Below are 115343 nucleotides of genomic sequence, written 5' to 3' on the forward strand. Positions count from 1 at the left end.
ATCAAGCAGCCTTCGTGGCAGACCAACTCCAGCGTGAACGCTCTCGCAGTCACCGGAAACATCGTGTACGCCGGTGGCCTGTTCACCCGGATCCGGCAGCCTGGCAAGCCGGCCGGCCAGGGTGAGACCGCCCGGACCTATATCGCCGCCTTCAACCGCACCACCGGCGCGCCGCTCGCGTTCGCGCCGAAACTCAACGGCGCGGTCTGGGCCATCGCGACCAGCCCGGACGGCAAGTGGGTCGTGATCGGTGGCGACTTCTCCACCGTGAACGGCATCCGGCGCAACCGCATCGCGATGTTCAGCGTCGCGACCGGCAAGCTGGTCCAGGCCTGGGACCCGTCGGTGGCCACCCGGGTCAAGGCGATCGCCATCTTCGGCAACAGCGTCTTCTTCGGTGGCTCGTTCGGCCGGGTCGACAACACGGTCCGCAACCGGCTCGCCGCGGTCCGGTTGATCCAGGGTGACCTGCTGCCGTGGAACCCGAACGCCGACGACGAGGTCTACGCGATCGACCTGTCCGACAACGGCACCCGGGTGTTCGTCGGTGGTCCGTTCAAGAAGATCAACGGCAAGGACCACTACTCGCTGGCGATGACCAACAACACCACCGGGGCGGCGTTCTCGATGCCCGCCGCGGCGGCGATCCCGAAGCCGACGATCAGCTGCACGACGCGGGTCAAGACCATCGACACGCTCGGCAACAAGGTCTTCGTCGGCAACGGCGGCGACGGCAGCGGCTGCTACGACGGCGTACTGGCCGCTGACGCCACCACCGGTCAGCTGCTCTGGCAGAACAAGTGCCTGGGCGCCACCGAGGCGGTCAAGGCGATCGGCAACTGGGTCTACAAGGGCTCGCACGCGCACAACTGCAGCTCGAGCGGCGCCTTCCCCGACGGCACCGGCACGCACTACCTGCTGGTGGAGAGCGGTATCGACGGCAAGATCGGGCCGTGGTTCCCGAACACCGACGCCAATCCGAACAGCAGCACGCAGGTCGGCCCGCTGGCGTTCGCGTCCGGAGGCAACGATCTGTGGGTGGGCGGCGACTTCCTGCACGTCAACGGCAAGGTCCAGCAGGGTCTGACCAGGTTCACCAATGCCGCGGGGGGCGCGGCGCCGGCGGCACCGAAGGCACCGACCCTGTCCAGCACGGTGGCCAACCAGGTGTCTGTCAGCTTCAAGGACAGCTACGACCTGGACAACCTGTCGCTGACCTACAACGTGTTCCGCGGCGCGACCAACATCAGCTCGCAGAAGCTCACCACGTACTACTGGCAGGCGCGCAAGACGGTGACGTTCGTTGACAAGGGCGTCAAGAGCGGCCAGACGGTCAGCTATCACATCGAGATCCACGACGGGCGCAACATCATGAAGGGCCCGGCGCTCTCGGTGAAGGTCCGGTGAGCCGGGCTATCTGACTTCGCGCCGCACCAGGCGGCGCTGGAGTACATCCTTGAGGGGGGATGTCGTGAAGAAGGTGGGGATATTCGCGCTGGGCGGTCTGCTGGTGGCAGCTTTGCTGTCACCAGCACCCGCACAGGGCATCGGTGCTTCGCTGTCGGCTCTGACGAGCCCGGTCTGGCAGACCAACGCCAGCGTGCAAGGACTCGCGGTGGCGAACGGGAAGGCGTACGTCGGGGGGCGTTTCACCAAGGTCCGGCCACCGGGGGCGGCTGCAGGCACGAGTGAGACCACGCGGACCTATCTGGCCGCGTTCGACCAGAGCACCGGGGCACTGGACGCCGGGTTCAACCACACCCTGAACGGAATGGTCTGGGCCGTAGCGGCCTCGGCCGACGGCTCCCGGGTCTTCGTCGGGGGCGACTTCACCAACGTCGACGGCCAGACCCGCAACCGGGTGGCCGCGTTCGACACCGCCACCGGCGCACTCGTCTCCAACTGGAAGCCGTCCGTGTCGTACCGGGTCAAGGCACTCGCCGTCTCCGGCGACGCGGTCTACCTGGGTGGCTCGTTCGGGCTGGTCAACAACGTTGCCCGGCCGCGGCTGGCTGCGGTCACGACAGGCACGGCCGCACTACTCCCCTGGGCTCCGCAGGCGGACAACGACGTCTACGCGATCGATGCGGCCGACGACGGCAGCAGGGTGTACGTCGGCGGCAACTTCTCGACGATGAACGGTACGGCGCGGTGGTCCGTGGCAAGCCTCGACCCGACCGACGGGTCGCTGCAGGCGTTCCCGGCGGCCAGTGCGGTCCCGAACCCGGCCCCGGGCTGCACGTCACGGGTCAAGGACATCGACACCAGCGGCGACCGCGTGTACTTCGCCAACGCCGGTGACGGCGGTGGCTGCTTCGACGGCACCTGGGCAGCAGACGTTGCCTCTGGCGACTTGCTGTGGAAGAACAACTGCCTCGGCGCGACCGAGTCGGTCACTGTCGTGAACGGCTGGCTCTACAAGGGTTCGCACGCTCACGACTGCAGCTACTTGGGCGGCAACGGCTTCCCGCAGGGACCGGGCCGGTTCCTGCTGACCCAGAACCTCGACACCGGTGAGCTCGGGCCGTGGTTCCCCAACACCAACACCGGCTCCCCCACTGCGGTAGGTCCCTTGGCATCCGCGACAGGCGGCACGGACCTCTGGGTGGGCGGCGACTTCACCACGGTGAACGGCGCCGGGCAACAGGGCCTCGCCCGCTTCACCAACACCGGACCGGGCGCGGCACCGGCCAAACCCGCCAAGGTGACTCCGGTCAGCTACAAGGCCGGCCAGGTCAAGGTGAACTTCCAGACCGTCGTGGACAACGACGACATCACGCTGACCTACCGGGTACTGCGCAGCTTCAGCAACACCGTCGTCGCGACGTACACGGCAGACTCGCGGTTCTGGAACCGGCCGTGGCTGTCCTTCACCGACACCGGGCTGACTCCCGGCTCGTCGCAGGTCTACCGGGTCGAGGTGACTGACGGGAACAGCACACTGCGCGGTGACTACTCCGTTGCGGTGACCGTGGCCAGTGTGGACGCGCCGTACGACCAGCAGGTGCTGGCAGACGGCCCCACGGCGTACTGGCGGTTGGGGGAGGCCACTGGGACGGGCACTGCTACCGACTCGTCCAGCCAGAACAACACCGGCCCGTACTCCGGTGTCACGCTGGGCGTGCCCGGCGTACTGACCACTGGGGGCAACACCGCCGGTGACTTCGACGGTGCGAGCAGGATGATCGGGCAGACCTCGACCAGCCAGCCGCAGAACTTCAGCGTCGAGGCCTGGTACAAGACCACCTCGGGCGGCGGCGGCAAGATCGTTGGCTTCGGCAACAGCTCGAACGGGACGAGCAGCCAGTACGACCGGCACATCTACCTGCAGAACGACGGCACCGTGACGTTCGGCCTGTGGGACGGATCGGCCCGGACCATCAGCTCGGCACCGGGGACCAACGACGGCCAGTGGCACCACGTGGTCGGCACGTTCTCGCCGGGGTCGCAGAAGTTCTATCTGGACGGCGTCCTGCTGGGCACCCAGAACGTGACGGCCGCCGAGCCGTACACGGGCTACTGGCGGATCGGCGCCGACAACCTGGGCGGCTGGCCGAACGGGCCGTCCAACGCCGGGATCGACGGCACCCTCGACGAGGTCGCCGTTTACCCGGTCGCACTGGATGCAGGCCAGGTGCAGACGCATTTCGGCGCCAGATAACGGAAACAGGGCTATAACTGAAAACAGCGTTCCTAGGGGGGAACAAATGAGAATACGAAGGATGACAGCTGCACTAGGGGTGGCCGGTCTCGCGCTTGCCGTCGTGCCCGCGCTCCCGGCGCCCGGCACGGGGGCCTCGCTGACGGCCGTGGCGAACTCGGCCTGGCAGACCGACGCGAGTGTGCTCGGTCTGGCGGTGACCAAGGGCAAAGCATTCGTCGGCGGCCGATTCACCAGGGTTCGCCCGCCGGGTGCCGCGCCCGGGACCAGCCTGACCGTCCGGACCTACCTGGCGGCCTTCAACCAGAGCACCGGCGCCCTCGACACCGGCTTCAACCACACGCTGAACAACGTGGTCTGGTCGATCGTCGCCTCGCCCGACGGCTCCAAGATCTACATCGGTGGCGACTTCACCCGCGTCGACGGCCAGGTTCGCAACCGGATCGCCGCCTTCGACGCGACCACCGGAGCACTGCTGCCGAACATCAAGCCGAGCGTCTCCTACCGGGTCAAGACGCTCGCAGTCGGCGGCAACAGCCTGTACTTCGGCGGCTCGTTCGGCCTGGTCAACAACGTCGCCCGCAACCGCGCGGCGGCGATCAGTACGGTCGACGGCAGCCTGCTGCCATGGAACCCGAACGCCGATGCGGATGTCTACGCGATCGACGCGGCCGACGACAACTCCAAGGTCTACCTGGGCGGCACCTTCGCCAAGATCGGCGGCACCAGCCGCTGGGCCGTGGCGAGCGTGAACAACTCCACCGGCGCGTTGCTGCCGTTCGCGGCCGCATCCGCGGTCCCACTGCCGAACAGCCGGTGCACCTCACGGGTCAAGGACATCGAGACCAGCGGCGGCGTCGTGTACTTCGCCAACGCCGGCGACGGTGGCGGCTGCTTCGACGGCACCTGGGCGGCGAACATTGCCACCGGCAACCTGGTCTGGAAGAACAACTGCCTGGGCGCCACCGAGACGGTCACCATGGTGAACGGCTGGCTCTTCAAGGGTTCACACGCCCACAGCTGCCCGGGCGCCTTCCCTGACGGCACCGGAGCCCACTTCCTGCTGCTGCAGAACCCGGCCAACGGCAACCTCGGTCCCTGGTTCCCGAACACCAACGCAGGTCCGCCGACCGAGGTGGGCCCGCTCGTCTCAGCAACCGGCGGTGCCGACCTGTGGGTTGGTGGCGACTTCACCAAGGTCAGCGGTGCCAACCAGCAGGGCCTGACCCGCTTCACGAACCTGGGTGCTGGCGCTAAGCCGCTGGGGCCGGCGCTGCCGACACTGTCCAGTACTACGACCGGCCAGGTGCGGGCGACCGTGCAGACCTCGCTGGACAACGACGACATCACCCTGACCTACCGGCTGCTCCGCGGCGGAACCAACACGGTAGTGGCCACCACTACGGCGAACTCGACCTTCTGGAGCCGCCCGACGGTGACACTGACCGACACCACTGCCCCGTCGGGGACATCGCAGCAGTACCGGATCGAGGTCTACGACGGGAACAACACAGTGCGAGGTGGATTCGCCACCGTCACTGTGCGCTGAGTCGGTGGGCTGCGATGGCGCGATGGGCTTCGTGCCACCACAGCAGCAGAGTGCAGAACGAAGCGATGGCCAGGCCCCAAGCAGCACCCTTGGGGCCGGCCAGGAAGGCTCCTCCGACACCCGTGACGATCAGGATGATCGAGGAGATCAAGCGGACCCGCAGTCCTCTGGTAGCGGCTGTGAGTGCGCGCAGGATGGCGAAGGCGCCCGCATTGGACGCTCCTAGCGCCTGCAGCAGGATGACGGGCACCAGCACGGTCCTGGCTTGAGCCCACACGCCAGGACCGAGCAGCTGCTCCCCCACGACCTCAGGGAGCAGTAGGAAGACAGCACCCCACGCGAGAGCGCCTGTGCCCACTCCTAGCGAGATCGCCAGGCCTACTAGCCACAAGCGCCGGTAGGAGTGCTTCAGGGCCCGCGCAGCCTCCGGTACTGCGATCATGCGAATCCCCTGGTTCAGCACGTTCACAGGACCCAGCAGGACCTGCGCACCGCGGATACCGGCCGTGGCGGCCAACCCGGCGGCCACAGTGATCCCCACCATGTAGACCTGGATGGTGCCGCTCACGGCCAGCATCTCCCCGACGTACTTCGGAGTGAGGTCCCGGTGGCTGATCAGCCACTCCCGGATCAGCTGGCGACGCGGCATGACGCCTGCCTGGAACCGCCCCGCTACAGCGGCTATCACCGCACCTAGACCCCAGCCCAGCGTCAGCGAGAAGGCTGTGGCCGAGCCGGTCAGGTAGAGCCCGGCGAAGATCGCCCCCATCGCGATCAGCCAGATCAGATCGTTGAGGAAGGCTTTCTGCCCCTCGCCCACGACGAAGAAGGCCCAGCGCCAGGCGTCCTGCAGCAACAACCCCGGCAGGGTGACCGCGAAGGCGATCAGTACGCCCTTGGACGGTACGCCGGGGAACAACGCGATCGCGAGACCGACCACCATCCCCATCAGGCCTGCGAACAGCGCGGTCGCAGTACTGGCCCGGACGGCTCGCTCCCAGGCTGGGCTGCGGTCGCCGGAATGCCTTACGGACAAGGGTTCTGTGGCGACGGCCCGGGAGACGTTCAGGGCGATCGTGTAACCGCCGAAGGCGAGTGCGTAGATGCCGAAGTCCGCCACGCTGCTGCTGCGCGCGACGAACACGCCGACCGCCAGATTGCTCAGGCTGGACAGCGCTTGGTCGGCAAGCCCCCAGCCCGCCCGGCCGGCCGGACCTGCCAGCCTCGACAATTTCAAGACAGGATCTTCAAGCGACCGGCCTCGGCGGCTGACGAAGAATTCCCACCGCGAACCGCGGGATCCCCAGCACATAGCGACGCCAGAGCCGACGCGGTTCCTTGTAGATCCGGTAGCTCCACTCGAGGCCGGACCGCTGCATCCACTTCGGCGCGCGGTCGACCCGGCCGGTGTGGAAGTCGAACGCCGCGCCGACGCCGATCAGGATCGCGGCATCGAGCCGGTCGCGGTGCCCGGCCATCCAGCGCTCCTGCTTCGGCGCGCCGAGGCCGACCCAGATGATGTCCGGGTTCGCCTCGTTCAGCCGGTCCACGATCTCGGCGTCCTCTGCCTCGGTCAGCGCCCGGTACGGCGGCGAGTAGACCCCCGCCACCTTCAGCCCCGGGTGCCTCGCGGTGAAGGTGTCGCGCAGCTTCTCGGCAACACCGTCGGCCCCGCCGTAGAAGTACTGCGTCCAGCCGCGCTCCTCGGCCTCCGCCATCACCCGCTCGACCAGGTCCGGGCCGCAGACGCGGTCCATCTGCTCGAAGCCGGCCCTCTTACCCGCCCAGACCAGCGGCATCCCGTCCGGCAGCGTCATGCCGGACGTGTTGTACACCTCGGTGAGCTGGTCGTCGGCGCGAGCGTGCAGCAGTGCGTTCATGTCCGAGACGCAGACCAGGTGCCGCTCGCCGTCCTCGATCCAGCGGGCGAACGTGTCGACGGTGTGATCCATGTGGGTGACGCTGACATGGATCCCCAGTACGTCGACGCGGTCCTCGGTCGTCTCAGCGGTCATCGGTCATTCCTCGCGGGTCAGGGCGGCGAGATCGGCGTCCACCATGATGCGGACGAGCTCCGGCACGTGCACCTGGGCCTTCCAGCCCAGCTCGGCGTGCGCCTTCGACGCGTCGCCGATCAGCGAGTCGACCTCGGTCGGGCGCTCGTACCGCGAGTCGTAGTCGACGAAGTCGTTCCAGTCCATCCCAGCATGCTCGAAGGCCATCGAGACGAAGTCGCGGACCGAGTACGACGTACCGGTGGCGACCACGTAGTCGCTCGGCTTGTCGTGCTGCAGCATCCGCCACATGCCCTCGACGTACTCCGGTGCGTAGCCCCAGTCGCGGCTGGCCTCCAGGTTGCCCAGGTAGAGCCGCTTCTCCTGGCCGAGCTTGATCCGCGCGACGGCCCGGGTGATCTTGCGGGTCACGAACGTCTCGCCACGGCGCGGGCTCTCGTGGTTGAACAGGATCCCGTTCACCGCGAACATGTCGTACGCCTCGCGGTAGTTGCGGGTCATCCAGTACCCGTACAGCTTGGCGGCGCCGTACGGCGAGCGCGGGTAGAACGGGGTCTCCTCGTTCTGCGGCGGCGGTGTCGCGCCGAACATCTCCGAACTGCTCGCCTGGTAGAAACGACAGTTCAGCCCGATCATCCGGATCGCCTCGAGCAGCCTGGTGGTGCCCATCCCGGTGGTGTCACCGGTGTACTCCGGCTCGTCGAAGCTGACCCGGACATGGCTCTGCGCGGCCAGGTGGTAGACCTCGTCGGGCTGGATCGAGGCGAGCAGGGTGACCAGGCGCGAGCCGTCGGTCAGGTCGCCGTAGTGCAGGAACAGGCGCTTGTCCTGCTCGTGCGGATCCGTGTAGAGGTGGTCGATCCGGTGCGTGTTGAAGGTGCTGGCCCGGCGGATCAGGCCGTGCACCTCATACCCCTTGCTGAGCAGCAACTCGGCCAGGTACGAACCGTCCTGGCCGGTGATTCCGGTGATCAGAGCCTTCTTCGCAGCGCCCGATTCCGGACCACCTACTGCGTGCTCCGGTGAATGGCCGCCGGCAGTCGCGGTCATCGGTCTCTCCTCACGTTGTCGAGGTACCAGGCGTACACGCTGGCGACGCCTTCCTCGAGGTCGATACCGGGCTTCCAGCCCAGGGCGCTCAGCTTGCTCATGTCGAGCAGCTTGCGCGGTGTCCCGTCCGGCTTCGACGGGTCGGTGCCGATGGCACCGGTGTAGCCGACCGCCTTCGCGATGATCCCGGCGAGCTCACGGATCGTCACATCGGCGCCGACGCCGACGTTGATCGGCCCCGGCTCGTCGTACTGCTCCAGCAGGTGCAGGCTCGCGTCGGCGAGGTCGTCGACGTGCAGGAACTCTCGCCGTGGGGTTCCAGTCCCCCACAGGACCACCTCGTCGGCGTTGCTCTCCTTCGCGTCGTGGAACCGGCGGATGAGGGCCGGCATCACATGCGAGCTGGTCAGGTCGAAGTTGTCGTTCGGCCCGTACAGATTGGTGGGCATCGCCGAGATCCAGCGCAGCCCGTGCTGGCGGCGGACCGCCTGGACCTGCATGATGCCGGCGATCTTGGCGATCGCGTACGCGTCGTTGGTCGGCTCCAGCTCACCCGTGAGCAGGCTCGACTCCTTGATCGGCTGCTCGGCGAACTTCGGGTAGATGCAGGACGACCCGAGGAACAGCAACCGCGGCACCCGTACGTCGAGCGCCGCGTCCATCAGGTTGACCTGGATCCGCAGGTTGTCGCTGAGGAACTCGGTCGGATGATCCCGGTTGGCCAGGATCCCGCCGACCCGCGCTGCCGCGTCGATCACCACCTGGGGGCGGTGCTCGGCGAAGAAGGCGAAGGTGCGGTCGCGATCGCGGAGATCGAGCTCCTTCGAGGTCGCGCCGATCAGGTCGGTGAAGCCCTCGGCCGCCAGCTTGCGCCAGATCGCCGATCCGACCAGGCCGCGGTGTCCCGCGACGTAGACGCGTGCGTTCCGGTCGAGCCGGCTGTCCACTCTCTCCCCCATCAGTAGGCACCCGATCCGCGGATCACGGCGCGGGCCGTCTTCCACAGGATCAGCAGGTCAAGCGTCATCGACCAGTTGTCGACGTAGCGCAGGTCGAGCACGACCGACTCTTCCCAGGACAGGTCGCTGCGGCCACTGACCTGCCACAGACCCGTGAGTCCGGGCTTGACCAGCATCCGGCGGGTGTCGTCGGCGGCGTACAGAGCGACTTCCTGTGGCAGCGGCGGGCGCGGGCCGACCAGCGACATCTCGCCCCGCAGTACGTTGATCAGCTGCGGCAGCTCGTCCATCGAGAACCGGCGCAGCACCCGGCCGAGGCTGGTGACGCGCGGATCGTCGCGCATCTTGAACAGCACGCTGTTGCCGTCGCTGAGTGCGTGCAGGTCGCCGAGGCGCTGCTCGGCGTCGACGTACATGCTGCGGAACTTCAGCATCGAGAACTCTTCGCCCGAGCGGCCGACCCGGCGCTGCTTGAACAGCACCGGTCCCTTGCTGCTCAACCGCACCGCGACCGCGAGGCCGAGCAGCAGCGGCGACAGCAGGGCGACCAGGACCAGCGCGAGGACCCGATCGAACACGCCCTTCAGCAGGTGCGGGCCGCCGCTGACCGACGGGCGCTCCAGGTGCAGCAGCGACAGGCCGGCCACCGGACGGACCGAGATCCGCGGACCCGCGACCTCGATGATGCCCGGCGACACGATCAGCTCGACGCCCCGCTGCTCCAGCGCCCAGGACAGCCGCCGCAGCGACTGACCGGCGAGGTCAGGGTCGGACGCGACCGCCACGACGTCCACGGCGTGCCGGTCGACGGCGGCCATGATGTCGGCCTCGTCCAGCTCGTCCGGGCCGAGCAGCAGCGCTTCGTGCTCGCGGTGCGGCCTGCCGTCGCCGCGTGGGCGGCAGGTGGCGACCACGCGGAAACCGTCCGAGGGACGCTTCTCCAGGTGCTCACTCAGCGTCGCAGCTTGGCCGTTGCGGCCGACAACGAGTACGCGGCGCATGCAGCGGCCGCGGTACCGGTGCCGGCTCAGGTCACGGCGCAGGCCGTACCTGAGCAGCAAGGCCAGCAGGACAGTGGCAGGGATCGCCAGTACGACGAACCCGCGCGCGATCTCACTCTTCGTCGCGTACGACACGATCGCGACGACCGCGGTCAGCCCGGCGCCCGAGCGCAGGATCGAGCGGAACTCGTCCGGCCCGGCGCCGAAGAAGCGTGGCTCGTAACCCTTCGACATCGCCACCGCGGCGACCCATGCCAACGGCAACAAACTGCCGAAGACCAGGTAGGCGCCGCCGACCTGGTACCCAAACCTGGTCAGCAGCGCGATCGAGACCCCGATGACGGCCGCGAGCAGATCACCACCCAGCGCGGCCCAGCGGTAGACCGCCACCCATTGCGGCTCGGTGAGTCGCGCCGACCGCGGCACGATCGCCGGCACCGAGTCCGGAACCACCCAGACCGGTCGCCGGCGATCGAAGTACTCGGCTGGCACGACACTCGTCTGCAAGGTCGCAGAAGTCAGGCCTGTCGACGACAGGCCTGCAGAAACGGTCGCGTCTGTTTCAGACGCGGCTTCCCCCATGACGGCATGATCCGTCACCCTTAGTCACCCCCCGGTGAACCGGCAGCGGCTTGAGTCACACTCTGTCACAATCTCCAGTGGACCCGGTCGCGTAACGCCGTGAAGTACACCGTCCCGTCGACGGCAGTTCACCGAGGGTACTACGCCCAAAGGCGGTCCGACAGTAGTAACTACGGAGTGTTGGGAAGCGTTACGCACGGGGTTCTTCCGGTACTCCGGCCGAGGGTTTTCCCTTACCCGGCAGAGGATTTCCCCGGCCGTCGGGACGCCCACCTCGCAGTACCGCGGGACCGTCTGAACGGCCCCGCGGATCACGAAGTGGGAGTGAATCAGCCTGCGATCAGGCCGTCTCCGCTGATCAGCTCGCGCATCTCGGCGAGCGTGCTGTCACCCGGCGGTAGGATCGCGTCCGAGTCGTGCAAGACCTCGTCCGGGACCTTGCCGCCACTGCGAACGAAGTCCAGCAGCGCGGCGAACGCAGTACGGAAGGCTTCCTCGTCACCGGCCGAGACAGCCTTCTCCAGCTCGGTGTCGACCGCGTTCAGCTGGTCGAGCTTCTCGTCGGCCAGCTGGTACTGACCTTCGCCCATGATCCGCACGATCATCACGCGTCTCCATCCTGCGGTCGGGCCGGCTGCTGCACGGGCTGCTGAGCCGGTTGCTGCGGCTGGGCCGCGCCGGGGGTGTCCTGGGCGATCTGCTTGGGCGCCTCGGCCGGAGCCAGCTGCGCCTTCATCGCCGCCAGCTCGGACTCCACGTCCGAACCGGTCGACATCCGCTCGAGCTCGAGCGTGATGCTGTCCTTCGCCGTACCAGAGGCGTCGTCGAGCGCGCCGGAGGCGAGCAGCTCGTCGATCGCGCCGGCCCGGGCCTGCATCTGCTGGGTCTTGTCCTCCGCGCGCTGGACCGCGAGACCGACGTCGCTCATCTCCTCGGAGATGCCGGAGAAGGCCTCGTTGATCCGGGTCTGCGCCTCGGCGGCCGTGTAGGTGGCCTTGATCGTCTCCTTCTTGGTGCGGAAGGACTCGACCTTGGCCTGCAGCCGCTGCGACGCGAGGGTGAGCTTCTCCTCCTCGCCCTGCAGCTGGGCGTGCTGGGTGGTCAGGTCGTCGATCTGGCCCTGCAGCCCGGACTTGCGGGTCAGGGCCTCGCGGGCGAGGTCCTCGCGGCCCATCGAGAGCGCCTTCTGGGCCTGATCCTGCAGCTTCTGCGACTGCGACTGCAGCTGCGAGGCCTGCAACTCGACCCGCTTCCGGCTGGTGGCCACATCAGCCACGCCACGGCGTACCTTCTGCAGCAGTTCGAGCTGCTTCTGATACGAGTAGTCAAGGGTTTCGCGAGGATCTTCGGCCTTGTCCAAAGCCGTATTGGCCTTGGCCTTGAAGATCGTCGACATCCGCCTGAAGATGCTCATCGATATCCGTACCCCTTCTGTGCCGGAGAGTGGACCCGGCGTGCGTGTCAACCACCCTATGTCCCTGCGGGTCACCACACCATCGGGACCGGCCCGGATAAAGTGGTGCAAAGGTCCGGGGACCACCCCGAGACCGGCGCCGCCGTTCCCGAATGAGGTTCAGTCCCCGTGTTCCGTCGTACCAAGTCTGAGACATCGCCCCAAACCGGCTCCACGGACCCCCAGCCGAAGGTCGGTGGCAAGGGACGCCCGACCCCGACCAGGCGGGAGGCCGAGGCGGCTCGCAAGGCCGCGCTGAAGAAGCCGCGCAACCGCAAGGAGGCGTCAGCGTACCGGCGGGAGAAGGTCCGGATCGAGCGCGCCAAGATGCAGGACGCGATGAAGACCGGCGACGACCGGTACCTCCCCGCGGCCGACAAGGGGCCGATCCGGCGCTTCGCCCGCGACTTCGTCGACGCCCGCTGGTCGGTGATGGAGTTCGCGCTGCCGGTGCTGCTGGTGATCTCACTGCTCGGCGTGGTCTTCTCCGCCGCCTTCACCTGGCTGCCCGGGCTGGTCAACATCCTCTTCCTGGTGATGATCGTGGCGATCGCGGGTGACTGGTTCCTGCTGACGAGCAGCCTGAAGCGCGCGGTAGCCACCAAGTTCCCGAACGAGCCGGCCAAGGGCATCGGCTTCTACGCCGTCCGCCGGACCATGCAGATGCGCCGCTGGCGCCTCCCGAAGCCCATGGTCGCGCGAGGTGAGAAGCCGGCCTAGGGAGCTTGGGCGCCGCTCCTCCGTCGCGGCTTAGCGAAAGCTGGTGGTGCGCGCCAGCACGCCCGGAACTGTGGTCTGCGGGGTCAGCCCGGGCCCGCGACGCCGTCTCCGCTGCGCTGCGCCGGCTGCATCGCCGGTGGCAGCTGGCGCTGACGCGCGAGACCCGGCGCCAGGGAAGGTGGGTACCTGGCTGGGGTCAACCCATCATCCGCGGGGTTAACCCCTCCAACGGCGGTTCGCCCATTGGTCTACCAGGGGGCGAACCCCGCCAAGCGGGGCTAACCCCATCGTCTGCAGCCAAAGCGGCGGGACATTCGCAGTACCGTCGGCGCTCCGGCAAAGCGAGTGGCGGCGTGCCACAACTTTCCGGTGCTCCGTGGTATCGAGGTAGGCAGAAGCACTACTTCGTACTGCGGAACCGAGAGGCTGGCCATGTCCGGTCGACTGAGTACAGCGGGGCGGGCGGCTTTTGCCGTGTTGCTGGTTTCTACGATTGCTCCCGGCGCCGCGGACGCCTCGGGTGCGGACGCCTCAGCGCAGACAAGCGCTACTGCTGCCTGCGTGATGGTCGCGGGGTCGGTGACCGCCGGTGGCGATCACACGGCCAGGGTGATTACCGCCGGCTCGCCATCGACGGTGCTGGAGAAGAGCCGCTACCCCAACATCTACCTCGACGGTCAGCCCCGGTTGAGCAGTTTGATCGCCAACGAACCCGTCACCCCCAGTCCAGGCCGCGGGTACTACGGCCACGCGGTGATCGGCTCGGGGCTCTACAGCAGCTTCTACATCGTCAAGGACGACGGCGAGGTCGACCCGTCGCAGCACCACAACCTCCGGATCGGTGGCGGCTGGAGTGACATCACTTTCCTCGAGACGAGCTACCCGAAGGATCCGGACCCTTGGGCCTTGATCAACCACTACTCGCTTCGCGGAGACGGCACGCTCACCCGGTGGGACGCCAAGGGCGGGTTCTGGACCAACCCACGGTCCGCAGGTGGGTTCGCCGCGGTCAAGACGATGGCGCTGATCAGCCAGACCGCGACGTACGACACCTTCCTGGCCACCACGCGTGGCGGAGCGCTCTACACCATCCGGCTGCCTCTGACCTCGCCGTTGAAGCCGATCGTGAAGAAGGTGCGCACCTCCACCTGGCAGGGCTTCGAGGCGCTGATCGCCGAGAAGTGCGGCCAGTACGGCACTTTGCTGCTCGGCATCGACAAGGACACCAAGTCCGGCTACCTGTACGCCGTCGGCCACGCGAACGGCACCGCCACCGTCATCCAGGGACTCGGCAAGGTGCCCGCCAGCTTCGCCGACCCGGTCTATTTCCGCCACGTCACCGAGCCCCGTACCGCCCCGCTGCTGTTTGGCGAGTGATCAGGCGTCGAAGGGAGTGACTTCGATGGGCCGCCCGCAGGCCTTGCTGGCTCGGGCGGCCCACGACTGGGCGGCCTCCACGTCCTGGGCCTCGATCACCCAGAAGCCGGCCATGTACTCCTTGCTCTCCACGAACGGGCCGTCGGTGACCAGTACGTCGTTGCCCTTGTGGGCGCGCACCACCGACGCGGTCGAACGCGGCTCCAGTCCGCCACCGAAGACCCAGACGCCCTGAGCCACCATGTCCTGGTTCACCGCCTCGACGGCACCGGGCGCGCTCTCGGCCGACTCGCCGTCCACCATCTGCACTCCGAGCAGGTACTGCGTCATGTCGCTCACTCCTTCGTCTTGTCGAACGGTTACCCCTTATACGAGGTTGACCCGCACGGATCGACACCGCGCCTCAGAGTTTCTCGCAGTAGGGTCGGGGTATGGACTTTCGGTATCTCGGAAACAGTGGATTGAAGGTCAGCGAGATCTCCTACGGGAACTGGCTCACGCACGGGTCGCAGGTGGAGAACGAGCAGGCCAGGGCCTGTGTGAAGGCGGCTCTGGAAGCCGGGATCACGACGTTCGACACGGCCGACACGTATGCCAACACCAAGGCGGAGGTCGTGCTCGGTGAGGCCTTGGAGGGCCAGCGGCGCGAGTCGCTGGAGATCTTCACCAAGGTCTACTGGCCGACCGGGCCGGGTGGCCCGAACGACACGGGACTGTCCCGCAAGCACATCCACGAGTCGATCAACGCGTCTCTGAAGCGGCTGAAGACGGACTACGTCGACGTCTACCAGGCACACCGGTACGACACGGAGACGCCGCTGGAAGAGACGATGGAGGCTTTCGCCGATGTCGTCCGGGCCGGCAAGGCGCTCTACATCGGGACGTCGGAGTGGACCGCGGAGCAGCTCCAGGAGGGCCACCGGCTGGCCCGCGAGCTGCACATCCCGCTGGTCTCCAACCAGCCGCAGTACAGCATGCTCTGGCGGGTGATCGAGGCCGAGGTGGTGCCGGCGTCGGAGGAGCTCGGCATCGGTCAGGTGGTGTTCTCGCCGATCGCGCAGGGCGTGCTGACGGGCAAGTACAAGCCGGGCGAGCAGCCGCCGGCCGGGTCGCGGGCGACGGACGAGAAGGGCGGCGCGAACTTCATCGGCCGGTACCTCAACGACGACGTCCTGACCCGGGTGCAGGAGCTCAAGCCGATCGCGGACGAGGCCGGGCTCTCGCTGTCCCAGCTCGCGATCGCCTGGGTGCTGCAGAACCCGAACGTCTCCTCGGCGATCACCGGCGCCTCCCGGCCCGAGCAGGTCACCGAGAACGTCAAGGCGGCCGGAGTGAAGCTCGAGGACGCGCTGATGAAGCAGATCGACGAGATTCTCGGCGGCATCGTCGAGCGCGATCCGGCCAAGACCGTGCAGAACTCGCCGCAGAGCAGGCCGGGCTCATGAGCTGGACGTGGCGGTTCGAGACCGCTGCCGGCGAGGCCGCCGATCCGGGTGACCTGACGGGTGCGGAGTTCTCCGCCCAGGGCGACGCGGAGAGCTGGCTGGGCGAGATCTGGCGGGAGCTGGCCGAGAAGGGTGTCGCGCAGGTCTACCTCCTTGAGGACGACCGCGAGGTCTACGGCCCGATGAGCCTGTCGGCTGCCGAGTAGCAACCAGAGCCCGTACTGCGCTGAGCCCGTACTGCGAAGGCGTCACCCGCCGCGTTTCGCAGTACGGGCTCCGCTGTGTCCGCATGCTGGGCGATAGGCTTCGGCGATATGACTGCTAAGCGGACCGCACGACTGGTCCTCACCCTGCTGGCCGGCCTCCTCCTGGCGGGAACAGCCGCCACCACCGCGCAGGCCGAGGACGGGTACCGCTTCTGGGGCTACTACCACTACTCCGGCGGCCAGTGGGCCTTCGCGCAGAAGGGCTCCGAGGCGGTAGTGCCCGCTGACGGCTCCGTGGAGGGCTGGCGGTACGCAGTGGGCGGCACCAAGCCCCGGGTACCTCGGGCCGCAGGCGACTTCAACACCATCTGTGGAGCCACTCCCGCCGAGGCCGGCAAGAAGCGCGTCGCACTGGTGATCGACCCCGGCACTCCGGCCGACTCGGCGACGGGCGAGGCTCCTCCCCCGGCGACCGGCACCTGTGTCGTCACGGACCTCAAGGCGACCGGCGCGAAGATCCTGGCGGCAGTGAAGCCCGTCCGGATCGAGAAGGGCCTCGCCTGTGGAATCGGCGGCTACCCGGCGACCGGCTGCGGTGACCCGGTCAAGGACATCAAGGTGCCGGCCACGGACGAGCAGGTGAAGCTGGAGATCGGCCCCGCGGTCGGCTCGGCCGCCACACCGACCCCTGCGCCCGTGCCGACGAACTCCAGCCAGGCCCCGACCTCACAGAACGACAGCGATACGCCGTGGGCCGGCATCATCATCGCCGCGATCGCAGTGGCCGTACTGGCTACTGGCGGGCTGGTACTCAGCTGGCGGCGCTCTGGTCAGCAGAGCAGTTAGGTGCGCGCTGTACATCACCTGACGCTCCCCCGGGCACTGCATCCCGGGGCCTGGTGGCTTTGGGCACTAGGCCTCGCAGTAGCTGCCAGCAGGACTCGCAACCCCGTTCTGCTGATCCTCATCCTCGTCATCGCCGGCTTCGTGGTCGCAGCGCGCCGCAGTGATGCTCCCTGGGCCAACAGCTACGTCGCCTTCCTCAAGCTCGGGCTGGTCGTCATCGCCGTCCGCGTGGTCCTGCAGGCGCTGTTGTCGACCCGCTCGCAAGGCAACGTCGTCCTGTTCACCCTGCCGCAGCTCCCGCTGCCCGACTGGGCGAACGGCGTGAAGCTCGGCGGCGAGGTCACCGCCGAAGCTGTCCTGACCGCCCTGTACGACGGGGGCCAGCTCGCGGTGATGCTGTGTTGCATCGGCGCGGCCAATGCCCTGGCCAGCCCGCGCAGGCTGCTCAAGTCGCTACCGGGTGCCCTGTACGAGATGGGCGTGGCCTGCGTGGTCGCACTGACCTTCGCGCCCCAACTGGTCACCGACGGTCGCCGCATCCGGGCCGCCCGGCGCCTACGCGGCCGCACCCGCGGTTCCTTCCGTACTACGGCGATGCCCGTGCTGGAAGGCGCCCTGGACAGGTCGGTCGAACTGGCTGCCGCAATGGACTCCCGCGGCTACGGCCGTACTGCGCACATCCCCCGACGGCAGCGGCGGATCACAGGTGGCTCAGTGCTCCTCGGGCTGCTCGGGATCGCCCTAGGCGTCTACTCCCTGCTCACTGACGCCATGGCTTTCCCTGTCGCCGCCGGAGCACTGGCGGTCGGCTTGCTGCTTGCGGTCGGCGCCATGGCCATCGGGCACCGACGGGTGACTCGCACTCGCTACCGGCCGGATCCGTGGGCCCTGCCCGAGTGGCTCGTGACTGCCTCCGGCGCATTGGCCGCTGCGGTGATGATCATCGCCGCGGCTCGTCACGTGGAGGGCCTTGTTCTAGCGGGACCTCTGGTCGTGCCGCCCGTGCCGGTGTTGCCAGTGATCGGCTTGCTGCTCGGGCTCGCGCCTGCTGTCGCCGCACCGCCACTGACCCGTCGACGTGAGCTGGTGCCGGCATGATCGAGTTCGACCGCGTGACGGTCACCTACGACGGCGCCACCGAACCGGCACTGCGCGACGTGAGCTTCAGCATCCCCGAAGGCGAACTGGCACTCGTGATCGGCCGGACCGGTTCCGGCAAGTCCACTCTGCTGCGGACCATCAACGGGCTCGTACCGCACTTCACCGGCGGCACGCTGGCCGGGCGGGTGCTCGTGAACGGCCGGGACACCCGCGAGTACCGGCCGCGCGACCTGGCAGACGTGGTCGGCATCGTCGGGCAGGACCCGATGTCCGGGTTCGTCACCGACACGGTCGAGGACGAGCTCGCCTACAGCATGGAGTCGCTCGGGGTCCCACCGGACATGATGCGCCGCCGGGTCGAGGAGACGCTCGACCTGCTGGGGCTGGCCGACGTACGGGATCGGGCGTTGACCTCTCTGTCCGGCGGGCAGCGGCAGCGGACGGCAATCGGGTCTGCGCTCACGTCCCACCCGGCAGTGCTCGTGCTGGACGAGCCGACGTCGGCGTTGGACCCGCAAGCAGCTGAAGAGGTCTTGGCCGCGCTGCAGCGACTAGTGCACGACCTCGGCGTCACTGTGGTGATGGCTGAGCACCGGCTTGAGCGTGTCATCCAATACGCCGACCGGGTGATCGAAGTACCGGGAGGCTCTGCTGCTGTGTCTACTGGGTTGCCGGTCGACCAGATGGTCACTGCTCCGGTTGCGCCGCCCGTCGTTGAGCTAGGCCGCCTTGCGGGCTGGTCGCCGCTGCCACTGTCGGTGCGGGATGCTCGCAGGGCTGCAGTGGCTCTGCGGACTCGTCTGACTGATTTGGCGCCGCCGAGGCCTGTCGCTGTCGAGGGGCGTGAGCTCGCGCAGTGCAAGGACCTCGTGGTGGCCTACGGCAACACCCCTGCGCTCCGTGGAGTCTCACTGAGCATCAGGTCCGGCGAGGTGGTCGCACTGATGGGCAGAAACGGCGCTGGCAAGTCCACGCTGCTCAACGCGCTCGTCGGACTCGTACAGCCTCGCTCTGGCAGCGCAACGGCAGCCGGCGCCGACCCACGGCGTACCAGGCCTTCTCAGTTGGTGAAGTCGGTCGGACTAGTCCCCCAGGAGCCGGCAGACCTCCTGTACGCCGCCACTGTGGCTGACGAGTGCGCCGGAGCCGACAGCGACTTCCGGGTGGCGCCTGGCAGTTGCCGGGCCTTGCTGGATCGCCTTGCACCTGGCCTTGATGACCAGATGCATCCGCGGGACCTGTCGGAGGGACAGCGGCTCTGCTTGGCTCTGTCGGTCGTACTGTGCGGTGCTCCTCCCCTGTTGTTGCTGGACGAACCCACACGCGGGCTGGACTACGGGGCGAAGCGTCGGCTGGTCGAGATCCTGCGGGAGCTGGCGCAGGCGGGCCATGCGGTCGTGCTGTCCACCCACGACGTGGAGATGGTGGCTGAGGTCGCCACGCGCGTACTGGTGCTGGCGGAGGGCGAACTGGTGAGTGACGGCGAGACAGCGACCGTCATCGCGGGCTCCCCGGCGTTCGCTCCTCAGGTGGCGAAGATCCTGGCGCCGCTGCCGTTCCTGACCGTCGGCGAAGTCGCCACCGCGCTGGAACGGGCCTCGTGAGACTGGTCCGGCTCAGGCCCCGCAGTACGGCGACCCTCGTCCTGGCTTCTGCTGTTGGCATCCTCGCCTTCAGCTGGCCCCTGCTCTGGTCTACGCCTCAGGTCGGCGAGTCAGCCATCGGGCACACCACTGACGCGCCCTGGCTCTTCGTACTGCTGCTGCCGCTCCTGGTGGCCGTAGTACTGGCTGAGCTGTCCGAGGACGGGATCGACGCCAAGGTGATCTCGCTGCTCGGCATGCTGGCCGCAGTGGGTGCTGCGTTGCGCGCACTCGGGCCTGGTACCGCAGGGCTTGAGCCTGGGTTCTTCCTGTTGATCCTGGCGGGTCGGGCCTTCGGAGCCGGGTTCGGGTTCGTGCTGGGGGCGGTGTCGTTGCTGGCCGGTGCGCTGGTCAGTGGAGGGGTCGGGCCGTGGATGCCGTTCCAGATGTTCGCCTGCGCGTGGGTGGGGTGCCTTGCTGGACTGCTGCCCCGGGTGGGCGGCCGGCTGGAGCTGCTGTTGCTGGCGGCGTACTCGATGGTGTCCGGGGTGCTCTACGGGCTGGTGATGAACCTCTGGTTCTGGCCGTACGCGACCTTCGGCAGCGACTTCTCGTTCATCCCGGGCGTCTCGCTGGCGGAGAACCTGCATCGCTACGGGCTGTTCGTGGTGGCCACTTCGCTGGGCTGGGACATCCCGCGCGGCGTGCTGTGCGCAGTACTGGTGCTGCTCCTCGGCCGCCCGATCCTCAACGCCTTCCGGCGGACCGCGAGGAAGGCCGCGTTCGACGTGCCGGTGGTCTTCGACCGCTGAAGTACGGTTGCCCAATGGCTGAACTGGTCACCGGGTCCGACGGTGCTGTGGTGGACGGCGTTCTGCGCCTCGGGGCCGACGGCAACGTCACGGTCGCCGGGTATGAGGTGAAGAGCTCCCGGACCGCCCGCGGGCTGCGGTACGACGTACGGACGCCCGACGGCGAGGAGTTGTCGTGGACCGCGCCGGGCTCCGCGCAGCGCACCTTGATCCTCGGTGGGGCGCGCTCGGGGAAGTCGACGGCCGCCGAGCGGCTGATGGGTGACAAGCCCGACACCGTCTACGTCGCGACTGGTGGTGACGGCTCTGCTGATCCGGAGTGGGCGGAGCGGATCGCGCTGCACCGGGCACGGCGGCCGACGAGCTGGGGATTGGTGGAGACGATCGACCTCGTCCCGCTGCTCGAGTCGCCGGGGCCGCCGCTGCTGATCGACTGCTTGACGCTCTGGTTGGCGCGGACGATGGACGACTGCGCGGTGTGGGACGACCTCAGCCGCGCCGCGGCCGTCGAGAAGCGGATCGGCGAACTGGCCGCGGCCTGGGCCGCCACGACACGGCTGGTGGTTGCCGTCAGCAACGAAGTGGGGTCGGGCGTGGTCCCGGCCGACGCGGGGACACGGCTCTTCCGCGATCTGATGGGACGCGTGAATGCGGCCGTCTCACAATCCTCGGACTCCGTCCTGTGGTGCGTCGCCGGCCGGACCATCGCCTTATGAGTCACCCAGCGGAAGACATCTCGGGCGAAGGCACCCCGGTGGGGCTCTTGGGCGAGGGACGCTTGGCGAGCCGGTTGCGCGGAGGGTTCCGTGGGTGACGGGTTGCGACTGGCTTTCGGTACCCTGTCGGTTCTTCCAGTGCAGGCTCCGCGAACGGTCGACCGTACTGTCGCCGGGCGGGCGATGGTACTGGCGCCGCTGGTCGGGCTGGTGCTGGGTGGGATCTCCGCTGCGGTGGTCGCCGGCGCCGACCGGCTGAAGCCCGAGGCGCCGTTGCTGTCAGCGGTACTGGGGATCGTGGTGATCGTGATCTTGTCCGGCGCGTTGCACCTGGACGGGCTCGCGGACACCGCCGACGGGTTCGGGAGCCGGCGGGACCGCGAGACAAAACTCCGGATCATGAAGCAGAGCGACATCGGCCCGTTCGGCGTGGTGTCGATCGCGGCCGTCCTGCTGATCGACGTCGCCGCCCTCCACGCCTGCATCCAGAACGGCTTCGGCTGGCAGGCGATGCTGATCGCCGGCATCGCCAGCCGCCTCACCCTCCCCTGGTCCTGCCGCACATCAATCCCCTCCGCCAGACCCGACGGCCTCGGCGCCATGGTCGCCGGCACAGTCCGCCCGTACGCCGCCGGCTTGCTCACCCTCGCAAGCGCCACCATCGCCGCAGTACTCGGCTGGCTAACGTCCCGCGCCGTCATCCACGGCTGGGTCGCGATCGAGGGCGGCCCCCCGACGTACAGCCACAGCTACCCCACCATTCGAGGGACAGAAACCTTCAGCAACGGACCGCTCGGCGCGGTCATCGAAGGCTCTAGCGGCCGGCTCACCCAGTCGCCAGGCATCCCCACGCTGGAGGTCACCGTGCTCGGCTCGGTCGCGGCAGTCTTGATCGCCGTCCTCCTCACCTTCGCCACCACCCGCCGGACCCGCAAATCCCTCGGGGGCATCACCGGCGACACCCTCGGCGCCACCGTCGAACTGGCCTTCCCCCTAACCCTCCTAGCCCTCGCCTTCACCACCTGACCACAGCTGGCTAGCCAGCTGTGCCACCGCTAGCCAGCCACACAGCAGTACCAGCCCGCCACCCGACCGCTAGCCCTCTATCGGACCACTAGCGCGCTACATGGCGCCAGCCGCCCGATAAGGCGCTAGTCGACCCTGCCGATCCGGCATCGCGGCCCGAAACGGGCCCTGCGTCATCCGGGGACAGCGCCGTCCGGACCGACGCACCTGTTGCACCGCGACGAGGCAAGGGCTGGCCGGTATCGGCTGGTTGGGGTTCTGGGTGGCGGGTGCCAGTTGGGCACGCTCTCATCGCGTGGTTGAGGTGGGGTCTGGGCCGGGGTGCATTAGTGTCCTTTCGGGCATGGGGATGGGCAGCACTACGCGTGACGGTGAGGACATATGAGGACCTGCGGCACGATCGGTACCGGCGGTTCGGGAGCGAAGGCCCCGCAATCCGTTATCTTTATGTAATGAACGCAACCCGTCCAGCGCCTGGCTCGCAGGCTTCGCTCCGCGAAGCCAACCGCGAGCGCGTCCTGGGGGTTGTCCGGCAGCACGGTCCGCTGACGCAGGTCGAGATCGCCGCGGCCTCCGGATTGTCCGCCGCGACGGTGTCGAACATGGTCAAGGAACTCGACCAGGCCGGCATGGTCGGCCTCTCCCGCAGCATCCGCAACGGCCGCCGCGCAGTACTGGTGTCGCTGGCTTCCGGCGGTGGCCTGCTGGCCGGGGTCGCGTTCGGCGAGCGGGACGTCCGGGTCGCGATCGCCTCCGAGAGTCGCGAGATCCTCGCCCAGCAGTTGATGCCACTGCAGGCCGACCACATCGCCGACGACGGGATGGAACGCGCCGCCCGGCTGCTCGCCGACCTGTGCGAGACGGTCGGCGCGGGCGTCGAGGACATCGCCGCGATCGGCTTCGGCCTACCCGCCCCGGTCGACTCCGTCAGCGGCGAAGCAGGTTCCGACGCGGTCCTGCCCGGCTGGCGCGGCGTCAACGTCGCCGAGGCGATGGCCGGCCACCTCCGCTCCCCCGTCGCCCTCGACAACACCGCCAACCTGGCCGCCCTGGGCGAGCTCCGCGAAGGCGCACTGCGCGGCGTCCAGCACGGCTGCTACATCAAGTTCTCGTACGGCGTGGGCGCCGGCATCGTGCTGGGCGGCGAGATCTTCCGCGGCTCAGCCGGTACCGCGGGCGAGATCGGCCACCTCACCATCGACGAGAACGGCCCCATCTGCCGGTGCGGCAACCGTGGCTGCCTCGACACCTTCGTCGGCTCGCGCGCGCTGCTCAGTTCACTGCAGGCCTCGCACGGAGCGCTCAGACTCCGAGACATCGTCACCCGGGCCCTGGCCGGTGATCTCGGCTGCAGAAGGGTGATCGAGGACGCCGGCCGCCGGGTCGGGGTCGCGGTGGCGGGTCTGGTGAACCTGTTCAACCCCGAGGTGATCGTGGTCGGCGGAAAGATGGCCGAGGCGGGCGACCTGATCATGCTCCCCTTGCGCGAGGCCCTGGACCGGTGCGCGATCCCGAGCGCCGCCGCGACCGTCGAGTTACGGCCGGCTGAACTCGGTGACGATGCGGATGTGCTCGGTGCCATTCAGTTGGCCTCCGTGCTGAGCCACGCGCGGACGGCCCGGTCGCTGGAGACAACCGTGTAACAACGATATGTCTATTTCTTGAATTCAAGCCTTGACGTCAAGCGCGTTCTGCTTTTGACTCTGCTCAGGCCTACTCGGGCCCTCACGTCAAGGAGTCGCTCTATGTCCGTCTCACCAACCCGTCTTGTCGGCCTCGGCGTCGCCGTCTCGGCCCTTGCCCTCTCACTGGTGGCCTGTGGGTCGGACGACAAGCCGTCCGACACCGCCGGGGGCAACGCCGGTGGCAAGGTCGCCCTGCTGCTCCCCGAGTCGAAGACGACCCGCTACGAGTCGCTCGACCGGCCGCTGTTCACCGAGGCCCTCAAGACCGCGTGTGCGAACTGCGAGCTGATCTACAGCAACGCCGACCAGGACGCCGCGAAGCAGCAGCAGCAGGCTGAGGCCGCGTTGACCCAGGGCGCCAAGGTGCTCGTGCTCGACCCGGTCGACGGCAAGGCCGCCGCCGCGGTCGTCGCCTCCGCCAAGGCCCAGAACGTGCCCGTGATCGCCTACGACCGGTTCATCGAGGGCGCGAACTACTACGTCTCGTTCGAGAACGAGGCCGTCGGCAAGCTGCAGGCCCAGACCCTGGTCGACAACCTGAAGGCGGCCGGCAAGACCTCCGGCAACATCGCGATGATCAACGGCTCGCCGACCGACCCGAACGCGGCCGACTTCAAGAAGGGCGCGCACAGCGTGCTCGACGGCTCCGGCTTCAAGATCGCGGCCGAGTTCGACACTCCCGACTGGAGCCCGGACAAGGCCCAGGCCTGGATGGAAGGCCAGCTGAGCGCGATCAAGGCCGGCCTGGTCGGCGTGTACGCCGCCAACGACGGCACCGCCGGTGGCGCCATCGCCGCCCTCAAGGGTGGTGGCGTGAAGCCGCTCCCGCCGGTCACCGGTCAGGACTCCGAGCTCGCCGCGATCCAGCGGATCGTCTCCGGCGACCAGGCGATGACGATCTACAAGGCCGTCAAGCCGCAGGCCGAGGCCGCCGCCAAGGGCGCGGTCGCGCTGGTGAACGGTGGCAAGCCCGAGTCGACCACCGACAAGTCCGGTGTTCCGTCGACGATTCTCGATCCGGTCGCCGTCACCAAGGCCAACATCAACGACACTGTGGTCAAGGACGGTATCTACAAGGTGTCGGACATCTGCACCGCGTCATTCGCGGCCGCCTGCGCAGCCGCCGGCCTCAAGTAACCCGGCCTCACGGAAATCGGTCCGCCCCCGGGCCGGACACCTTGTAGCGCCGAAGTCCGGGTGGGCACCGCGTGCCCACCCGGACCGAGGCCGGATAGCAAGCCCTCAGGAGGCTGATCGATGACTGTCACACCCACCCCCGTCACGGCCGCCGGCACCGTGCTGGCGATGCGGGGCGTCTCCAAGCGCTTCGGCGCCGTCCAGGCTCTGAAGAACATCGAGCTGGACGTCCGCGCCGGTGAAGTGCTCGCCCTGGTCGGCGACAACGGCGCGGGCAAGTCGACGCTGGTCAAGACCATCGCCGGTGTCTACACCGCCGACGACGGCTCGATGGTGTTCGACGGGCGGGAGGTACGGGTCGGCAGCCCGGCCGAGGCACAGCACCTCGGCATCGCCACCGTCTTCCAGGACCTGGCCCTGTGCGACAACCTCGACGTGGTCGCGAACCTGTACCTCGGCCGCGAACTGCGCAAGGGCGGGGTGATGGACGAGGTCGAGATGGAGCGGTCCTCCTGGGAGCTGCTCCGGCAGCTGTCCGCCAAGATCCCCAGCGTCCGGATCCCGGTCGCCAGCCTGTCCGGTGGTCAGCGCCAGACCGTCGCGATCGCGCGCAGCCTGCTCGGCCAGCCGAAGGTCGTCATGCTCGACGAGCCGACCGCCGCCCTGGGTGTGGCCCAGACCGCCGAAGTACTCAACCTGGTCGAGCGGCTCCGCGAGCGGGGCCTCGCGGTGATCCTGATCAGCCACAACATGGCCGACGTGATGGCCGTCGCCGACCGGGTCGCCGTACTGCGCCTGGGCCGGAACAACGGCGTCTTCACGGTCAACGAGACCAAGACCCAGGACATCATCGCCGCGATCACCGGCGCCACGGACAACGCAGTCTCCGAGCGCGCGGCGCGCCGGACCCAGCAGGAAGGTTCCGCATCATGAGCACCCCGGTCGACGGATCGCAGGCCAAGGTGCAGGACACCGTGCCGGAGGCGCTCGATCCCGCCGCGCTGCCCGCCGACCTGCAGGACGAGCGGCTGATCGCCAGCCACGGCGTCAGCGGCGCGATCTCCGCCTTCACCTCCCGGCTCCGCTCCGGTGACCTGGGCTCGGTCCCGGTGGTGATCGGCCTGATCATCATCTGGGCGGTCTTCCAGATCGCCAACAGCTCCTTCCTGTCCAGCCGCAACCTGGTCAACCTGACCCTGCAGACCACCTCGGTCGGGGTCATTGCCATCGGCATCGTTCTCGTCCTGCTGCTGGGCGAGATCGACCTGTCGGTCGGCTCCGTCAGCGGCCTGTCCGCGGCGGTGCTCGGCGTCACCTTCGTGAACGAGGGCTGGCCGCTGGTCGTCTCGCTGCTGGCCGGCATCGTGCTCGGGCTGGTGATCGGGTTGTTCTACGGCGCGCTCTATACCCGGTTCGGGGTACCGAGCTTCGTCATCACGCTGGCCGGTCTGCTCGGCTTCCTCGGTCTGCAACTCCTGGTGCTGGGCAAGGAGGGTTCGCTGAACCTTCCGTTCGACTCCGCGATCGTCAAGTTCGCGACCCAGAGCTTCCTGTCCCCCGCGATCGCCTACGGCCTGGTCGTCGTGATGGTCGCCCTCTACACCCTCAGCCGGCTCCGCGGCCGGGCCCAGCGTCTGTCGGCCGGTCTGTCGGCCGCACCGACCTCGATGATCGGCCTGAAGGCCGGCGCGCTCGCGGTGGTGCTGTTCGTCCCGGTCGCCGTGCTGAACGGTGACCGCGGGGTGTCGTCGATGTTCCTGCTGTTCGTCGCGCTGGTGGTCGCCACCGACTTCGCCATCCGGCGGACCCGCTGGGGCCGCTCGGTGGTCGCCGTCGGCGGCAACGTCGAGGCCGCCCGCCGGGCCGGTATCAACGTCCGGATGATCTACCTGTCCGTCTTCGCGGCCTGCTCCACCTTCGCCGCCGTTGGTGGTCTGCTGGCCGCCGGCCGGCTCGTCGCGGTGAACCAGAGCAGCGGTGGCGCCGACACCAACCTGAACGCGATCGCCGCCGCTGTGATCGGTGGCACCAGCCTCTTCGGCGGCCGCGGTTCGGCGTACTCCGCACTGCTTGGCGCGCTGGTGATCATGTCGATCTCCAACGGCCTGGCACTGCTCAGCCTCGACTCCAGCGTCCGCTACATGGTGACCGCCGGCGTCCTGCTGATCGCTGTCACGATCGACTCCCTCAGCCGTCGTAGCCGTCAGGCACACGGGCGGGCATAGTGCCCTGGACCCGGTGGGCTGCTGCCTGACCCCTGCATCGACGGCAGCCCGCCGTTCCAACGACGGATCGCCACTCCCCGCCCGGAGTGGCGATCCGTTCTGCGTGGTCGCCCTGCCGATGACGCAGAATGAGCGGCATGACGACACGCAGGACGCCGATCCGCAGCCAGGCCACCTCGGAGGACCAGCCGGTCACCACGCTGGAACTGTTCTTCGATCTGGTCTTCGTCTTCGCGCTGACCCAGATCACCGCGCTGATGGCACACGACCTGACCTGGTCCGGCGTGATCCGCGGTGTGCTGCTGATCGGTCTGCTCTGGTGGAGCTGGATCGGCTTCTCCTGGCTGTGCAACCTGGTCAAGGCCGACGAGGGTTCGGTCCGCGGCGTGGTGATGGCCGCGATGGGTGCGATGTTCGTGATCGCGCTGGCCATCCCGGAGGCGTTCCACGACCTTGACGGCGGCCTGCCCGGCCCGGTGGTGATCGCCATCGCGTACTTCACCTTCCGCGCCTTGCACCTGTGGCTGTTCTGGCTGATCGCGGACGGCGACAAGGTGCTGCGCCGGACTTTGGCCCGGTTCGCCCCGTCGATGCTGGCCGGTACTGCGCTGCTGCTGGTCGCGTCGCAGTTCCACGGCACCACGCAGACACTGCTCTGGGGCGCCGCACTGGCCGCGGACTACGGCGGCACCTACCTGATCGACGCGCGCGGCTGGCGACTGCGCTCGGCCGCCCACTTCGCCGAACGGCACGGCCTGATCATCATCATCGCGCTGGGCGAGTCGATCGTCGCGATCGGCGTCGGCGTCACCGACCTGCCGATCTCCTGGCCGATCCTGGTCGCCTCCTTGCTCGGCCTGATCGTCTCGTCAGCGATGTGGTGGATCTACTTCGACGCGACCGTCCACTACGGCGAGCAGGCGCTGGCCTCCGAGCCGGTGGAGACTAGGGCGACGCTTGGCCGCGACGCCTATACCTTCATGCACTTCCCGATGGTGGCCGGCATCGTGCTGCTCGCGCTCGGCCTGAAGAAGGTCCTCGAGTACGTCGGCGACACCGAGCACCACCAGCTCGACGACCCGCTGAAGGGCATCGGCCTCTACGCATTGTTCTTCGGCATCGTCCTGTACCTACTCGGCCATGTGGGCTTCAAGTGGCGCACCACCCACCGCCTCGGGATCAGCCGCCTGATCACCGCCGCCCTCTGCGTCATCGCCCTGCCACTCGTGGGCAAAGTGCCGGCGCTCGGGCAACTCGCAGTACTGGCTGTGCTGCTGATCGGTCTGGTCGCCTTCGAGTCAGTCCGCTTCGCCCAGGAACGCGAAGCCCTCAAACACGGCCACTCCACATGATCATTCGCCCCCTTTTCACCCTCCCCATCAGCAGGCGAGTGACCGCTGACAAGAAATGAGGGTGAAAAGGGGGCGAATGATCACATGGTGTCGGGCCGCAGGTGGTGTCAGGCCGTGGCGGCCGTCAGGTCTACCTTTGGCTCAGCGAAGTGGCATGCGGCCCGGTGGCCGGGGCCGGACTTGCTCTTGGGCGTGAGCGGCGGCTCCTGGGTGGCGCAGATGTCCTCCGCCTTCCAGCAACGGGTCCGGAACCGGCAGCCGCTCGGCGGGTCGATCGGCGAAGGTACGTCGCCGACCAGCCGGATCCGCTCCTTCGGCGGGACACCACGGATAGTGCCCAGGTCGGGCGCGGCCGACAGCAGTGCCTGCGTGTAGGGGTGCTGCGGAGCCGAGTAGATCTGCTCCCGCGGACCCTGCTCGACGATCTTGCCGAGGTACATCACCGCGACCTCGTCACAGAAGTGCCGGACCACGCCGAGGTCGTGCGCGATGAAGACGAAGGCGATGCCCAGGTCCCGGCGCAGATCCTCCAGCAGGTTCATCACCTGAGCCTGGATGGACACGTCCAGCGCGGACACCGGCTCGTCGGCGATGATCACCTCGGGCTCGACCGCGAGCGCCCGGGCGATCCCGATCCGCTGCCGCTGACCACCGGAGAACTCGTTCGGGTAGCGGTTGTGGTGCTCGGGGTTCAGGCCGACGCGCTCCAGCAACTCCTGCACCCGGGCCAGCTCCTGACCCCTCGGGACCAGGTTGTGCACCCGCAGCGGCGTACTGATGATGTTGCTGACCGTCTGCCGCGGGTTCAGCGAGCTGTACGGGTCCTGGAAGACGATCTGCAGCTCCCGCCGGAACGGGCGAAGCTCCTTCTCCTTCATCCGCGCGATGTCGGTGCCCTTGAACAAGATCTGACCGGACGTCGGCGTCAGCAGCCGGGTGATCATCCGGCCCGTCGTCGACTTGCCGCAGCCGGACTCACCGACCAGGCCCAGGCTGGCACCCGGGCGCAGATCGAAGCTGACGCCGTCGACGGCCTGGACGACCTTCCTGGTCCGGCCCAGCCCCGCGGCCTCCTTGATCGGGAAGTGCATCTTGAGGTCGCGGACCGACAACAGCGGGCTGCTCGCGGTACCAGCGTCTACGGTGCGAACTGTGTCGCTCATCTTTCTCCTCAGCCCAGTCTCGGCGCGACCTCGGCCTCGTAGATCGAGGCCTTGTCGTGCAGGTGGCAACGGGACGTGTGCGCTCCCGCACCGTCGACCCGAAGCAGGTCGGGCAGGTCGGTGGTACAGCGTTCGCCCTTGACCCGGTCCGCGTAGGGACAGCGGGGGTTGAACGAACAGCCGCCCGGCAAGGACAGCAGGCTCGGCGGCAGACCCTTGATCGGGCGCAACCGCTCGTTGGCCGCCGACACCGTCGGGATCGACTCGAGCAGCCCCCACGTGTAGGGCATCCGCGGTCGCGCGAGCACATCCTCGGCGGTGCCGTACTCGACGCAGCGGCCGGCGTACATGACCAGAACGTCGTCGGCCATCTCGGCCACCACACCCAGGTCGTGCGTGATCAGCACGATCGCCGAGCCGAACTCCTTCTGCAGGTTGTTCAGCAGGTCCAGGATCTGCGCCTGGACGGTGACGTCGAGCGCGGTGGTCGGCTCGTCGGCGATCACCAGCTTCGGGTCGTTGACCAGACCCATCGCGATCATCGCGCGCTGCCGCATCCCGCCGGAGAACTCGTGCGGGTACTGCTTGAACCGCCGGATCGGGTTCGGGATGCCGACCAGGTCGAGCATCTCCAGGGCCCGCTTCTTCGCGACGTCCTTGGACACCTTGTGGTGCACCCGGTAGGCCTCGGTGATCTGGTTGCCGACCGTGTAGAGCGGGTGCAGCGACGACTGCGGGTCCTGGAAGACCATCGCCACGGCGTCGCCACGGACCTTCATCAGCTCGTTCTCCGACAGCCCGACGAGTTCGTCGCCGCCCAGCCGGATCGACCCGCTGATCCGGGTCCGCTTGCGGTCGTGCAGACCCATCACGGCCATGCTCGACACCGACTTGCCGGAACCGGACTCACCCACGATCGAGAGCGTCCGGCCCAGCGGTACGGAGTAGCTGAGCCCGTTCACCGCGCTGACCAGACCGTCGGCGGTCGGGAACTGGACGGTCAGGTCCTCGACCACCAGGTACGGCGTCTCGCCGCTCGGCGACATCGCCGTCGTACGCCGTTCGCGGGACGCGACGGCCGGGTTGCGCTGCTCGCGCGTGACCCCGCCCTCGCTCGGTACGGTGTCGACCATGGCGTCCTGGGGTCCTTTCGACGCGTCGTTGGCGGGGGCGGTCACGAGAGCCTCACCCGCGGGTCGATCACGCTGTAGGCCACGTCGACGACGAAGTTCATCGTGACCAGGATGACCGAGGAGACCAGCACGACGCCCATGATCACCGGCAGGTCGTAGGTGGTCAGGCTCGACAGCACCAGATTGCCCAGCCCCGGGAGATCGAAGATCCGCTCGGTGAAGATGGCGCCGCCGAGGCTGCCGGCGATGTCCAGACCGAAGATCGTGACGACCGGGATCAGGCCGGACCGCAGTGCGTGCTTGTAGGTGACGACGCGATCCGACAGACCCTTGGCCCGCGCCGTCCGGATGTAGTCCTCGCTGAGCGTCTCCACCATCGAGCCGCGCGAGTACCGGGCGTACTGCGTGCAGCTGTAGATGCCGAGCACCAGCCAGGGGGTCAGCAACCCGGCGAACCACTTGCCCGGACTCTCCGAGAGCGGCGTATAGCCACCTCGGGGCAGGATCGGGTAGAGGATCGTCAGGTAGAGCGAGATCATCAGCGCGACGATATAGTACGGGATCGAGCTGAGGACCAGCGTGCTGCTCATCAGCACCCGGTCGGCGGTGGTACCGCGTCGCTTCGCAGCCATCGAGCCCACGAAGACGCCGATCGTCAGCACCAGGACGGAGTAGCCCGCCACCAGTGACACCGTCACCGGGATCCGGGACGCCAGCATCTCGGTCACCGGCCGGTTGCTCTTGAAGGAGAAGCCCAGGCAGGGCGCTTTGCAGTCCTGGACGACGCCGGACGTCTCGAAGGTCCGCCCGGCGAAGATGCCTGCCGTGTACTCGGCGAACTGCTGCACCTTGGGTCGATCAAGGTGCAGGTTCTCTCTGATGTCGTTGTAGCGCTCCTGGGTGCAGTTGCGCTCACCACAGATCGCCGCGGCCGGGTCGGTCGGGGCGATGAAGAACAGCGCGAAGGTCACGACCAGCGTGGCCAGCACGACACTGAGCGCGCTGAACAGCCGGCGCGCCACGAAGTAGAGCACGAGGTTTCTCCTCACCGATTCCGGTGGTGGCCGGACCTGGGTCCGGCCACCACCCTTCAGATCAGACGACTGCCTGGGGCAGGGTCGATCAGGGCTGCTTCAGGAACAACGTGGTGAAGTCGGGCATGCCCTGGGTCGGGTCGTTGACCACGTGGCCGATGTTCTTGCCGACCGGGAACGCGCTGGCCGCGTAGTACAGCGGGATCGACGGCAGGTACTCGGTCATGATCATCTTGTCGACCTTCGGCCACTCCTTCAGCTGCTCGTCCGGGGTCAGTGCGGAGACCCGGTCGATCTCGGCGTCGAGCTTCTTGTCCTCGAGCTGACCCTGGCTGTTGCCCAGGCCGATCGCGTCGGACTTGTAGAGCACCGGGAACCAGCTGGTGCCGGACGGCCAGTCGGAGCACCAGTTGGCCGGAGCCTTACCGATGTTGATCGGACCGTCCTGCTTGCCGATCAGGGTCCGGATCTTGGCCTTCGGCACACCGATCGCCTTGACCTTGAAGCCGGCCTTCTGGAACGTCTGCGTGCGCAGCTGGTTGACCTGGGTGGCGATCGGGTCGTCGTTGGAGTAGTACCAGCTGAGCTCGAAGTTCTCCTTGCCGAGCTCCTTCAGCTTGTCCTTGACCTCCTGCGCGACGGCCGGGTCCTGAGCGCCCTTGCCCTTGCCGGTCAGGCCCGGGAGCTCGTACTTCTCATAGCCCGGGACAGCCGGCGGCAGGTACGTCGAGGCCGGAACCGCGGTGTCCGGGGTCAGGCCGGCGACCTTGCGCCAGTCGTCGTACGGGTAGGCCTTGCCGATCAGCTTGCGCACGTCGAGCGGGATCTTGCGGCTGTCCATCGCGTAGGTGATCACACAAGGCGAGTCGCCCTTGATGATCTGCGACGGGTCCTTGACCTCGTTCAGGAGGCTGGCGTCCAGGTTGCTGTAGTTCAGTGCGTTCGCGTCCACCCCGGAGCTGGCCAGTACCTGGCGCTGCACCTTGATGGTGTCCTGGGCGAACTTGAAGGTGAACCCGTCGACGTACTGCTTGCGCACCGGGTCGGTGTTCGGGTCCCAGTTCGGGTTCTTGACCAGCTTCAGCTCCGTACCCGGCGTCAGCGACGCGAGCTTGTACGGTCCGGTCGACTTCGGCTTGAGCTCGTACTCCTTCTTGGTGTCCGCCGCCTCGGGGATCGGCGTGAACAGCGGGAAGGCCGCGTAGAACGGCAGGTCGTCGAACTTCTTCGCCAGGCGGATGATCAGCGTCTTCTCGTCCGGCGTCTCGACACCGGCGTACGGCGCGCCCTTCTGCTCGTACGGGCCCTTGTACTTGTCGCCGTCCTTGAAGAACTGGATGTGGTAAGCCGGTCCGGCATCGTAGAGCTCGTGCGCGAAGGCGCGCTTGATCGCGTACGCGTAGTCGGCGGCCTTGACCACGGTGCCGTCGTCGTACTTGATGCCCTGCTTCAGCTTGAAGGTCCAGGTCAGGCCGTCGGCCGACTTGGTGCCCAGGTCCTCGGCGAGGTCCGGCACGAGGGTCGGCTTCTGGGTCTTCTCGTCCAGCTTGTACTGCGTCAGCGCGCGCATGTACAGCTTCGCGATCTGGTTACCGTCGGTGTAGTAGATGTTCGACGGGTCGAAGGTGTCCGGCGTGACATCGGACAGGACGGTGATGATCCCGCCCTTCTTGGCGCCCTCGATCTCCGGCGCCGGGCCCTTGGCCGTGGCGTCGGTGGCCTTGACCTGCGCGCCGCCCAGTTTGCTGTCGCTATTGCCGGAACTGTTGCTCGACGACGGGCTGCCGCAGGCCGCGACGGCCAGCATGACCGTCGCCGTGACCGCGGTGATCCGTTTCCACTGCATTGTCGTGTTTCTCCTTTTCTGCCGCTGGGGCAACGCCGGGCTACCGACGAGTCTTGGGGTCGAAGGCGTCGCGCACGGCGTCGCCTAGCAGGGCGAGGGCGAGCACCAGGACGGTGATGCCCAGCACGGGAAGCCACAGGTACAGCGGGTCGGCCTTGAACCAGTTGGTGGCGTTGGCGATCGTCTGTCCCCAGGACGGGATCGGCTCGATCAGCCCGACGCCGAGGAACGACAGGCCGGCCTCGGCGGTCACGTACGCCGGCAGGGACAGCGACGCCGAGATGACGATCGGGGCGACCAGGTTCGGCAGCAGTTCCTTGAACAGCACCTGATGGGTCGGTACGCCGATCGCCTTGGCGGCGAGCACGAACTCGCGCTCGCGCAGGGACAGCACCTCGCCCCGGATGATCCGGGCCAGCCCGGCCCAGCCGAAGAACGAGAGCACGAAGATCAGCACCAGGAACCGGGTCGAGGCCTGCTCGCTCGGGCTGAGGTTGAAGGAACCGCCGCGCAGCGACTCGACGATCGGCACCATCGCGATCGCGAACAGCAGGTAGGGCAGGCTCAGCACGAAGTCGATCACCCAGGAGATGATCCGGTCGACCCAGCCGCCCAGGAAGCCGGCCAGCAGGCCCATCACGACGCCGACGATGGTGCCGACCAGGGTCGCGACGAAGGCGACGGCCAGCGACGGGCGGGCGCCGTACACCCAGCGGGCGAAGTTGTCCCGGCCGGTCTTCGGCTCGACGCCGAACCAGTGCTGGGCGTTCGCGATGATCGTCGGGTAGCCGTACTCGTCGACCAGGTCGGCGTTGAAGGTACTGATGTCGCTGCCCTCGAGCTTGGTCAGCAAGGGGGCCAGCGCCGCGACCAGGATGAAGAAGACGACGACGGTGACGCAGACGATCGCGACCTTGTCCTTGCGGAGCCGATCGATCGCGATCCGGGTCGGGGACTTGCCGTGCGCGACGGTCGCCGATCGAACCGGCTCTGCCGACGCCGGGTGGTCCTCGACGCCTACGGTCGAGTCCGGGGACCCAATACTCATTCGCGCTCCGTCAGCTTGGTCAGCCAGGTTTCCGGGGGGTCAGAACCGGCCGCGATCTCGTGGATCGGGCCGGCGCTCGGCTCTGCTGCGCCTGCGCGCAAATTGCCTTGACAAGGCGTCTTTCCCACAGCCGCGCGCTAGCCTGCCCGACACCGTGACGGCAAACCAGCGGGTTCTGGCAGCAGTGCACAAATCGTTACCGGAACGCATACCGGACCGGAACATTTGCCGCCAATGGTTACTGTGAGCGCACGATCAGGCACCAAAAGCGTCGGCACAGCACCGACAGTGGCAATTTTGTGCCACTTTGTCACGGACGGTGAAATTACCCGGACGTATCGCTGCCGCGAGGTGTCGGCCGGCCGAATTCCGGTGAAAGACCGTTCGTCGCGCTTCGTGGTCGAACTACCGCCAATGCCGCCGCCGGGTGGGAATGCTTTGGCAATACATTCCTGGAGTTCGATCCGCGGAATGCGACCGGCGGAGACGAAAGCGTCAGCTCTCGCGGACGTGGACGGTGACGAACGGGGGCTTGACCACCTCGAACGCCTCCTGCCGGCCGCGGATGTCGACGGCGACCTGGTCGCCTTCCTTGACCGCGGCGTCGAGCAGCGCCAGCGCGATGCCCTTCTTGAGCGTCGGGGAGAACGTGCCGGAGGTGACCTCGCCCAGCGCCGTACCGGCGGGGTCCACAACGCTCATGTGAGGCCGCGGGATACCGCGGCCGACCGCGCGCAGGCCGCGCAGGATCCGGGCCGGGCCGGCCTCCTTCTCCGCGCGGAGCGCCTGGTCTCCCCAGAAGTGCTCCTTCTTCCAGCCCACTGCCCAGCCTGAGCGGGCCTGTACCGGCGTGATCTCCGGCGAGATGTCCTGACCGTGCAGCGGGTAGCCCATCTCGGTCCGGAGCGTGTCGCGCGCGCCCAGCCCGGCCGGGACCATGCCGTACTGCTCCCCTGCCGCCAGCAGCGCGTCGAAGACGGCCACGGCCGCTTCGTTGGGCACTACCAGCTCATAGCCGCGCTCGCCCGTGTACCCGGTGCGGCAGACGACTACCGGCGTACCGGCGAAGTTTGCGACGGCGAAGGACATGTAGTCGTGGCCGGTCGGCAGGCCGATCGCGGCGACGACCTCGTCGCTGTCGGTGCCCTGCACGGCGAGGATCGCGTAGTCGTCGTGGGTGTTGGTCACCACCACGCCGTCCGGTGCCTGCTCGGCCAGCCGGCGGACGACCTCGGCGGTGTTCGCCGCGTTCGGGATCAGGAACACGTCGTCGTCGGCGTGCAGGTAGGCGATCAGGTCGTCGACCACACCGCCGTTGTCCGCACAGCACAGCGTGTACTGCGCCTGGCCCGGCGCGATCTTGCCCAGGTCGTTGGTCAGGCAGGAGTTCACGTACGCCGCGGCACCCGGCCCCTTGACGGTGGCCTTGCCCAGATGGCTCACGTCGAAGACGCCGACGGAGGTGCGGACCGCCGTGTGCTCGGCGACGACCCCGCTGTACTCCAGCGGCATCTCCCAGCCGCCGAACTCGGCGAACTTGGCGCCGAGGGCGACGTGCCGCTCGTGCAAGGGGGACTTCTTCAAGACGGGAGACTCGGTCATGTAGCGGAACTTACCGGACCCGGCCACCCATCGATGCGGCCGACATCACCTGCTGCGGGTCTCAGACGCGGGTCGCGACGCGTAACATGCGGAGGCAGCATTCACGTACCGTCACGACCGGCACTCTGCCGCCCGGTCAAGGAGGACTGAGGATTTCGTGAGCACCATCACCCTGAGCAAGTCCGATCCGGCCGGCGTCAAGGCCGACGCCCTGGTGATCGGCGTGGTCAAGCTCAACGGCGGCGTCACCCTGCCCGCCGGCACCGAGTCGCTGAACGCCGCCTACGGCGGGGAGCTGGCAGAGGTGCTGGCCGGCCTCGGCGCCACCGGCAAGGCCGGTGAGGTGACCAAGGTCCCCGGCCCGAAGCCGGGCAAGTCCGCCATGCTGATCGCGGTCGGCCTGGGCGCTGCCCCTGACGGCGCGCTCAAGACCGAGGACCTGCGCGTCGCCGCCGGTGTCGGCATCCGGGCCGCAAAGAACGGCCAGTCCGTCGCGTTCGCCCTGCCGACCCCCGATGCCGAGTGCGTCCGCGCGGTCGCGGAGGGCGCGCTGATCGGCCGCTACACGTTCAACGCCTACAAATCCGAGGCGAGTACCGACGCACCGGGCAACGTGATCGTGCTGACCGACCTGGCCCGCAACCGGGATGCCAAGGCCGCGCTCGAGCGGGCGCAGGTGACCGCCGACGCCGTGCACCAGGTGCGCGACTGGGTGAACACTCCCCCGTCGGACCTGCACCCGGCCGAGTTCGCGGTACACGCTCAGAAGCTGGGCAAGGAGTACGGTCTCAAGGTCGAGGTGATGGACGAGAAGGCGCTCGCCAAGGGCGGGTACGGCGGCATCCTCGGCGTCGGCCAGGGCTCGACCAACCCGCCGCGGCTGGTCAAGCTGACCTACACGCCGAAGAAGCCGGTGACGCACCTGGCCTTCGTCGGCAAGGGCATCACCTTCGACTCGGGCGGCCTGTCGCTGAAGACGGCCAGCGGGATGATCAGCATGAAGGCCGACATGGCCGGCGCCGCCGCGGTGGTCGCCGCCACCATCGCGATCGCCCGGCTCGGCCTGCCGGTCCAGATCACGACGTACGCCGCGATGGCGGAGAACATGCCGTCCGGCTCAGCCGCGCGGCCGTCCGACGTACTGACCATGTACGGCGGTAAGACGGTCGAGGTGCTCAACACCGACGCGGAGGGGCGGCTCGTGCTCGGCGACGCGCTGGTCCGCGCGTCCGAGGACCAGCCCGACCTGATCGTCGACGTGGCCACCCTGACCGGCGCGTGTGTGGTTGCCCTCGGCACCAAGGTGGCCGGCGCGTTCGCCAACACCGACACCGCCCGCGACCGGGTGGTGGACGCCGCCGTCGCCGCCGGTGAGGCGATGTGGCCGCTGCCGATCCCGGCCGAGATGCTGGACAAGCTGCGCTCGCACTCCAAGGTGGCCGACCTGGCCAACATCACCGGCGAGGCCTGGGGCGGTGCCCTCGCGGCCGCCGCCTTCCTCGGCGATTTCGTTGCCGAGGGCATCGACTGGGTCCACCTCGACGTAGCCGGCCCGGCCTTCAACGACGGCGGCCCCTCCGGCTACACCACCAGCGGCGGTACCGGCTACTCGGTCCGCACCCTGGTAGAACTCGCCGCCGCCGCTAGCTGATCCGGTACCGGATCTCCAGCATCGTGCAGCCCTCGCCGGTCCGGTACGGCCCATGTGGCATACCGGGCCGGCGAGCTGCGTAGTCACCTTTTTTGAACGTCTTCCCGAGGGAGATGTCGGTGAGCGAACCGTCCAGCAGGTAGACCTCCTCGAAGTACTCGTGTCTGATCACTTCGCTGCCTGAGCTCGTCCCCGGCGCCCAGCGAGCGATCCCGGTGAGGGTGCCGTCGTCACCGCTGCTGCTCAGGAGGCGCTGGCTGATGCCCTCGGCTTCGGTGGTGGCCCAGGGCACGTCGGCAGCTGGAAAGAACTCGTGCTGCGCCTTCATTCCCAGGCCGCCGCGAGCTGTTCGACCGAGTAGGTGATGCGGCTGGTCAGGCCGCGGGGATCGGTCAGTTCGACTCGCCAGGCGTCGGCGAACTGGTCGACGCCGGCGATCATCGGGATCGTTCCGCTGAGCAACACGGTACCCGGGCGGAGCCTGTCCGCCAGCTCCTTCACCCAGTACGCCGGGGGCAGCAGTTGCGCGAGGGTGCCGTCCTGGATGAGTTGCTCGGTGTCGCCGTGCCGCACCCAGGCCTTCAGGGTGAACTCGTCCAACTCGGCCTCGATCGCGGCCAACGGCCAAGCCACGTCGCCGAGCAGGTCGGGCGCCGACTGCTTGCTCCAGGCCACGCCGTGCACCTCGAGCGCTCGATCAGTGTGATCGCAAGCGGCCGTCAGCAGGAGGTCGTCCGGCCCGTCCCCCACGATCAGCGCCCATTCCGCCTCACCAGAGGTCTTGCCGTGCGCGACCTGGACGACCTCCGGCCGGCTCACCAGGCTGGCCGACAGCGGGTAGAGCGTCGGAATCCGCTTCGGCGCCTGCACGCCCAGCTCGGCGAGCTCGTCGACGTGATGCTGCACCTGCTGGGTGTCCCGGCCGGCGTACCCGGCATTGAGTGCATAGCGGACGTCGACCTGCCGCTCACCGCCGTCCGGCAGCGTGAATCGCAGGGTCTGGGACACGGGAAACCTCCAGTGATTCTCAATCAGCGCTTGCGTGAACACGTTGTATACAGCAAGTATGGGGCAACGACGCGAGGAGGTCCACCCCGATGCCCACCCCCACCGCCCCTGCCGCTGACCGGCGGAGTCTGTACAAGGCGTTCGCCGCGAGCCTGTCCGGCACTTCGCTGGAGTGGTACGACTTCGCCGTCTACAGCTCCGCTGCTGCCCTGGTCTTCGGCGACCTGTTCTTCCCCGGCAGCGACCCGCTCACCGGGACGCTGCAGGCCTTCGCCACGTACGCCGTCGGCTACGTCGCCCGTCCGCTCGGCGGCATCGTCTTCGGCCGCCTCGGCGACGTGATCGGCCGCAAGAAGGTGCTCGTCGCCACCTTGCTGCTCATCGGCGTCGCCACCTTCTTCATCGGGTTGCTGCCGACGTATGCGCAGGCCGGAGCTCTGGCGCCGACCCTGCTGGTCTTCCTGCGGTTCGTGCAGGGCGTCGGCGTGGGTGGCGAGTGGGGTGGAGCTGTCCTGTTGAGCAGTGAGTTCAGCGAGGCCGGGCAGCGAGGCTTCTGGGCCTCGGCTGCTCAGGTGGGTCCGCCGCTCGGCACGTTGATGGCCAACGGCGTACTGGCTCTGCTGGCCGGCTTCCTGTCCGAGGCCGCGTTCCTGAGTTGGGGTTGGCGGATTGCGTTCCTGCTGTCCGCAGTACTGGTCGCCTTCGGGCTGTTGATCCGGTCGAAGCTCGAGGAGACGCCGGTGTTCCGGGAGCTGGAGGCACGCGGCGACCGGCCGACCGCACCCGTGACGGAGGTACTACGCACGCAGTCCCGCGCGCTCGTCGCGGCGATTCTGGCCCGGGTCGGACCCGATGTGCTCTATGCGATGTTCGCGGTGTTCGTGCTGACCTACGCGACCAAGAACCTGGGGATGAGTCGCGGCCAGGCGGTGACCGCGGTACTGGTGGGCTCTGCGTTCCAGGTAGGGCTGATTCCCTTGTCTGGTTGGCTTTCCGACCGCTATGGGCGGCGGCTGGTGTACGGGATCGGTGCCGTCGGCGGGGCCGCTTGGAGCGTGGTCTTCTTCGCGATGGCGTCCTCGTTCGCGACCGTACTGCCGGGCGTGGTGATCGGCTTGGTGTTCCACTCGCTCATGTACGGGCCGCAGGCAGCCTTCGTGTCGGAGCAGTTCACCGCGCGGCTGCGCTACACGGGCAGTTCGCTCGCCTACACGTTCGCCGGCATCATCGGCGGCGCACTGGCGCCACTGGCCTTCACCTACTTCCTGGCGAAGACAGGCACCGGCTATGTGATCGCGGCCTACATCGTGGTGGCCTGTGTGGTCACCATGGTCGGTCTGCGGCTCGGCCGGGCGGTGCAGGACTCCCCGGTGCCCGAAGCTGCGGTCAGCCCTGCATGAGGATAGAGCCGGTGGTGTCGAGGTGGCGCAGGATCGCCGCCTCGGCCTCGGCTGGGTCACCTGATGCCAGGCCGTCCACTATCGCCTGGTGCTCGGCCAGTACCTCCTGGCGCCTGGTCGCGCTCCGCTGGAGAGCCACAACTCCCAGGAGCACGTGCCTCGCGCGCAGGCTGTCGTACAGCCGGCCGAGCACGGTGTTGCCTGCCGCCTCGACCAGTAGCGCGTGGAACTGGCTGTCCAGCTCGATGAACGCCTTGGCGTCGCCTGCTTCGACAATGGCCCGCTGCTGGTCGAGTACTGCGGCCATGGGCGCCACTGGGGCGTCGCCTGTGCTCAGGCAGGTGGTCGCGGCCCAGCACTCGATGACTCCGCGGGATTGCATGATCTCGGCGATCTCCCGGCCCGGCAGGGGCGCCACGAAGGCGCCGCGGTGCGGGACGAGTTGCACCAGGTCCTCAGCGGCCAGCATGAGCAGGGCCTCTCGGACCGGAGTACGGGAGATTCCGACCTCGGTGGCGACGGCCTGCTCGTTGATGAACGTCCCGGAGACCGCGGGGTCGCTCAGGACGGTCCCCCGCAGGTATTGGTAGGCACGGTCTCGGCCGGAGTCCCCACTCAATTGCATACTCAATGTATACAGCCTTGGAGGGTTCATGACAGCTCTACGCGTCGCGGCGGCACAGATCAGTACCGGAGCGGATCCGGAGGCCAATCTATCCACCGCCACAGAGGCCGTACGCCGGGCCGCTGCCGCCGGCGCCTCGCTGGTCGCTCTCCCTGAAGCGACCCTGGCCGCTTTCGGCACCGATCTGCGGGCTGTCGCGGAGCCGTTGGACGGACAGTTCGCCACCGGACTGCGCAAGGTCGCGGCGGAGCTCGGCGTGGTCGTCATCGCAGGCCTCTTCGAACCAGCCGCCGACGGCCGGGTGCACAACACACTCCTCGCGACCGGCCCCGGCGTCGAGGCGTCGTACCGGAAGATCCATTTGTACGACGCGTTCGGGTCTCGCGAATCCGACCTGGTTGCACCCGGCAAAGACCTGGTGACGATCGAGGTCAGCGGCGTACGCGTCGGCCTGGCAACCTGCTACGACCTGCGCTTCGCTTCGCAGTTCACGGACCTAGGCCGAGCCGGAGCAGACCTGATCGTCGTACCGGCCTCTTGGGGCGCAGGCCCCGGCAAAGAAGAACAGTGGGACCTACTGACCCGAGCCCGAGCCTCAGACGCCCAGTCCTGGCTACTGGCCTGCGACCAGGCCTGGACTCCACCACAGGGCACCGACCCCCTAGGCATCGGCCGCAGCGCCCTAATCGACCCACTAGGCCACCCCCGAGCTCGCCTAGCTTCCGACGCCGACCTCTTGATCAGCACGGTAGACACCGACCTGACCACCGCCGTACGCGCCCGCGTACCGATCCTGTGACTCCTGGGGCATCTAAGGTTGATCGATGCCATCAGTGTCACTAGCGTTGGCAAATACCCAACGATTGTGACAGTCATGCCGTATGCAGCCGGCCGGATTCCGCCGGATCTAGTTCGACGCGGGCGGGTACTACGCCCGGTCGATGCCGAGGGGATCTATGTCCAACCGAGGCCGGAGTTCAAGCGGCTCGAGCAGGCAGGGGCCCTCCATCGCTTGGCCAACGGCCACTACGCCGTCGTGCCCGATGACGCGGTGGGCACGAACTGGCTGCCTGACCTCGAGGCAGTGGCGATGGGCGTTGCGACCACCGGGGGTCGTACGAACGCTGCGGCATTGATGGGGATCAGCGCGGCTCGCCTGCACGCCGCGATCCCCAGAGTGGTCAATGTGGCCGTTGTCGCCGTCGCCGACCACCGCAGCAACATCAGGCTGGTCGACCGGGATGCCGAGATCCAGTTCGTCCGCCGCACCGTCGACAACCTGGATCTGCAACGTCAGGACACTGAACTTGGCAGCGGCTGGGTGACGACAGTCGAGCAGACAACGCTCGACTTGATCGCCCGTCCACACCTAGGCGGTGTTGCCGAGGCAGCAGAAGAAGCTGTCGACGCCCTGCTTGGCCGCGCCGATCATGAACTCCTGCGCGATCTGGCCCAGAAGCAGCGACATCTTGCTGCCCTGAAGCGTGCGCTGTCCGCGAGGAACTAGCCGATGTTGAACTCAGCCGAAGAGCGCGCGATCGCAGATCGTTTCGGGGCCTCAAGACGACAGCATGGTTCGACCGAGCCGCTGCGCGAGATCTGTACGACCTCTGGGCGCTTGCGGCGATCGGTCAACTCACCGCCGAGGCTGGGCGTCTCTTTGTCCGGTACGGGCCTACCAACCGGCCGCCCGACGACAGCCTGTTCGCCAAAGCACCCGATGAGGATCGTTGGCGTCGCGACCTCGGCGGGCAGTTGCGGCTCGAGGTCACCGCAGCTGACGCACTGGTGGCGGTCAGGACGGCGTGGGCCAAGGCACGCGCAACGATGTAGCACCCCGTCGCAGGTGGGCGATGTTCAGGCGAGGCCGTTTTTCTTCATTCGGGCGTTGTACTCGCGCATGCGGGGTGGGTAGCCGACGACGGCGGCGTCGTACGAGGGGATGCCCAGCTTGTTGAGGAAGGTGTGTGCCCATTGGACCGACGGCACCCGGCGGCGGGTCCACTCGCCGTCGATCGCGACCAGCAGCAGCGTGTAGTCGGTGACCGCGGTACGCGGCTCGACGAATCCCTCGACACCTTGCCGTGTCTGGGCGAATTCCCTCAGGTGCGCCTGATCGGGCGTGTCCGACTTGCGCATCGTGCCCGGCTTCTGCCGGCGACCGAACCACTTCATGGGAGCAAGTGTCCACCATTCCCGCAAATCCGGCCCGGGAGCGACGCGAGCCGACGACGGTGACAAGATGTCGCCCGGGCCGGAACTCCGCGATCCGGGGCCGCCCGCCGACCTTGACGCCCACGGAGGAACTCGTGACGAACACGGCAGACAGCACCACGACATACGACCTGCTGATCCTCGGCGGAGGCAGTGGTGGCTACGCCGCCGCGCTGCGCGCCGCAGTACTGGGCATGTCGGTGGCTCTGGTGGAGAAGGACAAACTCGGCGGCACCTGCCTGCACCGCGGCTGCATCCCGACCAAGGCGCTGCTGCACGCGGCCGAGGTCGCGGACTCGGCCCGCGAGGGCGAGCAGTTCGGGGTCCGGACGACGCTCGAGGGCGTCGACATGGGCGGCGTGAACAAGTACAAGGACGGTGTCGTCGACCGGCTGTTCAAGGGGCTGCAGGGACAGATCAAGTCCCGCGGCATCACCGTGATCGAGGGTGAGGGGCGGCTGACCTCCCCGACGACGGTCGCCGTCGGCGGTACGACGTACACGGGTAAGAACGTCATCATCGCGTCCGGCTCGTACTCGCGGTCGCTGCCCGGGCTGGAGATCGACGGCAACCGGGTGATCGCCAGCGAGCACGCGCTGACGCTCGACCGGGTGCCCGAGTCCGCGGTGGTCCTCGGCGGCGGCGTGATCGGTGTCGAGTTCGCCAGCGCGTGGACCTCGTTCGGCACCAAGGTGACGATCGTCGAGGCGCTCCCACGACTGGTGCCGGCCGAGGACGCCGACTGCAGCAAGACGCTCGAGCGGGCCTTCCGCAAGCGCAAGATCGGCTTCAAGACCGGTACGTCGTTCGAATCGGTCGAGGTGGTGGACAACGGCGTCCGGGTGACCGTCGCCGGTGGCGAGGTGATCGAGGCCGAGCTGCTCCTGGTCGCCGTCGGTCGCGGCCCGAACACCGCCGGGCTGGGGTACGAGGAGGTTGGCGTCGCGCTCGACCGCGGCTTCGTCACCGTCGACGAGCACCTGCAGACGAGCGTGCCGGGCGTCTACGCGGTCGGCGACATCGTTCCGGGCCTGCAACTCGCGCACCGCGGCTTCCAGCAGGGCATCTTCGTCGCCGAGCACATCGCCGGGCTGAAGCCGGCCCTGATCGACGAGGCCGGCATCCCGCGCGTCACGTACTCCGAGCCCGAGGTCGCCTCGGTCGGGCTGACCGAGGAGCAGGCGAAGGCGAAGTACGGCGAGGTCGAGATCCTCAACTACAACCTCGGCGGCAACGGCAAGAGCCAGATCCTCAAGACGCAGGGCTTCGTGAAGCTCGTCCGCGCCAAGGACGGCGCCGTGGTCGGCCTGCACATGGTCGGATCCCGGGTCGGCGAACTGATCGGCGAGGCGCAGCTGATCTACAACTGGGAGGCCTTCCCCGCCGACGTCGCCCCGCTGGTGCACGCCCACCCGACCCAGAACGAGGCCCTCGGCGAAGCGCATCTCGCGCTGGCTGGAAAGCCTTTGCACTTTCATGAATAGATGACAGCCACGAGTAGTTTTTGACCGTATCGATCGGCGGGACTCGTGTGACCCAGATCCCGCCGGTTCGAGCGGCACCGTAGGCTGACACTCGACCGATCAGACGAAGGAGCAACGACCGTCATGCCGACCTCTGTATCCCTGCCGGCCCTCGGGGAGAGCGTCACCGAAGGAACCGTCACCCGCTGGCTCAAGCAGGTCGGTGACACGGTTGCCGTCGACGAGCCCCTGCTGGAGGTCTCGACCGACAAGGTCGACACCGAGATCCCGTCACCCGTGGCTGGCACGCTGCTGGAGATCAAGGCCGCCGAGGACGAGACCGTCGAGGTCGGTGCCGAACTCGCCGTCATCGGCGACGCCGGCGAATCCACGGGTTCCGACGCGTCCGCCGCTTCCGCTCCCGCTTCCGCTCCGGCCGAGCAGGCGCCCGCCGCTGCTGACTCAGCTCCTGCGGCAGCACCTGCCGCTGAGCAGGCCGCGCCTGCTGAGCAAGCTCCGGCGCCGGCCGCTCAGGCCGCACCCGAGGCACAGGCCGCACCGGAGGCGCAGTCTGCTCCGGCCGCGGAGCAGGCCCCGTCTGGCGGCGCCTCTTCCGGTACGTCGGTCACGCTGCCGGCGCTGGGTGAGAGCGTCACCGAGGGCACGGTCACCCGCTGGCTGAAGCAGGTCGGCGACGACGTCGCGGTCGACGAGCCGCTGCTGGAGGTCTCGACCGACAAGGTCGACACCGAGATCCCTTCACCGGTCGCCGGCAAACTGCTGGAGATCAAGGTCGCCGAGGACGAGACCGTCGAGGTCGGCGCCGAGCTCGCCATCGTCGGCTCCGGCAACGCCGCACCTGCGGCAGCCTCTGCGCCCGCCGACTCCGCTCCGGCTGCTCCCGCCCCGGCCCCCGCCGCTGAGGCACAGGCTCCGGCCGCGCAGGCTCCGGCCGCCGCACCTGCGGCAGCTCCCGCCCCGCAGTCGGCTCCCGCCCAGGCACCCGCACCGCAGAGCGCTCCGGCCGCGCAGCCCGCTGCTCAGGCTCCTGCTCCGCAGACTGCCCAGCCCGCAGCTCAGGCTCCGGCCCCGCAGGCCACCCAGACGCAGGCTCCCGCCGCGTCCGCACCTTCGGCTCCGGCGGCTTCGTCGAACGGCTCCTCCTCCGACGGTCCGAACTACGTCACGCCGCTGGTCCGCAAGCTGGCTGCGGAGCACCAGGTCGACCTCGGCGCAGTACAGGGCACCGGTGTCGGTGGCCGCATCCGCAAGCAGGACGTGCTTGCTGCAGCCGAGGCCCAGAAGGCTGCGGCCGCCGCAGCTCCGGCACCGGCCGCCGCTTCCAGCTCCGCCCCCGCGGCGAAGTCGGCTGCAGTGGTCAGCCCGCTGCGCGGTACGACCGAGAAGATGAGCCGGATCCGCAAGGCCATCGCCAACCACATGGTCAACTCGCTGCACGTCTCGGCGCAGCTGACCACGGTGGTCGAGGTCGACGTCACCGAGATCGCCAAGCTCCGGACCGCGAAGAAGGCCGAGTTCGAGGCCCGCGAGGGCGTCAAGCTGTCCTTCCTGCCGTTCTTCGCGCTCGCCGCGGTGGACGCGCTGAAGCAGTACCCGAAGCTGAACGCCTCGATCAACGACGAGGCCGGCGAGGTCACGTACCACGCGGCCGAGCACCTGGGTATCGCCGTCGACGCCGAGAAGGGCCTGATGGTCCCGGTCGTGCACAACGCCGGTGACCTGAACATCGCCGGCCTGGCGAAGAAGATCGCCGACCTGGCCGACCGCACCCGCAGCAACAAGGTGCTGCCGGACGAGATGGCGGGCGGCACGTTCACGATCACCAACACCGGTAGCCGTGGCGCGCTGTTCGACACCCCGATCCTGAACCAGCCGCAGGTCGGCATGCTCGGGACCGGCGCGGTCGTCAAGCGCCCGGTCGTGATCACCCACCCGGAGCTCGGCGAGACGATCGCGATCCGGCAGATGGTCTACCTGGCGCTGACCTACGACCACCGCCTGGTCGACGGTGCCGACGCGGCCCGCTACCTGACCGCGGTCAAGCAGCGCCTGGAAGAAGCACAGTTCGACGTCTGATCCACCCCGAGAAGCCGGAGCTGACCGACTCGTGAAGTACGTGCTCGCCGGTTCCTCCGGCTTCCTCGGCAAGTCCCTCGCCCGCGACCTGGTGGCCGACGGCCACCAGGTCATCCGGCTGGTCCGGCGCGAGCCGTCCCAGCCGAGCGAGGTCCGGTGGGACCCGGCCCGCGGGCAGTTGGATCCCGCCGTACTCGAGAACGCCGACGTCCTGGTCAACCTGGCCGGCGCGAACATCGGCCGGCCGTGGACTCCGACGTACCGGAAGACCATCCGCGAGAGCAGAGTCAGTACTACAGCCACGCTCGCCGCGGCCGCTGCGCAATTGGAGCGGCGACCGGTGTTCATCACGCAGAGCGGCGTGGGCGGCTACGGCAAGGATTGCGGCGACCGAATCCTCACCGAGGAGTCCGAACTCGGCGACGGCTTCCTCGCCGACGTCGTACGAGTCTGGGAAGGCGCGGCCGACCCCGCACGCGAGGCCGGCTGCCGCGTGATCGCCTTGCGTACAGGCGTCGTCCTCAACCGCTCGGCACCTGCCTTCCAATTGCTGTCGCTGCCGTTCCGCCTGGGCGTCGGCGGCCGCCTCGGCTCCGGCAAGCAGTACTTCCCCGTCGTCTCCCTGACCGACTGGCAACGCGCCGTCCGCCACTGCGCCGAAAACGACCAGGTAAACGGCCCGGTCAACGTGACGCTCCCCGAGCCCACCACCAACCAAGAACTAACAAAGGCCCTGGGCGCAGCCCTTCACCGCCCAACGCTGATCCCCATCCCGTCCTTCGTCCTGACCACAGTGTTAGGCGAATTCGCCTGGGAACTCCTCGGCAGCAACCGAGCCCTCCCCAACGCACTGCTGACCTCGGGCTTCACCTTCAACCACCCGACAGTGACCAGCGCCCTCGAGTCAGCCCTCACTTGAGGCTTATTCCCAGCTGACGCGGTACACAAGACACCGCGCACAGACGCCACGCACACCCAGCGCCGGCGAGACACCACGCAGTACCGCGGCCGGCGCACGCATGCCCCCGATGCCTCGATGCCTCGATGCCTCGATGAACGACCGCACATCCGATGCTCAGCTAGAACTGCCGTGCGAGGCCGCCGGGCGATTGGGCGCGGCGACGAACTGCGTGGGAGGGCCACCGACGTTTGCGCTCGGAGGCACGCGAGGCACACCCACCGCACTCAACCCGCCCACTCAAGAGAGCCAGCGCCACCGACGCAGTTCATGAGCCGCGACGAAGGAGCTGCGAACCGGGCGGGCGCGTGCACTTCTGTGGGCTCAACCTCTCGACGGATGGTTCGCCCGCTGGTCTGCCAATGGGCGAACCCCTCGAACCGGGGTTGACCCCACGCATCGCGCGGCCAATGGCACCCAACCACCCGGCGGCCGGGCAGTTGAGCCGCCGGGCGCGGCGACGAAGGAGCTGCGTGGGGAGGCCACCGACATTGGCGCTCGGAGGCACGCGAGACTCGCCCACCGCACTCAACCCTCCCACTCAACAAAGCCCGCGCCACCGACACAGGCCATGAGCCGCGACGAAGGAGCCGCGAACCGGGCCGGGCGCGTGCACTTCTGTGGGCTCAACCTCTCGACGGATGGTTCGCCCGCTGGTCTGCCAATGGGCGAACCCCTCGAACCGGGGTTGACCCCACCCTTCACGCAGCCAATGGCACCCAACCACCCGGCGGCCGGGCGGCATGGAGCCGCGTGGGGGGTTGTTGCCCCCGTCGTACTCGCTCAGTCCAGTCAGCGGGCCCAGCCAGACGCAGTCACGAGCGGCGACGGAGGGCTGCGTGGGGAGGGTACTGGCCTTTGGGGTGGTCAGGCTTTGGTGATTGTGGAGATGCGCCAGGTGGTGGTGTTGGTGGTTAGCGTTAGGCGGCGGGCTGTTGGTTGGCCGGGTGGGAGGGTGGTTCGCTGGCCGGAGGCGGTGACTGCTACTCCTGAGATCAGGCGGTCGACGATTCGTAGTACGACGGTGGTTTTGCCTGGGGTTTCTACTGTGACGGTTTCGATCTGCATGCGGAGGCCTTCGATGCGGATGTGGCGGTCGCGGTAGGAGGTCAGGAGGGCGCGGTCGGCTGACCAGGGTGGGCTGCCGGGGACGTAGATGGCGTTCAGGTCGGCTGGGTTGAGGGTGGAGAAGGCTCGGGAGCGGCGTGCGTCTAGAGCCTGCAAGGTCTGCATCCACTTCTTGCTCTCCCCCGTTTGGGTCCGCTGGTGCGGGGCGGGGGTTGAGGCGCTGGTCGTGGCGGAGGTTGGGGAGCTGGTCGCGTGGGGTGCTGTCGGCGTGGGCGGTGGGGGTGGAGGGGTTGATTTGTCGGCCGCGGCGGTCGAGCTGGTGGCGGGGTGAGCTAGGACGCCGAGGGTTGCCAGGCCTATGGCGACGGTGACTAGAGCGCCGGCTCCGCAGGCCGCGAGGATTCCGTAGGCCGCACGCTTCGTACGCAGGAGCTGGCGGACGGATTGGCGGCGAGTGGATTGACGGCGGGCCGATCTGCGATGAGTTGGCCGCGACAGGCGGCCGCTCGCGCTGGCGGCGCGGGCGGATCGCAACGTGCCAGGTGCGGATCGCGTGGTGTCAGGGGCGGATCGCGATGTGGCGAGGGTGGGGCGCGGGGTTGTGGGGGTTGGATGCGGGGTGGTGGGGGTTGCCTGCGTGGGCGTGGGGGTTGGCTGCGGGGTGTTGGTGGGTGGTGGCGGGCTGGGGTGTTGGGTGGCTGAATCCGTCGGGGTTGATGGGTCGCGGGGAGGGGGTGGTGTGGGGTGGTAGTCCTGGGTGAAGCCGAGGTCTATGGGGAGGGGGTGGGCGCGGTGGAGGGATTGTTGGGCTAGGAGGTCGCCGTTGGTGGTGAAGAGGGATGGGGGGAAGGTTTTGGTGTCGCCGCCGGCTTCGTGGGCGATGGTGCCGAGGGCTGCGAGGTCGGCTTCGGGGGTGCTGGGCGGGGCATGAGTGCGGAGGCCGGCGTCGGTGATGACGGGGCGGCCGTCGGCGTCGAACATGATGTCGTCGATGCCGAGGTGGCCGTGAGTGAGACCGACTTGGTGCAGGGCGGATAAGCCCTGGGCGAGCGGGCTGATCAGCGTCACCAGTTCGCCGGGTGACAACGCGCCCCGGCGCTCCAGCAGAGACGCAAGCGTGCCGGCAGCGACGTACTGGCTGAAGAGGAGCCATTCGCGGTCGGACTCTCTGACTTCGAGTAGGCGGGCGACGTGGGGATGGTCGATGGTGCGGGCGAGTTCGAGGTCGCCGAGGAAGTCGCTCTTCACCGCGACGGCGGCCTTGGGGATGCGTTTGAGCACAGCGTGCCGCCCGGTGGCCAGGTCGCGGAGCAGCCAGACCGTGCCGGCTGATCCAGACCCGAGCCCACGGCGCAGGCTGTAGCCGGAGATGTCTTCGAGTGCCATACCCAAGAGAGTGCCCGGATCGGCGCCGGCACTCCGGAAGTTATCCACAGCCACCGCCCCGACCGGCGTCCTGTGGATGGCGGCGAACGGCCGCCGATCGGTCCGCCTACACTCGAAGGCGTGAGGGCTATCAAGTACGTCGAGGCCGGCTTCGGCGCCGATGCGGTGGACTATGAGCAGGCGTGGGCCGAGCAGCGGCGGCTGCATGCCCAGGTTGCCGAGGGCACCGGAACCGACACGGTCATCCTGCTCGAGCACCCGCCCGTGTACACGGCCGGCAAGCGCACGGAGCCGCACGAGCGACCAGTGGACGGTACGCCGGTAGTCGACGTCGACCGTGGCGGCAAGATCACCTGGCACGGGCCTGGCCAGTTGGTCGGCTACCCGATCGTCAAACTCGCTTCGCATGTGTACGTCGTTGATTACGTCCGCCGGCTGGAGGAGGCGCTGATCGCGGTCTGCGCCGAGCTCGGTGTCCGGACCGGGCGGGTCAAGGGGCGTAGCGGGGTGTGGGTGCCCGCCGACGAGCGCGGCCGGGAGCGGAAGATCGCCGCGATCGGGATCCGGGTGGCACAAGGCGTCACCATGCACGGGTTCGCGCTGAACTGCGACAACGACCTCACCTGGTTCGACCGGATCGTGCCGTGCGGGATCTCCGACGCCGACGTCACCACGTTGTCGAGGGAGCTCGGTCGCGACGTCAGGACCACCGAAGTGCTGGAGTCGGTCCGGCGTCATCTGGACAAGTTGCTGGCCTGGGAAGAGTACGAGCGCACCCCGGACCTGGACCATGAGGACGACCCGACCCCAGCCGGTATCACCTACGGCCTGACCGTCTGACGGTCGGCGAAACCGGCCGATCCACACGCGGTCGGAGCAAAGGGCCTCGATGGCGAAAAGCAGTAGGTACGGCTATCTCCGGGCCCTAGCATCGCTGGATGAAGTCGTCGATTGCCGGGCCGCCGGCAGCAGTGTTGAGGGCGTTCGAGGTCACCGAGGCGCCCGTTGCGCTCGCCGGTGGTAAAGGTGGGACTTGGCGGGCCGGGGAGCTGATTCTCAAGCCGGTTGAGTTTGCCGCCGAGAGCAACTGGCGGTCCGAGGTGCTCACCGCCCTGCCGGAATCGGACGACTTTCGAGTGGCACGGCCGGTACGGGCGCTCGACGGGACCTGGATGGTCGAGGGCTGGGAGGCGAGCCAGTTCGTCGCAGGAGCCGAGGACGTCAGCAGGCTCGACGACGTACTGCGAGCCGGAATCGCCTTCCACGCAGCCATTGCCGACCTCGCCAGACCCACCTTTCTGGATGATCGCGATGACCCATGGTCGTTCGGGGATCGGGTGGCCTGGGAGGAGGTTCCTCTCCGGGCTGGTTCCACGGGTGAGGAATTGCTGCGCCCGTTGATCAGAGCCCGCCGGCCGGTTGAGCTGGCGTCGCAGGCTGTGCACGGTGATCTGCCTGGCAATGTGCTGTTCGCCGATGGGATGCCACCCGCGATCATCGACTGGCCGCTCTACTGGCGACCTCCGTCGTGGGCCTCCGCGGTCGCGGTTGTCGATGCACTGTGCTGGTACGACGCGGCTCCCGGGCTGGTACTTCGGTGGTCGCACCTGCCGGGCTGGGGTCAGATGCTGGTGCGCGCGCTCATCTACCGGATCGTTACTGACGAGGCGGTCTTCGGCTCGGCGGGCTGGACGTCAGGGCACGCCGACGCGTACAAACCGGCGATCGATGCCGCGGTCAGGTGCGCCGAGCGAGAGGCCGAAGGCGTGGAGTGACTCGGCATACACGCCGGTGGAGACGTAAAGATTGAGCGAAGTGTCGGCGCTGTGCGGAGCGTAAACGTCGCTACGGTGTGAATGTGTCCAAATTTCTCGGCTTCCTCCTTGGCATCGCGGTAGCGCTCGTCGGGCCGGCCATGTTCGGCGTTCTCGCGGCGGACGGCGGTATCAAGCTGAACGTGAAGGAGATGGCGCTTGCCTACGGCATCGGTGCGCTGATCTTCTGGGCCGTCGTTTCGTACTTCTCGGGTGCGGCGGCGCTCGGTGCGGCGCTGACCTTCGGCGCGATGATCTACACCGTGCACTGGATTCCCAACCGGATGACGAACTTCCTCAACGACGTTCCCGGTGTGACGACGGGGATGATCGACGGGATCAAGCAGTACACGCAGAACGGTGTGGTGCCGATCCTCGCGGTGATCTCGCTCGTCTTCGGCATTCAGCTGATCGTGCAGTCGGTGCGGAAGCGCCGGCGCGAGCGGGCCGAGGCGGAGCGTCTGCAGCGCGAGCAGGAGGCTGCTGTGCAGGCACAGCAGATGCCGGTGGCGCCGGCGCCGTATCCGGTTGCCGGGGGCGACTATCAGCCGGACAGCCGGTTCGGTAGCAGCTTCGGGAACAACAACTACGACGATCTGTTCGAGGAAGAGCCGGCGCCGGTCCAGCCGCGCAATCAGGCGGATGAGCAGACTGCGCAGTTCGCGCCGGCACCGTACTCCGAAGCCGAGGCGGACGAGACGCGTCTCGTGCCGACGGATGCCGACGAGACGGTCATGGTGCCGACCTCCGATCCCGGGAAGACAGTTGCCGATGGCACCGAAGTAGCTGCTACTCCCCCGCAGGCTGCTGAGCCGCAGGAGGAAGAAGCTACGCAGCAGACGCCGGTACTCCGGCAGGAGGGTGCTCCGGAGGACGCTGCTACCCAGCAAGCTCCGGTGAGCGAGCCCGAGGCTCCGGAGCCCGCCGAACCGCAGAGCGAGGCACCGCAGCCGGATTGGCCGCAGGGCGGTGGGCCGCAAGCGGGTGGAGCTCAAGGCGGGGGCGCAGCAGGTACTGCGCCGCAGGCGGGTGGAGCTTACGGCGGGGTTGCGCCGGGTGGCGCGTCGCCTGCGGGTGAGGCAGAGCAGGAGGCTACGCAGCAGATGCCGGCCTCCGAGCCCGAAGGCCCCAAGCCCGCAGCGCCGCAAGCGGGTGCCGCGGACGAGACTGCTACGCAGCAAGTTCCGATGGGCGAGCCCGAGGCACCGAAGTACTCAGCACCGCAGGACGGGGCACCGCAAGGTGGTGGACCACAAGGCGGGGCACCGCAAGGTGGTGGACCACAAGGCGGGGCACCGCAAGGTGCAGGGCCGCAGGCTTGGGTGCCGCAGAGTGGTGGGCCGCAAGGGGGGCCGCAGGCAAGTGGGGTGTCGCGGGGTGGGGCCACGGTGGCGCCGCAGGTGGGGCGGCAGGAAGAGGTGGGGCAGCAGTACAGGGAGCGGATGGATCCGCCGGATGTTGATGACACCGGGGAGTTTCAGCTGGGGGCGTTCGAGAGTCCTGGCGGGGCTGCGCCGATGGAGCTTCCGGGGCGTTTCCGGCCGGCCGGGACCTGACACAAGCAGACGTAGCAAAGGAACAGCCTCGCTGGGATGGATCAGCGGGGCTGTTTCACGCTACGTGCATGCGTTGACGTTGCCCCCAGCGCGCGTGCTCGGCGAAGGCTTCGTCGTACGCGTGGATGGCCATCTGGCAGACATCCGCGGCCATCTGGGCGCGCGGTGATTCGGTGCTCCAGGCAAGCATCAGCCGGCGGTGGATCGGGTCGCCCACCAGCGGCCGGGTGGTGACGTCGCTGGACAGCATCCGGTACGACGTCGGCGAGATCAGCGCGACGCCCTGACCACTCGTGACGAAACCCATCAGCACCGAGGTGTCCACCGAGTGGTGCTCGATCTTCGGCTGGAAACCGGCCTTCTCGCAGGCCGCGCGGAACAGCACGTGGAAGCCGCTGTCGTCCGGCGGTTCGCCGATCCATTCCTCGCCGGCCAGGTCGGCCAGGTCGATCTCGCCGCGCGGCCGGCTCACCGCCGCCATCGGGTGATCGGCCGCCATCACCACGTACGCCGATTCGGACTCGACGATCGTGCACGCGTCGACCCCGGTCGGCAGCCGCAGCTCGAAACCCGGGAACTCACGCAGCAAGGCGAAATCGAGGCGCCCGTTCTCCAGCTGCTGCAACAGCACGCTGGTGGCCCACTCGACCTCGATGCTGACCTGCTCGATCTCGCCGTGGTCGCGCAGCCGGCTGGCGATCCCCGACATCGGTGCGGTCGGGAAACCACCCAGCCGTACTGCGCTCGACTCCACCGCGGTCATCGCCGACACCGTCGCCGACAGGTGGTCGACATCGACGAGGATCGCGCGGGCCCGGTCCACGGCGTACCGGCCCAGTGCGGTCGGGGTGACGCCGGTGCGGGAGCGTTCGAACAGCTCACCGCCGAACGCCGACTCGATCCGCTTGAGCTGCGCGGTCAGGCTCGGCTGGCTGACCTTCAACCAGCGGGCGGCCCGACCGACGGACCCCGCTTCTGCCACCAGGACCACCACCCGCAGGTGGCGCAGCTCGACGTTCATGCGTTGTGACCGTAGTCCAGGTCCGGGCTCCGGACACAGCGGTCCCGTGTTGCGGTTTTGTCACAGGGTGCAAAATTTCTGTAACGCTCGCCGCTCCAGCACGATAGGTCATGACGCCTTGATCGAAATCGCCTCTCGGTAGCCGAGCCGCCGGCCGGTCCGCAGCAGCGTCCGCTCGTAGAGCCGGGCCCCCAGCCGGACGATCAGGACCGTTGCCACCAGCAGGAACACGATCGCCAGCAGCGGCTGCCACAGCGGCACGTGCTCGGTCAGCATCCGCCCCGGCATCGCCATCGACGACGCGATCGGGATGAAGGACGCCACCGACTTGGCCTCGGCGCCCGCGAAGACGGAGAAGAAGAACGGGATCATCAGCACCATCTGCCCCGGCAACGTCGTCGAGCCGAGGTCCTCCTGCCGCGTGGCCAGCGATCCCGCCACCGCCCAGAGCCCCGCCAGCGCAACGAAGCCGAGTACGAAGAACACCACGAACCAGCCCGCGACCGGTGCGATCACCTCGAGGATGTCGGCCTGCCCTGTCGCCAGCAAACCGAGCAGCGACGCGGCCGCGATCACCACGATCTGGGTCAGCGCGAGCACCGTGTTGCCGATCACCTTGCCCCACAACAGCGCCCGGATCGGTACCGCGGCGGCGAGGATCTCCACCACCCGGCTCTCCTTCTCCTGGACGACGCTCTGCGCGATCATCATGCCGAAGCCGAGCGCGGTCATGTAGAAGGCCAGCGCGAGCCCGATGTTGACGAAGTTGGCGACGATCTCCGGCAGCGGCCCAGGATCGAGCAATCGCTCCTGCAGCTGACTCCCGGCCCGCAACTGCTCAGGCGTCAACCCGGCCCGCGCAGCGTTCTGCTCCATCCCGAGATTGGCCGCAGCCTCCCGCAGACTGTCCTGCAGACCGGAGTCGACCCGCTGCTTGCCCAGTACTTCGAACCCGTTCTTGCCCGGCAGCAGAGCCGCCTCCACCTCACCGTCCTTGACGAGCTGCTCAGCCGCCGCGACGTCCGCAGTACGGGTGGCTTCGTAGCTGTCGCCGCCCTTGATTCCGTCGGCGACTGCGACGACCTTGGCACCCGAGTCGTCCAGTACTGCGATCTTGTCCGGCCCGGAGTTCCCGGCGACCAGCGCCGGAATGATCACGGCGGCGAGCACCACGAGCAGCATGAACGCGGTCGAGCCGATGAATGTCTTGTCGCGGATCTTGGTACTGATCTCGCGCTGGGCCACCAGTTGCCACGGGTGCCGCAGGGTCTCGTTGCTCATCGGGTCGCCTCCCGGAAGACGTCGCTCAACGCCACGCGCTCGGGCCCGAACTCGAGCACCCGCCCGCGGCTCATCGCCTGCTGCAGAACTTGTTGCACAAGGCCCCCATCGGGATCGGTGACGACATCGAAGAGCGCCGTCGCGCCGGCCACGTCGCGGACCTTGATCCCCGGTACGTCGCGCAGCCAGCCGGCGTCCCCGTCGACCACCAGCCGGTACGTCGCGGCCGGTCCGGCAGCGAGCTCCGCAACGGGGCCGGCGGCAACGACCTTGCCCCGCGACAGCACCACCAGGTCGTCGCACAACCGCTCGACCAGCTCCAGCTGATGGCTGGAGAACAGCACCGGAACCTCCGGCGTGACCTCTTCGCGCAACAGGTCGACCATCGCGTCGACGGCCAGCGGATCGAGGCCGCTGAACGGCTCGTCCAGCACCAGCGCGATCGGCTCGTGCACCAGAGCCGCGGCGATCTGCACCCGCTGCTGGTTGCCGAGCGACAACGTCTCCAGGGTGTCCCCCGCCCGTTCGGCCAGCCCGAGCCGGCCGAGGATCTTGTCGGTCCGCTCAGCCGCCCGCAGCGAGTCCAGCCCGTGCAGCCGGCCGAAGAACACCAACTGCTCGTGGATCTTCATCTTCGGGTACAGCCCGCGTTCCTCGGGCATGTAGCCGAAGTCGCGCCGCACCTCGTTCGACAACGGCTCGCCCTGCCAGGTCACCGCGCCGCCGTTGGCGGCCAGTACCCCGAGGATGATCCGCATCGTCGTCGTCTTGCCGGCCCCGTTCGCGCCGACGAACCCGGTCATCCGACCGGGCCGTACGTCGAAGCTCACGTCGTCCAGCGCGAGGTGCTCACCGAACCGCCGGGTCAACCCAGCCACGCTCAGCATCCCGTTCACCGTTCCTCTACTACTCCGGCCCCCTGAACCGGGCGAACGCCCGGGCCGCTCCCGCCACGGGGAGTAGGCACCACGCTAGCCAGCCAGGACCCCGCAGTACGTCGGCCCGCAGTGTGATCGCGCAGGTCATCCGCAGGGGGGAGCAGGCACCCCAACCACCTGATCATTCGCCCCCTTTTCACCCTCTGTGCGGGCCGTCCGTTCCCATGCGCAGGGCGAAGAGGGTGAAAAGGGGGCGAATGATCAGGTGAGTTGGACACTCGGCAACTCCGCGGAGGATCCCCTGCCGCCCCTAGAGTTGGCAGGTGAAGTCAGTTCGTGTGCTCCTGCGTTCCGCCCACCGTGCCCTGACCGACGAGAACGTCGACCTCTGGCTGCTCACCGCCGCAGCCGCTGTCTTCACCATCCTGGGCATCATCGACGTAGCCAAGATGAACGTCCTGAGCTCCGCGATCCTCGCCCTGCTCGCCGCCCTCGCCTTCGCCCAGATCAAGTCCCGCAAACTGGTCGCCCAGCTCGCGACGGACCGCGACGGCACCAAGGAGATACTGCTGCGCGACTTCCCGGACGATCTGATCCGCCGCCGCGCCGAAGCCAACGACATCCTCCTCATCGGTATCTCGATGGCGCGCACCATCCAGGGCGCGCGCCTGCCGAGGTCGACTGAAGCGAAGCTCAGTGTTCGTCGCCCGGTACTACGAGGCCGCACTCGTAGGCGAAGACGACTGCCTGGACTCGGTCGCGGAGGCCTAGTTTCAGGAGGACTCGGGAGACGTGGGTTTTGACTGTGGCCTCTCCCACGAACAACGACGTGGCGATCTCGGTGTTGGTCAGGCCGCGGGCGATCAGGCCGAGCACTTCGCGTTCGCGTTCGGTCAGGTCGGCGACCAGGTCGGGGCGGTAGACGCGTTCGCCGCCGCCGGTGAACCGCTTGATCACCCGTCGGGTCACCTCGGGGGCCAGCAGCGCGTGGCCGGAATGGACCACCTGGATGGCCTCGACCAGGTCCTCGGGCGCGGTGTTCTTCAGCAGGAAGCCGCTGGCGCCCGCGCCGAGCGACTCGAACAGGTAGTCGTCACGGTCGAAGGTGGTCAGGATCACCACCTTGCCCGCGTCGGCGGCCACGATCCGCTGGGTCGCGGCGATCCCGTCCAGGCCGGGCATCTGGACGTCCATCAGGACGACGTCCGGCCGCAACTCCAGCGCCAGCTCGACCGCCTTCTCGCCGTCGGCGGCCTCGCCGATCACCTGGATGTCCGGCTCCACCGACAGGATCATCCGGAAGCCCGCCCGGACCAGGTCCTGGTCATCCACCAGCAGGACGCGCATCGGCGTACCGGCCTCACTCATGTCTCTGGTTCTCCTTCGGGAAGTACTGGCTGCAGCGGGATCCGGGCGCGGACCCGGAAGCCGCCCACCGGGCGGGGACCGATCTCGCTCTCGCCGCCGAGCAGGCTGACCCTCTCACGGATGCCGACATGTCCCAGCCGGCTGCCGACCGGCGCGTGCTTCGGGCGGCCGTCGTCGATCACCTCGACCTCGACGGCGGTGTCGGCCAGATAGCGCAACGTGACGTGCGCGCTCCGCGCGGTCGAGTGCCGCCGCACGTTCGTCAGCGCCTCCTGCGCGATCCGGTACACCGACACCGAGATCGTCTCGGGCAGCTTCACCGGCTGGCCGATCTGGTGGAACCCGACCGACAAGCCCTCACCGTTCGCCGTCGAGACCAGCGCCGGCAGCCGGTCCGCACCCGCCTGCGGAGCCTTCCCCACCGGTACGCCGAGGTCGTCGTCGAGCTCGGGATCGGCGGCCCGGAGCATGCCGAGCAGCTGCCGCATCTCGTTGACCGCGGTCCGGCTGGAGTCCTCGATCACACTGAGCGCGTTCTTCGCCGCCTCCGGATCGGAGTCCATCACCCGGCGGGCACCACCGGCCTGGATGCCGATGCTGCTGATGTGGTGCGCGACCACATCGTGCAGCTCACGCGAGATGCGCAGCCGCTCATCGATCACGGCCCGCCGGGCGTTCGCCTGTTGCTGGGTGGCCAGCTCGACGGCCTGCTGCTCGAGTTCGTGCCGCTGCCGGGCGATGCCCCAGGCGGCCCGGCCCCAGAAGTAGGCGCCGAAGAAGTACAGGACGTTGACCGCGATGTTCAGCAGCACGAACGACACATACGGCGACAACAGGCCCTGGTTGGCGCCCGTGATCGCGTCGGTCTGCAGCGCCTTGACGAATCCGTAGAACAGCCAGCAGAACATCTCCAGGAAGACGACCACTATCGCGATCTTCATCCGGCGGCGATCCTGCGCCCAGGCCACCGCGGTGTACATCGCCATGAACTGCGAGATCTGCGTCACAAGGTTGCCGGCGAAGGCGAACGGCACCCGCTCCCCCGCCGTGAAGAACAGGATCGACACGACCAGTACGACGGTCAGCGGGTAGCGGCGGCGGAAGCACAGCGGCAGGGCGATCGCGGCGCTCAGGACGTACGCCTCGATGCCTCCGGCCCCCATGTCGACCTGGCCAGGCGCGGTCGACTTCGCCAGCTCGGTGCCGATCAGCCCGGCGACGGCCATCCCCAGCCCCAGGGCGATGTCCCGGTTCAGGCCGCGACGGTCCGGTACCGGGCGGAGCCAGACGGTGTTGGGCGTACCGGTCCCCGGGGGTGTGCCGGGCTGGGAGGTGGACATGGCTGCCCAGCCTACGGGTGGGCTCGCCGATGCTCCGGGAGCGCCGCGTACTCTGGTGGGCGTGACGATCGCCCCAGAAGGACGGAAGCTACTCAGACTCGAAGTGCGCAACGCGGAGACCCCGATCGAGCGCAAACCCGAGTGGATCAAGACGCGCGCCAAGATGGGCCCGGAATACCAGAAGCTGCAGGCGCTGGTGAAATCCGAAGAGCTCCACACCGTGTGTCAGGAAGCCGGCTGCCCCAACATCTTCGAGTGCTGGGAGGACCGCGAGGCCACCTTCCTCATCGGCGGTGACCAGTGCACCCGGCGCTGCGACTTCTGCCAGATCGACACCGGCAAGCCGGAGGCCCTCGACCGCGACGAGCCCCGCCGCGTCGCCGAGTCCGTCGTCAAGATGGGCCTGCGCTACGCCACCGTCACGGGTGTCGCCCGCGACGACCTGGAAGACGGCGGCGCCTGGCTGTACGCCGAGACGATCCGCCAGATCCACGCGCTGAACCCCGGTACCGGAGTCGAGATGCTCGCGCCGGACTTCAACGCCGTACCGGAGCAGCTGGCCGAGGTGTTCTCGTCCCGCCCCGAGGTGTTCGCGCACAACGTCGAGACGGTGCCGCGGATCTTCCGCCGGATCCGGCCCGGCTTCCGCTACGAGCGCTCGCTCGACGTGATCACCCAGGCCCGCGACTACGGACTGGTCACCAAGTCCAACCTGATCCTCGGCATGGGCGAGACGCGCGAGGAGGTCAGCCAGGCGCTGGCCGACCTGCACGGCGCCGGCTGCGAGATCATCACCATCACCCAGTACCTGCGCCCGTCGGTGCGGCACCACCCGGTCGAGCGCTGGGTGCGACCGGAAGAGTTCGTCGAGATGAAGGAGGAGGCCGAGGAGATCGGCTTCGCCGGAGTCATGTCCGGGCCACTCGTGCGTTCGTCGTACCGGGCCGGTCGGCTGTACCGTCAGGCTGTGGAGTCGCGGATGACCTCCGCGACCCAGGATGCTTAGGACCTCGCTCAAAAACGGACAAAGGTAGAGATGGCCAAGAACGACGCGCCCGCCGAGAAGACCAGCCGGCTCAAGCAGATCCGGTCGGCGTACCAGCTGACCAAGAAGTCCGACCCGCGGATCGGGCTGATCCTGGCCGGGATCTTCCTCGGCGTGGTCGCGATCTTTTTCGCCCTCGGGTGGTTCGTCGGCCCGCTGATGGTCTGGATCCCGCTGGGCGTCGCGCTCGGCTTCCTGGCCGCGACGATCATCTTCGGCCGCCGGGTCGAGAAGGCGGCGTACAGCCAGATCGAGGGCCAGGCCGGTGCGGCCGCCTCGGCGCTGCAGACGCTGCGCCGCGGCTGGAACGTGACGCCCGCCGTCGCGGTCACCAAGAACGCCGACATCGTGCACCGGGTCGTCGGCCGGCCGGGCATCGTGCTCGTCGGTGAGGGCCAGGCGAGCCGGGTGAAGAACCTGCTCGCCGCCGAGGGCAAGAAGCACAACCGGGTCGCCGGTGGCGCGCCGGTGATCCAGATCGTCGCCGGTACCGGCGAGGGCGAGATCGACATCCGCAAGCTGACCAAGCACGTGATGAAGCTTCCGCAGGCGCTGCAGCCGTCGGAGATCACCGACCTGCTCCAGCGGCTGAAGGCGCTGGACGCCGTCCGGCCGCAGGTGCCGATGCCCAAGGGTCCGGTGCCGACCAGCATGAAGGGCGCCCGGCAGGCCATGAAGGGCCGCTGAACCGCGTCGATCGGCTCGATCCTCGTTCGTCAATCAGGGTGAGAAACATCCTTTTTCGAGCGAGGAGGTAACGCAATGGTGGTTGACGACGTTTTCCCTATCGTGACCAGTGCTGATCTGGAGCGGCTGCTGCCGTTCTACACCGACGTGCTCGGCGGGGAACGGGTTTACCAGTTCCCGCCGCAGGGCGCACCGGCGTACGTCAGTCTGCGCTTCGGCACGGCCGCGCTGGGGCTCGGCCACGACCCGGAGTACCAGCCTGCCCCGGGGACGCCGGCGATCTCGCTGTGGCTGTACGTCGACGACTGTGACGCCACGGTCGAGCGCGTCCGGGCCTCGGGTGGACGGATCACCGAGGAAGCGACCGATCAACCGTGGGGCGAGCGGATAGCGCGTGCCGAGGACCCCGACGGCAACCTGCTCGTCTTCGGCCAGCGAGCCGCCGAGCCCGCCACCTAGCAATGCCGTTCCTCGTGTCGCGCCCGCTGGTCATCGTCCGGCCTTAGGGTGCGACCAGGAACGGATGAAACCTGAGGTAGACAGATGACCGATCTATATCCCGCGGTGCACGAACCGGCGGTGGAGACGTGGCCCTCCCTGGCGCCACCACGCTCCAATCCGGTACGCCGGGCCGGCGCGCTCACCGCGCTGCGCTTCATCGCGCGGGATCTGCCTGCCACGATCTCGCTGGACAACCGCCGGTACGGCCAGGGCGGTCCGGCGATGCTGGTGCACCGCACGGGCCCGTTCCTGGACCGGCTCGGCAACGACGCGGGCTCCGGCTTCGGCGAGGCCTACCTGGCCGGCGACTGGGATCCGGAGCCGGGGACCGACCTGGCCGATCTGCTGGTGCCGTTCGCGGAGCGGTTCAGCTCCGACCAGGACCGGCATCTGCTGCCGAAGTGGGCGCAGTCGCTGCGCTGGCTGGTGACGCGCTCGCAGCCGTCCGACCAGGAGAACGACCGGGCCGGCGCTCGTGAGAACGTGAGCCGCCACTACGACCTGAGCAACGCGATGTTCTCGGAGTTCCTCGACCCGTCGCTGACCTACTCGGCGGCGCTGTTCGACCAGCAACCCGAGTCCGACCTCGCGACGGCGACGTACGAGGAACTGTCGAACGCCCAGTTGCGCAAGCTCGACGCGATCCTCGACGCGGCCGGCGTACGGGCCGGCTCGCGGGTGCTCGACATCGGGTGCGGCTGGGCCAGCCTGGCGATCCGCGCGGCTCAGCGGGGCGCCTGGGTGACGGCCATCACGATCGCGTCGCAGCAGGCGTTGCTCGCCCAGCGCCGGATCGCCGATGCCGGCGTGAGCGATCGCGTCCAGGTCGCGCTGCGTGACTACCGCGATCAGATCGGCGTCTTCGACGCGGTCCTCAGCGTGGAGATGATCGAGGCGGTCGGCGAGAGGTACTGGCCCGTGTACTTCGACGCGATCGAACGGCGGCTCGCGCCCGGCGGCAAGGCCGTCGTCCAGGCGATCGTGATGCCGCACGAGCGCATGCTGGCCACCCGGAACACGTTCACCTGGGTGCAGAAGTACATCTTCCCGGGCGGCCTCATCCCGTCGGTGGACGTGATCCAGCAGGTCACCGCACAGCACACCGGCCTGCAGGCGGACGTGCTCCGCCACCTCGGCCCCGACTACGCCCGGACCCTGCGAATCTGGCGCAACCGCTTCATCGACCGCTGGCCCGCCATCGCCGACCTGGGCTTCGACCCAACCTTCCGTCGCATGTGGGAGTTCTACCTCGCGTACTCCGAAGCCGGCTTCCGCGCCGGCTACCTGGACGACGTCCAACTGCTGCTCACCAAGCGCTAGGATGACCGCTTTCCTTAGGCCAGTCTTAAAGCAGGCTTAGGAAAAGTCGCCCATTGACCGCCTGCTGAATCACCCCGCACGCTGGAATCTCGTTCGACGAGATTTCAGGGGGGCTGGGGAAATGGCAGATCAGGAACGTACCATTCCGTTTCGGGACGGAATGGCGCTCGGCGTCGGCATCAACGACCTGACCGGCGCGGTGGGGACTTTACCGGCGATCATCTTCGACACCTCGGCGGCATCGGCGGCCGACGAGGGGATGGAAGGCCGGTTCGACACGTCGCTGGTGAACTCCAGCGAGCAGATGTACAGCTCACTCGGCGTGAATGTGTCCGCGGAAGGCCGGTACGGGCTTTTCAGCGCCGAAGGCAAATTCACCTTCGCCGAGGAATCCCGGTTCAACTCGAGCTCGACCTTTCTGGTCGCCCGGGCGGATATCCAGAACGCGTTCCAGCGGGTCCAGAATCCGAATCCGACCCAGGACGCCCAGGACCTGGTCCGCGACGGCAAGACCGAGTTGTTCCGCAAGCGGTACGGCGACCTGTTCATCCGGGGTGTCAAGAGCGGTGGCGAATACATCGCCGTCTTGTCCATCACCAACGAGTCGCAGGCCGACCAGCGCGAACTCGGCATCGCGCTGAAGGCCAGCTTCGACGGCATCGCCGCCGGCGGATCGGTGTCCACCGAGATCCAGAGCACTGTGTCCAAGCTGCGGGAGACGTCCGAGATCAGGGTCTCCACCTATCAGCGGGGTGGCAGCGGGGCGCAGATCTCCTACACCGGCACCGTCGAGGAGGTGATGAACCGGCTGAAGACCTTCGCGTCCGCAGTACAGGAGAACCCGAAGGCGTACTCCGTGCAGGCCGCTTCCTACGACACGCTGATCTTCCCGGCCGAGCCGAACTGGTTCGACATCCGGCGCCAGCAGGACGTGCTGGAGGACTGCCTGAAGAAGCGACTGCAGCTGAACACCCTGCGCAACGACATCGAGATGGTGCTGCTGCATCCCGAGTACTTCCTCGTCCCACCGGCCTCGTCGGTCCTGACGCGATGGAGCAGCGAGATCACCGACACGCTGAACCGGCTGGACCAGCACACGTCGGAGGTGGTCGACAGCATCTCGGCCGCGGACTTCTTCCCGCTCGCTCTGCCGGACGGACTCGCGTTGCCGCAGCGGAACCTGCACTCCTCCGCCCAGGTCGAGGTGTTCAACCACTCCGACTTCAGCACGGAACCGTGGCAGGGCATCCCCGCACGCTCGCAGAAGCTGGCTCCCGGCTGGTACGACGATGCCAAGAACCAGCTGCTGATCGGCAACGACCAGCTCAGCTCGATCAAGGTACCGGAGGGTCTGGCGGTGCGCGCCTACGCGCACGCCTGGTTCCAAGGTCAGTTCATCGACTTCACCGCCGACGTCCCCGCCGTCTCGATGGACTGGAACGACCAGGTCTCGTCCCTGGTGGTCTATCGCGCCGACGAACCGCCGCCGGTGGTCGACCACATCGTCGCCCTCGACTTTCTCTGGGGCCGCTGGCTGGTCCTGAAACCAGGCCGGTACGACGACCTGAACGCCACCTCGCTCGGCGCCGCGACGCTCAGCGCACTCCTGATCCCGCGCGGCATGATCGTCCGGCTCTGGGACTCCCCCGGCTGCACCGGCAACACCACCGACTTCCTCGCCGACACGCTCGAACTGCCGGCCGAATGGAACAACCGCGCCGCCTCGCTCGAGGTCATCGACACGAGGCAGCCGTGAGCGCCACTACTTCCGAGAGGGAACTGCCATGCTGACTTCTGTCTTGTTTGCCGGCGACCTGCTACTGGAGGACATCGCTGCCGATCGGGTGGAGCCGGATGGGCAGCGGGCGCGGATCTCGGTCAGCCGCCACCGCAACGATCCGGCCGTGCGCAAGATCCAGACGGCACTGCTCGGCTGGGATCCGGACTGTCTGCCGGTGCACGGCGCGGACGGGGACTTCGGGCCGGAGAGCGCCGACGCGGTCGGCCGGTTCAAGGCCGAGGAGCTGCAGGTTCCCGCCGATCAGATCATCAAGGACGTCGGCCCACAGACGGTGACCAGGCTCGACCAGCTCCAGGCGGGCGTGGATCCAGGACCGGGGCCGGCGCCCGCTCCCGAGCTGCACGTCGTCACCTTCTGGATCAACGGCTTCATCCCCGATCCCGGAATGACGCCGTTCGTCGTCCCGGCGCCGGGGCCGGGTGATCGCTCGATGATCGTGATCCCGGACGTCCCGTTCAACCGCTTCTTCCTCGGCGACAACCGCGGCTTCAGCCAGGCCGTCGACGCCCCGGCGCGGATCCACTCTCTGGTCGAGATCACCAACCTGGAGACCGGCACGCCACAGCTCCAAGCGGTCGACCACAAGTGCGGCGAGAGTCACGAGCTGGACGGCACCGGGCAGATCATCCGCAGCGCGACGGCGCCGATCGACCGGCTCCGGTTCCTGCGGCTGCGTGGGAACTCCTCTGTCGATCCGGAGGGTGGTGTGATCGTCGACTCGCCCAGCCTCCGATTCGTCCAGCTGGACTATGAGGCCGCGGCCAGCCTGCCGCTGCTGGCGGCCGGGCCGGACATCGACCTCGTCGGCGTCCTGCAGATCGACCGGGACGCGCGGACCTTCCGCTTCCGCGGCTCGGTGGACGGCTTCCCGGCCTTCGAGGCCTACGTCTCGTTCAATCTCGGCCCACCCGTCCGTCTCTTCGCGCTGCCACCGATCTCGCCGATCTTCATCATCGGCGACGTCAAACGGCCGATCGACGTCACGGTGCCGGTGACCACCTAGTCAGCGGCGTACGACGATGGTGTGGGCGGCTAGGTCGTGCAACCCGCGGTGGTCTTTGTCGAAGATGACTGCGGGTAGCACCAGGCAGACCAGGAAGGTGCGGATCGCGCCGCCCAGGAGGCCGACCTGGGCCGCGTAGCCGACCCCGCCGCCTTTCGTGCGGATCACCCGCATGCCCAGCAGCCGGTGGCCGATGGTCGCTCCGGCCAGGCCGGTCAGGATTGCTGACATGGCGAAGAAGATGACCAGCTGGGCGGTGTTGAAGTCATTGCCGCCGGCCCAGATCGGCTTGCCGACCACCGCGGAGGCGATCAGGCCCGCGATCAGCCAGTCGACGAAGAGTGCGACGAAGCGGCGGCCCCAGCCGGCCACTGAGCCCGGTCCGGCCTCGGGCAGACCGAGGCGATTGCCCGGATATCGGTACTCCTCGGTGGGTCCCGCCCCGGATTGCGCAGATGATGCCATGATGACGAGGCTACCGAGGCGGCCCGGGCTCTCACTGCCCTGCCCGCCCATACCAGTGGGTCAGCGCGGACACGCTGGGCGTAACATCCGCGAAACATTGGGGTCACGGCCGAGTAATCGGCAGGGCCTACGTTCAGAACAATCTCTGAGCCACCCCGAGGAGTGTGTATGTTTTCCAGCGCTGAGGAGCTGCTCGCCTACGTCAAGGACGAGGGCGTAGCGTTCATCGATGTCCGATTCTGCGACCTTCCGGGCATCATGCAGCACTTCACCGTCCCGGTGTCGTCATTCGGTCCCGAGGTCTTCGAGGACGGCCTGCAGTTCGACGGCTCGTCGATCCGTGGCTTCCAGCAGATCCACGAGTCGGACATGTCGCTGCTGCCCGACCCGACCACGGCGTACCTCGACCCGTTCCGCCGGGACAAGACGCTGATCGTCAACTTCTTCGTGCACGACCCGCTGACCGGCGAGGCCTACAGCCGCGACCCGCGCAACATCGCCCGCAAGGCGCAGGAGTACCTGAAGTCGACCGGCATCGCCGACACCGCCTTCTTCGCGCCCGAGGCCGAGTTCTATGTCTTCGACGACGTGCGGTTCGAAACCAAGCAGAACGAGAGCTACTACCACATCGACTCCGTCGCCGGCGCCTGGAACACCGGCCGCGTCGAGGAGGGTGGCAACCGTGGCTACAAGGTCCGCTACAAGGGTGGCTACTTCCCCGCGCCGCCGGTCGACCACTTCGCCGACCTGCGCAACGACATCACCAAGCACCTCGAGCTCAGCGGCCTGACCGTCGAGCGCGCCCACCACGAGGTCGGCACCGCGGGCCAGGCGGAGATCAACTACCGCTTCGACACCCTGCTCACCGCGGCCGACGACCTGATGAAGTTCAAGTACATCGTCAAGAACACCGCCTGGGAGGCCGGCAAGACCGCGACCTTCATGCCGAAGCCGATCTTCGGCGACAACGGCTCGGGCATGCACTGCCACCAGTCGCTGTGGAGCAACGGTGACCCGCTGTTCTACGACGAGTCCGGGTACGGCGGCCTGTCGGACATCGCCCGCTGGTACATCGGCGGCATCCTGAAGCACGCCCCGTCGCTGCTCGCCTTCACCAACCCGACGGTGAACTCGTACCACCGCCTGGTGCCGGGCTTCGAGGCGCCGGTCAACCTGGTCTACTCCCAGCGCAACCGCTCGGCCTGCATCCGGATCCCGATCACCGGCTCGAACCCGAAGGCCAAGCGGATCGAGTTCCGCTGCCCCGACCCGTCCTCGAACCCGTACCTGGCCTTCTCGGCCCAGCTGCTGGCCGGCCTGGACGGCATCCGCAACAAGATCGAGCCCGCGGACCCGATCGACAAGGACCTGTACGAGCTGCCGCCGGAGGAGCACGCGTCGGTCAACCAGGTCCCCACCTCGCTGCCGGCCGTGATCGACTCGCTCGAGGCCGACCACGACTTCCTGCTCGAGGGTGACGTCTTCACCGGCGACCTGATCGAGACCTGGATCGACTTCAAGCGCGAGAACGAGATCGCCCCGATCCAGCTCCGCCCCCACCCGCACGAGTTCGAGCTCTACTACGACGTCTGAGTTCTCAAGCTCCGAGCCCCATCCGCAGCACTGCGGATGGGGCTCGTTGCTTTCCGGCTGGCGAGACGGCGTATGTCTAGTAAGTTCATTGGAATAGATTTACTGGGTATGAGCCTCGAGACGCTTTGGTACATCCCCAATCAGGTCGAGCCCGGGCATCGGGGTGACGACGCAGTACAGGATCACAACAGCTTGGATCGACTGACGGAGCTGGCCTTGCTCGCCGAGCGGCATGGGTGGGGTGGCGCGTTGCTTGGTACCGGGTGGGGGCGGCCTGACACCTTGACGGTGGCGACCGCGCTCGCTGCCCGTACTACGACCTTCCAGCCGCTGGTCGCGATCCGGCCGGGGTACTGGCATCCCGCGCATTTCGCGTCGGCGTCGACGACGTTGGACCAGCTGTCCGGTGGGCGGTTGCTGGTCAACATCGTGTCGGGTCAGGACAACCTCGCGGCGTACGGCGACAGCGAGGGCGATCAGGCCCAGCGGTACGCGCGCACCAAGGAGTTCCTGCAGCTGGTACGACGCCTCTGGACCGAGGAGGACGTCACCTTCACCGGCGAACACTTCTCGGTGAGCGGGTCGACCGTCGCCACCCGCCCGGTCGTCCGCGAGGGCCGGCCACACCCACGCCTGTACTTCGGGGGCGCCTCGCCCGCCGCCGAGCGAGTCTCCGCCACCGACGCCGACGTACAGCTCTTCTGGGGTGAGCCGTTGGACGGCATCGCCGAGCGCATCGACCGCCTGAAGGCGCTGCAATCCGAACTGGGTCGCGAGCACGCGCCACTCGAGTTCGGCCTCCGCATCACCACGCTGATCCGCGACACCACCGACCAGGCGTGGGCGGACGCGGAGGCCAAGGTCGCCAAGATGTCCGAGGTGGACTACTTCCGCGACGAGCGGCGCTTCAAGGCGGTCGGCCAGCAACGCCTGCTGGAGCTGGCCGATCGAGGCGACGTCCTCGACGACATCCTCTACACCGCCCCCGGCAAGTACGGCGGCGGAGGCGCCGGCACCACCTGGCTCGTCGGCTCCGCCCAAGACGTCGCCAAGGCCCTCCGCAAATACCAGGACCTGGGCATCACCCACTTCATCCTCAGCGACACCCCGTACCGCGAAGAGATCATCCGCGTCGGCGACCAACTGCTACCCCTGCTCACCAACACACCGAACGCGAGTTGAGAAGTCAGCAGCGTTCGTTCGCTTCTTCCTCCGACATGGCCGGGCCCGCAGGGGTCGTCACTCCGCAAACGTCCTCGCTCGCGGAACCAGCGCACGCAGTACAGGCGCCCAAGGCAAGGAGCACGACGGCCACTGCCTCAACAACTCTTCGGTCCATGACAGGTCCTCCCCCATCAGGGTTGGGGCCGAAAGGGTGACGGTCAACACCGGCGCGGACACGAAGGGGCAGAATCGCTCGACTGGATGCGTTGTGGGTGGGTAGGTTCTGTGGGGCTTCGCGGGCTGATCCGGGTTTGGTGGGTTTGAATCGTGGGCTAGGGTGGAAATCACCGAAAGTAGGGGAACCGCCACTCCCTGTCGCCGGAGGGTGGGACTCGCACCGCCAAATGCAAGGAGTCCCGATGGTCGACTACTTACCCCGTTCCGCGTGGGGTGCGCGAGCGCCGAGTTCCGGCCCTGGCCGGCTGCTCGCCTCGAGGGTCCGTGGGGTCGCGATCCACTGGCCCGGTACCGGATCAACCCGCCCGATCCACACCCGGACCGCGGTCGCGTCCGCGTTGCGCGGCTGGCAGGCGTTCCACATGGACGACCGCGGCTGGTCCGACATCGCCTACCAGGTCGCCGTCGACCAGGCCGGCCGGGCCTGGACGCTGCGCGGCCTGCGCACCCAGTCCGGCGCCAACGGCTCCCTGACCCTCAACCAGCAGTACGGCGCGATCCTGCTCGTGCTCGTCACCGGCGAACAGCCGACCAGCGCGATGAAGGCGACGGTCCGCGGGGTCGTCGCCGACTTCCGCCGGTCGTTCCCGGGCGGCACCAGGATCGTGCCGCACTCGGCGATCCGCCCGGGGGGCACCGACTGCCCAGGACCCGCCGCCCGCGCCGCGATCGCCCGTGGGGACTTCACCCCGAACAGCTCACCGGAGGACGATATGACTCCCGCCCAGATGCAGGAACTGAAGAACTTCATCGAGGCCCGCAACAAGGCGTACGCGCTGTGGGTGCACAAGATGCTGTCGCGCCAACTGGTACAGGTGGCCAAGGCGTACACCACCGACATGAAAAACTTCGAGCGGCAGACCGACGCCGCCGACGCGGCCCGCGCCGCCGCAGCCGTCTGGGCCACCCAGCCAAGGCCCGGCCAGGAGCCGAGCGACCCGATCGACCCGAATGATCCAGTCGACCCGGTCGACCCCACGGAACCGCCCCTCCCGGACGAGGACCCGATCCCCTTCCCACCGCTGCCCGAAGAGCCGGCCACCCCCGAAGAGCCCGGTACTCCGGAGGAACCCGGTACTCCGGAGGAGCCCGGCATCCCCGAAGAGCCAGGCGCCCCCGAGGAGCCCGGGACGCCCGAGCAGCCGGTCGACCTGGAGGAGCCCGCCAACCCCGAGCCCACGCCCCAGCCCGAGAAGTAGACACCACCTCAGCAACGCAACGGCGCCTCCGGTCGACACCGGGGGCGCCGCGTTGCGTTGCGGAGTACCGGAAGCGGTTCCGAAACCTGGGCTGACTTAGTCTGACTCTTGAATTAAGTAGGGAAGTTAGCTTTCCTTGGGGAGCGCCGCTGCGAATGCGCATTCCCGCCCCATAATTTCAGAGGAGAGTCAGATGACTCCAGGAGGCGCCCCACTCCGCCCACCGCCGCGAACTCGCCGGTTCGCGGCGATCGCCGTGGCCTTGGTGGCCGCGATAGTCGCGACAGGGCTGACGGTGACCTACTCGTCCGATGCCAGCGCGGCGATCTCGCCGACCGGGTGGAACACCGTGGTCAACAAGTTCAGCGCCAAGTGCGTCGATGCGCGCGCTGCCGCGACCGTCAACGGGACGGCTGTCCAGCAGCAGAGCTGCAACAGCAGCACCGCGCAGCAGTGGCAGTTCCAGCCGACCAGCGACGGCCATGTCCGGATCAACGCGCTGAACAACGCGGCCCAGGCCCTCGACGTCACGAACGTCTCCACCGCCGACAGCGCCCCGATCCAGTTGTGGGCCTACGGCAACGGCAACAACCAGCAATGGCGGCCGGTCGAGGAAGCCGACGGCGCCTACCACCTTGTCAACCGCAACAGCGGCAAGTGCCTCGACGTACCGGGCGCCTCGACCGCTGACGGTCTCCAGTTGCAGCAGTACACCTGCAACGGGACCGCTGCCCAATCGTTCAGGATTCTCCCTGTGGACGGCACTCCCCCGACCGACCCGCCGGCGGGTCAGCCCGACCTCGGCCCGAACGTGTCGATCTTCGACCCGTCGATGCCGCAGAGCACCATCCAGAACAAGCTCAACTCGGTCTTCAGCCAGCAGGAGACCAACCAGTACGGCGAACAGCGGTACGCGCTGCTCTTCAAGCCGGGCACCTACAACGTGAGCGCCAACGTCGGCTTCTTCACCCAGGTCGCGGGGCTCGGCCTGACGCCGTCCAGCGTGACGATCAACGGCGCCGTCCATGTCGAGGCCGACTGGTTCCCGCCGCAGAACGCGACGCACAACTTCTGGCGTGGCGCCGAAGGCCTGACCGTCAATCCGCCGGGTGGACTCGACCGCTGGGCCGTCAGCCAGGCATCGGCGTACCGGCGGATGCACCTGAAGGGCAATCTCGCCCTGGACGACGGCGGCTGGGCCAGCGGTGGCTTCATGGCCGACACGCTCGTCGACGGCCAGGTCCGGTCGGGCAGCCAGCAGCAGTGGCTGTCGCGGAACACCAACTGGGGCAGCTGGACCGGCCAGAACTGGAACCATGTCTTCGTCGGCGCGCAGAACGCACCCGCCGGCGGCTTCCCGGATCCGGGGTACACGAAGATCGCGCAGACCCCGATCATCCGGGAGAAGCCCTATCTGTACATCGATGCTGCAGGCAACTACAAGGTGTTCGTCCCGGCACTCAAGTCGAACTCGGCCGGCCCGGGCTGGACGAACGGCAACCCGGCCGGTGAGTCGCTGCCGATCGATCAGTTCTACATCGCCAAGCCGGGCGTGACCGCGGCGACTCTCAATGCACAGCTTGCCGCCGGCAAGAACCTGCTGTTCACGCCAGGCGTCTTCAAGCTCAGCGACACGCTGCGGATCACCCGGCCGAACACCGTCGTCCTCGGTCTCGGCCTGGCGACCCTGATGCCGACCAACGGAAACCAGTCGATCACGGTCTCCGACGTCGACGGCGTCAAGCTCGCCGGTCTGCTGATCGATGCGGCACCGACCAACTCAGCCCTGCTGATGGAGATCGGTCCGGCCGGCTCGTCGGCCAACCACTCGGCGAACCCGACCTCGCTGCACGACGTCTACTACCGGATCGGCGGTTCGGCCGTCGGCAAGGCGACCGAGACGTTGCGGATCAACAGCAACAACGTGATCCTCGACCACGTCTGGCTGTGGCGGGGTGACCATCGCGACGGCGTCGGCTGGAACGTGAACACGGCGGCGACCGGGTTGGTTGTCAACGGCAACGACGTTACGGCGTACGGGTTGTTCGTCGAGCATTACCAGAAGTACCAGACGATCTGGAACGGGAACGGCGGGCGGACGTACTTCTACCAGAACGAGCTGCCGTACGACCCGCCGAACCAGGCTGCCTGGATGAACGGCTCGACCCGCGGCTATGCGGCGTACAAGGTCGCGGACTCCGTCACCACCCATGAGGCGTGGGGGCTGGGCAGCTACTGCGTCTTCACCTCGGATGCGAGCATCGTGGCCGAGCGGGCGTTCGAAGCACCGGTCAAACCGGGCGTGAAGTTCCACAACATGATCACCGTCTCCCTCGGCGGTCGCGGAACGATCGCCCACGTCATCAACAACACCGGCGGCCCTTCGAACTCGACCAGCAACGAAGCCACGGTCGTGAACTTCCCCTAGGGGATCCGATCAAGGGCCTGGCCGAGATCTGCCCTTCGACCAGGCCCTTTCCCTCAACGCCCTGCTGCTGTCAAGGTCCGCAGGGCGTTGAGGGTAACCATCTCGTTCGGCCCGGCACGCCCCCAGTCCACGACCTCCTGGGCCAGGGAGCCACCAGCAGGACGCCACCACTGCAGCCTGGTGTGCCAACGACCGTCCGGTTGCCGCCGCCGCTCCAACTCGTCCAACGCGTTGCCCGCTCGCCCGTCCTTGATCAGACCGAGCCGCGACAACACCAACAGGGCTTGAAGAATGTCGTAGTGCCAGTACGGCGGGTAGCTCGGCTGCAGCCATCGCTTGTTGATCACCTCGCCCGTACCAAGACTCCGGAACACCCGGTGCTCCAGGAACAACTCCCCAGCCCGTACTGCGGCGTCGCGCGCCGCCGTGTCGCCGGTAACCCGGCTGTACTCGTGCAGACCCCAGGCGGCCGCATGGGTCTCGTGGAACGATGACCGGTGAGCAGCAGGGTTCCTGTCGCAGTTCCAGCCGCCGTCGGGCCACTGCCACTCCAGCAGCCCCTCCGCCAGCCTCTGTACGCGCGGATCCTCTGCTAGCCCCAGCCGGGAACAAGCAGCCAACGCATTACCCTCGATCGACGCGCACCGACGCGCCAGCCCCTCTATGACCGGCACCTTGTAGCGCAACGACGCCATCAGGTCCTTCAGCACCTGTTCTGCCGCAGCAACCGCTCGCGGCTCCCCCGCCGGTACCTCGAGCTCCACCAGCGACACGATCCGCCAGTGCGCACCCTTCCACTTCTGGTACGAACGCCGCTCCGGAGGCGCCGCCAGCAACGCCTCCACCTTCGCGCCTCGCAGTACGTCCTCACCGAACGGCTCCCCCAGCAAGTCCCGGCGTGCCATCCCGCGCACCGCCGGCTCGTCCGACTCCAGCAACCACTCGACCGCTGTGTCCATCTGACCAGTTTGTCGGATGAAGGTGCTTGGGTGGTGGCGTGGAGATCAGTGAGTTGTCCGAGCGGGTGGAGAAGTTGTCGGCCAGGTATGGGGAGTATCTGGGGATCGAGCGGGACGGGGACTGGTTTCTGCTGAAGTTTCAGGAGGAGGTCGGCGAGCTGACGCAGGCCTACCTGCAGGTGACCGGGCGGGCGCGGACGAAGGGAAAGTCCGCCGATGAGATCCGGGACGCCTTCCAGCTCGAGTTCGCGGATGTGTTCTGCCAGTTGCTGCTGCTGGCCCGGCATTTCGACGTCGACGTACCGCGGGAGATCGAGCGCAAGTGGCTGTCGCACGAGTGAGCAAAGCGAGGTGGTACGCCAGTGACCGCAAAGGCGATTGACCGCTCAGTTTTGTTTCGGTGAGATGGCGAAGAGGATCATGCCGATGATCGACGGCACGATCACCACCCACATGTCGCTCAGGCCCAGGAGCACCGGCGCCAGGCAGATCAGCAGCAGGTCGAAGCCACGCATCGGCGTCGAGAACAGCCCGGGCGGGATGGCGCCCATCGGGGATGCGACAAGCGGCCCGCTGTACGACGGCGGCCGGGCCGAGGCCTGCCGGACCGCACCCGTCAGCATCCCGGCCGCGACGGCAAACGCCACCGCCGGACTCCCGAGCGCCGGCTCGGCCAGCGCAGCCCACACAACTGCAAACCCACCCGGTACTACGGACATGATCACGCGCAACTCGCGGAGCTCCATGCCGAGTGCTCGGACTAGGCCAATGGACCGGCATACCGACCGCAGCCCGTCCATCAACGGGCGAACGGCTCCAAACCCGGCCAGCCCGGCGGCGATGGGCACCAGTACGTCGTACCCGGTGCCGGCGACGGCGTACGGGACGACCAGGAGGGCGAAGGCGATCACCAGCCGCCGGGGCCAGCGCAGTACGCGGAGGAATTCCCGGTGGATCATGGCGACCGCGTTGGAGCCACGGCCGCGGCGCGACTTCAGGCGACCCTGCAGCCGCCAGTGACGCCCGGCAACGACGTCAGCGAGCAGGCTGACATCCAGCGTGATCGCAGCACCGGCCAGCCCAGCCAGGAGGTCTCCCCCAGCTACCACGGTCTGGCGACTGAGCCGGCCCAAAGTGCGTCCGGCAAGCACTACGAGTACCACCGCGACAATCAACGCCACCGCACTGAGCACCAGCAGCCGTGCGTCCAGTGCGGACGTCTCGGGCTTGTCGCCGTAGGAGTAGACGGCGATGGTCATGGTTCTTGTCGCAGCGTCGGCCTGAGGCTCCTGGCGCACGGCTAGGAGCAGAGCAGGGATCGCGGCAGCAACCAGAAGGCCGTCAGCGATCCACAGCGCCCAGCGGGAGCGCTTCGCCGTCTGCTGCGCCCACACCGTGGCACAGGTCGTGAAGAGCAGCAGCACTGTCGTCAGCAGAGCCGCCTCGCCCACAGTCGACCAGGCGGCGCCGAAGAGCGCCCAGCCGACTGCTGCCGCCACCGCACCGACCACAGCGGCCGCAGTGACCACCAGCCGGTACGACGGTCGCAGTAGCGCGGCACGGTCCACAGGTGTCGCCAGTAGCCAGAAGGCGGTGGCGCGGGAGGCCGAGACGGGTCCGATGCTCAGCAGCACGCGGAGCATGGTCGAGACCAGCAACGGCACCAAGATGTACGGCACCGTGTCGAGCAGCCAGGAGCACGAGCCCGACGTACAGGCTGCTGACTTGTCGTTGAGGTTCAGCAGTACGTTGCCACCGGTCGCGCCGAGCATGGCGACAGCGAAGACGATCAGGTAGATGTCCTCGAACTGCTGCCAGAACGTGCGATCCGCCTTACCCCGCCGGACCTTGCGCATCCAGCGACGCAACACCCGCGACGACGGGATCGCGCCGAAGTCCGCCGGGTCGAAGACGACCGGGCCGTCGGCGGTACTCATGACAGCGGGGTGAGGGTGACGGTCTCGTCGGCGACGGCGTCCACCAGCGCCGCGTCGTGGCTGGCGAACAGGATCGACGTACCGGCCTTCTTCTCCGCGACCAGCATCTCGGCCAGCCAGGCGACACCTGCGGCGTCGAGCCGGGCCTCGGGCTCGTCGAGCACCAGCAGTTTCCGCGGCCGGACCAGCGCCGTCGCCAGCGCGAGCCGCCGCCGCTGACCCGACGACAACGAACCGGGGAGCTGATCCGCGGCACCGAGCATGCCGACGGAGTCGAGCACCGTGTCGACCAGATCCTCCGGTGTCGGGTTGCCGTGGGCACGGGCGAGCAGGTCCAGATGCTCGGCGACGGTCAGGTCCGGGAAGAAGTCGAGGTCGTCGAGCAGCGAGGCCACGTCGCGGCGTACCGTCTCGGCGCGCTCGTCGATCGGCGCGCCGTCCAGCAGGATCTCGCCGGCGGCCGGCTCCGCGGACCCCACGATGCACTTCAGCACCGTGGTCTTGCCTGCGCCGTTCGGGCCGACCAGGGCGATCGCCCGGCCGGCCCGCAGGGTGAAGGTGAGGTCCTCGATCACCGGGCGCTCGGCGTACAGGTGCCGCAGGCCCTTCACGGCCAGCCGGGGTACGGCCTTCGTCACCGCTTCCGGACCAGGGTCAGCCCGTCGCCGATGCCGAGGATGACCACGTCGACGCGCTCGTCCGCGGCGATGTGCGCGTTGAACTCCTTGCGGTCGACCGGGTCCTGCTCGTGCTCGCCGACCACCCGGCCGCCGGCCAGCGTGTTGTCGAACAGCAGCAGGCCGTTCGGCTTGATCTTCGGTACGAGCTGCTCGAAGTAGTCGATGTAGCCGGACTTCTCCGCGTCCACGAAGGCCAGGTCGAACTCGCCCTCGAGCTTGGCCGCCGACTCGTGCGCGTCGCCGATCCGCAGGTCGATCTTGTCCGCGACACCGGCCCGCTGCCAGTACCGGCGCCCGATCGAGGTCCACTCGTCGCTCACGTCGAGGCAGATCAGCTCGCCGTCGGCCGGCAGCCCGCGGGAGATCGCCAGCGCCGAGAAGCCGGTGAAGGTGCCGATCTCGACCGCGCGGCGCGCCGACACCAGCCGGGTCAGCGTGGTCAGCAGCGCAGCCTGGTCGGCGGTGGTCAGCATCTCCGAGATTCCACCCAGTGCCCGGGTCTCGGCGACCAGGTCGCTCGCGACCTCGTCCAGCGGCATCCCGTGCGCGACCATGTAGTCGTGCAGCTCATCGGTGACCAGAACCTGATTACCCATCGAAACCGCCATCCTGAAGTCGTCGTCGTTGTCTCGCCTGTAGTCTCTACGGGTTGTCCAGCAGCTCGACACCCACCCCTCCGAGGAGACCTCCGTATGCGCATCGCCGTCGCTGGATCGATCGCGACCGACATCCTGATGACCTTCCCCGGACGCTTCAAGGACCAGTTCCTCGAAGAGCAGATGCACAAGGTCTCGCTGTCGTTCCTGGTGGACGAACTGGTCGTGCACCGCGGCGGGGTCGGCGCCAACATCTGCTACGGGATGGCGCAGCTGGGCCAGCCGTCGCTGCTCGTCGGCTCGGTCGGATCCGACTTCGCGGAGTACGGCGCCGCGCTGGTTGCCGCCGGCGTCGACATCTCCCAGGTCCGGATCTGCGAGAACGTGCATACGGCCCGCTTCACCTGTACGACGGATCTCGATGCCAACCAGATCGCGTCGTTCTACACCGGCGCGATGGCTGAGGCCCGCGAGCTGGACCTCGGCGCGATCCATGGGACGACCGGCGGGATCGACCTGGTGCTGATCGGTGCGGACGACCCGGACGGCATGCTGCGGCACACCACCCTGGCCAAGGCCAACGGGATCGACATCGCCGCTGATCCGTCGCAGCAGCTGGCGCGGATGGACGGCGAGCAGATCCGCGAGCTGATCGACGGGGCGACGTACCTGTTCAGCAACGAGTACGAGTCCGGCCTGATGGTCCAGAAGACCGGGTGGAGCCACGACGAGATCTTGTCCCGGGTGGGCGTCCGGGTGACGACCCACGGCGGCGACGGAGTCGTGATCGAGAACGCCGGCGGCATCCTCGCCAAGGTCCCGGCCGTCCCGACCTCCGCCCTGGTCGACCCGACCGGCGGCGGCGATGCCTTCCGCGCGGGCTACCTGACCGGCCGCGCCGCCGGCCTCGACCACGAAGCCGCCGCCCAGGTCGGCTGCACCCTGGCGACGACGGTCCTCGAGACGGTCGGCACCCAGGAGTACACCCTCGACCGCCCAGCCTTCTTGACCCGCCTCGCCTCGGCGTACGGCGCCGCCGCCTCCACCACTGCGGCGACCACGCTCAACCTCAACTGACTTGTCTGGCGAACTAAGGTGAACTGTACGTTCAGTTCACTTGAGGAGACAGGTATGACTGAGGCAGTCGCGGTGGCGTCCGGCGAGTTCACCATCGGTGGGGATCTGACCGTCCGCCGGTTGGGGTACGGCACGATGCAGCTTCCCGGGCCGGGGGTCTGGGGCGAGTCGCGCGATCCCGACGAGGCCGTCCGGGTACTGCGCCGCGCGGTCGAGCTCGGCATCAACTTCATCGACACCGCCGACGCGTACGGGCCGTTCACCGCGGACCTGCTGCTCAAGAAGGCACTGCACCCGTACGCCGATGACCTGGTGATCGCCACGAAGGCCGGGTTCACCCGGAGCGGCCCGGGTCGTTGGGCTGAGGTCGGTCGCCCGGAGTACCTGCGGCAAGCCGTCGAGCTGAGCCTGCGGCACCTCGGTCTCGAGCGGATCGACCTGCTCCAACTGCACCGGATCGACCCGAAGGTCCCGGTGGCCGACCAGGTCGGCGAGCTCGCCGATCTGCAGGCCGAGGGCAAGATCCGGCACATCGGCCTGTCCCAGGTCAGCGTCGAGGAGATCCAGGAAGCGGCCAAGACGGCGACGATCGTCTCCGTGCAGAACCTCTACAACCTCGCCCAGCGCGACGACGAACCGGTCCTGGAGTACGCCGAGCAGAACAACCTCGGCTTCATCCCCTGGTTCCCGCTCGCCACCGGTGAACTGGCCAAGGCCGGCGGCCCGCTCGACGCGATCGCCAAGGACCATGAGGCCAGCCCGTCGCAGCTCGCGCTCGCCTGGCTGCTCAAGCGCTCGCCGGTGATGCTGCCGATCCCCGGCACCTCCTCGGTCGTCCACCTCGAGGACAACGTCGACGCCGCGCGTCTCGAGCTGACCGACGAGGAGTTCACCAAGCTCACCGAGGCCGTCGGCCGGTGAGCCACGATGACGCCTGAGCATCCCCGCAGCCTGAAGGCCAAGGATTCGGTGCTTTGCGCAACGACCGAACTGCTCACCGAAGGCGGGTTGCCGGCGGCAACGGTCGACGCGATCAGCGCTCGATCAAGGGTGAGCAAGGCAACGATCTACAAGCACTGGCCGTGTCGTACGGCGATCGCTGCCGAGGCGTTCGGCAAGCAGATGGCGGCCGCGATCCCCTTGCCGGACAGGGGAAACGCGGTCGACGACCTGACCGAGCAGGTCCGCTTGGTGAGCGCCTTCTCCGCGGGTCCGCACGGTACTGTCTTCGCCCAGTTGCTCGCCGCGTGCGTCGCCGACCCGGCCGGCTCGCCGTACTTCCGGGAGTACTTCCTGGACGCCCGGCGAGCGGCCGTTGCCGAGCTTTGGCAGCGGGCGCTCGACCGTGGTGAGGTCGACCCGGAGATCACCGCGGATACGGCGACCGACGTACTGTTCGGGCCGTTGATCTTCCGGCTGATGACCGGTCATCAGGCGCTCACTCAGGAGCAGGCCGATGCCCTTTCGTCAGCGGCCCTGCGCGGTCTCCTCAGCTGATTCTTTGCGGGCCCAAAGTCCGCGGACGTGGCCGATGTGGCGCAACATCAACTGCTCCGCGCCGGCCGCGTCGCGGGCCTCCACGAGATCGACCAGCACGTGATGCTCGGCAGCGGACTGGACGAGGCGGCCGCTCTTCACCAGCGGGGTCAGCCCGAGCAGCCTGGTCTGCGAGCGCAGATCGGACACGACGTCGACCAGCCGCGGGTTGCCGCTGTAGGCGAGCAGAGTGACGTGGAAGACCCGGTCCGCCTCGATGTACTCGATCAGGTTGCCGGCCTTGGCCGCGACCACGATGTCCTCGGCCAGCTCCCGAAGCCTGGGGATGTCGGCCGCCGGGATGAGCGGTACGACGTCGCGCACCGTCGGCGGTTCGATCAGCAGCCGCAGCTTGGTGACGTTGTCGAGGTCCTCGTCCGACATCTCGGTCACCCGGAAGCCCTTGTTGGGCAGCGAGATGACCAGCCCCTCCTTGACCAGGTCCAGCATCGCCTCCCGGACCGGGGTCGCGGACACACCGAACTTCGCCCCGAGCATCGGCGCGGAGTACACCGTGCCGGGCTCCATCTCGCCGGAGATGACCGCGGCGCGCAGCGCGTGCGCGACGCTGTCCCGCAGATTCTCCCGCTTGAGCCTGCGCACGCTCGGCAGCGGATGGACCGATTCCGCGCTCATCCCCGTCACTCCTGCACCGCCCCTACTCAAGGTTGACACGGCCACATTGTCGGACATGACCTGGCCGGGAACGAAACCCCCGCGCGGGTCAGACGCCGCCGCCGATGGATCGGACCAGCTCCGTCAGCCGGCTGAACACCGTGTCGGACATCCGCAGCCCATCATGCTCGTACTCGTTCGTCACCCACGGCTGCAGGTTCCCGACCCGTCCGGCCGTCTCGAGTTGCAGACCGGAGTCGACGTACATGTCGTCGAAGTACACCGCGGCAGCAACCGGTACTTCGTTCGCGGCCAGCCGGTCCAGGTCGTACAGCGTGCTCCACTCCGTGCGCTTCGCGAGCAGCTCCACAGCCGCCTGGAACGGCCGCAGTACCCGGATCTCCTCGAACATCCAGGGGTACATCATCTCGCCCGTGAACAGCAGGGGCCGTGCCGTCTCCTCGAACTCGGGACGCAACGCCCGCTCCCGCTCGGCAGCCCAGCCCGTCGCGCCCTCGCCCGAGCCGTAACAGCCCTCCTGCAACGCCGCGAACAGCGGACCATCGGCGTACGAGCTCAGAGCCATCACCTGGCTCAGGAACGTGTCGGACAGCTCGTCGCCGGCGAACGCCTCGTCGATCAGCCAGTGGATCCGCTCGTACCCCGGCTTCATCCCGAAGTCGATCCCGAGCGACTGGAACCGGCGTACCGTCAGCAGGTCGCCATCCGGCAGCCGTACGTCGCCGGCGGCCAGCCGGTCGGCGATCGCCGCCACCCGCTCGATGTTGTGCGGATACCGGCGGTAGAACTCCCGATTCTTGGCCTCGACCCGCGTATACGTGCGCCGGTAGACGTCGGCGGCATCCGGCGTCACCGAGGGCAGTCCGCCAGTGACGTAGCAGGCCGTCAGCCCCTCGGGCGCCCGCGACAGGTAGGTCATGGTGATGAAGCCGCCATAGCTCTGCCCCAGCGTCGACCACTTCGCGCCGCCGAACACCGTACTGCGCAGGTGCTCCGCGTCAGCCACGATCGAGTCGGCCCGGAAGCACGCCAGGTAGTCAGCCGCTTCCTCGGCCGTGGCGAAGGAGCTCATCCGCCGCCCGTTGACCGGCGTACTGCGCCCGGTGCCGCGCTGATCCAGAAGCACGACGCGGTACGACTTCAACGCCTGACCGATCCAGCCCGTGGGGTCGGTAGGCCGTGGCGACTTGCCGCCCGGGCCGCCCTGCAGGAACAGCAGGCAGGGCAGCTCCTCGTGCTTGCGCGTGGGATCCACGAGCTCGCGAGCGAAGACCGTGATCCGCCGCGGATCGGCGCTGTCCCACCAGTTCAGCGGGACCTCGACGGAGTGTTCGCGGACGTGCATGCCGGGAATCGTGTAGCTGGTCATCTGCTCTGCATCCGTTCCTGTTCTCGCAATCGCCGCCGCCGGTCCCATTCCGGGTTGATCCGCGGAACCGCCGCCAGCAGCGTCTTCGTGTACTCGTCCTGGGGCCGGTCGAAGACCTGGTCGCGCGACCCCAGCTCGACGATCCTGCCCTTGTTCATTACAGCGACTCGCTGGGCGATCTGCCGGACGACGGCCAGATCGTGCGCGATGAAGATGTAGCTGAAACCGCTCTCTCGCTGCAACCGCACCAGCAACTCCAGGATCTGCGCCTGGATCGAGACGTCCAGCGCCGACACCGCCTCATCGCAGATCACCAGCTTCGGGCCGACCGCGAGCGCGCGGGCGATGCCGATTCGCTGCGCCTGGCCGCCGGAGAACTGCGACGGGTACCGCGTCGAGTGGTCCGGGTTCAGCCCGACCCGCTCCATCAACTCCTTGCTGAAGGCCCGCCCACCGCCTTTCGGCGAGATGCCTTGGTAGGCCAGCGGAGCGGTGACGATCCGCTCCACCGTGTACCGCGGGTTCAAGGATGAGAACGGGTCCTGGAACACCACCTGGACATCGTTGCGGAACCGGGCCAGCTGTTTCCCGGTCGCCCGGGTGATGTCCTGATCCTCGAACTCCAGCGTGCCACTGGTCGGATCCAGCAACCGGGCGGCGATCCGCGCGGTGGTCGACTTGCCGCTGCCCGACTCCCCCACGACCGCCAGCGTCTCACCGAGCTCGACGTCGAAGCTGACCCGGTCTACCGCGGTGAACGGCGCCTTCGGTGCCAGGAACCCACCCTGGCCCCGGGTGATGAACTGCTTGGTCACGTCCCGTACCCGTAACAGCGTCATCCCGCCACCTCCTCGGCCGCCGGAATCAGATCGTCGATCCTCGGTACTGCGTCCAGCAACGCGCGGGTGTACTCGTGCTGCGGGTCGGAGAAGATCTGCTCGGCCGTACCGTACTCGACCGGGTCGCCTTTGCACATCACCAGCACCCGTTGCGCGATCGAGCTGATCACCGCCAGGTCATGAGTGATGAAGATCAGGCCCGTACCGGTCTCGGCCTGCAACTCGGCGAGGAGCGCCAGGATCTGTGCCTGGACGGTGACGTCGAGTGCTGTGGTCGGTTCGTCCGCGATCAGCAGTTCGGGCGAGCAGCACAGCGCCATCGCGATCATGATGCGCTGCCGCTGACCACCGGAGAACTGATGTGGGTAGTGATCGATCCGGCGGGCCGGGTCAGGGATCTGCACTCGTTCGAGCGCCTCGATCGCGACCTTGCGGGCCTCGCGACGGGTTCCGCCCCGATGAGCCCGGTAGCCCTCCTCGATCTGCAATCCGACGGTGTAGTAGGGATTCAGGGACGACAATGGGTCCTGGAACACCATCGAGATCGCGTTCCCCCGGATGCTCCGCAGCTCCGCTTCGGACCGGCCCAGCAGCTCCTGCCCGTTCAACCGGATGCTCCCGGTGGTCCGGCCGCCTCCCGGCAACAGGCCCAGTACGGCAAGAGACGTCATCGACTTGCCGGAGCCTGACTCGCCGACGATGCCGACGGTATCGTCCCGGTCGACCGTGAAGGAGGCGTTCTTCACCACGTCGACCGGCCCACGGCTGGTGGGCAGCGTGACGGTGAGGTCCTCCACCACGAACAGTGTTTCGCTCATGCCGATGTGATCCTCACTCTCGGATCGAGGGCGGTGTAGACGAGATCCACCACGACGTTGCCGATGACAACGAAGAACGCCGCCAGCAGGGTGACCGCCATGATCACCGGCTGGTCGTTCTTCGCGATCGAGTCGGCAGCCAGCTTGCCGATCCCGTTCAGGCCGAACACCGTCTCGGTGATCAGCGCACCGCCGAGCAGCCCGGCGAAGTCCATCCCGAAGATCGTCGTGATCGGCGTCAACGCCGGCCGCAACGCGTGCCTGCGCAGGATCAGCGAGCGCTGGAGTCCCTTGGCCCGGGCGGTCCGGACGAAGTTCTCGGCCAGGGTGTCGATCACGTTCGCCCGAGTCAGCCGGGCGTACAGGCAGGCATAGCCGATCGCCAGCACTGTCCACGGCATCAGGTACGACTCGAACCACAGCCCTGGGTTGTCAGAGAAGGCGGGCGCTGACGGGAACGGCAGCACCTGCAGCTTGACCACCAAGAGGTACTGCAGAACGAGCGCCAGCACGTAGTTCGGAACGCTGACCCCGGTCAGGGCCAGAGCCATCGCGCTCCGGTCCCACCAAGTGCCCTGCCTGACCGCGCTGATCAGGCCACCGGCCACCCCGGCGAGAAGCCAGAGGATCGCAGCGCCGACCGCCACCGTGATGCTGACCGGAAGCCGGGCGGTGATCATCGTCCAGACCGACTCGTTGGTCTGGAAGCTGTACCCGAGGCAAGGCGCGGAACAGTGCGCCGTGCCGTAGTCGCGGCCGGCGACGATCCCCTGCAGGAACTCCCAGAACTGGGTCAACAGCGGCTGGTTCAGGCCCAGGACGGTACGAATCGAGTCGATCCGGTCCGGAGTACAGGTCTTGCCGCAGATCATCACCGCGGGATCCGGTGAGAGCTTGAAGAAGATCAGATAGGTGAACAGGCAGACCGCCAGCAGGATGACCACGACGCCACCCAGCCGGCCGATCACGTACCGCGTCATCAGGCTGCCTCCCCGGCGTCGATCACCGAGCGGATCTTGTCGCCGAGAACCGTCAGAGAGAGCACGGTGAGAAACAAGAACGCGCCCGGGATCGCGAAGAACATCGGGTCTACGGAGTACCAGCTGACCGAGCTGGAGATCATCTGGCCCCAGGACGCGGTCGGCGGCGTGACGCCGACGCCCAGGAACGACAGGCCGGCCTCGGTACCGATGTAGCCCGGTACCGCGAGCGTCGACATCACGATGATCGAACTCCGCAGATTCGGCAGGATCTCCCGGAACACCAGGGCGAGGTTCTTCGCGCCGGACGCGCGCGCCGCCTCGACGAACTCACGGTTGGCCAGCGTCATCGTCTGGCCGCGGATCACCCGGGCCAGATACGGCCAGCCGAACGCGCTGATCACCACCACGAGCAGGACCGGACGGTTCCCGGCCGGCAGCGAGGACAGGATCGCGATCATGAAGATCAGCGCCGGGAACGCCATCAGGAAGTCCATCACCCGCGAGATCAGCTGATCCACCCAGCCGCGGTAGAAGCCGGCCAGCATGCCGAGCACGACCCCGAGGATCCCGGTCAGCACGGTCGCCGAGATCGCGATCGTGATCGAGACCCGGGCGCCGTAGACGATCCGCGCGAACAGGTCGCGCCCGTTCTGCGGCTCGACGCCGAACCAGTGCTCGCCGCTGATCCCGCCGAGGCTTCCGTTCGGAACCCCGCCGAGGGCGGAGTTGATCGCGCTGGAGTCGAACTCGTACGGTCCCCAGCCGCTGAGTTTGGTGATCAACGGCGCGAACGCGGCCATCAGGACGACGATCAGCAAGAAGGCGAGGCAGAGCACCGCCGCCTTGTCATGCACGAGTCTGGTCAGGATCCGCTGGGTCGAGGTCGGGGGGCCACCAGCGGCGGCCCCCACTTCCTCGACCTCGAGCAGCGTGGGGGTCGTCGACATCGGCTACTTCCCGGCGTCCGTCAGACCGACCGAGACCAGGTCGATACCACCGGAGAACCCGTCGTGCAGATAGGCACCGGCGATGTTGCTGCCGACAACCATCAGGACCTTCTCGTACAGCAGCGGCACCATCGGCGCGAGCTTCATGATCTGCTTGTCCAGTTCGCCGTACGCCGCGTTGGCGGCCGTGACGTCCTTCAGCGCGGCGATCTCGTCGATCGTCTTGTTGACGCCCGGGTCGTTCAGCTGCGACAGGTTCGAGTTGCCCTTGGCGGTGATGTTGCGACCGTCGAACAGCGGCGGCAGGAAGGTCGCGCCGGACGGCCAGTCCGGGCACCAGCCGGTGATCGCCGCGTCGTGCTGCTGCGACGGAGTACCGATCACCTCGTAGTACGTCGAGGTGTCGATGATGTTGATCTTGACGGCGATCTTCAACGGCTGCAGGGCCTGCTGGATCGCCACCGCCATCGCCTGCATCTTCGGCTGCGCGCGGGTGTCCAGCGTCATCGTGAAGCCGCCGGCCTGACCGGCCTCGGTGAGGAGCTTGCGTGCGGCCTCGACGTCACCCTTGCCGTCCGGGCTCGGGTACGGGTCGTAGTCCGCCCGGCCGACGATGGTCGGCGGCTGGATGCTGGTGGCCAGGTCGGCAAGGGTCGAACCGCCGACGGCATCCCGGACGGTCTGCTTGTTCACAGCGAAGTTGATCGCTTGCCGGACTCGCACGTCGTTCAGCGGCTTCTTGGTGGAGTTCAGCCCCATGTACGTCGTACAGCCGCCGAGGCCGGAGAGCGTTCTCTGCTTGAGCTGCGGGGTCTGGATGCGGGCCACCGAGGCGGCCTGGATCGTGCCCGCGATGGCGTTGGCGTCCGTGCCCTGACCGGCGATCATCCGCTCGTCGATGGTGGCCGGGTCCAGCCCGAAGGTCCACTGGAAGCCGTCCGGCTTCGCCGCGCGAATGGAGTCGGTCTTGGCGTCCCACTTGTCGTTGCGGACCAGCTTCAGCGAGGCACCCGGCTTGTACGCCGAGACCTTGTACGGGCCGGAGGCGATCGGCTTGCTGTCGAGCTCGGTGCCTGCGCCGGTGCCCTTGGGGACCGGGACGAAGGTGTTCTGCGCGACCACACTGCCGAAGTCGGCGTACGGCTTCTTCAGGTGGAAGACGACGGTCTTCGCGTCCGGCGTCTCGATGGTCGGCATCTCACCCGACTTGTACGGCCCCTGGTAGCTGGCCGGTGCGGCGATGATCTGCTTCGCGTACGGCGAACCGATACCGATCTCCGGATCCCAGGCCCGGGACACGGCGAACTTCACGTCGGCGCTGGTGATCGGAGCGCCGGTCTCGAACGCGACGCCGTCCTTCAGCGTGAACGTCCAGGTCTTTCCGCCGTCGCTGGGCTTGCCGGTGTCCGTCGCGAGGTCGGGCACGATCTTGGTCCCGTCAGCGCCGGGCGCTGCACCCTGGGTGGTCAGCGTGCGGTAGATCAGCCGGTAGAAGTTGTTCACTCCACCGTCGAAGCCGCGCACCGGGTCGAGGTGCGAGAACCCGGCGTTGGCGAGGACCTGGACGGTACCGCCCGTGGCGGCCTGCCCGCCCGGGCCGGCCGAGGTCTTGTCCGCGCCGGCCGCGTTCCCGGAGCAGGCGGTCAGGGCGAGTGAGCCGGACAGCAGCAGTCCTGCCAGCATCGTCGATCTTTTCATGGGCTCTTCTCTCAATCAGCTCTGTCGGAGCCAGACGCGCATCGACTGCGCCTGGCGGTTGCCCCAGAGGAAGTACGGAACGAACGTGGCTACTACTTCGCTGTCCGGGCTGCCGAGCGCCGGGCGATCCCGCAGTACGGGGTAAAGTTCGTCGGGCGGCGGCGCGGCTACTCCGGCCGCGATCTCCAGTACGACGGCGTCTCCGTCGACGAGAGGCTTCGATACAGCCCGGGCGCCGGCCACTGCCGACGGGGTCAGCAGCAGGTCATCGATCGTTGCCCGGACATCTTGTTGCTCGACGCAATAAACGAGCGGTCCACGGGCCACCGCGACAGCGCCCCGAGTCGCGTCGAGGTACGGGTGCGAACCGTGCGCCCGCGCCGGCATCCGCAGTACCAGCCGGACCTCGTCGCCGGCAGCGAAGATGCGGCTCAGCGTCAGCCATCCGCCCTCCACCACATCGTCGGTCGGCACATCGTTCACGAACAGATAGGCCTCGTCGGCCCAGCTGGGAACACGCAGTACGAGGGTCTGCTCGTCGTCCGGCGCGCGATCGACCGTGATCCGGATCTCGCCGTCCCACGGGTACGCGGTTTGCACCTGGACGGCGAACGCGCCGGCGTCGATGCGCGCATCGGCGTACAGGCCGATGTAGATCGCGCCGTTTCGCTGCGCTGCCACGTAGTCCTGGAGCTGCGCCATCCAGCGGACGATGTTGGGCGGGCAGCAGGGGCAGCCGAACCATGACCGCCGCAGCGGCTCACCACCGCTCTCCGCACCGCTGCGCTGCTCGTGATCCGGGCGGCGCTGCAGCGGGTTGTCGTAGAAGAACGCCGCGCCGTCCGCCGAAAGCCCTACTGCATAAGCGTTGTAGAGCACCGTCTCGAAGACATCCAGGTACTTCGCTGCGCCGGTGGCGAGGAACATCCGCCAGCCCCACTGCATCGTCGCGATCGCGGCACAGGTCTCGCTGTACGCGCGTTCGGACGGCAGCTCGTACCGGTCGCCGATCGCCTCGTCGGAGTGCCGGCTGCCGAGGCCGCCGGTGACGTAGAGCTTGGTCGCCACCATGTCCGCCCAGAGCCGCTCCAGCGCCACCAGCAGCGACGTGTCGCCTGTCTCCAGATGGACGTCCGCGGCGCCTGCGGCGAGGTACGCCATCCGTACTGCGTGCCCGGTCACCGACGGGAGGTCCCGGAAGGGCGCGTTGTCCTGGAAGTACTCCGCCGGGAGGAGGCTGTGCTTGAGGTTGCCCTGGCCGCGACGGTCCACGAACAGCTGGGCCTGTGTCAGGTAGTCGCGCGTGCCGGTCTCGCGGTACAGCTCGACCATCGCCATCTCGATCTCGGGATGACCGCAGACGATCTCGTCACCGTCGGCGCCGAACTTGCGGACCACCAGGTCCGCGAACCGGCAGGCGATCGTGAGGAGCCTGGCGTCGCCCAGCTGGCGGTTCGCCGCGACAGCCGCCTGGATCAGGTGACCGAGGTTGTACAGCTCGTGACCCCAGGCGATGTCCTCCCACGGCTGCTTGGCGGACTCGGGGTCCTGGAAGAACGAGTTGAGGTAGCCGTCGTCGGCTTGCACCTGCTCGAGGAGCTCGATGGCTTCCTCGAAGAACTCCCGGGCGCCGGTCGGCTCGTCCTCGCTTCCGAGCTCGTACGCGAGGCCCTCGAGGGTCTTGTAGATATCTGTGTCCAGGAAGGGGTAGCGGCCGCGGTACGGGCCGGCGGACGGGTCGAGCAGGCGGCGGAGATTGTCTAGATTGCCCGCCTTCCGGAGCTCGGTCAGCGCATGCGGGATGGTCGCGAGACGGTTCCGCCGTTGCCAGTCGGCCAGCAGTCCGCCGGTCAGCTGGACCGCGTCGGTGGCCAGTGGCTCGACTACGCCGGCGCTCGTCCGGACCGCCCCAGGACGGCTCTTTGTCATCAGGTTCCTCACAGTGCCGTGTGACATTGCACTGACCCTAGAGGGAAAACCTTTGCCCTGACAAGCGATTCCGAAAACGAGCGCCCGCACGGCCGGGAACGACGCGGGTGCCCGGGGGTCGCGGACCGCCAGCACTCACAAACGTCACCCGGGCAGTCCTGGTCAGGCGTGGGCCGCTGTGCCCTGGGCTCCGCAGAGCAGGTTTGTGAGTGGGGGCGGTCCGGGCCCTAGAGGCGCGGGTCGACGGGCTCGGACTCTAGGGCCAGGACGGCGAAGACACATTCGTGGATTCGCCAGAGCGGCTCGCCGCGGGCTGCCCGCTCCAGCGCCTCCAGACCGACGGCGTACTCGCGCAGGGCCAGCGATCGCTTGTGGCCGAGCTTCCGGTCACGCAGCCGGCCGAAGTTCTCCGGCTCGGTGTAGTCGGGACCGTAGATGATCCGCAGATACTCCTGCCCGCGCACCTTCAGCCCCGGCTGCGCCAGCCCCTTCCCGGTCCGGACCAGGTTCGCCGCGGGCTTCACCACCATGCCCTCGCCGCCGGCACCCGTCAGCTCCTCCCACCAGGAGATCCCGGCATCCCACGACTCCAGGTCGACGTACAGCCGCCGGGTCGGCGTGATCAGTCCGGGGCCTGCGGCAACCATCCGATCCGCCACCGCAAGGTGCCAGGCGTGTGGCTTCTCCTGGTACGTCGCCCCCTCCGACGCCAGCAACTGGAACGGCGCCAGCCGCACCCCATCCAGCCCCTCGGTCGGCCAGCAGTAGCGCCGATACGCCTCGCTGAACAGATCCGCGTTCACCGTACGCCGCTGGGTCCGTGCGAGCATCTCCCCCACGTCAAGCCCTGCTGCAGCAGCGGATTCCAACGCAACGGTTGCCGCAGGCAAGGAAGATCGCGCGGCCGCACCGACAGCGGCGTACTGGTTGCGGAGCAGGTCGCCGGCCTTCGCGCTCCACGGGAGCAGCTCGGCGTCCAGCAGCAACCAGGAGGTGTCCAGCTCCTCGAACAGCCCGGCTTCCTCAGCTACGGCACGGAGCCGGAGCAGCAGGTCATCCGTCAGCGCCGTACCGAAGAACGACCGCCCGGTCCGCGTGTGCACAGCACCTCGTCCAGCCAGCCCGAACCGCTTCTCCGCGACCTCGTCGTCCCGAGTCAGCAGTACTACGGCGCGCGAGCCCATGTGCTTCTCCTCGCACACCAACTCGGTGACGCCCTGACCCTTGTACGCCTCGAACGCCTGCGCCGGGTGCTCCAGCAGTCCCGGCATCGGCGAGGTCGCCACCGGGCTCATCGTCGGCGGCAGGTAGAGCAGGAAGCGCGGGTCGATCGCGAATCGGCTCATCACCTCGAGCGCGGCGCCGGCCTGCTCGGCCCGGACGCTGATCCGGCCATGCGTGCCGGTCTCGATCACCCGCCGTCCGACCACGTCGGTGATGTCCAGGACATCCGGCTCACGCTCCGGCGCGGCCGGGACGTGCAGCGGCTTCGCGGGCTTGTAGTACTGCTCGGCGGCGTCCACCTGGACCAGCTCGCGCTCGGGATAGCGCAGAGCCGTCAGCGCTCCCCCGAACACACAGCCGGTGTCGAGGCAGATCGTGTTGTTGATCCACTCCGGCTCCGGCGTCGGCGTGTGGCCGTAGACGACCATCGCGCGGCCGCGGTACTCGGTCGCCCACGGGTAGCGGATCGGCAGCCCGAACTCGTCGGTCTCGCCGGTGGTCTCGCCGTACAGGCAGAAGGACCGGACCCGGCCCGAAGTGCGGCCATGCATGCGCTCGACCAGGCCTGCGTGCGAGACGACCAGGTTGCCGCCGTCGAAGACGTAGTGCGAGATCAGCCCGTCGATGAAGGTGGCGACCTCGGCCCGGAACTCCTCCGGCTCGGCGGCGAGCTGCTCCAGGGATTCGGCCAGACCGTGGTTGATCCGCACCTTCTTCCCGCGCATCGACCGGAGCAGCTTGTCCTCGTGGTTGCCGGTCACGCAGTAGGCGTTGCCGGCGGCAACCATGCCCATCGCCAGCCGCAGTACGCCGGGGGTGTCCGGGCCGCGGTCGACCAGGTCACCGACGAAGATCACGCGTCTGGCGGGGTGCACGGCGTCGATCGCGCGGCCTTGCTCGTCGCGGGTGATGGTGTAGTCCAGCGCGGTGAGCAGCTGCTCCAGCTCGGCCCGGCAACCGTGGATGTCGCCGATGATGTCGAACGGGCCGGTCTGGTCGGTGAGGTCGTTGAACAGCCTGGTCCGTTCGATGCTGACGGCATCGATCTCCTCGACCGTGGACAGCACGTGGACGCTGCGGAACCCCTCGCGTTTAAGGCTTTTCAGCCCACGCCGCAGCTGGGACCGCTGCCGGATGACCACCTGCTTGCCGAACTGCCGGTCGGGTCGCTGCTCGTTGCGCGCCACGCAGACCTGCTCCGGCGGATCGAGAACGATTGCCACCGGCAACACGTCGTGCTCGCGGGCGAGGGCGACCAGCTCCTTGCGCGCCTCCGGCTGCACGTTGGTCGCGTCGATCACGGTCAGCCGGCCCGCGGCGAGCCGTTTGCCCGCGATGAAGTGCAGTACCTCGAACGCGTCCTTGGTCGCGGCCTGGTCGTTCTCGTCGTCCGAGACGAGTCCGCGGCAGACGTCGCTGGAGATCACCTCGGTGCCGAGGAAGTGCTTGCGGGCGAAGGTGGATTTCCCCGACCCGCTCGCGCCGACGAGGACGACCAGGCTCAGTGCCGGTACGCCGATGAGCGCCATCTAGACCGCCTCCTTCCGGCGGAAAACGGCAAGCTGAGTCGGCGGGCCGACCTCGGGATCGTCGGGTCCGACCGCGCGGAACTCGACGGAGTACCCGTACGACCGGCAGACCGCCAGCGCCCACTCCTGGAATTCGGCCCTGGTCCACTCGAACCGGTGATCGGGATGCCGGAAGGCGCCGGCCGCGAGCTTCTCGAACCGCACGTTGTACTCCGAGTTCGGCGTCGTCACCACGACGGCTCCCGGTCGCGCCGCCCCGAACACCGCCTGAGCGAGCGCGGGCAGCCGAGGGGGGTCGACATGCTCGACCACCTCCATCAGCACGGCGGCATCAAGCCCGGCCAGCCGCGCGTCGGCGTACGTCACCGACGACTGAAACAACCGGAGGCGCTCCCGCTGCCGATCAGACATCTGAGCCACCTGCAGCCGCCGCTCGGCAAACCCCAACGCCCGAGAAGACACGTCGGTGGCTACCACCTGGTCATACCGCCCATCCTTCAAGAGTTCAGAAACAAGAACCCCTTCCCCACACCCGAGATCACCCACGCGGTGCCCGCCGATCTCCCGCAGTACGTCGAGTACCGCCTGCCGACGCTGAACCACCAACGGAATGGGCTGAGTGTCGTCGCCAACCTCGGTGAGGGGCTCGTCTTCTGTGAGATCGCCGTCGGCTTCGGTTAGGCGGTCTAGGGCTGAGTCGGTGAGGTTGCGGCGGTGGGCCAGGTAGCGGTGGGAGATCTGTTGTTTGTCTGGGTGGGTGGCCAGCCAGCCTTCGCCGGCTCGGATTAGTTTTTCTACCTCGTCGGTGTCGACCCAGTAGTGCTTTGCGTCGTCGAGGACGGGGAGCAGGACGTAGAGGTGGTTGAGGGCGTCGGCGAGGCGGAGGTTGCCGGTTAGGCGGAGGTCGACGTAGCGCGAGTCGCCCCACTCCGGGATCTCCGGATCGAGCGGGACCGGACGGGCATCGACGGTCCAGCCCAGTGGCCCGAAGAAGCGTGCGGCCAGCGCGGTACCCCCGTTGCATGGGAGGGCGGGGATGTGGATCTCCAGCGGGATCGGCCGGGTCGCGAGCTCGGGGCGCGCGTCGCAGCGGCCGTTCATCGCAGTACGGAAGAGTTTGCCGAGCGCGACCGCGAGCAGGCTCGACGCGGCGTACGGGCGGTCGCTGACGTACTGCCCGAGCGTGAACCCCTCAGCCGCCTTACCCTTGCCCCTCCCCGAGCGGACCAGCGCGATCGGATCGACCTCCAGCAACACTGCCGCCGTACACCGTTCGACCGTCGCCTCCGGGTAGAGCACATGCGCCACCCCACCCGCGACCTCCACCGACTGCGGTCGCGCCGGATTCTTGTGCAACAGGAATCCGAGGTCGGTAGCGGGAACATCTGGGCCGGCCGAGCGAGTGGCGATGGTCAGGAACACTTCCGTATTCGACCACGCGGAGCGTCCATCCACCGCCTCATTTGTCAGTAGTTAACAGGCACTTGTGGATCGAAGACTGAGACACGCCCGATCACCTCTGGCGTGTCCGGCCGGTTGGTTCTACCTTGATTTGCAGTGAACGAGTCGCTACAGGCCGTCCTTCCCCGCTGACAGTCCGTACCGGTCCCCGGTTTGTGGCGAATGCCCTGAACCACGCCGACACCCGGGGAAAGGACCATGGCAACTCCCTCAGGCCATCCCAGCACCAGTAGCAGTTCCACCGGCAGCAGACAGCGGTCCATGCGTACCGAAGAGGTCCGCCGGTGAAACCCCAGACCTTCGAACTCGTCAGGTACGCGGATATCAGCGGAGTCTCCGGCACCGGCACGGTCGCCGAAGGATGCGTCTTCACCGACGGCTCGGTGGCGCTGCGCTGGCACGGACAGAACCCCTCCACCGCGGTCTGGCCGGACCTCGACTCCATCCTCGCCGTCCACGGCCACTGCGGAGCGACCGTCGTCCGCTGGCTCGACGTCTCCGAGATGGAGACGGTCCCCGGCACCGACCTGCTACCTGGCGAGGTCGCCCACATCCTGGCAACCGGCCGCCACACCCATCACTCACCAACCCACACGCACCACCCACCGGCAATAGCCACAGCCTGACCGTACGCCGGTACGCCGCGGAGTCAGGCCGAGATGCCGGTGAGGGCGAAGAACTCCTGGCGCGAGCCGGGGCTGTCGCGAAGCATGCCGTGCAACGCCGAGGTGACCGTTCGCGAGCCGATCGCGCGGACACCCCGCAACGACATGCACTGGTGCTCGGCTTCGATCACCACGCCCACACCCTTGGGCGCGAGGTGGTCCTGCAGCCAGTCGGCGACCTGCTTGGTCAGCCGCTCCTGCACCTGCAGGTCACGCGCGAACAGCTCAACCACGCGGGCCAGCTTGGACAGCCCGAGGATGCGCTCGCCCGGCAGATAGCCGACGTGCGCGACGCCCTCGAACGGCAGCATGTGGTGCTCACACAGCGACTGGACCGGGATGTTCTTGGCCAGCACGAGCTCGTCGTACCCCTCGTCGTTCGGGAAGGTCGTCAGCTCGAACTCGCGCGGCGTCAGCATCTCGGCGTACGCTCCTGCCACCCGCCGCGGCGTCTCGGCCAGGTGGGCGCTGTGCGGATCCCGCCCGAGTGCCACCAGCAGGTCCGCCACCGCGCGCTCAGCCCCGGCCAGGTCGATCTCCGGGCGCCGGCCGACGACGTGCAGCGGCACCGTGCGGCGGGTTGTCGCCGGCTCCAGGGCGGCCGGCTCGTCTAGCCCGGCAGGGTCCAGCTCGGTTCGGATCGTGGTCATCTGGGCGCCTCCAGCGTCGAGAACGGTTGACCTTAAGAGCCACCTTACTGTTTCGTCAACAACAGTTGGCGATAGAATCACGGTGTGGACCAGCCGACGGACGCGAGCATCCAGGCGGTCGCCGCGCTCGACGAACCGACCCGGCGCCGCCTCTACGACCATGTGGTCGCCGAGCCGGCACCGGTCAGCCGCGACGAGGCCGCCACAGCCCTCGGGGTGCCCCGGACGACGGCCGCGTTCCATCTCGACAAGCTCGTCGAGGAAGGCCTGCTGACGACCGTTTTCGCCCGCCGTACGGGCCGGACCGGACCAGGCGCGGGCCGCCCGGCCAAGCTCTATCGCCGCTCCGACCTCGAGATCGGGGTCTCCTTCCCAGAGCGCCAGTACGACGTCGCCGGGCGCTTGCTCGCGACCGCGCTGGAGGACGCCGAGGCGTCGGGCTGCTCACCTCGGCAGGCGCTGGAACGACGCGCGCGCGAGTACGGCGAATCCGCCGGCCGGATCCATCCCGGCGTTCCGCTCGCCGAGGTTCTGCAGGCGCACGGCTTCGAGCCCCGGCGGAACGGCCCGGCTCTCGACCTCGCGAACTGTCCGTTCAAGGCGCTGGCCAAGGACCATCCCGACCTCGTCTGCAACATGACGCTGCACCTGCTCGGCGGCTTGCTCGACGGCCTCGGCGGGACAGGGCTGCAGGCCGTCCTCGAGCCTCAACCCGCCCATTGCTGCGTGCGCCTCACTCCCGCACCGCACTAGGGTTCGGGGGTGGCGAAAGGTAAGCAGAGCGGACAGGGAACGCCGGCAACGGTCACGCTGACGAAGGCGGGCGTGACGTTCACGACGCATCTGTACGAGCACGATCCCGCGGCCAAGTCGTACGGACTCGAGGCCGCGGAGGCGTTGGGGCTCCAACCTGGGCAGGTGTTCAAGACGCTGCTCGTCGAGGTGGACGGGAAGCTGTCGGTCGGCGTCGTGCCGGTCGACAAGCAGCTGGATCTGAAGGCAGTGGCCGCGGCCCTCAACGGCAAAAAGGCCACGATGGCAGACCCCGCGGCCGCCGAGCGGATCACCGGCTACGTCGTCGGCGGCATCAGCCCGATCGGCCAGAAACGCCTCCTGCCCACAGTCGTCGACGAGACGGCGACGATCCACGAAACCGTCTACGTCTCCGGCGGCCGCCGAGGCCTAGATCTCGGCCTCTCCCCCACCGACCTGATCAGCCTGACGTCGGCCCGAACCGCCCCCATCGCCCGCTAGCGTCCCGACCGACAGGACATAGTCGGTTCCGCGCCGGGAAGCCACGCTCAAGCGAGGTCCCGGCGGACCGGAATCAGGCACTATGTCCTGTCGGTCGGGACGGTTACCTGACGGTGCGGAAGAAGGCGACCAGGTCTTCGGCCAGTAGTTCGGGTTCCTCCCAGGCGGCGAAGTGGCCGCCGCGCGGCATGGCTGTGTATCTGGTGACGTTGTAGGTGCGCGCCGCCCAGCTTCTCGGCGGCCGGACGAGGTCTTCGGGGAAGACGGCGACCGCGGTCGGCACAGACACCGAGGTGACCCGCTCGCGCATGCCGTGGTGGTATTCGTAGTACGGGCGGAAGGACGTCGAGATCGAGTTCGTGAACCAGTACAGCGACGCCTGGGTCAGGACGTGGTCGTCGCTGAAACGCGTGCTGAGGTCACCGTCGCAATCCGTCCAGGCGCGGTACTTCTCCAGCAGCCAGGCGAGCAGTCCGGCCGGAGAGTCGGACAGGCCCGCGCTCAAGGTCGCCGGGCGGGTCGCCTGCTCGTGCTCGTACCCGCCCTCCTCGGCGGTCCACTCGGCGTCGGCGTCGAGGTAGGCCTGCTCCTCCGGCGTCACCTCGTCGGGGTCGTACTTCGCCGGGTTCGCGACCGCGAGCAGATGGATCCCGGCGACGGAGTCGGGATACGTCTGGCCGAGCAGCGAGCTGATCCCTGCACCGAGATCGCCGCCGTGCGCGCCGTACCGCTCGAAGCCCAGCTCGTCCTGCATCAGCCGGTGCCACAGCTCGTGCGTCGAGGTTGCCGGTGGCAACGAAGGTCGTTGCGGCGAGAAGGCGAACCCGGGCAACGAAGGCACGATCACGGTGAAGGAGTCCTCCACCGGCCGCCCGTACTGCGAGGGCGTGGCGAGCCGCTGAGCCAACTCGGTCAGCTCGAGCACCGAACTCGGCCAGCCATGCGTCAGCACGATCGGCAGGGCGCCGGGGTGCTCACCGTCGTACCGGAGGTAGTGCACCGGCACGCCGTCCAAGTCGGCGAAGTACGAGGGCAGGGCGTTGACAGCCGCCTCCTGCTTGCGCCAGTCGAAGCCGGTGGCCCAGTACTCGACCAGCCTGCGCAGTTCGGTGCCATCGGCGCCGGCCTCCCACCCGGCACCCGGCCAGCTAGTTGCCCACCGCGTCCGGCGCAGCCGCGACCGCAGGTCTTCCAGTTCGTCGTCAGGAACAGCGAGTACAGCAACCACGCGAACGATCCCTCCCCAAAAATCGCCCCGAAGAGGACCACCCTGCCGCAGATCGTCAGGAACCGCTAGCGGCCGTGGTCAGTTAAAGTGAAGATGAACCTTTTCACCGATCTTCGCCGACAAGATTGCGTGGCGCGCCGTCATCGCCGACCTGGAGTGCGCCGGTCATCAGCGAGACCACCTGGCTCATCGACGCGTCGGCGGGGCTGACTACCGCTGTCCTCCGGCCGAGCCGGTGGACATGGATGCGGTCGGCCAGCTCGAAGACCTGCGGCATGTCGTGGCTGATCAGTACCACCGGCAGGCCGCGGTCGCGGATCCGGCGGATGAGATCGAGGACCAGCCGGGACTCCTTCACACCGAGTGCCGCGGTTGGTTCGTCCATGATGACGAGCCGGCTGCCGAACATCGCCGCCCGGGCGACCGCCACCGCCTGGCGTTGACCACCGGACAGGGTCTCCACGATCTGGCCGATGTGCTGGACAGTTTCGATGCCTAGGGGGCGCCGGTGTCCTGGAATCCGCTCGGCTTGCCGCCATCCTTGCCAAAGGCAACCACAGCGTCGACCCCCTGCTCGGCCATCTTCTTCGGGAACTGCATCACCGTCGCCAGGTATTTGCCCGCCTTCACATCGGCAACAGGCGAGCTGGGCCAAGGCGCGGACGGCCACCACTACCTAACCTCGCTACCAAGCACTTTTCCTCGGCGTGTCGCGCCGTCTGAGCGGGTTGTGTAGTGGTGGCGATCCGCAACGCTCAGCCGGTGACGCTGGGTGTGCCGGATTCCAGGTGGCCGGTGAGGCGGCGGCGGTAGGTGGGGTCTTCGGTGGTGGTGACTTCCACGTCGTACCAGCCGTGGTCGGTCGGCCAGATGAGTGATCGCGTTTGCCTGCCGCGGACGTCCTGGTGGATCGTCCGGCTTCCGTAGCCGCGCGCCTTGAGCTTGACGCTGAGTGGCTTGGTGCCGGTGTTCTCGAGTTCCACCTGCAGCGAGTTGCCGGACTTGCTGACTCGGACGTCGAGGCCGGCCGCGACGCCTTCGACGGAGCCGGCCAGTTCGACCCAGAACCGGTTCGGGCCCTGGACGGCGAGCTCGTACGGGCCGCTCACCGGAACGTCCTGGAACAGCAGTCCCCGTACGTCGAGATGCGCCGGCGCGGGCAGTTCCCCGCCGTACGGGTAGATCGCGAAGTGCGCGGCACTGTCAGCTTTGTTGCCTAGTCGCAGTTTCAGCTTGCCATCGGCAACAAAGCCCGAAACCGACGGCTGGTAAGGCAATGCGCGGGCCGGACGCCGACCTGGTTCTTGCAACGGAAGTGCTTGAGTGACCGGCGGCGTCGGCTTCCAGCGTGAGACCGGCGCGGGTACCGGTCCAGGTGCGTCGACCGACGGCTGACGGTGCGACCGCTTGAAGTCGAAGGCCGACGTCAGGTCACCGCACGCGGTCCGCCGCCAAGCGCTGATGTTCGGCTCCTTGACGCCGGTCCACCGCTCGAGGAACTGGACCACCGACGTGTGGTCCGACACCTGCGAGTTCACGTGCCCGCCCACCGACCACGGCGAGATCACCGTCATCGGGACGCGCGGACCAAGACCGATCGGGCGGCCGGCGTACCAGTCGTCGCCCTCACCCGACGAAGGCCGCGGCGCGACCGGCGGCGGGACGTGGTCGAAGTACCCGTCGTTCTCGTCGAAGTTGATCAGCAGCACCGTCTTGGACCAGGTCTCCGGGTCCGAGGCGATCGCGTCGAGCAGGTCGTAGACGAGGTTCGCGCTGCCGATCGGCGTCGACGAACCGGGGTGTTCGGAGTCGATGGCCGACGGGACGAGCCAGCTCACCGCGGGCAGCTTGCCGGCCTTGATATCGGCACGCAAGCGCGGTACCAGCGACTCGGGCTCGCTGCGGTACATCGCCTTGTGGAAGAGCTTCTGGTCGGGCAGCGGCTGCTTCGCGACCGCCGCCTCGAGCAACTTCAGCGCGGCGGTCTGTTCGGCCGGATCCTTCTCGAAGAGCTTGTCGTAGAACTCCTCGGTCGTGCGGTAGCCGGGCACCGAGGCGAGGATCCGGCGGCCGAGTTCCTTGAAGGTCTTGAAATACTCGACCGCGTTGTCGGTGAAGTTGTCCCACTCCTGGTAGATCTGCCAGGACACCCCGGCCGCTTCCAGTCGCTCCGGGTACGCCGTCCAGTCGTAACCCTTGTGGTCGTACGAGTACGCCGCGTTGGTGACCGCGCGTTGCGTCGTACCGGGCTCGTACCCCGTCGTACCGGACCACAGGTAGTTGCGGTTCGGGTTCGTCGAGCCGTTCACCGAGCAGTGGTAGGCGTCGAGGATGGTGAAGGTCTCGGCCAGCTCGTACTGCAGCGGGATGTCGCGGCGGTCGTAATGCGTCATCGACGCCGAGGTCTTGGCCTGCACCCAGTCGTCGTTCCAGCCGTTGCCCCACGCCTGGGTCGCGTCGGTGTAGCCGTGCGGGAGCGCCCCGAGGTACTGGATGTCGTCCGGATCGCGGCCGGCGTCGGCGGCTGCCTTGCGGATCGAGAACGGCAGTACTTCGCCGCCACCGCTCACCGGCTGGTGGAACACCGACTTGCCGTTGCGCAGCCGCAGCGGCAGGCGGTCGCCGAACCCGCGGACACCGCGGAGCGTGCCGAAGTAATGGTCGAAGGAACGGTTCTCCTGCATCAGCACGATCACGTGCTCGATCGCGTCGAGTCCACCGGGTCTGATCGGTTGCGCCATCGCCGCGTGCAGCGACGGTGGGAGCAGCGACAACGCTGCCCCACCGGCTGCGGATCCCAGAACCAGGCGGCGGGAAATCTCAGTCATGCCCCGGACAGTAAGTCAGGACGTGGCCCTGACGGGATGCCTCAGGGCCGACATTCTCCTGAAGTTCACGCGCCGGTACGACGCAAGATCGCGGCGTCGCGCAAACCCTCCAGCACGGTCTCGGTGGTCTCCCAGCTCAGGCACGCGTCGGTGATCGACTGTCCGTAGGTGAGCGGCTTCGTCGGGTCGAGCTCCTGGCGTCCCTCGACCAGGAACGACTCCAGCATCACACCGACGATCGCCTTGTTGCCGTCGGCCACCTGCTGCCCGATCTCGGCCGCCACCGCCGGCTGACGGCGGTGGTCCTTACGGCTGTTCCCATGGCTCGCGTCGATGACGACCCGCTCGGCCAGGCCGCCCTTGCGCAGCAGCTCGGTCGCACCCGCGACCGACTCGGCGTCGTAGTTGGGACCGGCGTCGGAGCCGCGCAGTACGAGATGGCAGTCGGGGTTGCCGCGGGTGTGCAGGATCGCGGGAGCGCCGTCGTGGTCGATACCGGTGAAGACGTGCGGGACCGCTGCTGCCTTGATCGCGTCGACCGCGGTCGCGATGCTGCCGTCGGGACGGTTCTTCATGCCGATCGGCATCGAGAGCCCGGACGACAGCTGCCGGTGCACCTGGCTCTCGACGGTCCGAGCACCGATGGCGCCCCAGCCGACGGTGTCCGCGATGTACTGCGGGGTGATGGGGTCGAGGAACTCACAACCGACCGGCAACCCCTTGGCCAGTACTTCGAGCAGCAGCGCGCGGGCGGTGCGCAGACCCGTGTTGACATCGCCCGAACCGTCGAGGCCCGGGTCGTTGATCAGGCCTTTCCAGCCCAGCGTCGAGCGCGGCTTCTCGAAGTACACGCGCATCACCACGAGCAGGCCGTCGGAGAGTCGTTCAGCGACCGGGCGCAGGCGTTCGGCGTACTCGAGGGCGGCCTTGGCGTCGTGCACGGAACAGGGGCCGACGACAACGAGCAACCGGTCGTCGACACCGTTGAGCACATCGGTGACGGCCTGCCGGCCGCTGACGACGGTCTCAGCGAGCTGCGGACTCAGCGGCAACTCGTCGTGCAGCGCCAGCGGTGTGATCAACGGGACGGTCTTCTCGATCCGTCGGTCGACGACCGCGCCCTGCGGTACGGCCTGCTGCGGGAGGGTGTTCATGGGGGACCTTTCCGCCGGTACTCCGCGGTGGACCCGAGGACAGCGCCGGCTGGGAATGAGAAAAGGCAAGGACGAGTGTCCTTGCCTTCGAGCCGGCTCTGGTTCTTCGCGTCAGGCGTCAGCAATCAGCTGAGCAACCCGGCACCACAGCCGGCCACTCAAAAAATCGCCAATAGCAACGCTTCACGGCACCGACGATATCACCCACCGCAACCGGCCCCGCAAACCTGGTGGCCCCGCCGCCCCCACCATGGTTGCCTCAAGACATGACCGACGCCGCATCCCCGACCCATGCCGACGCCGTACCCGCCCCTGCCCGGACCGACGCCTTGCCCGCTCGCGCGTCCGCGCCCGGGACTGACGCCGTGGCCGTCCGGGTCGCCCGCGCCGGCGAGCTTGGCGATCTGCAGTCGATCGAACTGGCGGCCGGCGAACTGTTCCGCGCGATCGGCATGGTCGACGTCGCCGAGCATCCGCCGCCGGAGATCGAGGTCCTCGATAGTCACCGGCGCGCTGGCCACGCGTGGGTCGCGGTCGGTCCGGACGACCGGCCGATCGGCTTCGCGTTGGTCAAGCTGGTCGACGGCGCCGCGCACCTCGAACAGATCAGCGTTCATCCGGACCACGGCCGCCAAGGGATCGGGCGCCGGCTGATCGATCACGTCGACCGCTGGGCAGCGGCACAGGGCATGCCCGCGATCACCCTCACCACCTGCCGCGGTGTCGCCTGGAACGCGCCGTACTACGCACGCCTCGGCTTTCGCGAACTGAGTACCGCCGAGCTCACTCCAGGGCTGGTCGAGATCCGGGACAAGGAGACGGCGATGGGGCTGGATCCGGCCGAACGTGTCGTCATGCGGCGGGAGATCGAGACTCCCGATGTCACTGGGTGAGATGCGGATTTTCCGGGGTGTAACCGGGAGCGGCCGTGGGTCGTTGAGGGTCGCAACAGGTTGAGGACTTCTAAGGGGTGCAAGCACGGTGGCAGTTCCGCTCGGGGGTCAGGGTTTACTGGTACCGCGGGTCGAAGGTTGCGTCAGCGGTAGCTGCGCGCCCCTCGGTAGTCGCCCGGCCGGGGCCGGGCGGTGAGGCCGCGGACTTTCGAACTGGTCCGCTACCGCGATCTGAGCGGGGTCTCGGGCACCGGCGTGGTCGCTGAGGGGTGTGTGTTCACCGACGGGTCGGTGGCGCTGCGCTGGCGCGGCAACAACCCTGCGACCGCGGTCTGGCCGGACGTGGAGTCGGTACTGGCCGTCCACGGCCACCAGGGCGCCACCGAGGTCCGCTGGCTCGAAGACGAACTGTCCGCCGCCTACGCGAGCACTGACACCGACGGGTTGGCTGCGCCGGCGGCTTGGTCTGAGCCTGCGGGTGATACTGCGTCGGATGCTGGGTTTGACCTGGAGCAGTTGTTCGGCGGCCAGCACAACGTGCGGCCGCCCAGTTCGATGGCCGATCCTTCCGCGCTCCCGCCCAGTCGCGCCAGAGGCTGGGCGGGAGCGCGACACCTCAGGTAGAACGATCTCGTGACCCAGATCTACCTGGTCCGGCACGGCCAGCCCGACTACGCACCGGTGGATAGCCGTGGCTGGCCCGGAATGGCCGCTGACGCCGCTCCGCTGGCTCCGGAGGGCACCAAGCAGGCCGAAGCCGTCGCGGACCTCCTGAGTGGCATCGGTGCCACATACCTGGTCAGCTCGCCGTTCACCCGCGCCCTGCACAGCGCCGCGATCATCGGCCACCGGCTGGCCCTCGGCGTACGGGTCGACTACGACCTCCGCGACTGGCTGCCCGACAGCACGGGTTCCTGGCGCGGCGTAGCCGACGTACGAGCGGCTCAGGCTGAGCTCGACGCGTACGACGGCGAGTGGCCGGCCGGGATCGTCCGACCGTGGGAGCCACTGTCGGCAGTACGTGCTCGCGCCCGAGCCGCCCTGGCTCGGCACACGGCCAGCACCGATGGCCCGGTGCTCGCGATCACCCACGAGATGGTCATCCGAGCCCTAACCGGCGAACGCGACACCGCCCACGGCAGCCACCGGTACTTCCGTTACGACCCCGACTAGCCCGTACTTCGGCGTGCGGGTGCCCTTGGCAACAGAAGTGGCGGAAGTCACAGCGGGTGATGGGATCGGGTTGATCCGGTCACCAGTCTTCGGCCGGTCGACGACTTCCGTTGGCGAGTCATGGCGTTGCCAGGCGGAGGGCTCCCCTCCGATGTGACCTGCGAGTAACCACCTGCTGACCGTGTGTTTTGGCTCAATCCGCGTCCGCGCTTCCGGCTGCGCAGGGTGGTCGCGGTGATGCCGAGCCGGCTCGCGGCAGGTTTTTCGAAGGGCGGTCCGGATGGCCATTCCACGCTCCGGAACGGCGTGAATCGCCACGGGCCGATAACAACTCGACCGAAGTTCGAGACAACAAGGGTTGAACTGCGCAGGAGTTGAGCATAGTTTTCACCGAGCGCCCGTCCGCGCTCACGGTGAGTCAAGGAGGTTGCCATGTCGAGAGGGATGCCTCGCCTACCCCGCCCGCTCATGGATCTGTGGGACTGGCAGTCGCAGAGTGCTTGCCGCGACGTCAACCCGGAGCTGTTCTTCTCCCCCGAATCGGAGCGTGGCGTTCGCAAACGCGCTCGCGAGATGGTGGCCAAGTCGCTCTGCGGTACCTGCCCGGTCCAGCCCGAATGCCGTCAGCACGCCCTCTCCGTCGGAGAGCCGTACGGCGTCTGGGGTGGGACCACGGAATCCGAGCGGGACAACGTCGTACTCGCCGAACACAGGAAGTCCGCCTGACGGCCGCCGGGAGCTGAACCACCCGACCCACCCGGGTCCGGCCTCTGGCCGGACCCGGCCCCGACCTTCCAGCGGCCTCACCCGCCGCTAGGTCGGCCCAACACCTCGCCCCAGGCTCCAGCCCAGCTGGATCCGTCGAGATGCGCCTCCGCCTGGCAACGATTGCAGGCGGCCACGGCGCGGCTCGCGACGCCCGCTTTGACCGCGCCAGGGCGTCCGGCGTACGGGTCGCCGCTTGAAAGAGGTACTCACAGACCCCTGAAGAGCAGGGCCTCTTTGGCGGGAACGGACGACGGTCCGTCCGTGGTTACGTGGACAACAGGCAGAGCACGCGCCTGGACACAGAACCGCAGAAACGGAGCCTTTGATGAAGCACGTCTCCCTGGGTGGACTGGACGTCTCCCGGATCGGCCTCGGCGCCATGTCGATGTCCGGCTACTACAACGTCGGCGAGGGTAGCGAGGCCGAGTCGATCCGTACCATCCATCGGGCGCTGGACCTGGGCGTCACGTTCCTCGACACCGCCGAGATCTACGGCCCGTTCGCCAACGAGGAACTGGTCGGCCGAGCCTTGCGGGGACGCCGCGATCAGGTGGTGCTGGCAACGAAATTCGGCCTGGTGTCCCACGCCGGCGACGGCCCGGGACACCTGGACAGCAGCCCGGCGAACATCCGTACCGCGGTCGAGGGCTCGCTCAAGCGACTCGGTACGGACCACATCGACCTGTACTACCAGCACCGGGTCGACCCGAACACCCCGATCGAGGACACCGTCGGCGCCGTCGCCGAGTTGATCGCCGAAGGCAAGGTCCGCCACCTCGGGCTGTCCGAGGCCAGCGCCGCCACGATCCGGCGCGCCCACGCCGTCCACCCGGTCACCGCTCTGCAGACCGAGTACTCCCTGTGGACCCGGGACGTCGAGGCCGAGATCCTGCCACTCCTCCGCGAGCTGAACATCGGCTTCGTCCCCTACTCCCCACTCGGCCACGGCTTCCTCACCGGTGAGATCCGCTCCACCGACGACCTCGCCGACGACGACTGGCGCAAAACCAACCCCCGTTTCACCGGCGAGAACTTCCATCGCAACCTGCTCGTCGTCGACGAGGTCAGAACCGTGGCCACCGAAGTGGGCGCCACCCCGGCCCAGGTCGCCCTGGCCTGGCTGCTCGCCCAAGGCAACGACATCGCCCCAATCCCCGGCACGAAGCGGGTCTCCCGCGTCGAAGAGAACACCGCCGCAGACGGTGTTGAACTCACCGCCGACCAGGTAGAACGCCTCAACAACCTCACTCCGGCCGCGGGCGAACGGCACGAAGAAGCCGTCATGGCGTCCATCGACCGCTGACGGGCGAGGGCCAGCCAGCGAGGCGCAGCGCAGGCCTCGCGAGCCCGACCGCGCCCCACCCAATCCGAGCACCACCACCAGCTCCAGCATCCACCCACGAAGCAGCCGGCGCAGCGCAGCGGAGCAGGCGTCGCGAGCCTGACCCGTGGCCGGCACACCGGGCATCGACGCCCGCACCCCGCGCCGATCCGCGATGCCGGTGAGTCAAGACCGGCGCCTCTGGCAGGAGGTTGCTGCAGACGAGTTTGGTCAAGTCGCCGCGGCACCTGCAGGGCAGCTGAGCCGGGTTACCCGCATCCCCGAGGGGTTCGCTCCTCGGCGTGGGGATAGCCCACTGCTCTACCAGTGGGTGATCCCTTCGAAGCGGGGTGAAGCACGCCGATTGGTAGCTGGACCCCGATGGCCGGCGCGGCGACCTGAGCTGGGTTACCCGCACCCTCGGAGGGTTCGCTCCTCGGCGCGGGGTTAGCCCATTGCTCTACCAGGGGGTGAAGCCTTCCAAGAGGGGTGGAGCACACCGACTGCAAGCTGGCGGCGCGAGGTAGCGGTTAAGGCTTGCCGTCGTCTGGTTCGGTGGGGGCGTCTTCGGCGTCAGTCGGCTTCGTGTCGTCCTCGGCCGGTTTGTCCTCGACCCTGTCCTCGGTCGGCTTCTCCGGCTCAGGCTCCGGGGGCGGCGCCGTTGTTCTCGGGTCCCGGTAGCGATCCAGCGACGCCAGGAAATCCGGGTCGTCGTCAGGCGCCACCGGCCGACCACCCGGTTTCGGCTTCGGTGCGGCGGCTCGGTCGCGGCGGGCGGCTTCGGTGCGGGACATCAGCAGCCAGACGATCGGGCCGACGAAGGGCACGAAGACGATCAAAACGATCCAGACCAGTTTGGGCAGGTACGGAACGTCTTCATCGCGTGTCTGGATGCAGGAGAAGAGCGCATACACGCTCAGCACCAGGCTGATCAGGAACGGCAGAAATCGGACCACGCTCCAACAGTACGGCGCTGGTCAGGTCGCGCGGGTCAGACCGCGCGCCCGCAGTACCGAGTTCTCCAGCGGACGGAAGACCAGCAGCTCGATTCCGACGCCTACGACGAAGATCAGCAGCACGCCGGCGAACACCATCGAGATGTCCGACAGCGACATCCCGTTGTGCAGGTACTGGCCCAGTCCCTCGCCCAGATCCGGCGACGTCGCGATCAGTTCGGCCGCCATCAGAGAGCGCCAGGAGAAGGCCCAGCCCTGCTTCAGCCCACCCAGGAACCCGGGCAGCGCGGCCGGCAGCAGGATGTAGCGGATCCCGCCCAGCCGCCCCGCCCCGAGCGCCTTGCCGACCCGCGGAAGGATCGGCGGAACCTGGTCCAGACCGGATACCAGGCCGTTGGCGATGGACGGTACTGCGCCGAGCAGCACCACCCAGTAGATCGCCCGGTCGTTGAGTCCGAACCAGAGGATCGCGGCCGGCACCCAAGCCACCGACGGCAAGCTTTGCAGCCCAGAGACGAGCGGCCCGATCCCCCGCCGTACGACGATGATGTTCGCGATCGCGAGCCCGAGCGGTACGGCGATCATCAGCGAGATCGCGAACCCGATCACGGCCCGGTGCACCGAGGTCCAGAACAGCTCGATGATCTTGCCGGTCGTCACCAGTTCCCAGATCTGCGCCCACACGTCGACCGGCGCGGGCAGCTTGAACTCGGGCCAGAACGCCGCCGCCCAAAGCGCCTGCCAGACCAGCACCAGCAACGCGATCGCCACGATCGGCGGCAGCGCCTTGCTGATGAAACGCCCGGCACCACTCTCTGGCGGATTGACCGGCGTGTCGAGCGCGTCCAGGCCGGCCTCGACCGATCCGAGGTCGTCGGGGACGCGGTCCTGCACGGTGGAGTCAGGCTGCGGCATGACTGCTGATCACCTTTCGCAGCGCGGCGTTGATCTCGTCGACAGCCCCGCCTTCTTCCGCGCTCGACAGCCCGTCGACATCCCACTGCCGCACGACCCGCCCTGGCCGCGACGACAGCAGTACTACGCGTTGCCCGAGCCGCACCGCCTCGCGCACATCGTGCGTGACGAACAAGATCGCGGTACCGGTGGCGCGCCAGATCCGCAGCAACTCACCCTGCAGCACGTCCCGGGTGATGGCGTCCAGAGCGGAGAACGGCTCGTCCATCAGCAGCAGCGACGGCTTACCCGCTCCCGACCCCGTGTTGTCGGTCGTAGAAGCCAACGCCCGAGCGAGCGCCACCCGCTGCCGCATCCCGCCGGACAGCTCGTGCGGTCGCTTGTCGCCGAGTCCGCCGAGCCGTACCAGTTCCAGCAGCTCCGCCGCCTTCGCGCGACGAGCGGACTTCGGCACGCCGGCCATCCGCAGCGGCAACTCCACGTTGCCTGCAGCGGTCAGCCACGGCATCAGCGCGGCCTCTTGGAAGACCACTGCGGGCCGCGACGAGCTCAGCTCGATCCGCCCAGTGGTCGGCTTGTCGAGCCCGGCCACGAGATTCAGCAGGGTCGTCTTGCCGCAACCGGACGCGCCGAGCAGGCAGACGAACTCACCGGCCCCGACCTCCAGGTCGACCTGCTCGAGCGCGACCACGGCCTTCCGCCCATGCCCGAACGCCTTCCCGACCTGGTGAAACCGCACCGGCCGTACTTCGGCCGTGGTGCTGCCGGTGGCGCGGATCGTCGTCTCGCTGGCTTCGACTGTCGCAGTCATCGTCTGCCTCCTCGTTGCGGAACCGTCGTACCTGTAGGCACTTCGGGGCGAGCTACTTCTTGTCCAGGCCGGCTGCGTCGACAGCGGGCTTTCCGGCTTTGGCCAGTACTTCGTTCAGCGGGCCGAGGTCGGCGAACCCGGAAACGCCCGGCGCCTCCTTGGCGATGCCCGCGGTGACCTGGTCCTTGGCGAGCTGCGGAAAGGTCGCGGCGATCGGGTCGGCGGTGATCTCGATCTTGCTGAACGCGCGGTCGATCACCTCCGGCTTCAGCGCCTTGCCGGTCAGCTCGAGCAGCTGCTTGTTGACCACGGTCTTGGCGGCGGCCTTGTCCTTGGTGCTGAAGTCGATCGCCGTGACCAGCCCGGTGAGCAGCTGCTTGACCGACTCCGGGTGCTCCTGCAGGAACTGGGTCCGCACGATCAGCACGGTGGTCGGGAACTTGCCACCCGGCCAAAGCTCGGCCTCGTCCAGCAGCACCTTCGCGCCGGCGTCCAGGACCAGCCGGGACGACCACGGCTCGGGCAGCCAGGCCGCGTCCACCTCGCCCTTCTTGAAGGCGTCCAGGGTCTGGGCGTTCTCCAGGTTGGTGACCTTGACCTTGCCGGTCAGGTTCTTCTCGGCCAGCCACTTCTTCAGCGAGACGTCCTGGGTGTTGGCCAGCTGCGGGGTGACCACGGTTTTGCCGACCAGGTCCTCCGGCTTGGTGATCGTCGGCTTGACGACCAGCTGGGCGCCGCCGGACGTCGTACCGGCGATCAGCCGGACGGCTTCGCCCTTGGACTTGGCGTAGGCATTGAGGGCCGGGCCGGAGCCGATGAAGGACGCGTCCAGCGAGCCGCCGAGCAGCGCACCGACCGCCTCCGGGCCGGCGTTGAACTTCGTCGGGACGAGTTTGGTGCTGCCCAGTTCCTTGCTGAACAGACCCTTGTCGAGGCCGACCAGAGCGGCCGCGTGGGTGACATTCGGGAAGTAGCCGAGCCGCAGCTCGGTCGCGGGGCCTTTGTCGGACGATGCGGCCGGCGTGTCGCCGCGGTCAGCGCGGGAGCAGCCGGCGACAGCAGCGACGAGACACAGGACGGCGGCCGAGGCGGCCAGAACACGGGCAGGGCGGAGGTTCGTGATGCTCACAAGGAGACCTTCGGAGGTGCGGGCGACCAGGGGTCGCGGGCGGGATCAGAGCAGGCTGGAGGAAGAGCTCAGACAGCGGGCTGAGATGACGCCTAAGGTCAACAGGTTGCGGAAGCGACACGCAGCAGGTCGACGTGCCGACGGCGGGTGAGCGCGTCGGCTGGTCGGTTGGCGGTGACCTGCATGTCCACCATGAAACAGGACAAAGTCCATCGACGGGCTCTGGTTTCACGATGCGAGACGAAAAATCATTTACTGAGACGGATCAGCCACTTCACCAGCGTGTCGGTGTGAGCGGCCTCTCAGCCCTCGGTCCTGATCTGTCCAGATCAGGACATGGCGGTTGCTCAGCCGCCGGGCGGCTGCGTACGGTCCTGCGGGACCGTCTACGCGTCGTTGAGGAGCTCGCCTGATGCCCGTCGCCCCGGACAGCTGGACCCCTGGTGGACCATTGACCGCGGACAAGCTCACCACCGAGTACGCCGATCGCCCACTCGGCACCGACGCCACCCGGCCCCGGCTCGGGTGGATCGCGACCGCACCCGGCTACGGCGCGACCCAATCGGCGTACCAACTGCTGGTCGCATCGGATCCTGACCTGCTGACGCCGGAGATGGCCGACGTCTGGGACTCCGGGCAGGTGGCGTCCGCCAAGACCTTCGGCATCGAGTACGACGGCCCGGCACTCGCCCCACGGACCTGCTATCACTGGGCCGTCCGACTGTGGGACGGCCTGGACCGGATCGGGCGCTGGAGTCAGCCGAGTTGGTTCGAGACCGGGCTGCTCGGCGAGGGCTTCGGTGATGCGGAGTGGATCGGCGCTCGCGACGAAGTACGCGACGAGGACGTCCCGGCACCCCTGCTCCGGCGAGCTTTCGCGCTACAAAAGCCGGTGGAGCGGGCGCGGCTCTATGCGAGCGGTCTGGCCTACCAAGAACTACGGATCAACGGTCAGCGCATCGGCGACTCGGTACTCGATCCGGGGTTCACTGACTACGACGACACCGTGCTATCGGTCGCGTACGACGTGACAGAGCTGCTGCGGTCCGGCGACAACGTGATCGGCGCCGAGCTCGGCCGAGGCTTCTTCGGGCTGAACACCCCCAACACCTGGCGCTGGCACCAGACGCCGTGGAACGCCGAGCCGCGCCTGCTCGCCCGGCTCGTGATCGAGCACACCGACGGCAGCGCGACCGAGATTGTCAGCGACAACGCATGGCGAGTCACCGACGGGCCGACCCGCTCCGACTCGTTGTTCTGCGGCGAGACCTACGACGCGCGGCTACACCCGGCCGGCTGGGACGACGCGGGCTTCGACGACTCCGGATGGGCGACGGCGCTCGTCGTACCGGCGCCGCGTGGTCAGGTTCGGGCGCAGGAGCATGAACCGATCCGGGTGATCGAGGACGTCGCACCGGTGGCGTTCACTCAGCCAAGGCCGGGTGTGTGGCTCGCCGACTTCGGCCGGACCACAGCGGGCTGGACAAAGCTGCGGGTAACCGCCCCGGCTGGTACGACGATCAGCCTCACCCATGGCGAGTGGTTGCTTGCCGACGGCACCGTCTTCGCACAGAACAAGCACGTACACAAGGATCGCTTCCAGCGCGACGAATACATTGCCGCAGGCAACGGTGTCGAGGAGTGGGAGCCGCGCTTCTCGTACAAGGGCTTCCGCTACGTGCAGCTCGAGGGCTTCCCCGGCGAACCGAGGGCCGACTCGGTGACGATGCGCGTGGTGCACTCCGACGTCGCGGAGATCAGCCGGTTCAGCGCGAGTCAGCCGCTCTACGAGCAGATCGACCAGGCGATGCGACGGACCGTGCTGAACAACCTGCACGGCATCCCGACCGACACCCCGAAGCTGGAGAAGAACGGCTGGACCGGCGACGCCCAAGTCGGTGCCCCGACGATGGCAGGCACGCTCGGCATGGCTCGCTTCTTCACCAAATGGCTCGGCGATCTCCGCGACAGCCAGGACTCCGAGGGCCGGCTGCCAGTGATCGTGCCGACCGGCGACTGGGGCTACACCGAACTCGCCCCCGCCACCGAGTGGTCGACCGTCTACCCGTTCATTCTGCGCGAGATGCACCGCTGGTACGGCGACGAACGCCTGCTCGCCGACCACTGGGACGCCGTACTGCGCTATCTCGACTACGAACTCGACCGGGTCGAAGACGGGTTGTCATTGAGCGTCCTCGGCGACTGGATCCCGCCCGGCTACCCCGACGGCCCGCCACCCGAGGACCGCCGCCTCACCGGTACTGCGTACCTGTACCGCGCCGTCCTCGCGACGGCTGAGATCGGCGAGATCCTTGGCCGGCCTGCTGATGCCGATCGACTGCGCAAGGCCGCCGGTGAACTCGCTGACGGTCTGAACCGCGCCTTCCTGGACCGCTCAGCCGGCATCTACCGGTCGCAAGAGGATCCGGACTATCGGCAAACGTCGAACGCAGTACCGCTCGCCTTCGGGCTGGTACCCGAAGACCTTGTCCCCGCGGTCGTGGCGAACCTGGTGGCCGACATCGAGTCGCGTGGATTCCACCTCAACACCGGCTGCCTCGGCGTCGGCGTACTGCTCCCGGTGTTGACCGCACACGGTCATGCCGACGTGGCGGCCAAGGTGGCGCTGCAGCGGTCGTATCCCAGCTGGGGTTACTGGTTCGACAACGGCGCCGACACGATGTGGGAGATGTGGGAGACGGACACACGGTCTCGCAACCACTACTTCCAGGGCACAGTCGCGCAGTGGCTGCTGGAGAACGTGGCCGGCCTGCGCAACCTGGAGCGCGGCTGGGAGCGCATCCTCGTCCGGCCGGACGCACGCTCACAGGTAGCCTCGGCATCGCTGCGGACCGACACGGTTCGTGGCCGGGTCGCGGTGTCGTGGCGGCAAATCGGGCGGGTGTTCCAGCTCGAAGTACAGGTGCCGGTTGGTGCGACTGCCGAAGTACACGTGCCGTCGGAGACAGCTAGCGACGTAACGGCCGTACCGGCGCCTTATGTGGGTGAACCGGTCCACCGCGACGGCTACTGCGTCTACACCGTGCCGTCAGGTCACTGGAACTTCACGTCGCGGACTTCGTGAACATCAGGTCGCGGCAGACCCTGCCCTCAGCATGCGCCCGGGACTCGAACTTGGTGACCGGGCGCCACTCGGGACGCGGGGCCCAGCCGTCGTACTCGTTGACCAACTGCTTCTCGGCGGTGCAGATCGCCAGCATGTCGTCGGCGTAGTGCTGCCAGTCCGTTGCCAAGTGCAACCTTCCGCCCGGGCTCAGCCGGGAGGCCAGCAGCTTCACGAACGGCGCGGTGATCAGCCGGCGCTTGTGGTGCCGCTTCTTCGGCCACGGATCCGGAAAGAACACCCGTACTCCGGCCAGTGACTCCGGCGGCAAGTGGTCCCGCAGGAAGTCGAGCGCGTCACCATGCAGGAGCCGGACGTTGTCGAGTTCGTACTTCTCGACCCACAACATGAGCTGCCCGAGACCGGCCGGATACACCTCGGCGGCGAGGTGGTTGACCTCCGGCGCCTGCTGGGCGAGCTGTGAGGTGCCCTCCCCCATCCCGGAGCCGATCTCCAGCACGGTAGGCGCTTCCCGCCCGAACCACGCGGCCAGGTCGACGTCACCGGCCGGCAGATCCTCGAGCTTGCGCCCCAACTCACCCCAGTTGGTCTCCCAGACCCGCTGCTGCCCCACCGTCATCCGAACACTCCGCCGGACATGGCTGAACACCCCAGCCTGCCTGACCTGATCCACCGTCTCCACCCGCCAATCGTAGGGCGAGTGTCCCGACCGACAGGACATAGTGCCCTTACTCCGCTCCGCAGGACCGTGGCTGAGCGTGGGAGGCCGAGGTCAGCCGGACTATGTCCTGTCGGTCGGGACAAAGTGGCCGACCGGCTATGCGTCGATGAACTGGAACGGCGCCGGCGGTCAGTCGCCCCAGAACAGGCGATCTACTACGTTGCGGGCCTGGCGGGTTCGGCGGAGGTAGGCGTCGGAGAAGCGGCCGGTTTCGTCGGCGTTGTAGCCGCAGATCTGGGCGACGGCGGCGAGGTCGCGGGGATCGCGTGGGAGGGAGTCGCCGGGGCGGGCGCGGACGAGCATGATCGCGTTGCGGATCCGGGTCGCCAGCTCCCAGGCGCGACTCAGGATGTCGGCGTCGGGCGCTTCGACCAGGCCGACGTCGACGGCAGCGCGGACGGCACCGAGGGTGCGGGTCGTGCGGAGCTCCTCGACCCGGTGGGCGTAGCGCATCTGCAGCAGCTGGACGGTCCACTCGATGTCGGCCAGTCCCCCGCGGCCGAGTTTGGTGTGGGTCGCGGGATCGGCACCGCGCGGAAGGCGCTCGGCGTCCACGCGAGCCTTGATCCGGCGGATTTCCATCACGTCGCGTTCCTGGATGCCGCCCGCCGGGTAGCGTAGCGGGTCGATCAGCTCGCGGAATGCCTTGCACAGCTCGGCATCGCCGCACAGCGGGTCGGCGCGCAGCAGCGCCTGCGCCTCCCACACGGCCGACCAGCGGGCGTAGTACGACGCGTAGGAAGCGAGGGTGCGCACCAACGGTCCCTGACGGCCCTCCGGTCGCAGGTCGGCGTCGATCGCGACGGCTGGGTCGGCACCGGGCAGAGCCAGCAGCCGTCGCAGCTCGGTCGCGACCTGGGTGGCGAAGTCGGTCGCCGCCTTCTCGGAGGCGCCGGGCAGCGGGTCGTGCACGAACATGACGTCGGCGTCGCTGCCATAGCTCAGCTCATGCCCACCGAACCGGCCCATCGCGACGATCGCCATCCGCGTCGGCTCAGGCTCGCCCTTCGCCACGGTCCGTCGGGCGACCTCGAGAGCGGCAGTCAGCGTCGCCACCGAGATGGTCGTCAGCGCCTCGCCCACGACCTCGACCTCGAGCAGCCCCGACAGATCCGCCGCAGCAACCCGGAACAGCTCGCGCCGCCGAGCTCCACGAATAGCCGCGACCGCCGCCTCGGGCTCATCCTGGCGACGGCCCGCCGCGGACATCTCGGTCAGCAGCGACTCCTGCGCACGCGGCGCCAGTTCGCGCTCGTCGGCGAGCATCGCGGTCGCCTCCGGAGCGCGCTGCAACAGGTCAACGGCGTACCGGCCGCTGGCGAGCAAGTGAGCGAGTCGCTCGGCCGAAGCGCCCTCGTCGCGCAACTGACGCAGGTACCAAGGGGTTGAGCCCAGCGAATCAGAGATCGTCCGGAAGGCGAGCAACCCCGCGTCCGGATCCGGCGACTCGGCAAACCACCCGAGCATCGCCGGCAGCAACGCCCGCTGGATCGACGACCGCCGCGAGACCCCCTCGGACAAGGCCTCGATGTGACGCAACGCGGACGACGGATCGGCGTACCCGAGGGCGGTCAGCCGCTGCTTGGCGGCCTCGGGCGTCAGCCGTACTTCGCCACCCGGGATCCGCGCGACCGCGGCGAGCAGGGGCCGGTAGAAGAGCTTCTCGTGCAGCCGCCGTACTTCGAGCGCGTGCTTCTTCCACGCCGAGGTCAGGTCATCGACGGGATTCTTCGTGAACCCCAATGAGCGCCCGAGCCGGCGCAGATCGTCGTCGTCCTCAGGAACCGAATGCGTCCGCCGCAACCGATACAGCTGGATCCGATGCTCCATCGACCGCAGGAACCGATAAGCATCAGCCAGTACTGCGCCGTCGGTCCTGCCCACATACCCAGAGCCGGTCAGTTGCTCGAGCGCGACCAACGTCGTCCCACTCCGCACCGACTCGTCACTGCGACCATGCACCAACTGCAGCAGCTGTACTGCGAACTCCACGTCCCGCAATCCACCGGGCCCGAGCTTGAGCTGGCGATCCGCGTCGGCGGCCGGGATGTGGTCGACCACCCGCCGCCGCATCGACTGGACGTCGTCGACGAAGCCTGGACGGTCAGCGGCCGACCACACCAGCTGGCGCGTTTTCTCGGCGTACTCCTGACCGAGCTCGGCATCGCCGGCGACTGCACGCGCCTTGAGCAGCGCCTGGAACTCCCAGGTCTTCGCCCAGCGCTGGTAGTACGCGAGGTGGCTGTCGAGCGTGCGCACGAGTGGACCCGACTTGCCCTCTGGGCGCAGCGCGGCGTCGACCGGCCAGAGGGTGCCTTCGGCGGTGTGTGCCGAGCAGATCCGCATGGTCGCGGAGGCCAGCTGGGTGGCGGTCTTCAGGGCAGGTGCTTCCGGCTCGCCGGTTAGCGGTTCGGCGACGAAGAGTACGTCGACGTCGCTGACGTAGTTCAGTTCGCGGCCGCCACACTTGCCCATAGCAACAATCGCGAGGCGGCAGTCGGCGGCGTTGGGATGCAGGGCGAAGTACTCGTTGCGGGCGATCTGGAGCGCCGTCTCCAAGGCGCCGCCGGCAAGATCAGCCAGTACTGCGGCCGTCTCGTCGACGAGCAGTCCTTCGGCGAGATCCCGTGCCGCCAGTCGCAGCAACAGCCGGCGGTACTCGACCCGCAATTCGTC

General features: G+C 68.0%; 104 protein-coding genes and 1 pseudogene (2 of these 105 only partly in view). 53 read left to right on the forward strand and 52 right to left on the reverse strand.

All coding sequences use genetic code 11. From position 1 onward, the window contains the following. From A3ES_RS0114735 to A3ES_RS0114745, 3 genes are all read left to right on the forward strand, one after another. Positions 1–1407, forward strand: partial view of a WD40 repeat domain-containing protein gene (locus A3ES_RS0114735; protein ID WP_020387599.1) — the 3' portion only. Its footprint begins 117 nt before the window's first position; 1407 of the gene's 1524 nt are visible here — the last part of the coding sequence; its start codon lies beyond the left edge, outside the window; its stop codon occupies positions 1405–1407. Positions 1408–1471: 64 nt separating this feature from the next. Next, positions 1472–3661: a LamG-like jellyroll fold domain-containing protein gene (locus tag A3ES_RS0114740; RefSeq protein WP_020387600.1), complete on the forward strand. Its 2190-nt coding sequence runs from the start codon at positions 1472–1474 to the stop codon at positions 3659–3661. Positions 3662–3722: 61 nt separating this feature from the next. Further along, positions 3723–5210 carry a PQQ-binding-like beta-propeller repeat protein gene (locus A3ES_RS0114745; protein ID WP_040454735.1) on the forward strand — a complete coding sequence of 496 codons (1488 nt, stop codon included), beginning with the start codon at positions 3723–3725 and terminating at the stop codon, positions 5208–5210. Here A3ES_RS0114745 and A3ES_RS0114750 read toward each other — a convergent pair. The 7 genes from A3ES_RS0114750 to A3ES_RS0114780 all read right to left on the reverse strand — a co-directional run bounded on the left by A3ES_RS0114750 (position 5197) and on the right by A3ES_RS0114780 (position 12231). Beyond that, on the reverse strand, positions 5197–6447 hold the full coding sequence (locus A3ES_RS0114750) for an MATE family efflux transporter (RefSeq protein WP_040454736.1): 1251 nt from the start codon (positions 6445–6447) through the stop codon (positions 5197–5199). The genes A3ES_RS0114745 and A3ES_RS0114750 overlap by 14 nt on opposite strands. Before the next feature lie 10 nt (positions 6448–6457). After that, entirely contained in the window at positions 6458–7225 is a 768-nt protein-coding gene (locus A3ES_RS0114755) for a WecB/TagA/CpsF family glycosyltransferase (protein WP_020387603.1), read from the reverse strand. A gap of 3 nt (positions 7226–7228) precedes the next feature. Then, on the reverse strand, positions 7229–8275 hold the full coding sequence (gene gmd, locus A3ES_RS47205; protein ID WP_020387604.1) for a GDP-mannose 4,6-dehydratase: 1047 nt from the start codon (positions 8273–8275) through the stop codon (positions 7229–7231). Next, entirely contained in the window at positions 8272–9234 is a 963-nt protein-coding gene (locus A3ES_RS0114765) for a GDP-L-fucose synthase family protein (RefSeq protein WP_040454737.1), read from the reverse strand. The genes gmd and A3ES_RS0114765 overlap by 4 nt, the downstream gene beginning before the upstream one ends. Then, positions 9234–10817, reverse strand: coding sequence for a sugar transferase (locus A3ES_RS0114770; protein ID WP_020387606.1), 1584 nt, complete (start codon positions 10815–10817; stop codon positions 9234–9236). Before A3ES_RS0114770 ends, A3ES_RS0114765 begins: the two co-directional genes overlap by 1 nt. Positions 10818–11146: 329 nt before the next feature. Then, a complete protein-coding gene (gene pspAA / locus A3ES_RS0114775) occupies positions 11147–11422 on the reverse strand; it encodes a PspA-associated protein PspAA (protein WP_020387607.1) in 276 nt (91 codons plus the stop codon). Then, entirely contained in the window at positions 11422–12231 is an 810-nt protein-coding gene (locus A3ES_RS0114780; RefSeq protein ID WP_020387608.1) for a PspA/IM30 family protein, read from the reverse strand. Before A3ES_RS0114780 ends, pspAA begins: the two co-directional genes overlap by 1 nt. Positions 12232–12399: 168 nt before the next feature. Here A3ES_RS0114780 and A3ES_RS0114785 point away from each other — a divergent pair, with 168 nt between their 5' ends. After that, the gene (locus A3ES_RS0114785; RefSeq protein ID WP_020387609.1) at positions 12400–12990 is read left to right on the forward strand and encodes a DUF3043 domain-containing protein; all 591 of its coding nucleotides are present in this window, start codon (positions 12400–12402) and stop codon (positions 12988–12990) included. A 474-nt stretch (positions 12991–13464) separates the two neighbouring features. Further along, entirely contained in the window at positions 13465–14367 is a 903-nt protein-coding gene (locus A3ES_RS0114790) for a hypothetical protein (RefSeq protein WP_157630520.1), read from the forward strand. Here the strand turns inward: A3ES_RS0114790 and A3ES_RS0114795 are convergent, their stop codons facing one another. Then, positions 14368–14697 (reverse strand): YciI family protein, encoded by a 330-nt coding sequence (locus A3ES_RS0114795; RefSeq protein WP_020387611.1) that lies wholly within the window; start codon positions 14695–14697, stop codon positions 14368–14370. It lies immediately after the preceding gene. A gap of 101 nt (positions 14698–14798) precedes the next feature. Here A3ES_RS0114795 and A3ES_RS0114800 point away from each other — a divergent pair, with 101 nt between their 5' ends. The 13 genes from A3ES_RS0114800 to A3ES_RS0114860 all read left to right on the forward strand — a co-directional run bounded on the left by A3ES_RS0114800 (position 14799) and on the right by A3ES_RS0114860 (position 28501). Further along, positions 14799–15812, forward strand: coding sequence for an aldo/keto reductase family protein (locus A3ES_RS0114800; RefSeq protein WP_026162877.1), 1014 nt, complete (start codon positions 14799–14801; stop codon positions 15810–15812). After that, positions 15809–16018 carry a hypothetical protein gene (locus A3ES_RS0114805; protein WP_020387613.1) on the forward strand — a complete coding sequence of 70 codons (210 nt, stop codon included), beginning with the start codon at positions 15809–15811 and terminating at the stop codon, positions 16016–16018. Before A3ES_RS0114800 ends, A3ES_RS0114805 begins: the two co-directional genes overlap by 4 nt. A 108-nt stretch (positions 16019–16126) precedes the next feature. Beyond that, a complete protein-coding gene (locus tag A3ES_RS0114810; RefSeq protein WP_020387614.1) occupies positions 16127–16864 on the forward strand; it encodes an SCO2322 family protein in 738 nt (245 codons plus the stop codon). Then, positions 16865–17962 carry an energy-coupling factor transporter transmembrane component T gene (locus A3ES_RS0114815; RefSeq protein ID WP_020387615.1) on the forward strand — a complete coding sequence of 366 codons (1098 nt, stop codon included), beginning with the start codon at positions 16865–16867 and terminating at the stop codon, positions 17960–17962. It begins immediately after the preceding gene. Next, on the forward strand, positions 17959–19569 hold the full coding sequence (locus A3ES_RS0114820; protein ID WP_020387616.1) for an ABC transporter ATP-binding protein: 1611 nt from the start codon (positions 17959–17961) through the stop codon (positions 19567–19569). The genes A3ES_RS0114815 and A3ES_RS0114820 overlap by 4 nt, the downstream gene beginning before the upstream one ends. Beyond that, positions 19566–20360, forward strand: a complete 795-nt coding sequence (locus A3ES_RS0114825; protein WP_020387617.1) for an ECF transporter S component — start codon at positions 19566–19568, stop codon at positions 20358–20360. The genes A3ES_RS0114820 and A3ES_RS0114825 overlap by 4 nt, the downstream gene beginning before the upstream one ends. Positions 20361–20374: 14 nt before the next feature. Then, entirely contained in the window at positions 20375–21076 is a 702-nt protein-coding gene (locus A3ES_RS47210) for a bifunctional adenosylcobinamide kinase/adenosylcobinamide-phosphate guanylyltransferase (protein ID WP_020387618.1), read from the forward strand. Between the two features lie 138 nt (positions 21077–21214). Continuing rightward, entirely contained in the window at positions 21215–22102 is an 888-nt protein-coding gene (locus tag A3ES_RS0114835; RefSeq protein ID WP_237744961.1) for an adenosylcobinamide-GDP ribazoletransferase, read from the forward strand. A gap of 452 nt (positions 22103–22554) precedes the next feature. Further along, positions 22555–23745, forward strand: coding sequence for an ROK family transcriptional regulator (locus A3ES_RS0114840; protein ID WP_020387620.1), 1191 nt, complete (start codon positions 22555–22557; stop codon positions 23743–23745). A gap of 102 nt (positions 23746–23847) precedes the next feature. Continuing rightward, positions 23848–24924 carry a substrate-binding domain-containing protein gene (locus A3ES_RS0114845; protein ID WP_020387621.1) on the forward strand — a complete coding sequence of 359 codons (1077 nt, stop codon included), beginning with the start codon at positions 23848–23850 and terminating at the stop codon, positions 24922–24924. Between the two features lie 120 nt (positions 24925–25044). Then, positions 25045–25857 (forward strand): ATP-binding cassette domain-containing protein, encoded by an 813-nt coding sequence (locus A3ES_RS0114850; RefSeq protein ID WP_020387622.1) that lies wholly within the window; start codon positions 25045–25047, stop codon positions 25855–25857. After that, positions 25854–27149, forward strand: a complete 1296-nt coding sequence (locus A3ES_RS0114855; protein WP_020387623.1) for a sugar ABC transporter permease — start codon at positions 25854–25856, stop codon at positions 27147–27149. Before A3ES_RS0114850 ends, A3ES_RS0114855 begins: the two co-directional genes overlap by 4 nt. Positions 27150–27286: 137 nt before the next feature. Beyond that, positions 27287–28501 carry a low temperature requirement protein A gene (locus A3ES_RS0114860; protein ID WP_020387624.1) on the forward strand — a complete coding sequence of 405 codons (1215 nt, stop codon included), beginning with the start codon at positions 27287–27289 and terminating at the stop codon, positions 28499–28501. Between the two features lie 107 nt (positions 28502–28608). Here the strand turns inward: A3ES_RS0114860 and A3ES_RS0114865 are convergent, their stop codons facing one another. From A3ES_RS0114865 to gcvT, 6 genes are all read right to left on the reverse strand, one after another. Further along, positions 28609–29664 (reverse strand): ABC transporter ATP-binding protein, encoded by a 1056-nt coding sequence (locus A3ES_RS0114865; RefSeq protein WP_020387625.1) that lies wholly within the window; start codon positions 29662–29664, stop codon positions 28609–28611. 8 nt (positions 29665–29672) lie between these two features. Then, positions 29673–30842, reverse strand: a complete 1170-nt coding sequence (locus A3ES_RS0114870; RefSeq protein WP_020387626.1) for an ABC transporter ATP-binding protein — start codon at positions 30840–30842, stop codon at positions 29673–29675. Continuing rightward, positions 30839–31831, reverse strand: a complete 993-nt coding sequence (locus tag A3ES_RS0114875; protein WP_020387627.1) for an ABC transporter permease — start codon at positions 31829–31831, stop codon at positions 30839–30841. Before A3ES_RS0114875 ends, A3ES_RS0114870 begins: the two co-directional genes overlap by 4 nt. A gap of 88 nt (positions 31832–31919) precedes the next feature. Next, positions 31920–33677 carry an ABC transporter substrate-binding protein gene (locus tag A3ES_RS0114880; RefSeq protein ID WP_020387628.1) on the reverse strand — a complete coding sequence of 586 codons (1758 nt, stop codon included), beginning with the start codon at positions 33675–33677 and terminating at the stop codon, positions 31920–31922. A 40-nt stretch (positions 33678–33717) separates the two neighbouring features. Continuing rightward, complete coding sequence (locus A3ES_RS0114885; protein WP_020387629.1) at positions 33718–34725, reverse strand: ABC transporter permease; 1008 nt, start codon at positions 34723–34725, stop codon at positions 33718–33720. Positions 34726–35220: 495 nt separating this feature from the next. Then, entirely contained in the window at positions 35221–36327 is a 1107-nt protein-coding gene (gene gcvT, locus A3ES_RS0114890) for a glycine cleavage system aminomethyltransferase GcvT (protein WP_026162881.1), read from the reverse strand. 157 nt (positions 36328–36484) lie between these two features. On the opposite strand from gcvT, the gene A3ES_RS0114895 reads away from it, so the two are divergent. Then, positions 36485–37978, forward strand: a complete 1494-nt coding sequence (locus A3ES_RS0114895; RefSeq protein ID WP_020387631.1) for a leucyl aminopeptidase — start codon at positions 36485–36487, stop codon at positions 37976–37978. Here the strand turns inward: A3ES_RS0114895 and A3ES_RS0114900 are convergent. Then, complete coding sequence (locus tag A3ES_RS0114900) at positions 37971–38306, reverse strand: cupin domain-containing protein (protein WP_020387632.1); 336 nt, start codon at positions 38304–38306, stop codon at positions 37971–37973. The two genes, A3ES_RS0114895 and A3ES_RS0114900, sit on opposite strands and share 8 nt — an antisense overlap. Next, the gene (locus tag A3ES_RS0114905) at positions 38303–38986 is read right to left on the reverse strand and encodes a DUF2848 family protein (protein ID WP_020387633.1); all 684 of its coding nucleotides are present in this window, start codon (positions 38984–38986) and stop codon (positions 38303–38305) included. Before A3ES_RS0114905 ends, A3ES_RS0114900 begins: the two co-directional genes overlap by 4 nt. Positions 38987–39075: 89 nt before the next feature. Here A3ES_RS0114905 and A3ES_RS0114910 point away from each other — a divergent pair, with 89 nt between their 5' ends. Beyond that, the gene (locus A3ES_RS0114910) at positions 39076–40386 is read left to right on the forward strand and encodes an MFS transporter (protein WP_020387634.1); all 1311 of its coding nucleotides are present in this window, start codon (positions 39076–39078) and stop codon (positions 40384–40386) included. Here A3ES_RS0114910 and A3ES_RS0114915 read toward each other — a convergent pair. After that, the gene (locus A3ES_RS0114915) at positions 40373–41011 is read right to left on the reverse strand and encodes a GntR family transcriptional regulator (protein WP_020387635.1); all 639 of its coding nucleotides are present in this window, start codon (positions 41009–41011) and stop codon (positions 40373–40375) included. The two genes, A3ES_RS0114910 and A3ES_RS0114915, sit on opposite strands and share 14 nt — an antisense overlap. Before the next feature lie 28 nt (positions 41012–41039). Here A3ES_RS0114915 and A3ES_RS0114920 point away from each other — a divergent pair, with 28 nt between their 5' ends. From A3ES_RS0114920 to A3ES_RS57060, 3 genes and pseudogenes are all read left to right on the forward strand, one after another. Next, a complete protein-coding gene (locus A3ES_RS0114920) occupies positions 41040–41810 on the forward strand; it encodes a carbon-nitrogen hydrolase family protein (protein WP_020387636.1) in 771 nt (256 codons plus the stop codon). Positions 41811–41885: 75 nt separating this feature from the next. Next, entirely contained in the window at positions 41886–42518 is a 633-nt protein-coding gene (locus tag A3ES_RS0114925; RefSeq protein ID WP_020387637.1) for a type IV toxin-antitoxin system AbiEi family antitoxin, read from the forward strand. 62 nt (positions 42519–42580) lie between these two features. Beyond that, positions 42581–42844: pseudogene (locus A3ES_RS57060) on the forward strand (nucleotidyl transferase AbiEii/AbiGii toxin family protein); the annotation flags it as partial. A 24-nt stretch (positions 42845–42868) separates the two neighbouring features. Here the strand turns inward: A3ES_RS57060 and A3ES_RS0114930 are convergent. Continuing rightward, complete coding sequence (locus A3ES_RS0114930; protein WP_020387638.1) at positions 42869–43186, reverse strand: hypothetical protein; 318 nt, start codon at positions 43184–43186, stop codon at positions 42869–42871. A 134-nt stretch (positions 43187–43320) separates the two neighbouring features. On the opposite strand from A3ES_RS0114930, the gene lpdA reads away from it, so the two are divergent. The 3 genes from lpdA (at position 43321) to A3ES_RS0114945 (ending at position 47704) form a co-directional block, all read left to right on the forward strand. Beyond that, entirely contained in the window at positions 43321–44709 is a 1389-nt protein-coding gene (gene lpdA / locus A3ES_RS0114935) for a dihydrolipoyl dehydrogenase (protein WP_020387639.1), read from the forward strand. A 123-nt stretch (positions 44710–44832) separates the two neighbouring features. Continuing rightward, positions 44833–46785, forward strand: coding sequence for a 2-oxoglutarate dehydrogenase, E2 component, dihydrolipoamide succinyltransferase (gene sucB / locus A3ES_RS0114940; RefSeq protein ID WP_020387640.1), 1953 nt, complete (start codon positions 44833–44835; stop codon positions 46783–46785). Between the two features lie 31 nt (positions 46786–46816). Continuing rightward, positions 46817–47704 (forward strand): TIGR01777 family oxidoreductase, encoded by an 888-nt coding sequence (locus A3ES_RS0114945; protein ID WP_020387641.1) that lies wholly within the window; start codon positions 46817–46819, stop codon positions 47702–47704. Between the two features lie 906 nt (positions 47705–48610). Here A3ES_RS0114945 and A3ES_RS56720 read toward each other — a convergent pair. Continuing rightward, positions 48611–50197, reverse strand: coding sequence for a protein kinase domain-containing protein (locus A3ES_RS56720; protein WP_083933461.1), 1587 nt, complete (start codon positions 50195–50197; stop codon positions 48611–48613). A 120-nt stretch (positions 50198–50317) separates the two neighbouring features. Between A3ES_RS56720 and lipB the strand changes: the two genes are divergently transcribed. The 3 genes from lipB to A3ES_RS47220 all read left to right on the forward strand — a co-directional run bounded on the left by lipB (position 50318) and on the right by A3ES_RS47220 (position 53567). After that, complete coding sequence (gene lipB, locus A3ES_RS0114965; RefSeq protein WP_063745963.1) at positions 50318–51037, forward strand: lipoyl(octanoyl) transferase LipB; 720 nt, start codon at positions 50318–50320, stop codon at positions 51035–51037. A 98-nt stretch (positions 51038–51135) separates the two neighbouring features. Next, the gene (locus A3ES_RS47215) at positions 51136–51972 is read left to right on the forward strand and encodes a TIGR02569 family protein (RefSeq protein ID WP_040454739.1); all 837 of its coding nucleotides are present in this window, start codon (positions 51136–51138) and stop codon (positions 51970–51972) included. An 83-nt stretch (positions 51973–52055) separates the two neighbouring features. Next, the gene (locus A3ES_RS47220; protein WP_157630522.1) at positions 52056–53567 is read left to right on the forward strand and encodes a hypothetical protein; all 1512 of its coding nucleotides are present in this window, start codon (positions 52056–52058) and stop codon (positions 53565–53567) included. Positions 53568–53622: 55 nt separating this feature from the next. Here A3ES_RS47220 and A3ES_RS0114980 read toward each other — a convergent pair whose 3' ends face one another. The 3 genes from A3ES_RS0114980 to A3ES_RS0114990 form a co-directional block, all read right to left on the reverse strand. After that, a complete protein-coding gene (locus tag A3ES_RS0114980) occupies positions 53623–54588 on the reverse strand; it encodes a LysR family transcriptional regulator (protein ID WP_020387647.1) in 966 nt (321 codons plus the stop codon). Between the two features lie 108 nt (positions 54589–54696). After that, positions 54697–55869 carry an ABC transporter permease gene (locus A3ES_RS0114985; RefSeq protein ID WP_020387648.1) on the reverse strand — a complete coding sequence of 391 codons (1173 nt, stop codon included), beginning with the start codon at positions 55867–55869 and terminating at the stop codon, positions 54697–54699. Then, positions 55866–56756 (reverse strand): ABC transporter ATP-binding protein, encoded by an 891-nt coding sequence (locus A3ES_RS0114990; RefSeq protein ID WP_020387649.1) that lies wholly within the window; start codon positions 56754–56756, stop codon positions 55866–55868. Before A3ES_RS0114990 ends, A3ES_RS0114985 begins: the two co-directional genes overlap by 4 nt. Positions 56757–57070: 314 nt before the next feature. Between A3ES_RS0114990 and A3ES_RS54010 the strand changes: the two genes are divergently transcribed. Next, positions 57071–57550: a hypothetical protein gene (locus A3ES_RS54010; RefSeq protein WP_157630523.1), complete on the forward strand. Its 480-nt coding sequence runs from the start codon at positions 57071–57073 to the stop codon at positions 57548–57550. On the opposite strand, the gene A3ES_RS0115000 is transcribed toward A3ES_RS54010, so the two are convergent. Together A3ES_RS0115000 and A3ES_RS0115005 are read right to left on the reverse strand one after the other, a co-directional pair. Next, positions 57441–58115 (reverse strand): response regulator, encoded by a 675-nt coding sequence (locus tag A3ES_RS0115000; protein ID WP_020387651.1) that lies wholly within the window; start codon positions 58113–58115, stop codon positions 57441–57443. The two genes, A3ES_RS54010 and A3ES_RS0115000, sit on opposite strands and share 110 nt — an antisense overlap. Continuing rightward, on the reverse strand, positions 58112–59455 hold the full coding sequence (locus A3ES_RS0115005; RefSeq protein ID WP_020387652.1) for a sensor histidine kinase: 1344 nt from the start codon (positions 59453–59455) through the stop codon (positions 58112–58114). The genes A3ES_RS0115000 and A3ES_RS0115005 overlap by 4 nt, the downstream gene beginning before the upstream one ends. Before the next feature lie 61 nt (positions 59456–59516). On the opposite strand from A3ES_RS0115005, the gene lipA reads away from it, so the two are divergent. From lipA to A3ES_RS0115035, 6 genes are all read left to right on the forward strand, one after another. Beyond that, positions 59517–60461 (forward strand): lipoyl synthase, encoded by a 945-nt coding sequence (gene lipA / locus A3ES_RS0115010; RefSeq protein WP_026162883.1) that lies wholly within the window; start codon positions 59517–59519, stop codon positions 60459–60461. Positions 60462–60491: 30 nt separating this feature from the next. Beyond that, positions 60492–61187 (forward strand): DUF4191 domain-containing protein, encoded by a 696-nt coding sequence (locus A3ES_RS0115015; RefSeq protein ID WP_020387654.1) that lies wholly within the window; start codon positions 60492–60494, stop codon positions 61185–61187. 75 nt (positions 61188–61262) lie between these two features. After that, a complete protein-coding gene (locus A3ES_RS0115020; RefSeq protein ID WP_020387655.1) occupies positions 61263–61646 on the forward strand; it encodes a VOC family protein in 384 nt (127 codons plus the stop codon). 84 nt (positions 61647–61730) lie between these two features. After that, entirely contained in the window at positions 61731–63008 is a 1278-nt protein-coding gene (locus tag A3ES_RS0115025) for an SAM-dependent methyltransferase (protein ID WP_020387656.1), read from the forward strand. A 121-nt stretch (positions 63009–63129) separates the two neighbouring features. Beyond that, positions 63130–64764 carry an MAC/perforin domain-containing protein gene (locus A3ES_RS0115030; RefSeq protein ID WP_157630524.1) on the forward strand — a complete coding sequence of 545 codons (1635 nt, stop codon included), beginning with the start codon at positions 63130–63132 and terminating at the stop codon, positions 64762–64764. 28 nt (positions 64765–64792) lie between these two features. After that, positions 64793–65812, forward strand: a complete 1020-nt coding sequence (locus tag A3ES_RS0115035) for a peptidoglycan-binding domain-containing protein (protein WP_020387658.1) — start codon at positions 64793–64795, stop codon at positions 65810–65812. Here the strand turns inward: A3ES_RS0115035 and A3ES_RS47225 are convergent, their stop codons facing one another. Then, positions 65813–66277 (reverse strand): RDD family protein, encoded by a 465-nt coding sequence (locus tag A3ES_RS47225; RefSeq protein WP_026162884.1) that lies wholly within the window; start codon positions 66275–66277, stop codon positions 65813–65815. Between the two features lie 168 nt (positions 66278–66445). On the opposite strand from A3ES_RS47225, the gene glnA reads away from it, so the two are divergent. The 4 genes from glnA (at position 66446) to A3ES_RS0115060 (ending at position 72898) form a co-directional block, all read left to right on the forward strand. Continuing rightward, on the forward strand, positions 66446–67870 hold the full coding sequence (gene glnA, locus A3ES_RS0115045; protein ID WP_020387660.1) for a type I glutamate--ammonia ligase: 1425 nt from the start codon (positions 66446–66448) through the stop codon (positions 67868–67870). A gap of 108 nt (positions 67871–67978) precedes the next feature. Further along, complete coding sequence (locus tag A3ES_RS0115050) at positions 67979–69052, forward strand: LLM class flavin-dependent oxidoreductase (RefSeq protein ID WP_020387661.1); 1074 nt, start codon at positions 67979–67981, stop codon at positions 69050–69052. Between the two features lie 401 nt (positions 69053–69453). Next, the gene (locus tag A3ES_RS51255) at positions 69454–70470 is read left to right on the forward strand and encodes a peptidoglycan recognition protein family protein (RefSeq protein WP_020387662.1); all 1017 of its coding nucleotides are present in this window, start codon (positions 69454–69456) and stop codon (positions 70468–70470) included. Positions 70471–70663: 193 nt separating this feature from the next. Then, on the forward strand, positions 70664–72898 hold the full coding sequence (locus A3ES_RS0115060; RefSeq protein ID WP_020387663.1) for an RICIN domain-containing protein: 2235 nt from the start codon (positions 70664–70666) through the stop codon (positions 72896–72898). A gap of 53 nt (positions 72899–72951) precedes the next feature. Here A3ES_RS0115060 and A3ES_RS0115065 read toward each other — a convergent pair whose 3' ends face one another. Further along, positions 72952–73857 carry a glycoside hydrolase family protein gene (locus tag A3ES_RS0115065; protein ID WP_020387664.1) on the reverse strand — a complete coding sequence of 302 codons (906 nt, stop codon included), beginning with the start codon at positions 73855–73857 and terminating at the stop codon, positions 72952–72954. A 38-nt stretch (positions 73858–73895) separates the two neighbouring features. Here A3ES_RS0115065 and A3ES_RS0115070 point away from each other — a divergent pair, with 38 nt between their 5' ends. After that, entirely contained in the window at positions 73896–74198 is a 303-nt protein-coding gene (locus A3ES_RS0115070) for a nucleoside triphosphate pyrophosphohydrolase family protein (RefSeq protein ID WP_020387665.1), read from the forward strand. A gap of 45 nt (positions 74199–74243) precedes the next feature. Here the strand turns inward: A3ES_RS0115070 and A3ES_RS0115075 are convergent, their stop codons facing one another. From A3ES_RS0115075 to A3ES_RS0115085, 3 genes are read right to left on the reverse strand one after another with little or no spacing between them, the layout of a single operon-like run. Beyond that, positions 74244–75794, reverse strand: coding sequence for a DUF6297 family protein (locus A3ES_RS0115075; RefSeq protein WP_020387666.1), 1551 nt, complete (start codon positions 75792–75794; stop codon positions 74244–74246). Further along, on the reverse strand, positions 75791–76432 hold the full coding sequence (locus A3ES_RS0115080; RefSeq protein ID WP_020387667.1) for an ABC transporter ATP-binding protein: 642 nt from the start codon (positions 76430–76432) through the stop codon (positions 75791–75793). The genes A3ES_RS0115075 and A3ES_RS0115080 overlap by 4 nt, the downstream gene beginning before the upstream one ends. Then, positions 76429–77070, reverse strand: coding sequence for an O-methyltransferase (locus A3ES_RS0115085; protein WP_020387668.1), 642 nt, complete (start codon positions 77068–77070; stop codon positions 76429–76431). Before A3ES_RS0115085 ends, A3ES_RS0115080 begins: the two co-directional genes overlap by 4 nt. 96 nt (positions 77071–77166) lie before the next feature. On the opposite strand from A3ES_RS0115085, the gene A3ES_RS0115090 reads away from it, so the two are divergent. The 3 genes from A3ES_RS0115090 to A3ES_RS0115100 are packed head-to-tail and all read left to right on the forward strand — an operon-like array spanning position 77167 to position 79644. Beyond that, entirely contained in the window at positions 77167–78147 is a 981-nt protein-coding gene (locus tag A3ES_RS0115090) for a carbohydrate kinase family protein (protein ID WP_020387669.1), read from the forward strand. 54 nt (positions 78148–78201) lie between these two features. After that, positions 78202–79068, forward strand: a complete 867-nt coding sequence (locus A3ES_RS0115095; RefSeq protein WP_020387670.1) for an aldo/keto reductase — start codon at positions 78202–78204, stop codon at positions 79066–79068. Positions 79069–79074: 6 nt separating this feature from the next. Then, positions 79075–79644: a TetR/AcrR family transcriptional regulator gene (locus tag A3ES_RS0115100; RefSeq protein ID WP_020387671.1), complete on the forward strand. Its 570-nt coding sequence runs from the start codon at positions 79075–79077 to the stop codon at positions 79642–79644. On the opposite strand, the gene A3ES_RS0115105 is transcribed toward A3ES_RS0115100, so the two are convergent. The 10 genes from A3ES_RS0115105 to A3ES_RS0115150 all read right to left on the reverse strand — a co-directional run bounded on the left by A3ES_RS0115105 (position 79615) and on the right by A3ES_RS0115150 (position 93077). Next, positions 79615–80319, reverse strand: a complete 705-nt coding sequence (locus tag A3ES_RS0115105; RefSeq protein ID WP_020387672.1) for a GntR family transcriptional regulator — start codon at positions 80317–80319, stop codon at positions 79615–79617. The genes A3ES_RS0115100 and A3ES_RS0115105 overlap by 30 nt on opposite strands. An 88-nt stretch (positions 80320–80407) precedes the next feature. After that, a complete protein-coding gene (locus tag A3ES_RS0115110) occupies positions 80408–81688 on the reverse strand; it encodes an alpha/beta fold hydrolase (protein WP_020387673.1) in 1281 nt (426 codons plus the stop codon). Beyond that, positions 81685–82527, reverse strand: coding sequence for an ATP-binding cassette domain-containing protein (locus A3ES_RS0115115; protein WP_020387674.1), 843 nt, complete (start codon positions 82525–82527; stop codon positions 81685–81687). The genes A3ES_RS0115110 and A3ES_RS0115115 overlap by 4 nt, the downstream gene beginning before the upstream one ends. Beyond that, positions 82524–83345 carry an ABC transporter ATP-binding protein gene (locus A3ES_RS47240; protein ID WP_020387675.1) on the reverse strand — a complete coding sequence of 274 codons (822 nt, stop codon included), beginning with the start codon at positions 83343–83345 and terminating at the stop codon, positions 82524–82526. Before A3ES_RS47240 ends, A3ES_RS0115115 begins: the two co-directional genes overlap by 4 nt. After that, positions 83342–84325, reverse strand: a complete 984-nt coding sequence (locus A3ES_RS0115125; protein ID WP_020387676.1) for an ABC transporter permease — start codon at positions 84323–84325, stop codon at positions 83342–83344. Before A3ES_RS0115125 ends, A3ES_RS47240 begins: the two co-directional genes overlap by 4 nt. Further along, positions 84325–85275, reverse strand: coding sequence for an ABC transporter permease (locus A3ES_RS0115130; protein ID WP_020387677.1), 951 nt, complete (start codon positions 85273–85275; stop codon positions 84325–84327). Before A3ES_RS0115130 ends, A3ES_RS0115125 begins: the two co-directional genes overlap by 1 nt. Before the next feature lie 3 nt (positions 85276–85278). Further along, on the reverse strand, positions 85279–86973 hold the full coding sequence (locus A3ES_RS0115135) for an ABC transporter substrate-binding protein (RefSeq protein ID WP_026162886.1): 1695 nt from the start codon (positions 86971–86973) through the stop codon (positions 85279–85281). A 15-nt stretch (positions 86974–86988) separates the two neighbouring features. Further along, on the reverse strand, positions 86989–88902 hold the full coding sequence (locus A3ES_RS0115140) for a glycoside hydrolase family 127 protein (RefSeq protein ID WP_020387679.1): 1914 nt from the start codon (positions 88900–88902) through the stop codon (positions 86989–86991). 227 nt (positions 88903–89129) lie between these two features. Beyond that, positions 89130–91655: a polynucleotide kinase-phosphatase gene (locus A3ES_RS0115145; protein WP_020387680.1), complete on the reverse strand. Its 2526-nt coding sequence runs from the start codon at positions 91653–91655 to the stop codon at positions 89130–89132. Further along, positions 91656–93077: a 3' terminal RNA ribose 2'-O-methyltransferase Hen1 gene (locus tag A3ES_RS0115150; RefSeq protein WP_020387681.1), complete on the reverse strand. Its 1422-nt coding sequence runs from the start codon at positions 93075–93077 to the stop codon at positions 91656–91658. It lies immediately after the preceding gene. Positions 93078–93400: 323 nt separating this feature from the next. Between A3ES_RS0115150 and A3ES_RS47245 the strand changes: the two genes are divergently transcribed. Continuing rightward, complete coding sequence (locus A3ES_RS47245) at positions 93401–93742, forward strand: hypothetical protein (RefSeq protein ID WP_020387682.1); 342 nt, start codon at positions 93401–93403, stop codon at positions 93740–93742. Between the two features lie 23 nt (positions 93743–93765). On the opposite strand, the gene folE is transcribed toward A3ES_RS47245, so the two are convergent. Continuing rightward, complete coding sequence (gene folE / locus A3ES_RS0115160) at positions 93766–94431, reverse strand: GTP cyclohydrolase I FolE (protein ID WP_020387683.1); 666 nt, start codon at positions 94429–94431, stop codon at positions 93766–93768. 84 nt (positions 94432–94515) lie between these two features. Here folE and A3ES_RS0115165 point away from each other — a divergent pair, with 84 nt between their 5' ends. Continuing rightward, complete coding sequence (locus A3ES_RS0115165; RefSeq protein ID WP_020387684.1) at positions 94516–95184, forward strand: helix-turn-helix transcriptional regulator; 669 nt, start codon at positions 94516–94518, stop codon at positions 95182–95184. 9 nt (positions 95185–95193) lie between these two features. Beyond that, positions 95194–95685 (forward strand): Cys-tRNA(Pro) deacylase, encoded by a 492-nt coding sequence (gene ybaK / locus A3ES_RS0115170; protein ID WP_026162888.1) that lies wholly within the window; start codon positions 95194–95196, stop codon positions 95683–95685. 103 nt (positions 95686–95788) lie between these two features. On the opposite strand, the gene A3ES_RS0115175 is transcribed toward ybaK, so the two are convergent. From A3ES_RS0115175 to A3ES_RS0115190, 5 genes are all read right to left on the reverse strand, one after another. Further along, positions 95789–96913: an epoxide hydrolase family protein gene (locus A3ES_RS0115175; RefSeq protein WP_020387686.1), complete on the reverse strand. Its 1125-nt coding sequence runs from the start codon at positions 96911–96913 to the stop codon at positions 95789–95791. A gap of 103 nt (positions 96914–97016) precedes the next feature. Further along, on the reverse strand, positions 97017–97433 hold the full coding sequence (locus A3ES_RS47250; protein WP_085955563.1) for an ATP-binding cassette domain-containing protein: 417 nt from the start codon (positions 97431–97433) through the stop codon (positions 97017–97019). Continuing rightward, the gene (locus tag A3ES_RS56725; protein ID WP_020387688.1) at positions 97409–97543 is read right to left on the reverse strand and encodes a hypothetical protein; all 135 of its coding nucleotides are present in this window, start codon (positions 97541–97543) and stop codon (positions 97409–97411) included. Before A3ES_RS56725 ends, A3ES_RS47250 begins: the two co-directional genes overlap by 25 nt. Positions 97544–97668: 125 nt before the next feature. Next, the gene (locus A3ES_RS0115185) at positions 97669–99741 is read right to left on the reverse strand and encodes a phosphocholine-specific phospholipase C (RefSeq protein WP_020387689.1); all 2073 of its coding nucleotides are present in this window, start codon (positions 99739–99741) and stop codon (positions 97669–97671) included. Positions 99742–99806: 65 nt separating this feature from the next. Further along, positions 99807–100895 carry a 3-deoxy-7-phosphoheptulonate synthase gene (locus A3ES_RS0115190; protein WP_020387690.1) on the reverse strand — a complete coding sequence of 363 codons (1089 nt, stop codon included), beginning with the start codon at positions 100893–100895 and terminating at the stop codon, positions 99807–99809. Between the two features lie 266 nt (positions 100896–101161). Here A3ES_RS0115190 and A3ES_RS0115195 point away from each other — a divergent pair, with 266 nt between their 5' ends. The 5 genes from A3ES_RS0115195 (at position 101162) to A3ES_RS0115215 (ending at position 105032) form a co-directional block, all read left to right on the forward strand. Continuing rightward, positions 101162–101788, forward strand: coding sequence for a GNAT family N-acetyltransferase (locus tag A3ES_RS0115195; RefSeq protein WP_020387691.1), 627 nt, complete (start codon positions 101162–101164; stop codon positions 101786–101788). A 192-nt stretch (positions 101789–101980) separates the two neighbouring features. Then, positions 101981–102412, forward strand: coding sequence for a hypothetical protein (locus A3ES_RS0115200; protein ID WP_020387692.1), 432 nt, complete (start codon positions 101981–101983; stop codon positions 102410–102412). Between the two features lie 9 nt (positions 102413–102421). Next, positions 102422–102961, forward strand: a complete 540-nt coding sequence (locus A3ES_RS0115205) for a histidine phosphatase family protein (RefSeq protein WP_020387693.1) — start codon at positions 102422–102424, stop codon at positions 102959–102961. Positions 102962–103393: 432 nt separating this feature from the next. After that, positions 103394–103687: a WhiB family transcriptional regulator gene (locus A3ES_RS0115210; protein WP_083933465.1), complete on the forward strand. Its 294-nt coding sequence runs from the start codon at positions 103394–103396 to the stop codon at positions 103685–103687. A gap of 367 nt (positions 103688–104054) precedes the next feature. After that, on the forward strand, positions 104055–105032 hold the full coding sequence (locus A3ES_RS0115215; protein ID WP_020387695.1) for an aldo/keto reductase: 978 nt from the start codon (positions 104055–104057) through the stop codon (positions 105030–105032). 548 nt (positions 105033–105580) lie between these two features. On the opposite strand, the gene A3ES_RS0115220 is transcribed toward A3ES_RS0115215, so the two are convergent. The 5 genes from A3ES_RS0115220 to A3ES_RS57065 form a co-directional block, all read right to left on the reverse strand. Continuing rightward, a complete protein-coding gene (locus A3ES_RS0115220) occupies positions 105581–106006 on the reverse strand; it encodes a PLD nuclease N-terminal domain-containing protein (RefSeq protein WP_020387696.1) in 426 nt (141 codons plus the stop codon). Positions 106007–106027: 21 nt separating this feature from the next. Beyond that, positions 106028–106921, reverse strand: coding sequence for an ABC transporter permease (locus A3ES_RS0115225; RefSeq protein WP_020387697.1), 894 nt, complete (start codon positions 106919–106921; stop codon positions 106028–106030). Further along, positions 106908–107732: an ABC transporter ATP-binding protein gene (locus tag A3ES_RS0115230; protein WP_020387698.1), complete on the reverse strand. Its 825-nt coding sequence runs from the start codon at positions 107730–107732 to the stop codon at positions 106908–106910. Before A3ES_RS0115230 ends, A3ES_RS0115225 begins: the two co-directional genes overlap by 14 nt. A 52-nt stretch (positions 107733–107784) precedes the next feature. Beyond that, positions 107785–108861 carry an ABC transporter substrate-binding protein gene (locus A3ES_RS0115235; RefSeq protein WP_020387699.1) on the reverse strand — a complete coding sequence of 359 codons (1077 nt, stop codon included), beginning with the start codon at positions 108859–108861 and terminating at the stop codon, positions 107785–107787. A 98-nt stretch (positions 108862–108959) separates the two neighbouring features. Further along, positions 108960–109055, reverse strand: coding sequence for a putative leader peptide (locus tag A3ES_RS57065; protein WP_020387700.1), 96 nt, complete (start codon positions 109053–109055; stop codon positions 108960–108962). 218 nt (positions 109056–109273) lie between these two features. Here A3ES_RS57065 and A3ES_RS0115245 point away from each other — a divergent pair, with 218 nt between their 5' ends. Continuing rightward, on the forward strand, positions 109274–111946 hold the full coding sequence (locus A3ES_RS0115245; RefSeq protein ID WP_020387701.1) for a family 78 glycoside hydrolase catalytic domain: 2673 nt from the start codon (positions 109274–109276) through the stop codon (positions 111944–111946). On the opposite strand, the gene trmB is transcribed toward A3ES_RS0115245, so the two are convergent. Together trmB and A3ES_RS0115255 are read right to left on the reverse strand one after the other, a co-directional pair. Then, entirely contained in the window at positions 111927–112628 is a 702-nt protein-coding gene (gene trmB / locus A3ES_RS0115250; protein ID WP_026162891.1) for a tRNA (guanosine(46)-N7)-methyltransferase TrmB, read from the reverse strand. The two genes, A3ES_RS0115245 and trmB, sit on opposite strands and share 20 nt — an antisense overlap. A 168-nt stretch (positions 112629–112796) precedes the next feature. Further along, positions 112797–115343, reverse strand: the 3' portion of a protein-coding gene (locus tag A3ES_RS0115255) for a bifunctional [glutamine synthetase] adenylyltransferase/[glutamine synthetase]-adenylyl-L-tyrosine phosphorylase (RefSeq protein WP_026162892.1). Its footprint extends 456 nt past the window's final position; 2547 of the gene's 3003 nt are visible here — the last part of the coding sequence; its start codon lies beyond the right edge, outside the window — the gene reads right to left on this strand; the stop codon is at positions 112797–112799.

The organism is Kribbella catacumbae DSM 19601 (assembly GCF_000372465.1).
Taxonomy (GTDB): domain Bacteria; phylum Actinomycetota; class Actinomycetes; order Propionibacteriales; family Kribbellaceae; genus Kribbella; species Kribbella catacumbae.

Bases quoted from the DNA above. Each gene is read 5' to 3' on its own strand.
- A3ES_RS0114745 (WP_040454735.1), top strand. From the start codon at position 3,723: ATGACAGCTGCACTAGGGGTGGCCGGTCTCGCGCTTGCCGTCGTGCCC.
- A3ES_RS0114755 (WP_020387603.1), bottom strand. From the start codon at position 7,225: ATGACCGCTGAGACGACCGAGGACCGCGTCGACGTACTGGGGATCCAT.
- gmd (WP_020387604.1), bottom strand. From the start codon at position 8,275: ATGACCGCGACTGCCGGCGGCCATTCACCGGAGCACGCAGTAGGTGGT.
- A3ES_RS0114765 (WP_040454737.1), bottom strand. From the start codon at position 9,234: ATGGGGGAGAGAGTGGACAGCCGGCTCGACCGGAACGCACGCGTCTAC.
- A3ES_RS0114770 (WP_020387606.1), bottom strand. From the start codon at position 10,817: ATGGGGGAAGCCGCGTCTGAAACAGACGCGACCGTTTCTGCAGGCCTG.
- pspAA (WP_020387607.1), bottom strand. From the start codon at position 11,422: ATGATCGTGCGGATCATGGGCGAAGGTCAGTACCAGCTGGCCGACGAG.
- A3ES_RS0114780 (WP_020387608.1), bottom strand. From the start codon at position 12,231: ATGAGCATCTTCAGGCGGATGTCGACGATCTTCAAGGCCAAGGCCAAT.
- A3ES_RS0114795 (WP_020387611.1), bottom strand. From the start codon at position 14,697: ATGACGCAGTACCTGCTCGGAGTGCAGATGGTGGACGGCGAGTCGGCC.
- A3ES_RS0114800 (WP_026162877.1), top strand. From the start codon at position 14,799: ATGGACTTTCGGTATCTCGGAAACAGTGGATTGAAGGTCAGCGAGATC.
- A3ES_RS0114805 (WP_020387613.1), top strand. From the start codon at position 15,809: ATGAGCTGGACGTGGCGGTTCGAGACCGCTGCCGGCGAGGCCGCCGAT.
- A3ES_RS0114810 (WP_020387614.1), top strand. From the start codon at position 16,127: ATGACTGCTAAGCGGACCGCACGACTGGTCCTCACCCTGCTGGCCGGC.
- A3ES_RS0114820 (WP_020387616.1), top strand. From the start codon at position 17,959: ATGATCGAGTTCGACCGCGTGACGGTCACCTACGACGGCGCCACCGAA.
- A3ES_RS47210 (WP_020387618.1), top strand. From the start codon at position 20,375: ATGGCTGAACTGGTCACCGGGTCCGACGGTGCTGTGGTGGACGGCGTT.
- A3ES_RS0114840 (WP_020387620.1), top strand. From the start codon at position 22,555: ATGAACGCAACCCGTCCAGCGCCTGGCTCGCAGGCTTCGCTCCGCGAA.
- A3ES_RS0114845 (WP_020387621.1), top strand. From the start codon at position 23,848: ATGTCCGTCTCACCAACCCGTCTTGTCGGCCTCGGCGTCGCCGTCTCG.
- A3ES_RS0114850 (WP_020387622.1), top strand. From the start codon at position 25,045: ATGACTGTCACACCCACCCCCGTCACGGCCGCCGGCACCGTGCTGGCG.
- A3ES_RS0114855 (WP_020387623.1), top strand. From the start codon at position 25,854: ATGAGCACCCCGGTCGACGGATCGCAGGCCAAGGTGCAGGACACCGTG.
- A3ES_RS0114860 (WP_020387624.1), top strand. From the start codon at position 27,287: ATGACGACACGCAGGACGCCGATCCGCAGCCAGGCCACCTCGGAGGAC.
- A3ES_RS0114865 (WP_020387625.1), bottom strand. From the start codon at position 29,664: ATGAGCGACACAGTTCGCACCGTAGACGCTGGTACCGCGAGCAGCCCG.
- A3ES_RS0114880 (WP_020387628.1), bottom strand. From the start codon at position 33,677: ATGCAGTGGAAACGGATCACCGCGGTCACGGCGACGGTCATGCTGGCC.
- A3ES_RS0114885 (WP_020387629.1), bottom strand. From the start codon at position 34,725: ATGAGTATTGGGTCCCCGGACTCGACCGTAGGCGTCGAGGACCACCCG.
- gcvT (WP_026162881.1), bottom strand. From the start codon at position 36,327: ATGACCGAGTCTCCCGTCTTGAAGAAGTCCCCCTTGCACGAGCGGCAC.
- A3ES_RS0114900 (WP_020387632.1), bottom strand. From the start codon at position 38,306: ATGAAGGCGCAGCACGAGTTCTTTCCAGCTGCCGACGTGCCCTGGGCC.
- A3ES_RS0114910 (WP_020387634.1), top strand. From the start codon at position 39,076: ATGCCCACCCCCACCGCCCCTGCCGCTGACCGGCGGAGTCTGTACAAG.
- A3ES_RS0114915 (WP_020387635.1), bottom strand. From the start codon at position 41,011: ATGCAATTGAGTGGGGACTCCGGCCGAGACCGTGCCTACCAATACCTG.
- A3ES_RS0114920 (WP_020387636.1), top strand. From the start codon at position 41,040: ATGACAGCTCTACGCGTCGCGGCGGCACAGATCAGTACCGGAGCGGAT.
- A3ES_RS0114925 (WP_020387637.1), top strand. From the start codon at position 41,886: ATGCCGTATGCAGCCGGCCGGATTCCGCCGGATCTAGTTCGACGCGGG.
- A3ES_RS0114930 (WP_020387638.1), bottom strand. From the start codon at position 43,186: ATGAAGTGGTTCGGTCGCCGGCAGAAGCCGGGCACGATGCGCAAGTCG.
- sucB (WP_020387640.1), top strand. From the start codon at position 44,833: ATGCCGACCTCTGTATCCCTGCCGGCCCTCGGGGAGAGCGTCACCGAA.
- A3ES_RS56720 (WP_083933461.1), bottom strand. From the start codon at position 50,197: ATGGCACTCGAAGACATCTCCGGCTACAGCCTGCGCCGTGGGCTCGGG.
- A3ES_RS47215 (WP_040454739.1), top strand. From the start codon at position 51,136: ATGAAGTCGTCGATTGCCGGGCCGCCGGCAGCAGTGTTGAGGGCGTTC.
- A3ES_RS0114980 (WP_020387647.1), bottom strand. From the start codon at position 54,588: ATGAACGTCGAGCTGCGCCACCTGCGGGTGGTGGTCCTGGTGGCAGAA.
- A3ES_RS0114985 (WP_020387648.1), bottom strand. From the start codon at position 55,869: ATGAGCAACGAGACCCTGCGGCACCCGTGGCAACTGGTGGCCCAGCGC.
- A3ES_RS0114990 (WP_020387649.1), bottom strand. From the start codon at position 56,756: ATGCTGAGCGTGGCTGGGTTGACCCGGCGGTTCGGTGAGCACCTCGCG.
- A3ES_RS0115000 (WP_020387651.1), bottom strand. From the start codon at position 58,115: ATGAGTGAGGCCGGTACGCCGATGCGCGTCCTGCTGGTGGATGACCAG.
- A3ES_RS0115005 (WP_020387652.1), bottom strand. From the start codon at position 59,455: ATGTCCACCTCCCAGCCCGGCACACCCCCGGGGACCGGTACGCCCAAC.
- A3ES_RS0115015 (WP_020387654.1), top strand. From the start codon at position 60,492: ATGGCCAAGAACGACGCGCCCGCCGAGAAGACCAGCCGGCTCAAGCAG.
- A3ES_RS0115020 (WP_020387655.1), top strand. From the start codon at position 61,263: ATGGTGGTTGACGACGTTTTCCCTATCGTGACCAGTGCTGATCTGGAG.
- A3ES_RS0115025 (WP_020387656.1), top strand. From the start codon at position 61,731: ATGACCGATCTATATCCCGCGGTGCACGAACCGGCGGTGGAGACGTGG.
- A3ES_RS0115030 (WP_157630524.1), top strand. From the start codon at position 63,130: ATGGCAGATCAGGAACGTACCATTCCGTTTCGGGACGGAATGGCGCTC.
- A3ES_RS0115035 (WP_020387658.1), top strand. From the start codon at position 64,793: ATGCTGACTTCTGTCTTGTTTGCCGGCGACCTGCTACTGGAGGACATC.
- A3ES_RS47225 (WP_026162884.1), bottom strand. From the start codon at position 66,277: ATGGCATCATCTGCGCAATCCGGGGCGGGACCCACCGAGGAGTACCGA.
- glnA (WP_020387660.1), top strand. From the start codon at position 66,446: ATGTTTTCCAGCGCTGAGGAGCTGCTCGCCTACGTCAAGGACGAGGGC.
- A3ES_RS0115050 (WP_020387661.1), top strand. From the start codon at position 67,979: ATGAGCCTCGAGACGCTTTGGTACATCCCCAATCAGGTCGAGCCCGGG.
- A3ES_RS51255 (WP_020387662.1), top strand. From the start codon at position 69,454: ATGGTCGACTACTTACCCCGTTCCGCGTGGGGTGCGCGAGCGCCGAGT.
- A3ES_RS0115060 (WP_020387663.1), top strand. From the start codon at position 70,664: ATGACTCCAGGAGGCGCCCCACTCCGCCCACCGCCGCGAACTCGCCGG.
- A3ES_RS0115065 (WP_020387664.1), bottom strand. From the start codon at position 73,857: ATGGACACAGCGGTCGAGTGGTTGCTGGAGTCGGACGAGCCGGCGGTG.
- A3ES_RS0115075 (WP_020387666.1), bottom strand. From the start codon at position 75,794: ATGAGTACCGCCGACGGCCCGGTCGTCTTCGACCCGGCGGACTTCGGC.
- A3ES_RS0115085 (WP_020387668.1), bottom strand. From the start codon at position 77,070: ATGGGTAATCAGGTTCTGGTCACCGATGAGCTGCACGACTACATGGTC.
- A3ES_RS0115090 (WP_020387669.1), top strand. From the start codon at position 77,167: ATGCGCATCGCCGTCGCTGGATCGATCGCGACCGACATCCTGATGACC.
- A3ES_RS0115095 (WP_020387670.1), top strand. From the start codon at position 78,202: ATGACTGAGGCAGTCGCGGTGGCGTCCGGCGAGTTCACCATCGGTGGG.
- A3ES_RS0115100 (WP_020387671.1), top strand. From the start codon at position 79,075: ATGACGCCTGAGCATCCCCGCAGCCTGAAGGCCAAGGATTCGGTGCTT.
- A3ES_RS0115105 (WP_020387672.1), bottom strand. From the start codon at position 80,319: ATGAGCGCGGAATCGGTCCATCCGCTGCCGAGCGTGCGCAGGCTCAAG.
- A3ES_RS0115110 (WP_020387673.1), bottom strand. From the start codon at position 81,688: ATGACCAGCTACACGATTCCCGGCATGCACGTCCGCGAACACTCCGTC.
- A3ES_RS0115115 (WP_020387674.1), bottom strand. From the start codon at position 82,527: ATGACGCTGTTACGGGTACGGGACGTGACCAAGCAGTTCATCACCCGG.
- A3ES_RS47240 (WP_020387675.1), bottom strand. From the start codon at position 83,345: ATGAGCGAAACACTGTTCGTGGTGGAGGACCTCACCGTCACGCTGCCC.
- A3ES_RS0115125 (WP_020387676.1), bottom strand. From the start codon at position 84,325: ATGACGCGGTACGTGATCGGCCGGCTGGGTGGCGTCGTGGTCATCCTG.
- A3ES_RS0115130 (WP_020387677.1), bottom strand. From the start codon at position 85,275: ATGTCGACGACCCCCACGCTGCTCGAGGTCGAGGAAGTGGGGGCCGCC.
- A3ES_RS0115135 (WP_026162886.1), bottom strand. From the start codon at position 86,973: ATGAAAAGATCGACGATGCTGGCAGGACTGCTGCTGTCCGGCTCACTC.
- A3ES_RS0115140 (WP_020387679.1), bottom strand. From the start codon at position 88,902: ATGACAAAGAGCCGTCCTGGGGCGGTCCGGACGAGCGCCGGCGTAGTC.
- A3ES_RS0115145 (WP_020387680.1), bottom strand. From the start codon at position 91,655: ATGGCGCTCATCGGCGTACCGGCACTGAGCCTGGTCGTCCTCGTCGGC.
- folE (WP_020387683.1), bottom strand. From the start codon at position 94,431: ATGACCACGATCCGAACCGAGCTGGACCCTGCCGGGCTAGACGAGCCG.
- A3ES_RS0115185 (WP_020387689.1), bottom strand. From the start codon at position 99,741: ATGACTGAGATTTCCCGCCGCCTGGTTCTGGGATCCGCAGCCGGTGGG.
- A3ES_RS0115190 (WP_020387690.1), bottom strand. From the start codon at position 100,895: ATGAACACCCTCCCGCAGCAGGCCGTACCGCAGGGCGCGGTCGTCGAC.
- A3ES_RS0115195 (WP_020387691.1), top strand. From the start codon at position 101,162: ATGACCGACGCCGCATCCCCGACCCATGCCGACGCCGTACCCGCCCCT.
- A3ES_RS0115210 (WP_083933465.1), top strand. From the start codon at position 103,394: ATGTCGAGAGGGATGCCTCGCCTACCCCGCCCGCTCATGGATCTGTGG.
- A3ES_RS0115215 (WP_020387695.1), top strand. From the start codon at position 104,055: ATGAAGCACGTCTCCCTGGGTGGACTGGACGTCTCCCGGATCGGCCTC.
- A3ES_RS0115225 (WP_020387697.1), bottom strand. From the start codon at position 106,921: ATGCCGCAGCCTGACTCCACCGTGCAGGACCGCGTCCCCGACGACCTC.
- A3ES_RS0115230 (WP_020387698.1), bottom strand. From the start codon at position 107,732: ATGACTGCGACAGTCGAAGCCAGCGAGACGACGATCCGCGCCACCGGC.
- A3ES_RS57065 (WP_020387700.1), bottom strand. From the start codon at position 109,055: ATGGTGGACATGCAGGTCACCGCCAACCGACCAGCCGACGCGCTCACC.
- A3ES_RS0115245 (WP_020387701.1), top strand. From the start codon at position 109,274: ATGCCCGTCGCCCCGGACAGCTGGACCCCTGGTGGACCATTGACCGCG.